This is a genomic window from Thioclava sp. JM3 (assembly GCF_002213185.1).
GTDB lineage: Bacteria > Pseudomonadota > Alphaproteobacteria > Rhodobacterales > Rhodobacteraceae > Thioclava > Thioclava nitratireducens.
In genome coordinates, this window is the sequence record NZ_NBOB01000001.1 from 109,831 (window position 1) to 223,315 (window position 113,485).

102 protein-coding genes, 1 tRNA gene and 1 other RNA gene (2 of these 104 running past the window's edge) are annotated in these 113,485 nt (G+C 63.6%); 62 read left to right on the forward strand and 42 right to left on the reverse strand.

Features of this window, described 5'->3' with window-relative positions; genetic code table 11:
• Together B6V73_RS00610 and B6V73_RS00615 are read right to left on the reverse strand one after the other, a co-directional pair.
• Positions 1-384, reverse strand: the beginning of a protein-coding gene (locus B6V73_RS00610; RefSeq protein WP_075776527.1) for an SDR family oxidoreductase. Its footprint begins 420 nt before the window's first position; the window shows 384 of its 804 coding nt (coding positions 1-384); it begins with the start codon at positions 382-384; its stop codon lies off the left edge, out of view.
• An 11-nt stretch (positions 385-395) separates the two neighbouring features.
• Positions 396-2,201: an extracellular solute-binding protein gene (locus tag B6V73_RS00615; protein ID WP_088724257.1), complete on the reverse strand. Its 1,806-nt coding sequence runs from the start codon at positions 2,199-2,201 to the stop codon at positions 396-398.
• Between the two features lie 228 nt (positions 2,202-2,429).
• Here B6V73_RS00615 and B6V73_RS00620 point away from each other — a divergent pair, with 228 nt between their 5' ends.
• The 12 genes from B6V73_RS00620 to B6V73_RS00675 all read left to right on the forward strand — a co-directional run bounded on the left by B6V73_RS00620 (position 2,430) and on the right by B6V73_RS00675 (position 15,713).
• A complete protein-coding gene (locus tag B6V73_RS00620) occupies positions 2,430-3,380 on the forward strand; it encodes a sugar ABC transporter substrate-binding protein (protein ID WP_075776621.1) in 951 nt (316 codons plus the stop codon).
• Positions 3,381-3,457: 77 nt separating this feature from the next.
• A complete protein-coding gene (locus tag B6V73_RS00625) occupies positions 3,458-4,255 on the forward strand; it encodes an SDR family oxidoreductase (RefSeq protein ID WP_075776525.1) in 798 nt (265 codons plus the stop codon).
• 129 nt (positions 4,256-4,384) lie between these two features.
• Positions 4,385-5,359, forward strand: coding sequence for an ABC transporter permease (locus B6V73_RS00630; protein WP_075776524.1), 975 nt, complete (start codon positions 4,385-4,387; stop codon positions 5,357-5,359).
• 10 nt (positions 5,360-5,369) lie between these two features.
• Complete coding sequence (locus B6V73_RS00635; RefSeq protein ID WP_088718684.1) at positions 5,370-6,359, forward strand: ABC transporter permease; 990 nt, start codon at positions 5,370-5,372, stop codon at positions 6,357-6,359.
• The gene (locus B6V73_RS00640) at positions 6,356-7,882 is read left to right on the forward strand and encodes a sugar ABC transporter ATP-binding protein (protein ID WP_075776522.1); all 1,527 of its coding nucleotides are present in this window, start codon (positions 6,356-6,358) and stop codon (positions 7,880-7,882) included. Before B6V73_RS00635 ends, B6V73_RS00640 begins: the two co-directional genes overlap by 4 nt.
• Positions 7,882-8,751 carry an NAD(P)-dependent oxidoreductase gene (locus tag B6V73_RS00645; protein ID WP_088724258.1) on the forward strand — a complete coding sequence of 290 codons (870 nt, stop codon included), beginning with the start codon at positions 7,882-7,884 and terminating at the stop codon, positions 8,749-8,751. The genes B6V73_RS00640 and B6V73_RS00645 overlap by 1 nt, the downstream gene beginning before the upstream one ends.
• The gene (locus B6V73_RS00650; protein ID WP_088718681.1) at positions 8,748-9,458 is read left to right on the forward strand and encodes a ThuA domain-containing protein; all 711 of its coding nucleotides are present in this window, start codon (positions 8,748-8,750) and stop codon (positions 9,456-9,458) included. The genes B6V73_RS00645 and B6V73_RS00650 overlap by 4 nt, the downstream gene beginning before the upstream one ends.
• Positions 9,459-9,612: 154 nt before the next feature.
• On the forward strand, positions 9,613-10,098 hold the full coding sequence (locus B6V73_RS00655; protein WP_075776519.1) for a TrgA family protein: 486 nt from the start codon (positions 9,613-9,615) through the stop codon (positions 10,096-10,098).
• Between the two features lie 60 nt (positions 10,099-10,158).
• Entirely contained in the window at positions 10,159-11,319 is a 1,161-nt protein-coding gene (locus tag B6V73_RS00660; RefSeq protein ID WP_077701212.1) for an NUDIX domain-containing protein, read from the forward strand.
• An 86-nt stretch (positions 11,320-11,405) separates the two neighbouring features.
• Complete coding sequence (locus B6V73_RS00665) at positions 11,406-12,437, forward strand: cysteine synthase A (protein ID WP_088718678.1); 1,032 nt, start codon at positions 11,406-11,408, stop codon at positions 12,435-12,437.
• Positions 12,434-14,983 (forward strand): DUF3772 domain-containing protein, encoded by a 2,550-nt coding sequence (locus tag B6V73_RS00670; protein WP_088724259.1) that lies wholly within the window; start codon positions 12,434-12,436, stop codon positions 14,981-14,983. The genes B6V73_RS00665 and B6V73_RS00670 overlap by 4 nt, the downstream gene beginning before the upstream one ends.
• On the forward strand, positions 14,967-15,713 hold the full coding sequence (locus B6V73_RS00675) for an alanyl-tRNA editing protein (RefSeq protein WP_088724260.1): 747 nt from the start codon (positions 14,967-14,969) through the stop codon (positions 15,711-15,713). Before B6V73_RS00670 ends, B6V73_RS00675 begins: the two co-directional genes overlap by 17 nt.
• A gap of 193 nt (positions 15,714-15,906) precedes the next feature.
• Here the strand turns inward: B6V73_RS00675 and fumC are convergent, their stop codons facing one another.
• The 5 genes from fumC to ssrA all read right to left on the reverse strand — a co-directional run bounded on the left by fumC (position 15,907) and on the right by ssrA (position 19,225).
• Entirely contained in the window at positions 15,907-17,301 is a 1,395-nt protein-coding gene (gene fumC / locus B6V73_RS00680; protein WP_088724494.1) for a class II fumarate hydratase, read from the reverse strand.
• A 96-nt stretch (positions 17,302-17,397) separates the two neighbouring features.
• A complete protein-coding gene (locus B6V73_RS00685) occupies positions 17,398-17,799 on the reverse strand; it encodes an ester cyclase (RefSeq protein ID WP_088724261.1) in 402 nt (133 codons plus the stop codon).
• A gap of 4 nt (positions 17,800-17,803) precedes the next feature.
• Positions 17,804-18,268 (reverse strand): ClpXP protease specificity-enhancing factor SspB, encoded by a 465-nt coding sequence (locus B6V73_RS00690; protein WP_075776513.1) that lies wholly within the window; start codon positions 18,266-18,268, stop codon positions 17,804-17,806.
• A 218-nt stretch (positions 18,269-18,486) separates the two neighbouring features.
• Positions 18,487-18,774, reverse strand: a complete 288-nt coding sequence (locus tag B6V73_RS00695; protein ID WP_143597850.1) for a hypothetical protein — start codon at positions 18,772-18,774, stop codon at positions 18,487-18,489.
• A 95-nt stretch (positions 18,775-18,869) separates the two neighbouring features.
• Positions 18,870-19,225, reverse strand: a transfer-messenger RNA (tmRNA) gene (gene ssrA, locus B6V73_RS00700).
• 89 nt (positions 19,226-19,314) lie between these two features.
• On the opposite strand from ssrA, the gene B6V73_RS00705 reads away from it, so the two are divergent.
• Genes B6V73_RS00705 through B6V73_RS00715 form a run of 3 tightly spaced genes read left to right on the forward strand, consistent with a single transcriptional unit; the run spans position 19,315 to position 23,047 of the window.
• On the forward strand, positions 19,315-20,898 hold the full coding sequence (locus B6V73_RS00705; RefSeq protein ID WP_088724263.1) for a glycosyltransferase: 1,584 nt from the start codon (positions 19,315-19,317) through the stop codon (positions 20,896-20,898).
• The gene (locus B6V73_RS00710; RefSeq protein ID WP_168174843.1) at positions 20,895-22,040 is read left to right on the forward strand and encodes a glycosyltransferase; all 1,146 of its coding nucleotides are present in this window, start codon (positions 20,895-20,897) and stop codon (positions 22,038-22,040) included. Before B6V73_RS00705 ends, B6V73_RS00710 begins: the two co-directional genes overlap by 4 nt.
• Positions 22,037-23,047, forward strand: coding sequence for a sulfotransferase family 2 domain-containing protein (locus B6V73_RS00715; protein WP_088724265.1), 1,011 nt, complete (start codon positions 22,037-22,039; stop codon positions 23,045-23,047). The genes B6V73_RS00710 and B6V73_RS00715 overlap by 4 nt, the downstream gene beginning before the upstream one ends.
• Before the next feature lie 18 nt (positions 23,048-23,065).
• Here the strand turns inward: B6V73_RS00715 and B6V73_RS00720 are convergent, their stop codons facing one another.
• Together B6V73_RS00720 and B6V73_RS00725 are read right to left on the reverse strand one after the other, a co-directional pair.
• Entirely contained in the window at positions 23,066-24,247 is a 1,182-nt protein-coding gene (locus B6V73_RS00720) for a hypothetical protein (protein ID WP_240496893.1), read from the reverse strand.
• A 104-nt stretch (positions 24,248-24,351) separates the two neighbouring features.
• Entirely contained in the window at positions 24,352-25,404 is a 1,053-nt protein-coding gene (locus B6V73_RS00725) for an ABC transporter substrate-binding protein (RefSeq protein WP_088722726.1), read from the reverse strand.
• Between the two features lie 206 nt (positions 25,405-25,610).
• Here B6V73_RS00725 and B6V73_RS00730 point away from each other — a divergent pair, with 206 nt between their 5' ends.
• On the forward strand, positions 25,611-27,023 hold the full coding sequence (locus B6V73_RS00730; RefSeq protein ID WP_088724266.1) for a deoxyribodipyrimidine photo-lyase: 1,413 nt from the start codon (positions 25,611-25,613) through the stop codon (positions 27,021-27,023).
• Positions 27,024-27,045: 22 nt separating this feature from the next.
• Here the strand turns inward: B6V73_RS00730 and B6V73_RS00735 are convergent, their stop codons facing one another.
• The gene (locus B6V73_RS00735) at positions 27,046-27,552 is read right to left on the reverse strand and encodes a transcription termination/antitermination NusG family protein (protein WP_088724267.1); all 507 of its coding nucleotides are present in this window, start codon (positions 27,550-27,552) and stop codon (positions 27,046-27,048) included.
• A 195-nt stretch (positions 27,553-27,747) separates the two neighbouring features.
• Between B6V73_RS00735 and B6V73_RS00740 the strand changes: the two genes are divergently transcribed.
• From B6V73_RS00740 to B6V73_RS00755, 4 genes are all read left to right on the forward strand, one after another.
• Positions 27,748-29,178, forward strand: coding sequence for a mannose-1-phosphate guanylyltransferase/mannose-6-phosphate isomerase (locus B6V73_RS00740; protein ID WP_088724268.1), 1,431 nt, complete (start codon positions 27,748-27,750; stop codon positions 29,176-29,178).
• Positions 29,179-29,316: 138 nt separating this feature from the next.
• Entirely contained in the window at positions 29,317-31,431 is a 2,115-nt protein-coding gene (locus B6V73_RS00745) for a YjbH domain-containing protein (protein WP_088724269.1), read from the forward strand.
• On the forward strand, positions 31,428-32,099 hold the full coding sequence (locus tag B6V73_RS00750; RefSeq protein WP_088724270.1) for a YjbF family lipoprotein: 672 nt from the start codon (positions 31,428-31,430) through the stop codon (positions 32,097-32,099). The genes B6V73_RS00745 and B6V73_RS00750 overlap by 4 nt, the downstream gene beginning before the upstream one ends.
• Before the next feature lie 71 nt (positions 32,100-32,170).
• A complete protein-coding gene (locus B6V73_RS00755) occupies positions 32,171-32,500 on the forward strand; it encodes a hypothetical protein (RefSeq protein ID WP_075776504.1) in 330 nt (109 codons plus the stop codon).
• Positions 32,501-32,962: 462 nt separating this feature from the next.
• Here B6V73_RS00755 and B6V73_RS00760 read toward each other — a convergent pair whose 3' ends face one another.
• On the reverse strand, positions 32,963-34,066 hold the full coding sequence (locus tag B6V73_RS00760) for a glycosyltransferase (RefSeq protein WP_088722732.1): 1,104 nt from the start codon (positions 34,064-34,066) through the stop codon (positions 32,963-32,965).
• Positions 34,067-34,535: 469 nt separating this feature from the next.
• Between B6V73_RS00760 and B6V73_RS00765 the strand changes: the two genes are divergently transcribed.
• Genes B6V73_RS00765 through B6V73_RS00775 form a run of 3 tightly spaced genes read left to right on the forward strand, consistent with a single transcriptional unit; the run spans position 34,536 to position 38,348 of the window.
• The gene (locus B6V73_RS00765) at positions 34,536-35,621 is read left to right on the forward strand and encodes a polysaccharide biosynthesis/export family protein (protein WP_075776502.1); all 1,086 of its coding nucleotides are present in this window, start codon (positions 34,536-34,538) and stop codon (positions 35,619-35,621) included.
• A gap of 3 nt (positions 35,622-35,624) precedes the next feature.
• Entirely contained in the window at positions 35,625-36,071 is a 447-nt protein-coding gene (locus B6V73_RS00770; RefSeq protein ID WP_075776501.1) for a low molecular weight protein-tyrosine-phosphatase, read from the forward strand.
• Between the two features lie 60 nt (positions 36,072-36,131).
• A complete protein-coding gene (locus tag B6V73_RS00775; RefSeq protein WP_088718662.1) occupies positions 36,132-38,348 on the forward strand; it encodes a polysaccharide biosynthesis tyrosine autokinase in 2,217 nt (738 codons plus the stop codon).
• A 307-nt stretch (positions 38,349-38,655) separates the two neighbouring features.
• On the opposite strand, the gene B6V73_RS00780 is transcribed toward B6V73_RS00775, so the two are convergent.
• Both B6V73_RS00780 and B6V73_RS00785 read right to left on the reverse strand, forming a co-directional pair.
• Entirely contained in the window at positions 38,656-40,002 is a 1,347-nt protein-coding gene (locus B6V73_RS00780) for a pilus assembly protein TadG-related protein (RefSeq protein ID WP_088718661.1), read from the reverse strand.
• Position 40,003: 1 nt separating this feature from the next.
• Positions 40,004-40,381 carry a TadE family protein gene (locus B6V73_RS00785; protein WP_088722735.1) on the reverse strand — a complete coding sequence of 126 codons (378 nt, stop codon included), beginning with the start codon at positions 40,379-40,381 and terminating at the stop codon, positions 40,004-40,006.
• A 242-nt stretch (positions 40,382-40,623) separates the two neighbouring features.
• On the opposite strand from B6V73_RS00785, the gene B6V73_RS00790 reads away from it, so the two are divergent.
• A complete protein-coding gene (locus B6V73_RS00790; RefSeq protein WP_088724271.1) occupies positions 40,624-41,784 on the forward strand; it encodes an RsmB/NOP family class I SAM-dependent RNA methyltransferase in 1,161 nt (386 codons plus the stop codon).
• Between the two features lie 152 nt (positions 41,785-41,936).
• Positions 41,937-44,318, forward strand: coding sequence for an ATP-binding protein (locus tag B6V73_RS00795; protein ID WP_088724272.1), 2,382 nt, complete (start codon positions 41,937-41,939; stop codon positions 44,316-44,318).
• On the opposite strand, the gene B6V73_RS00800 is transcribed toward B6V73_RS00795, so the two are convergent.
• On the reverse strand, positions 44,310-44,912 hold the full coding sequence (locus B6V73_RS00800) for a hypothetical protein (RefSeq protein ID WP_088718658.1): 603 nt from the start codon (positions 44,910-44,912) through the stop codon (positions 44,310-44,312). The genes B6V73_RS00795 and B6V73_RS00800 overlap by 9 nt on opposite strands.
• 216 nt (positions 44,913-45,128) lie before the next feature.
• Here B6V73_RS00800 and recA point away from each other — a divergent pair, with 216 nt between their 5' ends.
• The 9 genes from recA (at position 45,129) to B6V73_RS00845 (ending at position 58,271) form a co-directional block, all read left to right on the forward strand.
• Positions 45,129-46,196: a recombinase RecA gene (recA, locus tag B6V73_RS00805; RefSeq protein ID WP_075776496.1), complete on the forward strand. Its 1,068-nt coding sequence runs from the start codon at positions 45,129-45,131 to the stop codon at positions 46,194-46,196.
• A 124-nt stretch (positions 46,197-46,320) separates the two neighbouring features.
• A complete protein-coding gene (gene alaS / locus B6V73_RS00810) occupies positions 46,321-48,975 on the forward strand; it encodes an alanine--tRNA ligase (protein ID WP_088724273.1) in 2,655 nt (884 codons plus the stop codon).
• Positions 48,975-49,280, forward strand: coding sequence for a DUF1330 domain-containing protein (locus B6V73_RS00815; RefSeq protein ID WP_075776494.1), 306 nt, complete (start codon positions 48,975-48,977; stop codon positions 49,278-49,280). Before alaS ends, B6V73_RS00815 begins: the two co-directional genes overlap by 1 nt.
• Before the next feature lie 255 nt (positions 49,281-49,535).
• A complete protein-coding gene (gene cysS / locus B6V73_RS00820) occupies positions 49,536-50,936 on the forward strand; it encodes a cysteine--tRNA ligase (protein ID WP_088724274.1) in 1,401 nt (466 codons plus the stop codon).
• 172 nt (positions 50,937-51,108) lie between these two features.
• On the forward strand, positions 51,109-52,731 hold the full coding sequence (gene cimA, locus B6V73_RS00825) for a citramalate synthase (protein WP_088724275.1): 1,623 nt from the start codon (positions 51,109-51,111) through the stop codon (positions 52,729-52,731).
• A complete protein-coding gene (locus tag B6V73_RS00830; protein WP_088724276.1) occupies positions 52,728-53,492 on the forward strand; it encodes a squalene/phytoene synthase family protein in 765 nt (254 codons plus the stop codon). The genes cimA and B6V73_RS00830 overlap by 4 nt, the downstream gene beginning before the upstream one ends.
• A gap of 125 nt (positions 53,493-53,617) precedes the next feature.
• Entirely contained in the window at positions 53,618-56,668 is a 3,051-nt protein-coding gene (locus B6V73_RS00835) for a methyl-accepting chemotaxis protein (RefSeq protein ID WP_168174844.1), read from the forward strand.
• Positions 56,669-56,688: 20 nt separating this feature from the next.
• Positions 56,689-57,753 (forward strand): chemotaxis response regulator protein-glutamate methylesterase, encoded by a 1,065-nt coding sequence (locus tag B6V73_RS00840; RefSeq protein WP_088722743.1) that lies wholly within the window; start codon positions 56,689-56,691, stop codon positions 57,751-57,753.
• Positions 57,750-58,271 carry a chemotaxis protein CheD gene (locus tag B6V73_RS00845; protein ID WP_088724278.1) on the forward strand — a complete coding sequence of 174 codons (522 nt, stop codon included), beginning with the start codon at positions 57,750-57,752 and terminating at the stop codon, positions 58,269-58,271. The genes B6V73_RS00840 and B6V73_RS00845 overlap by 4 nt, the downstream gene beginning before the upstream one ends.
• 87 nt (positions 58,272-58,358) lie before the next feature.
• Here the strand turns inward: B6V73_RS00845 and B6V73_RS00850 are convergent, their stop codons facing one another.
• The 10 genes from B6V73_RS00850 to B6V73_RS00895 form a co-directional block, all read right to left on the reverse strand.
• Positions 58,359-58,721 carry a hypothetical protein gene (locus B6V73_RS00850; RefSeq protein WP_088722745.1) on the reverse strand — a complete coding sequence of 121 codons (363 nt, stop codon included), beginning with the start codon at positions 58,719-58,721 and terminating at the stop codon, positions 58,359-58,361.
• Positions 58,721-59,107, reverse strand: coding sequence for a response regulator (locus tag B6V73_RS00855; RefSeq protein WP_075776487.1), 387 nt, complete (start codon positions 59,105-59,107; stop codon positions 58,721-58,723). Before B6V73_RS00855 ends, B6V73_RS00850 begins: the two co-directional genes overlap by 1 nt.
• 4 nt (positions 59,108-59,111) lie before the next feature.
• A complete protein-coding gene (locus tag B6V73_RS00860) occupies positions 59,112-59,969 on the reverse strand; it encodes a protein-glutamate O-methyltransferase (protein ID WP_088724279.1) in 858 nt (285 codons plus the stop codon).
• Entirely contained in the window at positions 59,966-60,436 is a 471-nt protein-coding gene (locus B6V73_RS00865; RefSeq protein WP_075776486.1) for a chemotaxis protein CheW, read from the reverse strand. The genes B6V73_RS00860 and B6V73_RS00865 overlap by 4 nt, the downstream gene beginning before the upstream one ends.
• Before the next feature lie 3 nt (positions 60,437-60,439).
• Positions 60,440-62,677, reverse strand: coding sequence for a chemotaxis protein CheA (locus B6V73_RS00870; RefSeq protein WP_088724280.1), 2,238 nt, complete (start codon positions 62,675-62,677; stop codon positions 60,440-60,442).
• 10 nt (positions 62,678-62,687) lie between these two features.
• Entirely contained in the window at positions 62,688-63,053 is a 366-nt protein-coding gene (locus tag B6V73_RS00875) for a response regulator (RefSeq protein ID WP_075776484.1), read from the reverse strand.
• Positions 63,050-63,334, reverse strand: coding sequence for an STAS domain-containing protein (locus B6V73_RS00880; protein WP_088724281.1), 285 nt, complete (start codon positions 63,332-63,334; stop codon positions 63,050-63,052). Before B6V73_RS00880 ends, B6V73_RS00875 begins: the two co-directional genes overlap by 4 nt.
• Before the next feature lie 113 nt (positions 63,335-63,447).
• On the reverse strand, positions 63,448-64,404 hold the full coding sequence (locus B6V73_RS00885; RefSeq protein WP_088718648.1) for an ROK family protein: 957 nt from the start codon (positions 64,402-64,404) through the stop codon (positions 63,448-63,450).
• Complete coding sequence (locus tag B6V73_RS00890) at positions 64,401-65,729, reverse strand: GH1 family beta-glucosidase (protein ID WP_088724495.1); 1,329 nt, start codon at positions 65,727-65,729, stop codon at positions 64,401-64,403. Before B6V73_RS00890 ends, B6V73_RS00885 begins: the two co-directional genes overlap by 4 nt.
• A gap of 46 nt (positions 65,730-65,775) precedes the next feature.
• Complete coding sequence (locus tag B6V73_RS00895; protein WP_075776480.1) at positions 65,776-66,807, reverse strand: substrate-binding domain-containing protein; 1,032 nt, start codon at positions 66,805-66,807, stop codon at positions 65,776-65,778.
• A gap of 268 nt (positions 66,808-67,075) precedes the next feature.
• On the opposite strand from B6V73_RS00895, the gene B6V73_RS00900 reads away from it, so the two are divergent.
• The 6 genes from B6V73_RS00900 (at position 67,076) to B6V73_RS00925 (ending at position 75,012) form a co-directional block, all read left to right on the forward strand.
• Complete coding sequence (locus tag B6V73_RS00900; protein ID WP_088724282.1) at positions 67,076-68,440, forward strand: ABC transporter substrate-binding protein; 1,365 nt, start codon at positions 67,076-67,078, stop codon at positions 68,438-68,440.
• 73 nt (positions 68,441-68,513) lie between these two features.
• The gene (locus B6V73_RS00905) at positions 68,514-69,491 is read left to right on the forward strand and encodes a sugar ABC transporter permease (RefSeq protein WP_075776478.1); all 978 of its coding nucleotides are present in this window, start codon (positions 68,514-68,516) and stop codon (positions 69,489-69,491) included.
• Complete coding sequence (locus B6V73_RS00910; protein ID WP_075776477.1) at positions 69,491-70,648, forward strand: carbohydrate ABC transporter permease; 1,158 nt, start codon at positions 69,491-69,493, stop codon at positions 70,646-70,648. The genes B6V73_RS00905 and B6V73_RS00910 overlap by 1 nt, the downstream gene beginning before the upstream one ends.
• Positions 70,648-72,288: an alpha-glucosidase gene (locus B6V73_RS00915; RefSeq protein WP_075776476.1), complete on the forward strand. Its 1,641-nt coding sequence runs from the start codon at positions 70,648-70,650 to the stop codon at positions 72,286-72,288. The genes B6V73_RS00910 and B6V73_RS00915 overlap by 1 nt, the downstream gene beginning before the upstream one ends.
• Before the next feature lie 10 nt (positions 72,289-72,298).
• Positions 72,299-73,384: an ABC transporter ATP-binding protein gene (locus B6V73_RS00920; protein WP_088722750.1), complete on the forward strand. Its 1,086-nt coding sequence runs from the start codon at positions 72,299-72,301 to the stop codon at positions 73,382-73,384.
• Positions 73,385-73,455: 71 nt separating this feature from the next.
• Positions 73,456-75,012, forward strand: coding sequence for a trimethylamine methyltransferase family protein (locus B6V73_RS00925; protein ID WP_075776474.1), 1,557 nt, complete (start codon positions 73,456-73,458; stop codon positions 75,010-75,012).
• Positions 75,013-75,016: 4 nt separating this feature from the next.
• On the opposite strand, the gene B6V73_RS00930 is transcribed toward B6V73_RS00925, so the two are convergent.
• The 6 genes from B6V73_RS00930 to B6V73_RS20380 form a co-directional block, all read right to left on the reverse strand.
• Positions 75,017-75,292 (reverse strand): antibiotic biosynthesis monooxygenase, encoded by a 276-nt coding sequence (locus B6V73_RS00930; protein ID WP_088724283.1) that lies wholly within the window; start codon positions 75,290-75,292, stop codon positions 75,017-75,019.
• A 133-nt stretch (positions 75,293-75,425) separates the two neighbouring features.
• Positions 75,426-76,988 carry a glutamine-hydrolyzing GMP synthase gene (guaA, locus tag B6V73_RS00935; protein ID WP_075776472.1) on the reverse strand — a complete coding sequence of 521 codons (1,563 nt, stop codon included), beginning with the start codon at positions 76,986-76,988 and terminating at the stop codon, positions 75,426-75,428.
• Between the two features lie 93 nt (positions 76,989-77,081).
• Positions 77,082-78,404 (reverse strand): HlyC/CorC family transporter, encoded by a 1,323-nt coding sequence (locus B6V73_RS00940; protein ID WP_075776471.1) that lies wholly within the window; start codon positions 78,402-78,404, stop codon positions 77,082-77,084.
• Positions 78,405-78,437: 33 nt separating this feature from the next.
• Positions 78,438-79,415, reverse strand: coding sequence for a site-specific tyrosine recombinase XerD (locus B6V73_RS00945; protein ID WP_088724284.1), 978 nt, complete (start codon positions 79,413-79,415; stop codon positions 78,438-78,440).
• Positions 79,412-81,016, reverse strand: coding sequence for a hypothetical protein (locus B6V73_RS00950; RefSeq protein ID WP_088724285.1), 1,605 nt, complete (start codon positions 81,014-81,016; stop codon positions 79,412-79,414). Before B6V73_RS00950 ends, B6V73_RS00945 begins: the two co-directional genes overlap by 4 nt.
• Positions 81,006-81,230, reverse strand: a complete 225-nt coding sequence (locus tag B6V73_RS20380; protein WP_143597851.1) for a hypothetical protein — start codon at positions 81,228-81,230, stop codon at positions 81,006-81,008. Before B6V73_RS20380 ends, B6V73_RS00950 begins: the two co-directional genes overlap by 11 nt.
• 232 nt (positions 81,231-81,462) lie before the next feature.
• Between B6V73_RS20380 and B6V73_RS21060 the strand changes: the two genes are divergently transcribed.
• The 5 genes from B6V73_RS21060 (at position 81,463) to B6V73_RS00980 (ending at position 85,188) form a co-directional block, all read left to right on the forward strand.
• Positions 81,463-82,035, forward strand: a complete 573-nt coding sequence (locus B6V73_RS21060) for a shikimate kinase (RefSeq protein WP_276206153.1) — start codon at positions 81,463-81,465, stop codon at positions 82,033-82,035.
• A complete protein-coding gene (gene aroB / locus B6V73_RS00965; protein WP_088724286.1) occupies positions 82,028-83,134 on the forward strand; it encodes a 3-dehydroquinate synthase in 1,107 nt (368 codons plus the stop codon). The genes B6V73_RS21060 and aroB overlap by 8 nt, the downstream gene beginning before the upstream one ends.
• 51 nt (positions 83,135-83,185) lie before the next feature.
• Positions 83,186-83,262: transfer RNA gene (locus tag B6V73_RS00970), tRNA-Arg, on the forward strand.
• A gap of 87 nt (positions 83,263-83,349) precedes the next feature.
• Positions 83,350-84,348 (forward strand): tRNA dihydrouridine(20/20a) synthase DusA, encoded by a 999-nt coding sequence (gene dusA, locus B6V73_RS00975; RefSeq protein WP_088724287.1) that lies wholly within the window; start codon positions 83,350-83,352, stop codon positions 84,346-84,348.
• 24 nt (positions 84,349-84,372) lie between these two features.
• Positions 84,373-85,188: a sulfite exporter TauE/SafE family protein gene (locus B6V73_RS00980; RefSeq protein WP_088722756.1), complete on the forward strand. Its 816-nt coding sequence runs from the start codon at positions 84,373-84,375 to the stop codon at positions 85,186-85,188.
• Between the two features lie 65 nt (positions 85,189-85,253).
• Here the strand turns inward: B6V73_RS00980 and mazG are convergent, their stop codons facing one another.
• Positions 85,254-86,096, reverse strand: a complete 843-nt coding sequence (gene mazG / locus B6V73_RS00985; RefSeq protein ID WP_088724288.1) for a nucleoside triphosphate pyrophosphohydrolase — start codon at positions 86,094-86,096, stop codon at positions 85,254-85,256.
• A gap of 63 nt (positions 86,097-86,159) precedes the next feature.
• Here mazG and B6V73_RS00990 point away from each other — a divergent pair, with 63 nt between their 5' ends.
• The 10 genes from B6V73_RS00990 to B6V73_RS01035 all read left to right on the forward strand — a co-directional run bounded on the left by B6V73_RS00990 (position 86,160) and on the right by B6V73_RS01035 (position 94,021).
• Positions 86,160-87,323: a M20 aminoacylase family protein gene (locus B6V73_RS00990; protein WP_088724289.1), complete on the forward strand. Its 1,164-nt coding sequence runs from the start codon at positions 86,160-86,162 to the stop codon at positions 87,321-87,323.
• Positions 87,324-87,630: 307 nt separating this feature from the next.
• Positions 87,631-87,969 (forward strand): preprotein translocase subunit YajC, encoded by a 339-nt coding sequence (yajC, locus tag B6V73_RS00995; protein ID WP_088718635.1) that lies wholly within the window; start codon positions 87,631-87,633, stop codon positions 87,967-87,969.
• 21 nt (positions 87,970-87,990) lie between these two features.
• Positions 87,991-89,661, forward strand: a complete 1,671-nt coding sequence (gene secD, locus B6V73_RS01000) for a protein translocase subunit SecD (protein WP_088724290.1) — start codon at positions 87,991-87,993, stop codon at positions 89,659-89,661.
• Between the two features lie 13 nt (positions 89,662-89,674).
• Positions 89,675-90,661: a protein translocase subunit SecF gene (secF, locus tag B6V73_RS01005; RefSeq protein WP_075774769.1), complete on the forward strand. Its 987-nt coding sequence runs from the start codon at positions 89,675-89,677 to the stop codon at positions 90,659-90,661.
• Positions 90,645-91,034, forward strand: coding sequence for an Mth938-like domain-containing protein (locus B6V73_RS01010; RefSeq protein WP_088724496.1), 390 nt, complete (start codon positions 90,645-90,647; stop codon positions 91,032-91,034). The genes secF and B6V73_RS01010 overlap by 17 nt, the downstream gene beginning before the upstream one ends.
• The gene (gene ccmA, locus B6V73_RS01015; RefSeq protein ID WP_088718633.1) at positions 91,031-91,663 is read left to right on the forward strand and encodes a heme ABC exporter ATP-binding protein CcmA; all 633 of its coding nucleotides are present in this window, start codon (positions 91,031-91,033) and stop codon (positions 91,661-91,663) included. The genes B6V73_RS01010 and ccmA overlap by 4 nt, the downstream gene beginning before the upstream one ends.
• 163 nt (positions 91,664-91,826) lie before the next feature.
• The gene (gene ccmB, locus B6V73_RS01020) at positions 91,827-92,483 is read left to right on the forward strand and encodes a heme exporter protein CcmB (protein ID WP_088718632.1); all 657 of its coding nucleotides are present in this window, start codon (positions 91,827-91,829) and stop codon (positions 92,481-92,483) included.
• A gap of 65 nt (positions 92,484-92,548) precedes the next feature.
• Positions 92,549-93,277 carry a heme ABC transporter permease gene (locus B6V73_RS01025; RefSeq protein WP_078520639.1) on the forward strand — a complete coding sequence of 243 codons (729 nt, stop codon included), beginning with the start codon at positions 92,549-92,551 and terminating at the stop codon, positions 93,275-93,277.
• Complete coding sequence (gene ccmD, locus B6V73_RS01030) at positions 93,274-93,492, forward strand: heme exporter protein CcmD (RefSeq protein WP_088718631.1); 219 nt, start codon at positions 93,274-93,276, stop codon at positions 93,490-93,492. The genes B6V73_RS01025 and ccmD overlap by 4 nt, the downstream gene beginning before the upstream one ends.
• Complete coding sequence (locus B6V73_RS01035) at positions 93,485-94,021, forward strand: DsbE family thiol:disulfide interchange protein (protein ID WP_088724291.1); 537 nt, start codon at positions 93,485-93,487, stop codon at positions 94,019-94,021. Before ccmD ends, B6V73_RS01035 begins: the two co-directional genes overlap by 8 nt.
• A gap of 85 nt (positions 94,022-94,106) precedes the next feature.
• Here B6V73_RS01035 and ssb read toward each other — a convergent pair whose 3' ends face one another.
• Entirely contained in the window at positions 94,107-94,613 is a 507-nt protein-coding gene (ssb, locus tag B6V73_RS01040) for a single-stranded DNA-binding protein (protein WP_088724292.1), read from the reverse strand.
• Between the two features lie 273 nt (positions 94,614-94,886).
• Between ssb and B6V73_RS01045 the strand changes: the two genes are divergently transcribed.
• From B6V73_RS01045 to B6V73_RS01060, 4 genes are all read left to right on the forward strand, one after another.
• Positions 94,887-95,150, forward strand: a complete 264-nt coding sequence (locus B6V73_RS01045; protein ID WP_075774775.1) for a PepSY domain-containing protein — start codon at positions 94,887-94,889, stop codon at positions 95,148-95,150.
• A gap of 82 nt (positions 95,151-95,232) precedes the next feature.
• Complete coding sequence (locus B6V73_RS01050) at positions 95,233-95,832, forward strand: cytochrome b/b6 domain-containing protein (RefSeq protein ID WP_077701218.1); 600 nt, start codon at positions 95,233-95,235, stop codon at positions 95,830-95,832.
• Between the two features lie 6 nt (positions 95,833-95,838).
• Complete coding sequence (locus B6V73_RS01055) at positions 95,839-96,378, forward strand: helix-turn-helix transcriptional regulator (RefSeq protein WP_075774776.1); 540 nt, start codon at positions 95,839-95,841, stop codon at positions 96,376-96,378.
• A 117-nt stretch (positions 96,379-96,495) separates the two neighbouring features.
• Complete coding sequence (locus B6V73_RS01060; RefSeq protein WP_088724293.1) at positions 96,496-97,119, forward strand: lytic transglycosylase domain-containing protein; 624 nt, start codon at positions 96,496-96,498, stop codon at positions 97,117-97,119.
• 99 nt (positions 97,120-97,218) lie between these two features.
• Here the strand turns inward: B6V73_RS01060 and B6V73_RS01065 are convergent, their stop codons facing one another.
• Positions 97,219-97,776 carry a YSC84-related protein gene (locus tag B6V73_RS01065; protein ID WP_075774778.1) on the reverse strand — a complete coding sequence of 186 codons (558 nt, stop codon included), beginning with the start codon at positions 97,774-97,776 and terminating at the stop codon, positions 97,219-97,221.
• Positions 97,777-97,917: 141 nt separating this feature from the next.
• Complete coding sequence (gene hemB, locus B6V73_RS01070; protein ID WP_088722760.1) at positions 97,918-98,919, reverse strand: porphobilinogen synthase; 1,002 nt, start codon at positions 98,917-98,919, stop codon at positions 97,918-97,920.
• 157 nt (positions 98,920-99,076) lie between these two features.
• Between hemB and B6V73_RS01075 the strand changes: the two genes are divergently transcribed.
• Both B6V73_RS01075 and mfd read left to right on the forward strand, forming a co-directional pair.
• Positions 99,077-99,610 (forward strand): hypothetical protein, encoded by a 534-nt coding sequence (locus B6V73_RS01075; protein ID WP_075774780.1) that lies wholly within the window; start codon positions 99,077-99,079, stop codon positions 99,608-99,610.
• Positions 99,611-99,659: 49 nt separating this feature from the next.
• Entirely contained in the window at positions 99,660-103,103 is a 3,444-nt protein-coding gene (gene mfd / locus B6V73_RS01080) for a transcription-repair coupling factor (RefSeq protein WP_088724294.1), read from the forward strand.
• Here mfd and B6V73_RS01085 read toward each other — a convergent pair.
• The 6 genes from B6V73_RS01085 to B6V73_RS01110 all read right to left on the reverse strand — a co-directional run bounded on the left by B6V73_RS01085 (position 103,075) and on the right by B6V73_RS01110 (position 110,022).
• Complete coding sequence (locus B6V73_RS01085; protein WP_088724295.1) at positions 103,075-103,749, reverse strand: class I SAM-dependent methyltransferase; 675 nt, start codon at positions 103,747-103,749, stop codon at positions 103,075-103,077. The genes mfd and B6V73_RS01085 overlap by 29 nt on opposite strands.
• A gap of 66 nt (positions 103,750-103,815) precedes the next feature.
• Entirely contained in the window at positions 103,816-105,036 is a 1,221-nt protein-coding gene (locus B6V73_RS01090) for a multidrug effflux MFS transporter (RefSeq protein WP_240496892.1), read from the reverse strand.
• A 138-nt stretch (positions 105,037-105,174) separates the two neighbouring features.
• Positions 105,175-105,822, reverse strand: a complete 648-nt coding sequence (locus B6V73_RS01095) for a DsbA family oxidoreductase (RefSeq protein WP_075774783.1) — start codon at positions 105,820-105,822, stop codon at positions 105,175-105,177.
• Positions 105,819-107,339: a class I adenylate-forming enzyme family protein gene (locus tag B6V73_RS01100; protein ID WP_088724296.1), complete on the reverse strand. Its 1,521-nt coding sequence runs from the start codon at positions 107,337-107,339 to the stop codon at positions 105,819-105,821. The genes B6V73_RS01095 and B6V73_RS01100 overlap by 4 nt, the downstream gene beginning before the upstream one ends.
• Before the next feature lie 278 nt (positions 107,340-107,617).
• Entirely contained in the window at positions 107,618-107,947 is a 330-nt protein-coding gene (locus B6V73_RS01105; protein ID WP_075774785.1) for a hypothetical protein, read from the reverse strand.
• Positions 107,948-108,195: 248 nt separating this feature from the next.
• The gene (locus B6V73_RS01110; protein ID WP_088724297.1) at positions 108,196-110,022 is read right to left on the reverse strand and encodes an extracellular solute-binding protein; all 1,827 of its coding nucleotides are present in this window, start codon (positions 110,020-110,022) and stop codon (positions 108,196-108,198) included.
• A 317-nt stretch (positions 110,023-110,339) separates the two neighbouring features.
• Here B6V73_RS01110 and B6V73_RS01115 point away from each other — a divergent pair, with 317 nt between their 5' ends.
• On the forward strand, positions 110,340-111,113 hold the full coding sequence (locus B6V73_RS01115) for a 3-hydroxybutyrate dehydrogenase (protein WP_075774787.1): 774 nt from the start codon (positions 110,340-110,342) through the stop codon (positions 111,111-111,113).
• 36 nt (positions 111,114-111,149) lie between these two features.
• Here B6V73_RS01115 and B6V73_RS01120 read toward each other — a convergent pair whose 3' ends face one another.
• Together B6V73_RS01120 and B6V73_RS01125 are read right to left on the reverse strand one after the other, a co-directional pair.
• Positions 111,150-111,812, reverse strand: coding sequence for a response regulator transcription factor (locus B6V73_RS01120; protein WP_088718624.1), 663 nt, complete (start codon positions 111,810-111,812; stop codon positions 111,150-111,152).
• Between the two features lie 198 nt (positions 111,813-112,010).
• A protein-coding gene (locus B6V73_RS01125) for an ATP-binding protein (RefSeq protein ID WP_168174845.1) crosses the window boundary here: on the reverse strand, positions 112,011-113,485 show its 3' portion. Its footprint extends 10 nt past the window's final position; only the last 1,475 of its 1,485 coding nucleotides appear in the window; its start codon lies beyond the right edge, outside the window — the gene reads right to left on this strand; the stop codon is at positions 112,011-112,013.

Below are 113,485 nucleotides of genomic sequence, written 5' to 3' on the forward strand. Positions count from 1 at the left end.
GGTCTCCTGCATGCCGAGCCACATGCCCTTGGTGTTGACCGTCATGATGTGATCCCAGTTGTCTTCATCGATATCCATGAAGAACCGGGGTTTGTTCAGGCCCGCGTTGAAAAGGCCGACATTGATCATGCCGAAGGCGTCGACGGTGGCTGCGACCGCATCGGCATTGTCCTTGCGCTTGGTGACGTCCATGCGCACCGCGATCGCCTTGCCGTTGCCGCCCTTGTTGATACGGTCGGCGGTCTCCTGGGCTGCGTCGAGATCGATATCACCCAGGCACACATTCGCGCCCTGCTGCGCGAAATACTCCGCGTTGCACGCACCCATGCCCTGGCCTGCGCCGGTGATCAGGATGTTCTTTCCCTTCAGTCGATCGGGGTCCATGTCTTTCCTCCCTAACTTGAACCTGTCCTCAGCACCCGGTCGGCCCGAATCTGGACCTTGCCGAGTGCCTCGCGCGGGGTGGTGACCCCGCGCAGCATGTCGTGAATTTCCTGCCCGCAGATCTCGATCAGCTCGCAGATGTTCGGCAGCGGCGGGCGCGGCCAGAATTGCAGCTCGTCGCGCCAGGACATCGCGTCCACCGCCTCGAAGATCGGCGAGAGATGCTGCACCTGCGGATCGGCGCCGACCGAGTAGCGCGGCACCGTGCGGCTGCCGTTGAGCACGTACAGTTTCTGCGCCGCAGGCGAGGTGAAGGCGATCAGCGCCTCTGCCGCGGCGGCGCGCCGCTCCTCGGGTAGATTGGCCGGGATCGCGAGCACGTATCCGCCCACAGGCGCCACCGGCTTCGCGCCAAGCCCTGTCGGATGCGGAAGATAGCCGGTCGTGTCATGCGCGGGCGAATTCGCGTCGAGTTCGAAATACGGCGCGAGCAGCGTATAGCCATAGGCCATCGCGACCTTGCCCGCCGCGTAGGGGCGCACGCGCTCGTACCAGGACATCGACAGGATGTCGGGCGGCGAGACGCTCATCAGTTGCAGCAGGTACTCTGCAGCCGCCTCGGTCGCGGGAGTGTCGAACTGCGCAACGAAATCGTCGCGATCGAGATGATCGGCGTCGAACCCGCCCGCGATCGGGTCGAGATTGACGACCGGCTGGCCGAAATCGGCCATCGCCATGATGAAGGTGTGCCCCAGCGCGGTGCCGCGCGCGGCGTTCCACGCGATGCCGTAGCGGCCATGCGTGGGGTCGTGGAAATGCCGCGCGGCCTTGAGCACGAGATCGGTCGTGGACGGTGGCTTCAGCCCGGCTTCGGCGAACAGATCCTTGCGATAGAACAGCAGCTCCGGCGTGGTCTGGCTGGGCACGCCATAGGGGCGGCCCTCCCAATGGGCGCCACGCCAGCCCGCGGTATGGAAATCGCTCGGATCGAGGCGCGAGATATCCATCACCTCGTCGAGCGGCATCAACAGCCCTTTCTTCGCGAATTCCCCGATCCACGGCAGGTCGACGGCGATGATGTCGTAATGGCTGGTCTTGCGGGTGGCATTGCGCAGCGTCTCTTCGTGCAGCCGGTCGATCGAGAAGGCCCGCTGCGAGATCGATGTACCCACGATATGTTCAAACTGGCGCTTGAGGTTCTCCATCACCATGAAGGTCGGATCGCCATGGACCAGAACGCGCAGGCCGCCCGGCACGGTGATCGGTTCGGGCAGCACCGAGGGCGGAGCAATCGAATGACCGGCGAGGTAGGTGCCGCCGAAGTAATAGTCGCGCTCGCCCCCGTCGGATTCGGCGAGGTGCTTGCGGGCCAGACGCGCGACGCGATCGGAAAGCTGTCCCCAGTTCGTCAGCAGCTGCGTGCTGGCATGAAGCGAAACGGTCTTGCCAGAGCGAGTGCGCGGGCGTTGCTCGATCATCCCGGCATCGATCATGTCCGAGAGTTTGCGCATCGCCGTCGCGTAGGGCACGCCCGAAGCCGCGACGAGCGAGGAGGGCGTGACGATCTTGCCCTCCAGATGGCAGCGCACCAGATGGGCGGCCATCGCGAGATACGGGTTTGGGGTGGAGAGCGCGAGCGTGGAATCGATCTCGTCGGCAAGAGACTCGAGCAGGTCGATCATCGACAGAGCGATGTCCCGATCCTGAACGACGGACGCGGACGGCGCCGGGGCGCCGGTATGTCCATGTTGGATATTTTGCGGATCGAGTTTGGTCACGCGTCTGTGTCCGAGCTGTGGTTTTGGTTGCTTCGCCATGAAGTCCTCCGAAAGATGTCCAGATCGAGGATCGTTCACCTTAGCAAAAATATCCATTATGGATGTAACGATGTTCAAAATGGATAAGTTGGCGGGCGAAAGCCGGGGCCGCTGTCGGAATGATCAGGATGTGCCGCCGGAGGATTCGGGCTGCATGGCAGACACTCAGGAGGGGGTGGGTGCCACGGCTGACCAACGGCCGGACTGAAACATCATGGGAGGATAATGATGAAAAGATCGATGAAGGCGCTCGTCGCCGGAACCACCGCAGTCGCAACGCTCGCGCTTGCCGGCGGTGCATGGGCCGAACAGATGAAGATCGGCATTACGCAGAACAACGTCGGGGTGGACAGCTACCAGACCACCTATGAGAAGGCCTTCAAGGAGGCGGCGGCGGCCAATCCCGACGTCGATGCGGTCGTGCTCGATGCGGGCGGCGACGTGGCGCGCCAGATCGCGCAGATCCAGGATCTCGTGCAGCAGAAAGTGCAGGCGATCATCGTCTGGCCGACCAACGGCAAGGCCGTGGTCCCGGCGGTCAAGAAGGCGCATGACGCGGGCATCCCGGTCATCATCACCAACTCCAACATCGCCGAGCAGGGCATGCCCTTCATCGCCGCCTTCTCGGGCCCGAACAATATCGAGCAGGGCAAGGAAGCCGCGGACATGATGTGCACCGGGCTCAACGGCAAGGGTGACATCGTGCAGATCTCGGGCAAGCCCGGCTACACCACCGCGATCGAACGCCAGAAGGGCTTCGAGGACGAGCTGGCCAAAGCCTGCCCCGACGTGAAGATCATGGACACCCAGCCTGGCGACTGGAACCGCGAGAAGTCGCAGCGCGTCATGGAAGATTTTCTCGTGAAATATCCGAAGATCGACGGCGTCTATGCGGCCGATGACAACATGGGCGTCGGTGCGCTCAACGCCGCCAAGGCTGCGGGTCGTGCCAAGGACATCAAGTTCGTCGGCGCCACCAACTTCGCGGTCGGCTACGAGGCGATGAAGAAGGGCGAGTATTACGGCTCGGTCTACCAGTCGCCGATCGACGATGCGAAGAACGCGCTTCAGACCGCGATCGACGTGATCCAGGGCAAGGACGTTCCGAAGATGAACTACTTCAAGACGCCCCAGATCACCCAGGAGAATATGGACCAGTTCAAGAAGCCTGCCTTCTGATCTCTCCTCCCCAGGGCATGGGTCAAGCTCACGGGGCGACCCATGCCCACCTTATTGCAGGAAAAACGGAGAATTCGATGGGACGCGTAACTGGACGGGTCTGTCTCGTGACGGGTGCTGCGCGCGGTATTGGACGCGCGATTGCCGAGGCTTTGCTGGATGAGGGGGCGGATGTCTGTTTCGCCGATCTCAACGGTGAGCGGGTCGCCGAACTTGCGACGGAGAATGCGGCGCGCGCGGAAGCTGCGGGTGGCCGGGTGATGTCGGCGCAGGTGAACGTGACCAAGCGTGACGAAGTGCGCGCGATGATGCAGAAGGTCGCTGCGGAATTCGGCCGGGTCGACGTGGTGTTCAACAATGCGGGCGTCAATCGCCCGATGAACTTCCTCGACGTGACCGAAGATAATTGGCATTTCATCATGGATATCAATGGGCTCGGCACTCTGATCGGGATGCAGGAAGCGGCCCATCAGATGATCGCGCAGGGCGGTGGTGGCAAGATCATCAACACCGCTTCGATCGCGAGCCGTCAGGGCTTTGACAACGTGGCGCCCTATTGCGCCTCGAAATGGGCGGTGGTTTCGCTGACGCAATCAGGCGCGCGCGATCTTGCGAAGCACGATATCACCGTGACAGGTTTCGCGCCGGGCGTGGTGGCGACGGAGATGTGGGAAGAGGTCGATCGCGACCTGATGGAGATCGGCGCGGCGCAGGCGCCCGGGCAGGCGATGGAGGAGTTCGCCTCGGGCATCCTGCGCGGACGGGTCGCACGACCTGCCGATATCACGGGAACCACGACGTTCCTCGCCTCGCCCGACAGTGACTACATGACGGGACAGATCGTGATGATCGACGGCGGTATGACACTGGTCTGACCCGCCGTCAGCGGCAGCGAGGAGGCTGCCCGACGGGAGGAGAAAATGGCGAATTCGCATGTGGAGAAGCCGGCTGCCGCAAGCAGCCCGCACACGGCGCGCGTGGCGCGTGACAGCAGGGGGAGTGGAATGAACCGAGACAGGTGGAAAACGATCGCCGGCGTGCTGGCGCGGCAGGGCATCCTGGTGGCCTTCGCTCTGTTCCTGATCGGATTCTCGATCTTTTCGGATCGGTTCCTGTCGCCGGAGAACCTCTTCTCGGTGATACGCTCCTCGGCGATCATCGGGGTCATGGCGCTAGGCGTGACGGTGGTGGTGATCGGCGGCAATCTCGATCTGTCGGTGGGCTCGATGCTGTCCTTCTCGACCGTCCTGGTGGTCGATCTGCATGACAAGATCGGCCCGGCACCGGCGATTGGTGTGATGCTGGTCGCCACTCTGGCGCTCGGCGCGGTGAACGGTTTGCTCGTCGGCGTCGCGCGGCTGAATTCGCTGATCGTGACCCTCGGTATGCTCTCGGCGATACAGGGCCTCACGCTGATTTATTCGGGCGGCAAGAACGTCGATATCGTCAATCAGGATCAGACCTGGTTCAAGATTTTCGGGCGCGGCTCGATCTTCGATATCCCGACGCCCATCGTGATCTTCGGGATCTGCGCGATCGTGCTGCACCTGACGATGGCCTACACCCCCTTCGGACGGCGCATCTACGCCACCGGCGGCAACGCCACGGCGGCGGTGTTCTCGGGCGTGCGGCGCTCGCGCGTGGTGTTCCTGACCTACCTGATCTCGGCCACCGGCGTCGCCATCGCCGCGATCATCCTCGGCAGCCGGGTGATGGGCTCGCAGAACAACGTGGGGCAAGGCTACGAACTGCAGGTGCTGGCGGGCGTGATCCTCGGCGGAACGTCGCTGCTGGGCGGCTCGGGCACGATCTGGAAGACGGTGATCGGCGTGCTGATCCTCGGCTTCATCCAGAACGGCCTGCTGCTGATGGGCTTCGAATATTACGTGCAGTGGCTGGTGACGTGGGTGGTGATCATCCTCGCGGTCTGGCTCGACATCGCGGCCAAGCGTGGCCGGCTGCTTTCCCCGATCGCCTGAGGAGGAGACAATGGCGGATACCGTTATCAAATCGCCCGTGCGTTGGCTCGCAGCCAACCCGATATGGGGCTTCATCGTTCTGATATTCGTGTTCTTCAGCTTCGCGAACCCGTATTTCTTCGCGGTGCAGAACTTCCAGAACATCCTCGTGCAGACCTCGACCATCGGCCTGATCGCGCTCGGCATGACGCTGGTGATGATCAACGGCAATATCGACCTGAGCGTCGGTGCGGTCGTCGCCCTCGCGGCGAGCCTCTGCGTCGACATTCAGGGCTGGGATATGTTCTCGGCCTGGGGCAACTGGGCGCTCCTGCCCGCCGTGATCGCGGCGCTGGTAGCGGGCACCGCCCTTGGCGCGCTCAACGGGTTCATCGTCTGGAAAACGGGGGTCGATGCCTTCATCGTGACGCTGGGCGCGATGCTTGGCGTGCGCGGGCTCGTATTCGTCTACACCAAGGAACAGTCCTTCTTCGCGATGAACTTCTCCTTCTCGGATTTCGGGTCGAGCAATCTCGGACCGTTGCCGACGCTGGCGGTGCTGTTCCTCGTCTGCACGGTAGTGGTGCATCTGCTGCTTGCGCGCACCGTGCATGGCCGTAACACCTACGCGGTGGGGGGCAACCGGGCAGCAGCGGTGAATGCGGGGATCCGCGTGGGGCCGCACATGCTGATCAACTTCATGATCGTCGGCTTCTTCGCGGCGCTCGCAGGGGTCACGCTGTCCTCGCAGATGGGCGCGGCGACGCCGAACCTCGGCACGAATTACGAACTGTGGGTCATCACCTCGGTCGTGCTTGGCGGCACCAAGCTGAACGGCGGTGCGGGCAATATCATCGGCACGCTGGGCGGCGTGCTCGCCATCGGCATCCTGCGCAACGGGATGAACCTGATGCAGGTGCCCGCTTTCTACGTGCTGGTGATCCTCGGGACGATCCTGATCGCCGTGCTGCTGCTCGACAAGCAGCTCAACCGCAAGGGCAAAGAGGAGCTTCGGGTATGAGCGACGCTGCTGAAACCAAGACCCCCGCGCTGCAACTCAAGGGGATCGTCAAGACCTTTCCCGGTGTGCGCGCACTGGACGACGTTACATTCGACGTCCGCGCAGGCGAGGTCCACGCGCTGCTGGGCGAAAACGGTGCGGGCAAATCCACCCTGATGAAGGTGCTCGCCGGGATGTATCAACCCGACGAGGGCACGATCGAGATCGAGGGCAAACCGGTCACGATGCGTACGCCCCTCGAGGCAAAACGGCGCGGCGTGGTGCTGATCCACCAGGAGCTGTCGCTGGCCGAGGAGATGACGGTCGCCGAGAACATCTATCTAGGTGAACTCCCGCGCCGGAGCCTTGGCCGGGTCGACTGGAAGACGCTCTTCGCCAAGTCGGAGGAAATCCTCAAACGCCTCAATTGCGGCTTCGGCCCGAAGGACCGGGTGGGCGCACTCTCCATCGCCAACCAGCAGATGGTGGAGATCGCCCGCGCGCTGACGGTAGATGCGAAGGTCGTGATCTTCGACGAACCGACCGCCTCGCTGACCGATGCCGAGAAGGTGGTGCTGTTCGAGATCATCAACGACCTGAAGGCGCGCGGCGTTGGCATCGTCTACATTTCGCACCGAATGGACGAGATCTTCACGCTGGCCGACCGGATCTCGGTGCTGCGCGATGGCGGCTATCGCGGGACGCTGGTCGCCGGCGACACCACCGAGGACGAGGTGATCCAGCTGATGATCGGGCGCTCGCTCGACCTGTCGCGCCGCCAGCATGCCGAGGTGAAGACCGGTGACGTCGCCCTGAAGGTGGAGGGGCTGAGCTGCGGCAAGCTGTTCCAGGATGTCAGCTTCGAGCTGCGCGAGGGCGAGGTGCTGGGCTTCTACGGTCTTGTGGGCGCGGGGCGCACCGAGATCGCCGAGACGCTGTTCGGCCTGCGCCGTCCCACCGCCGGCACGATCGAGATCGACGGCAAGGAGACCTCGATCCACTCGCCCGCCGACGCGATCGCGAAAGGCATCTCGCTGGTGCCCGAAAGCCGCAAGGAACAGGGGCTGGTGCTTGGCATGAACTGCCGCGACAACATCACCCTGCCGCAGGTGGGCGATCTGACCTCGGGGCCGTTCGTGTCGGACGGGGCCGAGATCGCGATCTTCGACCAGTATCGCGATACGCTGAAGATCAAGACTCCCAGCTGGCGGCAGGCGGTCGGCAATCTCTCGGGCGGCAACCAGCAGAAGATCGTGATCGGCAAATGGCTCGCGATGCATCCGCGCATCCTGATCGTGGACGAGCCAACGCGCGGCATCGACGTGGGCTCGAAATCCGAGATCCACGACCTGATCCGCGAGCTTGCCCGCTCGGGCTACGCGGTGATCGTGATTTCTTCGGAGATGCCTGAAGTGCTTCATGTCTCGGACCGCATCCTCGCGATGTATCATGGCCGCGTGATGCGCCGCTTCACCGCCGAGGAAGTGACCGAGGACAGTCTCGTCGCCGCGATTTCCGGGATCGAGCAAGAACAGGTCGCGTGATGCGGATCGGGTTTGCGGGGCTCGGGCGGATGGGTGCGCCGATGGCGCGCAACCTGATCGCGGCCGGGCATGAGGTGACGGTCTGGAACCGCTCTCCGGACCGCGCCGAGACCTTCGCCGCCGAGACCGGGGCAGGGGTGGCCGCCACCCCGCGCGCCCTGGCCGAGGGGGCGGAACTGGTGGTGACGATGCTCTCCGACGACGCGGCGTCCTCCGCCGTGCATCTGGGAGAGGACGGTCTCTTCGCCGCGTCCGGTCCGCTGACGGTGCTTGAGATGGGCACGATGAGCCCCGAACATATCGCTGATCTCGCGGGCAAGGCCCCCGCAGGCTGGCAGGTGATCGACGCGCCGGTCTCGGGCTCCACAGCCGCGGCCGAGGCGGCGAGCCTGATGATCATGGCGGGCTGCACCGAGGATCAGGCGGCGCCGCTGCGCCCCGCGCTCGACGCGATGGGCAAGACGGTGATCTGTCTGGGCAATGTGGGCGACGGCGCGGTGATGAAGCTCGCCGTGAACATGCTGATCCACAGCCTCAACCAGACCCTCGCCGAGGCGCTGAGCCTCACCGACGCGGCAGGCATCGACACAAGCACGGCCTTTGCCGCGATCGAGGCTTCGGCCGCCGCCGCGCCGATGTTGAGCTACCGCAAGCCGCTTTATCTGGACGAGGCGGCCCACCCGGTCAGTTTCACAGTGGCGCTGGCGCGCAAGGATATGGAGGTCACGCAGGCATTGGCCGCGCAGCTTGGCGTCGCGCTGCCGCAGGGCGAGGTGGTGCTGGAGCGGCTGCGCGCCGCCGAAGCTGCGGGCCGAGGGGCGCGCGACATGGCTTCGATGGTCGATTTCACGCGAAAGGATAAATCATGAAAGCCGTTCTCTTCGTCGGAGGCTGGGAAGGCCACGCGCCGACCGAATTCGCAGACTGGTGCCGCGACCTGCTGGAGGGCGAGGGCTTCGAGGTGGTGGTGCATGACACGCTCGCGCCCCTTGCCGAGCCCGAGAAGATGGCTGATTGCGACCTGATCGTGCCGATCTGGTCGTCCGCCCGCTCCGCGCACCAGCCGGAATTCGGCAACATGACCAAGGCGGAGGAGGACGGGCTTCTCAAGCTGGTGGCAGGCGGCTGTGGGCTGGCGGGCTGGCATGGCCATATGGGCGATGCCTTCCGCGACCGCCCGACCTACCACTTCCTGATCGGCGGGCAGTTCGTCGCCCATCCACCGGGCTGGCCGGACAACCTTGTGCCGACCGACGATTACGTCGATTACGACGTCACGATCTGCCGCCCCGCAGATCCGATCGTGAAGGGCATCCGCAGCTTCCGGCTGAAATCCGAGCAATATTATATGCTTACCGATCCGAGCAACGAGGTGCTCGCGACGACGACCTTCTCGGGCGATCACCTGTGGTGGATCGAGGGCACGGTGATTCCGGTCGTGTGGAAGCGGCGCTGGGACAAGGGGCGGATCTTCTATTGCTCGATCGGGCACACGCTCGACGATCTGAAGGTCGAGCAGGTGACCGAGATCATCCGGCGCGGGATGCATTGGGCGGCGCGGGGGCCTGACGTGTGAAAGCGAGCGACGCGACCGGACAAATGCGTCCTTCGTGATGGCCTTCTTGATGGCGCATTACCTTACGTCAGTCTTTCATAGTTTCGCCGTAATCGCGCGTTAACCAGTAGGGATCACCCTCAGACCGGATCGGTTTCGAGATGGAGGCCCGGCAATGATGCAACGTATCGCAGTGCGCAAGTCGCAGGCGCAAATCCCGACCCTCGCGAAACTTTTCGCGGCTCTCGCGCTCGGGGCGACGGGGTTCTTCGCCGCCCAACAGATCATGCCTGCGATTCCGGCCGGGGTCGATGGCGCGAAAGAGCTGGGCCTGATCATGGGCTCCTTCGGGCTTCTGGTTGGTTGGCGCGTGGTGGGCGTGTCGGAGGGACGGCGTTGGGTCGATGCAATCAATGACGGGCTGCGCGGCGGGATCTATGTCCTGATGTGGACCTTCTTCTTCCTCGGCACAATCCAGATGCTGAAGCTGGCACTGCGGATGCGCTATGACGACGTGCTCTCCGCCGTGACCGATGTCATCGGGCAGGGTGTCGCGATCGGGGTGGCCTCGCTGGGGGTGGCGCCGGTCATCACGCTCGGTCTGGGCGCGATGGGCGCGGGCCTGCTGTCGGAGTTCGCCTATCGCCGCTACGGGCGCTGAACACCGCGCGGGCCGCACCCTTGGCTTGACATCGCGCGCTTGCCTTGCAGGTTGAAGCGCATGATGCGCCAAGCTGCGGGGATGCTCATGCAACCACATTTCTTTTACGGAACGCTTTGTCATCCGCCACTGCTGGAGGCGGTGATCGGACGTGTGCCGCAGCTCGTTCCGGCACGGCTGGAAGGTTTCGCGCCGCACGAGGCCTGCCGCGAGGGGCAGGGTCTGGGCTTTCCGATCCTGATCGAAACGCCGGGGGCGGTGACGCGCGGGGTCGTGGCCGATCTGACCGAGGCCGAGGCGGAGCGCATCGCGTGGTACGAGGATGGGTACGACGCCGAAATTCGTGAGCTGGAAACCGGGGCGGGGTCGCGCGAGGCGAAGCTCTGGCTGCCGCAGGCCGATCGTTGGGAGGTCGGCGCGGAGTGGACGCTCGGCGACTGGGCGCCGAAATGGGCGGCGCTGAAGACCGAAGCCGCGCGCCTGTTCATCGCCGAAGCGCAGGCCGTCGGGCCCGACGCCGCCAATGCGCGCTATCATGCGATCCTCGTGCGCGCGGCCTCCATCCTGCGGGCGCGCGCTGCCCCGATGGCGCAGGACCTGCGCCGCGACCTGCAGGATGGCGACATCAAGATCGACGCGCAACAGACTGCCTATGCTAAGTTTTTCGCCGTCGAAGATTACAAGCTGGAACACCGGCTCTTTGCCGGAGGCATGAGCGCCAAGCTCGACCGGGCGGCCTTCGTTTCGGGCGATGCGAGCGTCGTTTTGCCTTATGATCCAGTGCGCGACCGGGTGATGCTGATCGAACAGATCCGCACCGGGCCGCTGGCCCGCGGTGAGCCGAACCCGTGGATGATCGAGGCGATCGCGGGCCGGGTCGATCCCGGCGAGACGCCCGAGGAAGCGGCGCTGCGCGAGGCGGGGGAAGAGGCGGGCATCACGATTGCGCGCCTCATCGAGGCCCCGCGCTACTATCCGTCGCCAGGAGCCAAGAGCGAATTCGTCTATTCCTATATAGGGATCGCCGATCTTCCTGACGAGGCTGCGCAGCTTGGCGGCAAGGCCGATGAGCATGAAGATATCCGCGCTCATCTGGTGCCGTTCGAGCGTCTGATGACGCTGGTGGCGACCGGCGAGGCGGGCAATGCGCCGCTTGTCGTGCTCGCACTCTGGCTCGCCGGGCAGCGCGCCGCACTGCAGCGGATGGCGGGCGTCGCGTAATCGCGGGGTTGAGGTGGCGCGCGCCGCGTCCTAAGTCTGGCTTCAACGGCCCGGTGACGGGCAACTCGATACGGGAGGAAAGCGCGATGCGTATCTGCAGCGATCTGGCGTCGGCGGTGGGAAATACCCCGCTCATCAAGCTCAGGAAGGCATCGGAAGAGACCGGCTGCACGATCCTCGGCAAGGCGGAATTCCTCAATCCCGGCCAATCGGTGAAAGACCGCGCGGCGCTCTACATCATCCGCGACGCGATCCAGCGCGGCGAGCTCGCACCCGGTGGCACGATCGTCGAAGGCACGGCGGGCAACACCGGCATCGGCCTCGCGCTCGTGGGCGCGTCGATGGGCTTTCGCTCGGTGATCGTGATCCCCGAGACGCAGAGCCAGGAAAAGAAGGACATGCTGAGGCTGGCCGGCGCCGAGCTGGTGCAGGTCCCGGCCGCGCCCTATCGCAACCCCAACAACTACGTGCGCTATTCCGAGCGGCTGGCGAAGGAACTGGCCAAGACCGATCCGCATGGCGCGATCTGGGCCAACCAGTTCGACAATACCGCGAACCGGCAGGCTCATATCGAAACGACCGGCCCCGAAATCTGGGATCAGACCGGCGGCAAGGTCGACGGCTTCATCTGCGCGGTGGGCTCGGGCGGCACGCTCGCGGGCACCGGCATGGCGCTGCAGCCCAAGGGCGTGAAGATCGGCCTCGCCGATCCCGATGGCGCGGCACTGCACAGCTATTACACGACCGGCGAGTTCAAATCCGAGGGCTCGTCGATCACCGAAGGCATCGGGCAGGGGCGGATCACCGCCAATCTCGAGGGCTTCACCCCGGATATGAGCTTCAACATCCCCGATAGCGAGGCGCTGCCGGTGGTATTCGACCTGCTGCAGGAAGAAGGCCTCTGCTTGGGCGGCTCCTCGGGCATCAATATCGCGGGCGCGATGCATATGGCGCGCGAGCTTGGCCCCGGCCATACGATCGTGACGGTGCTGTGCGACTACGGCAACCGCTACCAGTCGAAGCTCTTCAACCCCGACTTTCTCAAGGGCAAGGGTCTGCCTGTGCCGGAATGGCTCGACCGGGCCCCGCGTGAGATGCCGGAGGTGTTCGAGGGATGATCCTGCGTCTGGCGCGTCTGCTATTGCTGGCCGTCGCGCTGGCGCTTCCGGGGATCGTCTTTGCACAAAGCCCCGAGCCGCCGGATTACAAGGCGTGGGAAAAAACCGCGACCGAAGCCGAGCAGATGGTGCAGGCCGACAAGGCGCAGCGCCAGGAATTCGACAAGATCCGGCAGGAGGTCGTCAACTGGCGCGAGAAATTCAAGGCGGCCGAGGATATCAACGCCAGCCAGATCTCGACCGTCAAAGCGCAGATCGAAGCGCTCGGACCTCCGCCGAAGGAGGGCCAGAGCGAGGACAAGGCGATCGCCGACCGGCGCAAGAAACTCAACGACGAGTTGGCGCAGCTGCAATCGCCGGGGTTGCGCGCGACCGAGGCCGCGAGCCGCGCGGATTCCATCGTTGCCAATATCGACCAGCTTCTGCGCGCGCGGCAGACTGACAAGCTGTTGCGGCTCACACCCTCGCCGCTGAACCCGATAAACTGGCCCGAGGGGCTGAAAGTGCTGTCGGAACTGACCTCCGAGCTTGCCTCGGAGATGGGCCAGCAGCTCAATGACACCGATCCCTATGCCAGTGCGCGCAACAACGCGCCCGCGATCGTGGGCTTGCTGTTGGTGGCGCTGCTTCTGGTGGCGCGCGGCCGGACATGGATCGACAAGCTGGCCGATGTGCTCGAGGCGCGGCTGGCGCGCAATGCGCAGAGGGTGATCGATTTCATCGTCTCGCTGGGGCAGCTCCTGCTGCCGATCGCGGGGATCGTGCTGCTCGAAGCTGCGCTGGTTCAGACCGAACTCTTCGGCTCGCGATGGATGGAGCTGCTCATAGCGATCGGCGTGGTGCTGAGCGCGGCCTTCGTCGCCTTCTGGCTCTCGGGCCGCATCTTCCCGCGCAACGACCGGCAAGTCGCGCCCTTCACCCTGCAAAGCGAGCGTCGCCGCGAAGGTCGGTTGCTGACGATCTCGCTGGCGGTTTTCGCGGCGATCCAGGGCCCGTTCGGCGATTGGCTCGTCGCGCGCGGGCAGGATGTGATCGAGGGAAGCGCGAAAACGGCCGAAGAGATCGATGCGGCGGGGCATACGCTCGATGCCGGTTTCGGCGTCTTGGTCTTCCCGCTGCAGGTTCTCGCCGCGATCGCGCTCTTCCGCTTCGGGCAACTGCTGCGGCGCCACCTGCGCAACGAGACCTCCGGCTCCGAGGAGGGCGCGTTCCGCGACCGGCTCGTGGGGGCGCTCGGCAATGCGCTGATCGCGGTCGCGGTGGTCGCGCCGGTTCTGGGCGGTATCGGCTATATCAACGCCGCCAACGCGCTGATCTTCCCGACCATCCTGACGCTGGGGCTGATCGCGCTGCTCCTGGTGCTCAACCAGTTCTTTACCGATGTCTATGTGCTGGTCGCCCGGCGCGAAGATGACGGGCGCGACTCTCTGATCCCGGCGCTGATCGGCTTCCTGCTTGGCCTGCTCGCGATGCCGCCCGCAGCTCTGATCTGGGGCGCGCGCCCGGCCGATCTGGCCGAGATGTGGACGCGTTTCCAGAACGGTGTCTCGGTCAGCGGCGTCACGATCTCGCCTGGCATTTTCCTGACCTTCGCGATCGTCTTCGTGATCGGCCTGATGGTTACCCGGCTCCTGCAAGGGGCGCTGAAAACCTCGCTTCTGCCGAAGACCAAGATCGACAAGGGCGGGCAGAACGCTATCGTCTCGGGCCTTGGCTATTTCGGCATCTTCCTCGCCGCGGTGATCGCGATTTCCTCGGCCGGGATCGACCTCAGCTCGCTCGCCATCGTCGCCGGTGCGCTCTCTGTCGGTGTCGGTTTCGGTCTGCAGACCATCGTGCAGAACTTCGTCTCGGGCATCATCCTGCTGATCGAGCGCCCGATCTCCGAAGGCGACTGGATCGAGGTCAACGGCCAGATGGGGATCGTGAAGGCGATCTCCGTGCGCTCCACCCGGATCGAGACCTTCGATCGCACCGAAGTCATCGTGCCCAATGCGGACCTGATCTCGGGGCAGGTGACGAACTGGACGCGCGGTAATGTCACGGGGCGCCTGATCGTGCCGGTCGGCGTGGCCTATGGCACCGACACCCGCAAGGTTGAGACCATCCTGCACGAGGTGGCCGCGAACCAGTCGCTGGTGATGATGAACCCCGAGCCGGTCGTGATCTTCAAGGGCTTCGGCGCGGACAGCCTCGATTTCGAGGTGCGCGTGATCCTCTCGGACGTGAACTTCATCCTCCGCGTCCAGAGCGAGATGAACCACGAGATCAATCAACGCTTCGCCGAGGCCGGGATCGAGATTCCCTTCGCACAGCGCGACGTCTGGTTGCGCAACCCCGAGGTGCTGCGGCCCAATAAGGAAGACGCCGAGGCGCAATCCGACAAGGCCGAGGACAAGGGGTCGGAGGACAGTGACGACACCGCCTCCAAGCGCCCCGTCAGCCGCGCCGAGTATGGCAAGCCTCAACCCGGCGAAGGTCCGGAAGGGTTAGAACAACAGCGCCACGACAGTTCCGATGGAGAGGCCGATGCAGGAGACCGTTAAACAATCGCAGCAGCAAAGCTACCGTATCCACCCCTATGCCCGCGATCTCGAAGTTCGGGTGACCGGACTGACCGACGAAGGCGGCATCTATTGCGCGGATTCGATCTTCTACCCGACCGGCGGCGGCCAACCGGGGGATAGCGGCAAGCTGGTCTGGGACGGCGGCGAGATCGAGATCGCGACCACCGTGAAGGCCGAATCCGGTGCGCCCGGCGCGGTGATCCTCGTGCCCGCCGAGCCGCAGCCCCTGCCGCCTGTCGGTGCTCAGGTGCAGCAGCATCTCGACTGGGAACGCCGCCACCGCCACATGCGCGTCCATACCGCGCTGCACCTGCTGTCGGTCGCGATCCCGCTGCCGGTGACGGGCGGACAGATCGGGTCCGACAAGGGGCGGCTCGATTTCGATATGCCGGAGAGGCCTGAAGATCTGGAAGCGATCGAACGGCAGCTGAACGATTGGGTCGCGCAAGACCTGAAAGTGGTCGAGCATTGGATCACCGATGCCGAACTCGAGGCGCAGCCAGAGCTGGTCAAGACGCTGTCGGTCGCGCCGCCCAAGGGGCAGGGCTGGGTGCGGCTGGTCGCGATCGGCGAAGCTGCCGACCGCATCGACCTGCAGCCCTGCGGCGGCACCCATGTCGCCTCGACCGGCGAGATCGGTGGCCTCCGACTCGGCAAGATCGAGAAGAAGGGCAAGATGAACCGCCGCATACATCTTCATCTTGCCTGAGAACTGCGGGCCGGGCAGGGGCGCTGCCCCTCTGCCTTCGGCATTCACCCCGGGATATTTAGACAAGCCCGAACGGACATGGCTGCATCGGGCTTGCCGAAATATCCCGGGTGAGCGCTGAAAGCGCGGGGGCAGAGCCCCCCAATGAAAAAGGCGACCACTGGGCCGCCCTTCGTCATTCATGGAAGCTGGATCAGGCTTTCGGGCCGATCATCTGCTCGGGGCGGACGACCTTGTCGAAGGTTTCCTCGTCGACGAAGCCAAGCTTGATCGCCTCCTCCTTCAACGTGGTGCCGTTCTTATGCGCGGTCTTCGCGACCTTGGTCGCGTTGTCGTAGCCGATCGTCGGCGCGAGCGCGGTGACCAGCATCAGCGACTCGTGCAGCAGCTTCTCGATGCGCGGCTCGTTGGCCTCGATGCCGGCAACCATGTTGTCGGTGAAGGCCGAGGCGCTGTCGCCCAGAAGCTGCATGGATTGCAGCACGTTATAGCTCATCATCGGGTTGTAGACGTTGAGCTCGAAATGGCCTTGCGAGCCGGCGAAACCGATGGCCGCGTCATTGCCCATGACATGGGCGCAGACCATGGTCAGCGCTTCGGCCTGCGTCGGGTTCACCTTGCCCGGCATGATCGAGGAGCCCGGCTCGTTTTCCGGCAGGATCAGCTCGCCCAGGCCGCAGCGCGGGCCAGAGCCCAGCAGGCGGATGTCGTTGGCGATCTTGAAGAGCGAGGCGGCCACGGTTTTCAGCGCGCCCGAGAACATGACCATCGCGTCATGCGCGGCGAGCGCTTCGAACTTGTTCGGCGCGGTGACGAAGGGCAGGTCGGTAATCTCGGCCATATTCGCCGCCACGGTCTCGGCCCAACCGACTTGGGTGTTCAAACCGGTGCCGACGGCGGTGCCGCCTTGGGCCAGTTCGTAGATGTCGCCGAGCGAGGCTTCGACGCGCTCGATTCCCTTCTTCACCTGATGGGCGTAGCCGGAGAACTCCTGGCCGAGGGTCAGCGGCGTCGCGTCCTGCGTGTGGGTGCGGCCAATTTTGATGATGTCTTTGAAGTCCTCGGCCTTGGCTTCCAGCGCCGCGTGCAGTTTGCGCAGACCGGGCAGCAGCACGTCGCGCGCCTGCATCGCGATCCCGACATGCATCGCGGTCGGGAAGGTGTCGTTCGAGGACTGCCCCATGTTGCAGTGATCGTTCGGGTGGACCGGGTTTTTCGACCCCATCTCGCCGCCCAGAATTTCGATCGCGCGGTTCGAGATCACCTCGTTGGCGTTCATGTTCGACTGCGTACCCGATCCGGTCTGCCAGACCACGAGGGGGAAGTTGTCGTCGAACTTTCCTTCGATCACTTCGCCGGCCGCCTCGATGATCGCATCGGCGATCTTCGCGTCCAGCTTGCCCTGCGCCTTGTTGGCCATCGCGCAGGCTTTCTTGATCACGCCGAGCGCGCGGATGATCGGGACCGGCTGGCGCTCCCATCCGATCGGGAAGTTCATGATCGAGCGCTGCGTCTGCGCGCCCCAATATTTGTCTGCAGGAACTTCAAGCGGGCCGAAGCTGTCGGTTTCGGTGCGGGTCGCGGTCATCTGGGCCTCCATGATTGCGCGCAATCTTTCGCACGCACTGATAGGGCCCGCGAAGGAATTTTGCAACGGTATACGGAGGTATACTTGGGGCGGCTCTCAGATCTGTGCGGCGATCGCATCCCGGTCGATCAGCGAATGCACCTCGCGGATGCGGCCATCTGCAACGCGATAGAAGACATGCTCGTCGAACCTCACGCGGCGGCCATTCACCGGCAGATCGAAGAGCAGTCCCACGGGCGTGCAGTCGAAGCGCAGCCGTGCTGCGATCACTGGCGGATCGGCCGCAAGCGTTTCCGCATCGAAATGAAGGTCGGGGATCGCGCGATGGTCACTCTCGAGCATCTCCCGGTAGCCCGCGAGGCCAAGCGGGCGCGCATTATGAGTGACCGCGGGATGCACGAAATCACCGAGACGCGCCCAGTCCTGTTCGTTCAGGCAAGTCAGATAGCCGCGATAAAGCGACAGAAGCGCTTCGCGGTCCGGAGGCTCCGACGCCACCGGGTTACTTGCGGAATTGATCGAGGCTCACGACCTCGGCCTCGCCACGCGCGGCGGGGGCCGCCTCTTCTTCCTCGGCCACCTCTTCCTCTTCGAACTCGTCTTCGTCGTCATATTCCTGCGTCTCGAAACGCAGGCCGAACTCTACCGAGGGATCGACGAAGGTGGTGATCGCGTCGAGCGGCACATAGAGCGGCTCGGGCGAATTGCCGAAGTTCAGCGTGATCGAGAAACCGTCCTCGCCCACTTCGAAATTGTCATACCAATTCTGGATGACGATCGTCATTTCCTCGGGGTACCGTTCGCGCAGCCAATCGGCGAGTTCGGCGTCGGGATGACGGGTATCGAAGGTGATGAAAAAGTGGTGTTCACCGGGCAGGCCATTCGCCGCGATGTCGCTCAGCACTGTCTGGATCAGCCCGCGCATCGCGTGATGCATCAGGTTTCCGTAATCAATGGATTGCGTCATGGCCAAGTCCCTTTCTTCTCGGCCTCAAGCATAGGGGATTCTTGGCGGGCCGCAAGGCGGGCGAGGGAGCGCGAAGCGCGACTTTGCGGGGACGCGCCAGCCTCGTCGCGATCGATGCTTTTGCATCCTAGAGGCGAGACGGGGGAGCGTTTCTGCTTACTCCAGCATCTCCCCGGGTAGGCAGAGCGCGACCCTGTCGGGGGCATCAGTTCCAAGCCCTAGAGCAGCGCGATCACGTCGTGAGTGTTGTAAGCTTCCACGATTTTTTCTCCGCGAAATCGCATGGTCAATTGTCCGGTAAACCCCACCGAACGCGCGGTCTGCGCGGATTTTCCCGCGACTTTCAGAAGCGTCCAGAGCCAGTGGCCGCATTCGACATGGCGTAGCACGGCTATCTGAATTCCGTGTAAATGCGCCCGCAACGCCGGCACCCGTTCGCCGAAAACCTCCGGTCGAATCTCGAGCCCAGAGATCAGTCCTTTGGTCAAGGCATCCGCGTCAAACAACCCGTCGATCTCGTCCAGCCGATCCTTTCGGGCGAGCATTGCAGGCACGAATATCAAACCGGTTTACGGTGATCGAATGAACAAAGGGGGGAAGAAATGCAGGATTCTGTTGCAAGGCTCCTGCGGGCCCCGCCTTACGCGGCTAAGCGCAAGGAGTTAAGTTTCGGTTACCCGAGCTGCTTACGCAGCCAGAGCGACCGGAGCACGGTTGTCGTTGGCAACTGTACAATTTGCACCGATAACGGTGGTGGCTCACCGGGACAAAGCAAACATCTTTACACGTTCGTCGATCCTATTTCGGCCCCATTCTCCCCCAACGAGGGTTGATTGGTGGAGCCGCCGGGTACCGCCCCCGGGTCCGATCCGCTTATTACATGCGCGTTTATGCCCATAGTCCCCGTTGCCGGGAACGCTTTGGAATATAGGGGGAAGATCGGGGCGCTTCAAGGCGTCGGATGGGATGAATGCGCATTAACCGGACGTGAACTGGCAGCACGCTATAGCTCGAGTCGGGTCAAGAACTGGCCATGGAGGGGCGCGATGCGCGACAAGACGATCCTGATCGATCTCAGCACGAGCTATCAGTTCCGCCATTGGCGCCCGATGGGCATCCTGCGGGTGGAACATGAGGTCTGGCGGGCGTTTGCCGCGCACTTCGGCGTGCGGACGGTGCCAGTGATCTATGACGAGGCGCGTGGCGGGTTCTATCGCATCCCTCAGGCGATCTTCGAAGAGGTCATCTTTCGCAACGGTTTTCAGCCGGAGGCGCCTGCGCGCGCCCTCACCGCGCCGCGCCGCTGGCGGTCATGGGCGCGGATCGGGCGGTTTGTCTGGCGAGTCTCGCGCAGAATGCGGGTGGTCGGATGCGACTCGGGGCAGGGCGCAAGACCTAGCGAAGCTGCCCTTCGTGCGCGGCGTGAGAGCGTCGCGGCGGAGGAATTGCTGCGGCTGAGCGGTGACGAATATGCCCAGATGCGCCGCTGGCTCGTACGGCTCGAGCGGATCGCTCCGCGTATCGCGCCGCGCATCCGCGCGCTCGATGCGCTCAATCACCGGGCGCATTACGGGCTCATCGATACGGTTCATGACGAGATCTGCGCCGATCGAAACCGGATTTCGCCCGAGGAAGTGAGTGACTATGTCTCGGCCGGCGGATTCTGGGGCGACGCGCGCTACCGCGCGGCCTATGAGATGCGCCAGTCCCACGGCTGGCGGCTGAGCTACTACATTCATGACCTGATCCCGATCCTCTGGGGGCATGTCGCCGAACCCACGACGCGCAAGACTTTTCCGCCCGCGCTGCATTGGATGCTCTGGGGGGTGGATCGGATCTGGACGAATTCAGAGGTGACGCGGTGCGATCTGCTCGCCCACGCCGCCAGTTGCGGCTACCCCGAGTTGGACCCGACCCAAGTGCGTGTCGTTGCCCTCGGTGCCGATGCGGTGGCGCGAACCACGCCCGCCGACGATCTCTCGGGAATCTTCGCGCACCGAAGCCTGGAGCCCGGGCGTTACGTCCTCATGGTCGGCACGCAAGAGCCGCGCAAGAACCACGCATTCGCCTATCGCCTCTGGCGGGAGCTGTGTGCGCGGCACGGCGGCGATGTCTTGCCCTTGGTCTGGGTGGGGCAGCCCGGCTGGTCCATCGACCCGCTGCTCGCGATGGTGCGGGCCGATCCCGGCCTGCCGCATGGCGCGATCCGCATCCTCGACGATGTGGACGATGCCGAGTTGCAGCTGCTCTACGGCAACTGTCGCTTCACCATCTACCCCTCCCATTACGAAGGGTGGGGCCTGCCAGTCGTGGAATCGTTGCTGCATGGCAAACCCTGTCTCACGTCGGATGCGCCGGCGCTGATCGAAGCCGGGGGCGGGGCCTCCGAGGCGATCGGTCTGTTCGAGGGCGAGCGCTGGCTTGCGCGCACCGAGGCGCTGATGGTGGACGAGGCGGCCTATCGCGCGGCCTGCGCGCATGTGGAGCGGTTCAAGCCGCATAGATGGGCCGATTTTCGAGTGGCGTTGACCGAAGGTTTCGACGTGGACTCGTCGGAGAAATCTTCACGTCCCGCCACATTCTACGCGCTTCCCGAAAACGCCACGACCTACCGGGAGGACGCCGCATGAAGATCGCCGCTTTCGGTCATTATCCGATCCACCGCCCGCTACATGGCGGTCAGCGCCGGGTCGCAGCCATTGCGCGGCAGGCGCGGGCGGCGGGGCATATCTTTCGCTATGTCCCGATCTATTCGACGCGCAGCTATCCCGACGGCTCCCCGGACGAGCAACGTACGGCGGTGCCGATGGCGCTGCTGCCGCGTCTCCACGATCCGCAGCGCCGAGAGGATCTGCATATATCGGACGCTCTCGCCGCTCATCCATTGATCCCCGGGCTGATCGGCGAGTTGCGCGACTTCGCTCCCGACGCGGTGCAGTTCGAGCATCCCTGGCTCTATCCGCTTTTCGCCGAAGCGCTGGAACGCGACCCCATCCTGCGCCGCGCCCGGCTCATCTATTCCGCCCATAATGTCGAGGCGGCGCTGATCGACCCGCATTGGCGCGCGCAGGCGGAAGCGCTCGAAGCGGCGCTCGTCGCGGCGGCCGATCTGGTCATCGCGGTCTGCGAGGCCGATGCACGGCACTTCGCGTGCCAGCAGGGCGCGCCGGCGATCGTCGTGGCTCCGAACGGCTGCTGGGCGCCCGATCCCGAGGCGCGTCCACCCGCACCGTTGGATGGGGCTTACGCACTCGTTGCGGGCTCGGCGCATCCGCCGAACGCCACGGGCTATTGGGCGTCTTTTGGCGAAATTCCGGGGTTCCTTCCGCCGCGTAGCCGCCTCGCCGTCGCGGGGGCGATGACCCAACTTATTACCACCGACGCCCGCTATGAACGTTACGCGCAGATGAACGCGGAATTCGTCGCGCCCCTGGGCGTGGTGGCGGAAGAAACCTTGAGTGGTCTTCTGCATCACGCCCGCGCCATCTGCCTGCCGATTACCGAGGGAGGCGGCACCAATCTCAAGACCGCGGAGGCGCTTTTGTCCTGCAAGCCCGTCGTCGCGATGCGCCCCGCGATGCGCGGGTTTGAAGACGCGGAGGGGCTGAGCGGCGTTCATGTCGCGGATGATCCGGTGCAGTTTCGTCGCTTGTTGCGCGATGCCATGACGGGGGCGATCGGCTCGCAGCGCCGCCCCGAAGACGTGGCGCAATATGGCTGGCCCGCGCAGCTCGCGCCTCTGATGTCCCGCTATGAAAGTCTCGCCGCATGACGGATTTATCCCTGCAGCCCGTCGCCTTTGCCGATCCGGAACTGGCCGCGCAGATGCGCGCCACGCCTGCCGCGATCGACACGTTGTTTCAGGCCTTTCTCGGGCGGCCTGCGAAAGCGCGGGCGCAGGCCGCGTTGAAAGAGCGGCGCGCGAGCGTGGCCGATGTCGAGCGGGAGCTGCGCGGGTCGGAGGAATATCGACGCAAGGCCCGGCTTCTGCGCGATCAGGATCGCAGCCAGTACGATCGCGCGATGCTCTACATTGCGCCGGCGCGGGCGGTGTTCTGCCCGATCGCGAAGGTCGCCAATACCTCGGTCAAGGATTGGGCTCTGCGGTTGGTGGGCGATGGACGACCCGAGCCGGGGATGTCGCATTACTGGCTCGATTCCGGGCAGAGCCGCATGCAGGCACGCCACTGGGCCTTCGCCGCACGCGCCCGCGTTGATCACGCGCCGGATTGGGTCTCGGTCGCGCTTCTGCGCGATCCCGTCGATCGGCTCGTCAGCTGCTATTGCGACAAGTTCGGGCGCAATCGTATGCAAGACTCGGTGCTCCATCATACCCGGTCGGTCTATGCGTTCTTCGCGGGGGGAGACGCGCCGGACCGGGAGATGGTCGAGCGCGGGCTGAGCTTTCGCCAATTCTGTTTCTACATCAACGCCACTGCGCGCGAGGTGCAGGACAGCCACTGGGCGGCACAGTGGAGCTACCTGCAAAATCGCCGCTGGGACAGGCTCTTCGCGCTGGAAAAGATCGAGAGTTTCGAGGCCTTCCTGCGTGAGCGCCTGCCGGAGGATCTGCGCGAGATCCGGCTCGGGCTGACCAATGCGGCGCAAAAGACACGCGGGACGCCGACGCGCGATCTCTCCGATGCGCTGCCGGGGGACTGGATGGCGGCGCACACCCCACCTTACGAGGCGTTCCTGACGGACGATATTCGCGGCTTCATAGGGGATTACTATGCGCTCGATGCGCGGCTGCATGCGCAGGCGCTGGCCGAGAGCTAGCCTGGCCGGATAGGCGCCTCAGTCGCCTTCGGCCGGGATGCCCAGAAGCGTGATCGCGACCCCAAGCGCAGCAAGTGCCCAGAACGCGTGGCGCTTCGTCCCTTCGGTTTGCAGTGCGGCCAGCACTGCTTGCAGCGCGTAATAGCCCGCGAAGGCGCGCGAGGCGTAGGAGATGATCTGGAACAGGTCGGTCGTCCAGGTCAGCACGATGCCCGCGCCGATCAACACCGGGTAGGCCGCCTTTTGCGGGATCTTCCCACGCGAGAATTCCGCGATCAGACCGCCCGCGCCACCGGTATCGGCCACGGCAGCGGAGAACTGCGCGGCCAGCGCCGCGGCTACCAGCATGGCCGGCAGGATCGGGGCGACGACGCGCATCATGTCGATGATCGCGGTCTCGGTCAGGTTATGGGCGTTGGGCGTGAAGATGTAAGCCAGCAGCGCGATATAGACCATGTAGATCGCGGTCGCGAGCATCTGCGCCCATTTCATCGCAGCGACCCGGGTGTCGGCATCGTAGCTCTTGCCCAGATAGCGCGCGGTCTCGAACCCCTGCACGGTCACGATCAGGCCGAAGAGCAGCCGTAAAGAGTCCCACGGCCCCAGCGTCGGCGCATCGACCACAAGATCGCCCGCGACTGCGACCTTGCCGAAATAGACCGCAAGGCCGAGGATCAGTCCGGCGATGATCGCGAGCTTGAGTGCGACCGAGGCATATTCCATCTGCTCGAGCCGTTTGAACCCGCCCGAGAATCCGGCGATCGCGACGATGGCGAGCATCGTCGTCGTCACCGCGCGCGCCGCGAAAGCCGTGTTCCACGGCGTAAGCGAAACCGCGAAGGCCCCGAACAGGTTGAGGTAATAGGCGACCGAGATGACATAGGCGAAGGCGAGTGCGAGCTGTGCCACCTCTTCGATGCGCTTGACGGCGCGGGTGTCGGGCACGTCCTCGGCGCGGATATTGGCGCGCACGGCCGCGCCGAACAGCCATCCCAAGCCACACAAGGCCGCCATCGCAAGCGGCGCGAAACTGCCGTAGCGCACCTCTAGGATCGGCCCCAGCACCAGGAAGCCCGAGCCGATGATCGAGGCCAGCGGCGTCACCATGGCGCGCCAGCGCGGCAGGTCGCGTAGCTGCGGCAGGAACATCGCGGCAAGGACGATCAGGGCGAGAATGAGAATGGCTGCGTCGAGGATCATGGTCGGTCTCAAATGGTCGGTTGCACGCAGCTAGCACGAGGGGGGCAATTAGAAAGGGCCGCGTCAGACGCGGCCCTCGGGTTGTGACGTATTCGGCGCAGTGATCAGAAGCCAGCCTTGATCTTCTCGAACTCGGCCAGTTGCTTTTCACGCAGCTCCGGCGAGTTGGGCGTCTGTGCGAGGACAGGCGCGTTGATCTCGGTCAGACCTGCCGTTTCCAGCTGCTCCGGCGGGATCAGTTTCATCGCCTCGGTGTTCGTGTGACCGTAGCCGATCTCGTCGACGAGAACCGGGCCCGCCTCCGGGCGCAGCCATGCGTTCATGAAATCGTAAAGCTTTTCTTCCGAGCCGGGACCGTCCTTGAGGTTCACGAAGCCGCAGAACCAGGTCGACGAGCCCTCTTTCGCCTCGCGCTGGAAGGCGACCGGATAATTGTCGTCCTGCAGATAGGCGACGCCGTCATTCCACGACCACGCGACCAGAACCTCGCCCGAGGCCATCAACTGCGCCTGCTGCGAGGGGTCGGTCCAGTAAGATTGCACGTTCTTGTTGGCTTCGCGCAGCCAGTCGGCGGCGGCCTGGAACTGCTCGTCGGTGACATTGGTCCAGTCGGTCACGCCGGTCGCGAGATAGGCCAGCGCCCAGACGTCGTCCGAGCTGTCGGGCAGCGAGGTGCGGCCCGCATATTTCGGGTTCACGAAGACATCGAGGCTGGCCACGTCTTCGGCCGGGACTTTGTCGGGATTGTAGGCGATCGCGGTCGCGCCCCAATCGGTCGGCAGATACCAGACGTTCTTGTCGTCATCGACGAAAATCTTCGAGTTCAGGTATTTGGGGTCGATATTCTTGAACTCCGGGATCTTGGAGACATCCCAGGGCTCGATCAGCCCGGCGTCCTTGTATTTCGAGATCATCTGCGAACAGGGATGGGCGGCATCTGCTTTGAAGCCGGAGGCGAGTTTCTGATAGGCTTCGTCGTCATCGCCGTAGAAGGCGTAAGTCGGGCTGTCGCCGTATTTGTCGATATAGGGCTGGAACAGGCCCGGAATTTCGAAGCCGGCCCAATCGAAGATAGTCAGGTCCGGATCGGCGGCCCGCGCGGGCGCGCTCAGTGCGGCCACGGCGATCCCCGCCATAAGGAGAGCAGAAGTCTTCATTGTATCTTCCCTGTTTTGTGTTCGTTTTGTGAAAACGCTAGAGCGGCTTTTTCGCCCTCGCAAGAGGCATTTGCACGGCCGTTAGGCAGGAGCGCCGGGTTTGACGGTGCGGCGCTATGGTCAAGCGGGGCGGATGCGGAAAATTTGGGCGCGACTGAACCGGATCGGGCGCGGCGCGTAAGGAGAGGGAGGCAAAGGAGACGAGCATGAGTGACACCCCCGTCCTGTTATGGCTGCGGCGCGACTTCCGATTCCACGATCATGAGGCGATGGCGGCGGCCGCGAAGACCGGTGCCCCGGTGATCCCGGTCTTCATCCATGACGACCAGGTCGAAGCCTTGGGGGCGGCGGCGAAATGGCGGCTTGGTCTTGCGGTGGAGGCATTTGCGGAAAGCCTCTCGGAGAAAGACTCGAAGCTGATCCTGCGCAAGGGCGCGCCGCTTACGGTGCTCCGTGCGCTGATCGAGGAGACGGGCGCGGGCGCGGTCTATTGGTCGCGCCGCTACGACAAGCCGGGTCGCGACACCGATACGGAGGTGAAATCCGCGCTCTCCGACGACGGGATCGAGGCGAAAAGCTTCACCGGGCATCTGCTGTTCGAACCGTGGACGGTGGAGACCAAGACCGGCGGCCCCTATAAGGTTTACACGCCCTTTTGGAACGCGGTGAAGGGCACGGATGTCGCGCCGGAAGTTAAGACAGTGTCTGAACTTCGCACGCCAAGTAATTGGCCAAGAAGCGAAAAGCTGGACGACTGGAGGATGGGAGCGGCGATGCGGCGCGGTGCGGCCATCGTTGCGAAACATGTCAATGTCGGCGAGCGCGCCGCGCAGTCGCGGCTGTCGAATTTCCTGCGCGATCGCCTCTCGGCCTACAAGACTCAGCGTGATGTGCCCGCTTCGGGCGGTACCTCGGGCCTGTCCGAAAACCTGACTTATGGCGAGATCTCCCCGCGTACGATCTGGCATGCCGGTTATCGCGAGATGGCCGAGGGCAACCCCGGTGCGGAAACCTTCCTGAAGGAGCTCGTCTGGCGCGAATTCGCCTGGCACCTGTTCTTTCACTGGCCCGACATGGCCGAGAGAAACTGGCGCGACGAGTGGAACGGCTTCGACTGGCGGCGCGACAATAACGACGCCGAGGCGTGGCGGCGCGGCATGACCGGAGAGCCTTTCGTCGATGCGGCGATGCGCGAGATGTATGTCACCGGCACGATGCATAATCGCGCCCGGATGATCGTGGCCTCTTATCTCAGCAAGCACCTGATGACCGATTGGCGGGTAGGCTTGCGCTGGTTCGAGGACTGCCTGATCGACTGGGATCCGGCAAGCAACGCGATGGGATGGCAATGGGTGGCAGGTCCGGGGCCGGACGCGACGCCCTATTTCCGCGTGTTCAATCCGGAGACGCAGCTGGAAAAATTCGATAAGGACGGGTGCTACCGGAAGGATTTCATCGCCGAGGGGCAGGCCAATCCGCCCGGGACGGCGACGGATTATTTCGAAGCGATCCCAGAGAGTTGGGCGCTAACGCCGGATCAGGACTATCCCGATCGACTGATCGATCTCAAGGAAGGGCGGGAGCGCGCCCTGGCCGCGTATGAGCAGCACAAAGGCTAGGCTGTAGCGCTGGTTCGCGGGCTTAGATCAAGGCGTCAGGCGTAGCCTTGATCCGGGTCTCGCGGCCCATGAAATCCAACAGCAGCCAGACCCGTCTCTCGGCATCGACCCTTTCAACCGTCGCCACAAAATCCGCGAACGGCCCGGTCGTCAGCGTGACCGCATCGCCGGGCGCGTAATCCGGCAGCGGCTGAACTTGATCTTGAGTATCGCAGCGCGCGCGCAGCGCCTTGATCATCGCGTCGGACACCGGCGTCGGGCGACCTGCAAGCGCCACGAGCCGCGTTATCCCCTGCGTCCCGTTCACCGCGCCGAGATGCGCCGAGCCAGGTGTCTCGCGCAGGAAAAGATAGCCTGGAAAGAGCGGCGTACTGCGGGTCACAAATTTGCCCGCCTGGCGCCGCGTCGTCTCGATCATCGGCAGGAAAACCTCGAACTTCTGGCGCGCCAGATTGCGCCGGGCGATGGCGGCGCTGTTGGGCTTGAACTGCGCCACATGCCACGCGCGGGCCGGGCTCTGATCGGTCATGGCTTGGGCCTTTTGTCCAACCGGGGTGTGCTTTGCTGACTGATGGATAGGGCCTGACAAGTCAATCTGACAAGGCGAATTCGTGCGTAAAGATGCGCGCCAAAGTGGTTCCGAGCGTCGTTAACGTGGCGTTAGGAATGACCGTGCAAAGCTCCGACATGGCAGGAGAAACCTGCCGAGATGGGGAGGATGCACATGATCACTCCGGTTCTTCTAGCGGGCGGGTCGGGAACGCGTCTGTGGCCGCTGTCCCGACGCAGCTATCCGAAGCAATTCGCCGAACTGACAGGGCCGGTAACACTGTTTCAAGCGACGGCAGAGCGGTTGTCGGGCGCGGGTTTCGCGCCGCCGCTGGTGCTCACACAATCCGACTTCCGCTTCATCGCGACCGAGCAGCTTGCCGCGGTCGGCATTGATCCCGGCGCGGTGATGCTGGAGCCCGAGGGGCGCAACACCGCCCCCGCCGTTCTCGCCGCGGCGCTCTGGCTCCGACGCGAGGCAGGGGAGGAGGCGCTGATGCTGGTCGCGCCCTCGGATCATGTCATCGCCGATGCGCAGGCGTTTCAGGAGGCGATCGCAGGCGCGGAGCTTGCGGCGCGGAGAGGGCGGTTGGTGACCTTTGGCATTACCCCCGACCGGGCCGAGACGGGGTATGGATATCTCGAACCTTCTCAGGAGTCAGGCGTCGGCGGCCCCGTGCCCCTGGTCCGGTTCATCGAAAAGCCCGATCTCGTACGGGCGCGCGCCCTCTATGAAAGCGGCGATTACCTATGGAATTCCGGCCTCTTTCTGTTTTCCGCGGGCGCGATCCTCGAGGCCGCGCGAACCCACGCGCCGAGCCTCCTCGCGCGCGTCGAGGCGGCATTCGCTGCCGCGCGCGCCGATCTGGGTTTTCTGCGACTCGACCCGGATACCTGGGGGGATGCGCCCGACATCTCGATCGATTACGCGATCATGGAACGCGCGGGCTGCGTCTCCGTGATGCCGGTGCAGGCGGGCTGGTCGGATCTGGGCGACTGGGAGGCGGTGCGCCGCGCGGCCCCCGCTGCGCGTTCCGACGGGGTGGCGCTGTCGGGCGCTGCCACCGCGATCGATTGCCGCGACAGCCTGCTGCGCTCGGAAGACCCGCGGCTACAGATGGTCGGGATCGGGCTCGAGGACGTGATCGCGGTGGCGATGCCCGACGCGGTCCTCGTCGCGCATCGCTCGCGCGCGCAGGATGTGAAAGCGGCGGTTAACGCGCTCAAGGCCCGCGACGCTGCGCAGGCGACAGACTTCCCGCGCGATCACCGACCCTGGGGCGGGTTCGAGAGCCTCGTCACCGGCGATCGGTTTCAGGTGAAGCGGATCACGGTGAAGCCCGGCGCGGCGCTCAGTCTGCAAAGTCACCACCACCGGGCCGAGCATTGGATCGTCGTTCAGGGCACCGCCCTCGTGACGCTTGGCAAGGAAGCGCGCCTCGTTACGGAAAACGAATCCGTCTACATTCCGATCGGCGAGACGCACCGGCTCGAAAACCCCGGAATGATGCCGATGGTTCTGATCGAAGTGCAGACCGGGGCCTATCTCGGGGAAGATGACATCATCCGCTACGAAGATGTCTACATGCGCGCAGTGGGCGAATAGCACGTGCTCGGCGGCGGGTCGCCGCCCGGCAGTGCAAATCGGTGACAATTCCTTGGAAAAGCAGCAATTCGCGTTTCAGAGGAGTGCGACTCTCTGCTAGGTCTCCAATTGATTGTGACCGAGGCGGATTTTCCTGACATGTTGGCGCGCCCCTACCGCTCCCGTTTTCTCTTCTTTGCTATGGCGAGCAGTGCGCTCGCGAGTCTCGGCTTCGGCCCCGCCTGCGCGCAATCGGCCGACAGGGCCTGGGGCTATAACAGCTATGGCATCCCGGGGCTGATCGACATGCCCGTCGCGGGCAGTCGCGAGGATGCGGAGCTTGGCTTCAATGTCTTCGCCTTCGCCGGACAGACGCGCGTCTCGGCCGCGTTCCAGATCACGCCGCGCCTGTCGGCTGGCTTCCGATATTCGACGATCAAGAACTACATGGGCGGCGGTACGCTCTACGATCGCAGCTTCTCGATCCAGTATCGGTTCCTCGACGAGGGGCGCTTCTGGCCTGCGATGGCGATTGGCCTCAACGACATGACCGGCACCGGGATCTATTCCGGGGAATATGTCGTGGCGACCAAGTCGATCTCACCGAAACTGCGCGCGACGGCGGGGATCGGTTGGGGGCGGCTTGGGTCGAATAACGGCTTCGACAATCCGCTGGGCGTGCTGAGCGATCACTTCAAGACGCGCGGAGATCGCACCGGGGCGCAGGGCGGGACGTTCCAGCCGCAGCAATGGTTTACCGGGGATGCGGCACTGTTTGCGGGTGTCGAATGGCAGGCGACGGACAGGCTGCGGCTGATGGCGGAATATTCCTCCGACGCCTATACGCGCGAGGACGGTCCGACCTTCGATCGCAAATCCCCGGTCAACATCGCCGCGCAATACAAGATCAACGATCAGGCCTCGATCACGGCGGGCTATCTCTACGGAACCGATTTCAGCGTGCAATTGAGCTACGCGCTGAACCCCAAGCACAACGCGCATCCGAGCGGGCTGAAAGATGCACCGCCGCCGGTCGTACCGCGCGCGGGCATCGAGGCGGCGCAAAGCTGGACGAACGATCCGGCCTATCTGACGGCGAAGCTGCGCCCGGCCTTGGCGCAACAGGGACTGGTGCTGGAAGGTGCGAAGCTCAGCGGCTCCACCCTTGCGATCCAGATTCGCAACGACCGATACAACGCGCCGCCCGAAGCGCTCGGGCGCGCCGCGCGGGTGCTGAGCGCGCAGGCCCCTGCTATGGTCGATCGCTTCGCGATCACCCTGTCGGAAAATTCGCAGCCCGTCTCGACCACGACAATCCGTCGGGACGACCTCGAGGCCTATGAATTCCACCCCGTCGGCGGCGAACTGATGCGCGCCCATGCACAGATCGACGGCGCGCCCCCTCGGCTGCCGGTCGCGCCCGGCACCTACCCGCGCTTTTCCTGGGGTGTCGGCCCTTATTTGCTTCCGGGCCTGTTCGACCCGGACGATCCGTTGCGCGCCGATCTGGGCGTAAGCGTGCAGGCGCAATACGAGATCGCGCCAGGCCTGTTGCTGTCGGGGCGCGTCAACCAGAAGGTGATCGGCAATCTCGATCAGGCGAACCGGCCGTCGGATTCGGTGCTACCGCATGTGCGCTCGGATGCGTGGCTCTATTACAAGGGGTCGGGTCCGACGATTCCGGAACTGACGGGGGCCTATTTTTTCCGTCCGGGACGCGATCTCTTCGGGCGTGTGACGGCCGGCTATCTGGAGCCGATGTTCGCGGGCGTCTCGACCGAGCTTCTCTGGGCGCCGGAACACAGCCGCCTCGCCCTCGGGGCCGAGCTTAACCGGGTACGCCAGCGCGGCTACGACCAGCGCTTCGATCTGCGCGACTACGAGGTCACGACGGGCCATCTATCCGCTTATTATCAGTTCACCGACCAGTTCTATACGCAGCTCGATGTCGGCCGTTACCTCGCCGGCGACTGGGGCGCGACGCTGAGCTTCTCGCGCGTTTTCGACAATGGCTGGAAAGTCGGGGTCTATGCGACGAAGACCGATGTGTCCTCGGAAGATTTCGGCGAGGGCTCGTTCGACAAGGGCTTCATGATCACCATCCCGCTGCACTGGGCGACCGGGCAGCCGACGAAGCAGCGCTATTCGACGGTGATCCAGCCGATCGTGCGCGACGGCGGGGCGCGGTTGGGTGTGGCCAACAGGCTTTACGGGATGGTGCGCGAAGATCAGCCCGCCTCCTTCGACGGAAATTGGGAGCGGTTCTGGCGATGAGATCACTTGTTTTCGGCGCGGCGCTGCTGGCGGTCGCTGGCTGTGCGCAATTCGACAAACTGGGCAACACGATGACGCTTCCGGGCGGAGGGGCCGTGGGACAGGGCGCGCCCGTGCAATCCGCGACGAATGGCGAAGGTGTGGGCGTGAAGGTGGTGACGCGAGCAGTTCCGAAGCGCGGGCTCGAAGTTGTCATTCCGTCGCGCGACGCGAATGCGACCCTGTCTCTGGCCGGGCGGAATGGCACCGTCGAGACCTGGCGGTCCGGAGACGATATCACTGTGTCGGTCGATCGGGGCGTGGTGGTCGCAACCCGCGGCTTGGGCGACGATCTGATGGCGGCGGATTCGGGGCCGACGCTCGCCGCCCTTCGCAGCGCCAAGATGGACGCCTATCGCCGGACCTACCGCTTCCTTACGGCGGACAATCATGCGGACTATGTGTTGCTCGGCTGCAAGATGACTGCGGCTGGAAACGAAACCCTCGCAGGGCTAAATTTGTTGCGCCACGAAGAACAATGTCGCAATCCGAAGATGGCAATAACCAATATTTACTGGACCGATGAAACGGGACGGATCCAGGCCGGGCGGCAATGGGTTTCCCCCACTGTGGGGCAGATCGCGATCGGCGTGCTCGACCAAACTGAATGGGCCTCGGGTATCAATTAACCCTATGGTTCACCAAAAGATTAATGTAAGATAATAATGTCTTACCTATCCCAACCTGATCGGAGGTTTCGATGACGAAGTTCTTTACGGGTGCCGTTGTAGTGGCAGCCACTCTTGCTGGTGCCCTTCCGGGTGCGGCCCAGAACCTGCAAGCGCCGGCCAATCTTAGCCACGACGCGCTCGTTGCCTGGGCAAAAGCGAATAATGTTTGCGACACGGCTGTGGTCGACGCTGTGTACAATAATAAAGGTGAGGCCGTGGTATCCTGCACGGCGGCGGCGAATAGCAACCTCGGCGGTGCGACCCCGGTCGTTGCGGTGATCGTTGGCGTCGGCCTCGCGGCAGCTGCTATGGGCAGCGGCGGCACTAACGGGACCAACGGAACCAACGGCACCAACTGATCCGCGCGATCCGTGATCTTTCGAAAGGCCTCGCTTGAAGCGGGGCCTTTTTGATTCCGCCTAACCACAGGGGAACGCAGCAAAACTATCCAAATCGACAGTGCTCCAGGCCTTACAAATGCGCACTGATTCGCTCGAGTTATGATATGACAATCATAAGACGGGTGTTTGAGTGTTGGGGTAGGAGCCGATGTTGACAGGACTCGCGATTTTTCCTCTCGCGGCCTTGGTGTGGATGATGCTCTGGGAGAGCATTGCGCCTGTGCAGGATGAAGCGCCGTATCGCGAGGTGGCCAATTAGGAAATCGCTTGGGCCGATCTGGGCCCGGGCAAGGTGGTGACGAGCGCCGATCCGCGCAGGATAGGTAAGACTCGACGCGCCGGTCGGCGCTCGGCCCCACCGCTTGGAATACGCCGGGCGAAGACGCGCGGATTCCGAGGTGATGCGCGTGAGCTCTCGCGTTACATATCGATCCGTGCGCGGCGCGCGGTCGCCATTGCACGACGAAGCTTGCTGCCAAGCGCGACGCGACGATAGATCAGCATGTAGCAGACAAAAACCACGCCGACCCCCGCACCGAGGGATGCGGGTGAAGTCGCGCTGATCACGGTGATGGAGCACGCGATCAGGCTCAGTGACCAGAGAACGACCGAGGTGATCGGATTGCGCATCTCCGGATGTCCGAGTGCTTCGGCAATTCGCTTCGCACGGCTGCGATAGACGAGGCTGTGCAGGTGCAGCCTATCCGCCGCGCCGGGATGGGTTCCGTCGCGCTTCAGCCTGCGGCGAATCGAGACGACCGTCTCGATCCACGGATAGGCGAGCGCGAGCACGGCGATCAGCGGTGAAATCTCGGGGTTGCGGGCGGGCAAGACGATGCCGATCACGGCGAGTACGAACCCTGTCGCATAGGCCCCGGCGTCCCCGTAAAACAGCTTTCCGGCCGGAAAATTCATCACGAAGAATCCCGCGATCGAGCCGATCATCAGCAGACAGATCGCCAAGATCGGCCCGTCATTGGTCTGCTCGGCGATAACCGCGAAAGCAGAAAAGACGATGATCGCGCTGCCGGAGGCGAGCCCGTTCACCCCGTCGATGATGTTGAGCGAATTGGCGATCCCGCCGATAGCGATGGCGCTGAGTGCGATCCCGAACGCCGGGTAGCGCAGCAGGTAATCGAGCCCTGGGATATCCGCGCGTTCAATGTGGTAGCCGGACACGAGGCAAAAAATCAGCCCCGCACATACGGTGGCGAGCAGGCGCCACTTGGCGGAGACTTTCTTGGTGATGTCCTCGATCGCCCCGGAGCCGAAAGCAGGGCTCGCGCAGAGGCAGATCGTCCACCAAAGCGCCTGTGTCTGCGCATCCAAAGTCAGACCCGCAACCAACGCACCTGACAGAAGGGCAAAGCCGCCGATCCGCGGGGTCGGGGCCGCGTGGATTTTCTGGATGCCGTGATCGCCGTCGAGCGTGAGCTTGCCATGAAAACTCTTTGTTGCAACGATGAGGGCTGCCATCAGGAACGATGCCAGGAAAGCCGTCACAACATATTCAAGGCCAATCATACACTGCCCTCTTGCATGAAAAAAATATTATCGCGGCGGCAGATGTTAATATTCCGCTAACGCGTCATCGTAAAAAATATCGATAATCGTACGGATACTCTTGCTCGACAGGGATACTTAACTTTTTTCCGGAGGGTCAACGGCTTTTGACTCGCGTTAGGCGAAAAACGTCAGAAAACTTCACTCACCTGTTCGCGACCAATGCGTTCGCGACCAATGCGTTCGCGACCAATGAGGATGAGCTCCTGTCGCGCGTATGCTCACACGATCGGGGCGAAGTTCACGCGGTTCCAGCGGGTGGGAGGCTCGCCGTCAGGTTGAGTGATTTGAGCCAGAATCGCGCCTCGACGCGATTGGACGGTTGAAAACGGCGACAGCTTGTCTATTCAGAGGCGCTAGACGAAACCCGGTCCCGACCGCATGGCCGGAACGGATCAGAAGCTTGGATTAAGAGGCTCAGGAGGGCACGATGGGGGCAGTGACGAGGATTTTTGTGGCGCTCTGCGCGTCGCTCTTTTTGGCCTCCTGCGACACGTCGACCACCAATTTCCCGGTAAATACCCGTAACGTCAGTTCCGTCGAGGATCCGGCAGCGGGCGATGTCGCGATTGTGCGGCTGAGCCTCGCCAACGTCTCCACATTCGGCGCGCCCTCCGATCTGAGCGGCGGGCGCACGACCCTGCCTTCGAATGGCTATTGGAACTACCGCATCGGGCCGGGCGATCTGCTCGATATCGTCGTCTACGAACATCCCGAACTGACCTCGCCCGCAGGCTCGACCCGGACGCCCGCCGAGGGTGGTCTTCGCGTCAATTCGGACGGAACTTTCTACTATCCCTACGTCGGCAACGTGCGCGCCGCGGGCCGGACGCCCGAACAGGTGCGTGCCGATCTCTCGCGCAAGCTGAAGGAGTTCATCCCCTCGCCGCAGGTTTCGGTGCGCGTGGTGGGCTACAACTCGCAGACCGTGTCGGTCACCGGCGAGGTCGGCAAGCCTGCGCGGATCCCGCTGACCTCCAAATCGCTCACGCTGCTCGATGCGATCAACGAGGCGGGTGGTCTGAACGATGCCGCCGATGCGCGTCGGGTTCTTGTGCGCCGCGGCGGGCGCAGCTACGCGGTGGACTTGCAGGCCTTCCTCAATCAGGGGATCGCCTCCAACAACCCGGTACTGCGCAATGGCGATGTCGTCTCGGTGCAGCGCGCGACGAAGCTGGAAGCCTATCTGCTGGGGCAGTTGGTGAAGCCCGGTCCGATCGACCTGACCAAGGACGACGTGAGCCTCACCGAAGCCGTCACCGCTGTCGGCGGATTGAACACCAATCAGGCCGATGCGCGCGGCGTCTTCGTGTTCCGTGACACGCCGAGCGGCGTGGTGGTGTTCCAGCTTGATACGTCGAGCGCAGCGGCCTTTGTCGTAGGCACGAAATTCTTCCTGCACCCGCAGGACGTCGTCTATGTCACGACCGCGCCGGTCGCGAAATGGAACCGTGTGGTCTCCAACATCCTGCCGACGCTGAGCACCGCTCGCGCGGCCTCCGCACTGGCGAACTGAGCGATGGCGAAAGTCGGATCCATCCTCGTCGTCTGCGTCGGAAATATCTGTCGCTCGCCTGTGGGCGAACGGCTTCTCGCTGCGGCACTGCCTGAGTGCAAGGTCACCTCTGCCGGAATCGGCGCGGTGGTCGGCGCGGGCGCGGACGAGACCATGAGCGAGGTCGCCGCGGAAAACGGACTGAGCCTCGACGGCCATGTCGCGCGCCAGTTCACCGCCGAGATCGGGGCCGAGCACGAGCTGATCCTCGTGATGGAGGCTGGCCACAAGCGCGAGATAACGCGCCGCGCGCCGCAACTGGGCGGGCGGGTGATGCTGTTCGATCAATGGATGGGCAGCAAGGGGATCGCCGACCCGTACCGCGAGCCGATCGAGGCTCATCGCAAGGCATTTACCGAGATTTCCGCCGCGAGCGAGGCATGGGTCTCGCGCCTCGCGCCGAAACGGTGAGCGGCGTAACTGGCGGCGCGCGTGGGTTTGGATAAGCATTTGAGAAATTGAGCGGGACAGATGAAGCAAATTTCCGAGATAACCCAGAGACATGCTGCGCAGCCCGAGGTCGAGGATGACGAAATCGACCTGATGGCGCTTGCCGGCGCGCTTTTGGGGGGCTGGAAATGGATCGCGCTGGCCTTTGCCCTGGCTGTGATCCTCGGCGCTTTCGTCGCGCTGCGCAAACCGGTGGTCTACGAGGCGAACGGCCTGTTGCAGCTCGAGCAGTCGCAAAACGGTCTGTCGGCGCTTCCGGAGTCGATGCAGACGCTTCTCGGCAGCGATGTTGGCGGCAAATCGCAGGCCGAGACCCAGATCGCGATCATGTCGTCGCGGCTGGTGCTGGGCGATGCGGCGAACAAGCTCGACCTGCAGAACTTCGTCATTCCGCGCCGGCTGCCGCTTATCGGCATGCTTCCCGCGAACCTGCACTTGCCCGATCCGGGCCTGTTCACCCAATACCAGTGGAACGCAGAGACGGTTCAGATCGGTAAGCTGAAAGTGCCCGCTCAATGGCAGGGAGAGCCGATGACGCTGACCGTGACCGGCGCGGACAGCTATCGCGTCACGCTGCTCGACGGCACCGAAGTCAGCGGTACGGTCGGCCACGAAGTTACCGCGCGCGATGGCGATTTCGCGCTTGCGCTATCCGAGATGGATGCCCCGGTCGGCCGCGAGTTCTACATCGGGCGCCGCTCTCTCAACGCGACGATTCAGGCGATGCGCGAAAACTTTTCGGTCTCCGAAAGCCCGCGCGGTTCGAACATCCTGCATACCGCGTATCAGGACACCGACCGCCAGCGCGCGGAAAAGATCCTCAACGCGATCGCGGCGTCTTTCGTGGACCAGAATATCGAGCGCAATTCGGCCTCCGCCGAGAACAGCCTCGAATTCATCCAGAAGCAATTGCCCGAGGCGCGCAAGAACGTGTCCGAGGCGGAGCAGGCGCTCAATGCCTATCGCCAGAAGCAGAAATCGGTCGACGTGAAATACGAGACCCAGGCCCTGTTGGAGCGCGTCACGAAGATCGAGGGGGAACTGTCCGCGCTCGATCTGAAAGAGGCCGAGCTGAAGAACCAGTACACGGTCAACCACCCCGCCTATCAGGCGCTGCTGCAAAACCGCAAGGAACTGCAAGCGCAGCTGGAACAGGCGAAGAAGGCGACCCAAGGGCTGCCGGAGACGCAGAAGGACATCTTCAATCTGCAGCGTAACCTCGAAGTGGCGCAGCAGGTCTACACCCAGCTTCTCAACCGATCGCAGGAATTGCAGGTCGTGCGCGCCTCGACTGTCGGTTCGGTGCGCGTGATCGACAAAGCCTATGCGAGCATCATCCCGGTTGCGCCGCGCAAATCGCGGATCGTCGCGCTGGCGGGGATACTGGGTCTCATCATTGGCGCAGCCTACGTTCTGATCCGTCGCGCGCTGCGTCACGGAATCAAGGGCGCCGAAGAGATCGAAGCGCTCGGTCTGCCAGTCTTCGCAACCGTTCCCTTCGCCAAGGAGGCGTCCGATCTACGTCACCGCAAGGGCGACCTGCCGATCTTCGCGCTTGAACATTCAGACGCCGTGACGACCGAAGCGCTGCGATCCCTGCGCACTTCGCTGCATTTCGGGCTACTGGATGCGCAGACCAACTCGATCCAGGTGACCTCGGCCGCGCCGGGGGTGGGCAAGACCTTCCTTTCGATCAACCTCGCCGTAGTCGCGGCGCAAGCGGGGCAGCGAGTTTGTCTGATCGATGCAGATATGCGCAAAGGCTATCTCGCGCGGTTCCTGCATCTGCCGAAGACGGTGGAGGGCCTTTCGGATTATCTCGGCCACGAGAAGGCGCTGGAAGAGGTAATGCGCGACGGGCCGGTCGAGGGGCTGAAGGTGATCACCTCGGGCCGCTACCCTCCGAACCCGTCGGAACTGCTGATGCGGGCCGAGTTCGGGACCATGCTTCGCCAGCTCGACAGCGAGTTCGATCTCATCATCGTCGATGCGCCGCCCGCGCTTGCGGTCACCGATCCGGTGGTGATCGGGCGCTCCGTAGGCGCGAGCATCGTGATCGCGCGCCATCTTGAGACGATGCAGGGCGCGGTGCGTGCCGTGCAGGCGAGCTTCGAGGCGGCGGGCACGTCGATCACGGGCGCGGTCCTCAACGGCTTCAAGGCCGAGGCGGCCGAGCGTTATGGCGGTCATTACCAATATCACTATAACTACCGCTACAGCTACAAATCCGACGATTGAGCAGGGCCATCCCGGTCCGTGACCGGGGCGGGAGGCGCGACTGCTGCGAAAACTGCTGGGCCGGGCGAAAATCTCGAAGCTCGGGATCACCACGCCCGAACCGCGACCAGGCCGCCATGGCATCCCCGGGAGCGGGTGCCGCATTTGTTGAAACCGATCGCCACGCGCGGGAGGGAAGGCGGTTGCGCGGAAGCGGCGCGATCAGGCATGGCGACGTCGAGAGCAATGGAGCGGCCAAAACGTGGCCTCTCCTGTCCCATCTTGCGCGGATTGTTTCGATCGCGCTTTGCGCCCGCTGGGAGGCCCCTTACATCCGCAGGCGGAAGTAGCTCATCTCGATATTGCTCTCCATGCCGGTATCGCAATGACCGAAGCGCGAGTTGGAGGTGCCGTCGATCTTGCCGCCAGAGACGATCGCGACTCCTTCGATCCCGTCTGCCTGCGCCGAGAAGCTTACATCCTTCATCGCGAGGATCTGACCGCCGTAGAAGGAAATTTTTGCCGCCGAAGAGACACCGCCCATCGTGATCAGCTTCGCGCCGCCATCGGGTGCGCAATTGTCGTCGCGCCCGATCCGCAGCCCCTGCGGCGCCGAGAAGCTGCGATCATCGGTCGAGGTGTTTGCGAAGATCGCATTTTCCAGCGCGACGCCGTTGCCGAATTTCACCGGGCAGTTCGCGATAACCGCGACCTCGGAGATCACGCTCGGGTCGGTCGTCACGGACCCGTCGACCTTGTTCGGGACCGAGATCGTCACGCTCGAATTGCAGTCGAGTATGTAGAGATTGCCGGGCGCGAAATCGGTGGTGTCGAGCTTCGTCCCGTTGAGGAAGGTCGGCGTCCGGTTCGTAATATAGGAGGGCAAATAGCCAGTGCCGTCGCGCATGGATTCGATGATCTTCGGAATGCGGTCGAGCACGCGCAGCTTGTAGAAGGAGGTGCGCAGCGCCTCTTGCAAGCCGTCGTTCTGCTTGAAGCCGGATGCGGGGATGTCGAGCTTGCTGGTGTCGGGCATCGACACGATCGCGCCGCTCTCGAACATGTTGTTCTGGTTGAGCGACACGTATTGCGCCGCGTAGAGGCAGAAGCCCGACGCGAAGCTGTTGCCCGATTGCAGGTCGATGACACCTTTCGCGGCCAAGCCTTCGGTGAGGCAGGCGGGCTGGTATGCTTCGGCGACGGCGCCGGTATTGATCTGCCACCCGTCCTGACCGATCACCTTACCGAAGAAGGTGGGCGCTGCGTTCGCGCGGTCGGTGGTGCGATGCGCCATCACGCGCACCGCGGGGCTGAGATCGAGGTCGGGGGCGTAATCCGTAAGGAAGCGATTGTTGGTCGCGTCGTAATAGCCGAAGGTCACATCGTCTTTGGTGATGACCGAAGTCGCATCGTCGGAGCCGAGGTTGGAATGGGCCAGCTCGGCCGCGCGGGTCCTCGCCTCGTCTTTGGTGATCAGGGGGTCGGAAGCAAGATACATCGCACCGAGCGCGGCAGCATCCGTCGCATCCTGCATCTGCACCCGCTCGCGATAGCCGTTGGAGACGTCGAGCGCGAGACTGCCGACGGCGAGGAACAGGATCGTCCAGAACAGCGAGAGCTGAGTGATCATGCCATCTTCTTCAGCGGTGAAATCGGTAATCGTTACGCGGCTCATCTCAGGACTCCATGTAGCGGTAGTCGCGGACCGTGAGGTCCATGTTCAGAACTTTGGTGAAGAGGCCCGTCGCGACGAGTTCGGACATCGGGATCGTCACGCGGGTCTCGATGATCCCGTCGGTGACGCTCGTGTCGAGCGTGTAGGTGTTTTGGTCATAGGGAAGGAGCGCGCGCAGCCGCGCCATGGTGTCTTCGTCATTCTCGAACCGCCCGACCGAATAGGCGCGATCGACGTCTTGCACGATGCCGAGGATGCGGGACTGGGCGTTGAAAATGAGGGAAACGTCGACGGTTACCGCCAGCATTCCGACGAAAAGTGGCAACCAGAGCAGCGCCTCGATCGTCGTGGCGCCGTCTTCGGCCGACAGAAAACTCATTAATCGTTTCAAGGAGGGATACCCCGTGGCTGAAAACGTCCTTTTACATGTTCCTTAGGGAGAAAAAGGGAGTTGTCGCGGCGTAAATGTGGCGAAAAGTGGGTTACGATCAATAAATTAAGGTTTAACAGCAAGATTCTACGAGCGTGTGGCCCGGGAGCGGTCTTTGTCGCGTGGCATTGCGCCGCCCAGCCGGCGCGCCTAGAACCGGGCCAGATCACAGCCCGCCTCGGAGCCCGCCCATGACGCCAGCCGCGCGCTATGCCGCCGCCATCGATATTCTCGACCGCATCCAGTCGGGCGAGGTGGCCGAGCGCGCGCTGACCAACTGGGCGCGAAGTCACCGTTTCGCGGGTTCAAAGGATCGCGCGGCGATCCGCGATCACGTCTTCGACGTGCTGCGCTGCAAGGCAAGCGCAGCGCTTGCCGGAGGCGGGGCTGCGGGGCGCGCGCTCGTCGCCGGGTTGCTGCGCCTGCAAGGCGTCGATCCCGCGACGATCTTCACCGGGGAGGGCTTTGCGCCTGACCCCTTGTCCGAAGTCGAGCGCGCCGCGCTGACCCATGCCTTGCCCGACGATATTGCCCAGCTGGACTGGCCCGATTGGCTGCGTGATCAGCTCGCTTCCGATCTTGGTGCGGATTTTGACGCCATCTCCGAGGCGATGCGCGCCCGCGCACCGGTTTTCCTCCGCGTCAATCTTGCCAAGACGGACCGCGACCGTGCGATCGCGGCGCTCGCGAAGGACGGGATCGAAGCCACGCCGCACCCGCTGGCCGCGACCGCGCTGGAACTCGGCGCGGGGGCGCGGCGCATTCAGCAGGCCGCGGCTTACAAGGACGGTCTGGTGGAGTTGCAGGACGCGGCCTCGCAAGCGGCGATCGCGTCGGTGCCGCTCGGGCCCGGGGAGCGTGTGCTCGATTATTGCGCGGGCGGTGGCGGCAAGTCGCTGGCGCTGGCGGCAGCCTGTCCGGAGGCGCTGATCGCAGCGCATGACATCGATGCGGGCCGAATGCGCGATTTGCCCGCGCGCGCGAAACGGGCCGGGGCGAAGGTGTCCCTGCGCGCGCCGGGGGATCCGGGGACGGGCTACGATCTGGTTCTGGTCGACGCGCCATGCTCGGGCTCGGGAACGTGGCGACGCACGCCGGATGCGAAATGGCGTCTGAGCGCCGCGCGGCTGTCGGAACTGGTCGCCTTGCAGAGCGAAATCCTCGACGCCGCGCGCGGCTTTGTCGCCCCCGGCGGCCGCCTCGTCTACATGACCTGCTCGCTGCTTACGGTCGAGAATGGCGCGCAAATCGCCAATTTCGCCATGCGCCACGGCTGCGAGGTGCTGTCGCAGCGCCAGATCACGCCGCTCTCGGGTGGCGACGGGTTTTTCGTGGCCCATCTCCAGCTTTGAGTTTCCCGAACTGGCGCTCGCCTTCTCACGGTCGCGTGATTGACTCGCGCGTTCGCTGAAAGTCTAGTCTCGTTAATTGGGTTTTAAGTTTTTTGCCGCGCTATGGGACGAAGACGTCAGGCAGGGAGGAGAGTGTGGGGCGGAACGAATTGATGCTGCAGCCACTCTCGAAGACGATGGCCGCGCTGGCGCCAGGTGCGGTTTATCTGCTGCTTGCTGCAGGGATCGCGGCTGCGGTTGCCTTCGTGATGCCCGACGAGGTTGTGACCTGGGCCATGTTTTCCGTCGCCGGCACGCTCGTGATCACGGCGGGCTGGTTGCGGCTCGCCTTGGCGCAGGAGCGAAGGCGACGGGCGCGGCAGCAGGAAACGATCGCGAATTTCGTCGCCCATGACGCCGCGCCCAGCTTCACCACGGACCCGGAGGGCGAGATCGGCTATCAAAACCGCGCCGCGCTGGACCGGTTCGGCTCTCGCGGCGGGCAGGGGCTGGCGCGAACCCTTGCGGAACTTTTCGCCGATCCGGGCGCGGTGCTGCGTCGATTGCAGAGCAAGGCGGAGGCGAAGGGGGCCGCGCGCGAGGATCTGGTGACCCGGCGCGGCCATCTGCGTCTCTCGGTGCACCGCATCGGCTCTGGCGATTTTCTGTGGCGTCTCGAAGACATGGCCGAGAGGGCGATTGGCGGGCGCGGTGCGGAAACGATCAGCCTGCCGATGCTCACCGTCTCCAAGGGCGGCACGATTCTGTTCATGAACGAAGCGCTGAGGCGGCTCGTCGGAGAGCGGGTGCGGTCTCTCGACCGCATCTTCACCGATCTTCCGCTGCGCTCGGGCGAGGAGCATGAGATCAAGGGGCAGGATGGCCCGGTCACGGCAGTCGTAGCGCAGCTTCAAGGCGCAGGAGGACGATCCGAGGTCTATCTGCTCCCGATCCCCGGACCGCGCGCGGCAGAGGAGGGCGCGAATTTCGAGGCGCTGCCCGTCGCGATGCTGCGTCTTTCCGCGCATGGCCGGGTGCGCGCGGCCAATCGCGCGGCGCGCGGCCTGTTGGGCCGGATCGAGCCGCAGTCCCGTCTGTCGGACTTGCTCGAAGGGCTCGGCCGTCCGGTCTCGGATTGGGTGAACGATGCCCTCGCCGGTCGTGCCGATGGCCGCCCCGAAGTGCTGCGCGCCCGACGCGGCGACAAGGAGGTCTTCCTGCAGGTCACCCTGTCGCGGATCGTGGAAAATGGACGCGCGGGGCTGCTGGCGGTGCTGTCCGACGCGACGCAGCTCAAGACGCTCGAGGCGCAATTCGTGCAAAGCCAGAAGATGCAGGCGATCGGCCAGCTCGCGGGCGGGGTCGCGCATGATTTCAACAACCTGCTCACGGCGATCTCGGGGCATTGCGACTTGCTGATGCTGCGCCATGACAAGGGAGATGGCGATTACGCCGATCTTGACCAGATCAGTCAGAACGCCAATCGCGCCGCGGCGCTCGTCGGCCAGCTACTCGCCTTCTCCCGAAAGCAGACGCTGAAACCCGAAACCCTCGATCTGCGCGACACGCTGTCAGACCTGACCCATCTGCTCAACCGGTTGGTCGGCGAGAAGGTCGCGCTGAGCGTCAGGCACGAATGTGATGCCGGACGGGTGCGTGCGGATAAGCGGCAGCTCGAACAGGTCATCATGAATCTCGTGGTGAATGCGCGCGACGCGATGCCCGGCGGCGGCGAAATCCGGATCGAGACCGAAGCGTTCCATCTGGCCGAGAACCGCCCGCGCGACCGCGTCACGGTGCCCAAGGGCGATTATGTTGCGATCAAGGTCACCGATACCGGCTCCGGGATCCCCGCCGACAAGCTCGGCAAGATTTTCGAACCTTTCTTCACCACGAAACGCACGGGGGAGGGGACCGGGCTCGGCCTCTCCACCGCCTATGGCATCGTGAAGCAGACCGGGGGCTACATTTTCTGCGATTCCGTCATAGGCACGGGGACGAGCTTCACGATCCTGCTGCCCGCCTATGACTTGGCGGAGGAGGCCGAGGTGTCGCAATCGGCCGAGCCCGCGCCCGAGCTCGAGCCTGCGACAAAGGCGCCGGTGCCGCCGCGCGCCGCAGCATCGACCATCGCGCCCAAGGTGGAGATCGCACAAACCTCCGTCCCTGACAGCCACGTCATCGCCGGTGACGCGACCGTACTTCTCGTCGAGGATGAACCGCCGGTTCGCGCCTTCGCCTCGCGCGCGCTCCAGCTGCGCGGCTACACCGTGCTCGAGGCTGAGAGCGCCGAAGAGGCGTTGGAATTGCTGGAAGACTCGGAGCTGAAGGTGGATATCTTCGTCACCGATGTGATCATGCCCGGTCTCGACGGGCCAAGCTGGGTGAGGCAGGCGCTCGAGGCGCGGCCGGGCACGCGCACGGTCTTCATGTCGGGCTATGCCGAGGAGGTGTTCCAGAACGGCAGCTCGCCGGTGCCCGACTCGGTCTTCCTGCCGAAACCTTTCTCGCTTGGCGAATTGACCGCGACTGTGCAGGAGCTCCTCTCACGCTAAGGCGCGGGTGACCCGATCGTAGAGCGCGAGATCTTCCTGCATCGCGGTCCGCAGCGCCTCCTCGGTCTCGGGGGCGAGCCCGGTCTCGACTGCAGGCGGCACGTTCACCCGCGGCAGGGTTATCGCGAAACCGAGCCGATCTTCGAGGAAATGCACGAAATCCTCGATCCGCTCATAGGGAAAAATCCGGTCGACCAGCGTGTTGCCATCGTCGTCGCACAGGAACGCCGACTGACTGGGCACGTCGCTGAACCCGGCGCGCGGATCGTCGATATAATCGCGCGCGAACTGGTCGAAGGAATAGCCGGCGGAGATGTCGCTCTCCTCGATCAAGTCGCGCAGCCGAAAGCGATAGAGCGAACGCAGCCAGTCGAGCGGCTCGCGCATCAGCGCAACCGTGGTAAAGCTCGCATCGGTTTTCGCGGCAAGAAGCGGCTCGAGATGGTCCCGGAAATTGCGGGCGGAGGCGTGTTTGAGAACCGCCGGACGTGTCAGCGCGACATCGGCGAGGGACTCCAGAGCGGTTTCGACCGCCGAGGAGCCCGCTTTCGGCGTGGCCAGAAAGACGAGTTTTTGTGTCCAGAAAATCAGCATCTTGGCGGGTCTAGCTCCTAACTCCGCCGGTGATAATCATTCGGTTCGCGTCGGTAAACCGTTTCTTAAGGGTAAATGCGGTTCAGTAGGGCTATCAGAATTTTATTGTAATGTTCATGTTTCGTGCGCATAGTGCGAACAGAACATGAGGTGAACATCCGCGCGAGGGCGTCGCATTGCCGACCGGCCGTCGCTGTGAAATAAGGAAGCGGACAAATGGCAGTAGCGAAGCTTTTCGACATGGATAAATCTCCCAAGGCAGACAAGCAGAAGGCGCTCGACTCGGCGCTGGCGCAGATCGAGCGGCAGTTCGGCAAAGGCTCGATCATGAAGCTCGGCGGCGAGACGCCCGCTCGGGAAATCGAAGCGACGTCGACCGGCTCGCTCGGTCTGGATATCGCGCTCGGGATCGGCGGTCTTCCGAAAGGCCGGATCGTCGAAATCTACGGGCCTGAAAGCTCGGGCAAGACGACGCTGACGCTCCACGCGATCGCGGAAGAGCAGAAGAAGGGCGGCGTCTGCGCTTTCGTCGACGCCGAACACGCGCTCGACCCGCATTATGCACGCAAGCTCGGAGTCGATCTCGACGAGCTGCTGATCTCGCAGCCCGACACGGGCGAACAGGCGCTGGAAATCGTCGATACGCTGGTACGCTCCGGCGCGGTCAGCCTCGTGGTGGTCGACTCGGTCGCGGCGCTCACGCCGAAGGCCGAGATCGAAGGCGATATGGGCGACCACACCGTGGGCGCGCAGGCCCGCCTGATGAGCCAGGCGATGCGTAAGCTGACCGCGTCGATCGGGCGTTCGAATTGCATGGTGATCTTCATCAACCAGATCCGGATGAAGATCGGCGTGATGTTCGGCTCGCCGGAAACGACCTCGGGCGGCAACGCGCTGAAATTCTACGCCTCCGTGCGCCTCGACATCCGCCGCATCGGCTCGATCAAGGATCGCGACGAGGTGGTGGGCAACCAGACCCGCGTGAAAGTGGTCAAGAACAAGGTCGCCCCGCCGTTCAAGCAGGTCGAGTTCGACATCATGTATGGCGAGGGTATCTCGAAGATGGGCGAACTGGTCGATCTGGGCGTCAAGGCGGGGGTCGTCGACAAGGCCGGCGCCTGGTATTCCTACGGGGACGAACGGATCGGGCAGGGCCGTGAAAACGCGAAAACCTTCCTGCGCGAACATCCCGATGTCGCCTACGAGATCGAGGATAAAATCCGCGCCAGCCACGGGCTCGAATTCGACAATCTGTCCGAAGACGATGCGCTGACCGAAGACTGATCTTCGCCGCGAATTCTTGCAAAGGCCGGGAGCGCAAACTCCCGGCCTTTTGCGATTGCTGGACAGGGGGAAGGGCGGGCGTTAAACGGGAGCGAACAAGCCCGATCAGGCGAGACAGGACACTATGCCCAGCCTTAACGAAATCCGCTCCACTTTCCTCAATTACTTCGAGCGCAACGGCCACCGGGTCGTTGACAGCTCGCCCCTCGTTCCGCGCAACGACCCGACGCTGATGTTCACCAATTCCGGCATGGTGCAGTTCAAGAACTGCTTCACCGGGGTGGAGAAGCGTGACTACAACCGGGCGACGACCGCGCAGAAATGCGTGCGCGCCGGGGGCAAGCATAACGACCTCGACAATGTCGGCTACACTGCGCGCCACCATACCTTCTTCGAAATGCTGGGGAATTTTTCCTTCGGCGACTATTTCAAGGAAGGCGCGATCCCCTTCGCCTGGGAGCTGCTGACCAAGGATTTCGATATTCCGAAAGAAAAGCTGCTGGTCACGGTTTACCATACCGATGACGAGGCGGCGGAGATGTGGAAGAAAGTCGCGGGTCTACCGGACGAGCGGATCATCCGCATTCCGACTTCGGACAATTTCTGGCAGATGGGCCCGACCGGGCCGTGCGGTCCCTGCACCGAGATTTTCTTCGATCACGGCGATCACATCTGGGGCGGCCCGCCCGGCTCGCCCGAGGAAGATGGCGACCGCTTCATCGAGATCTGGAACCTCGTTTTCATGCAGAACGAGCAGTTCGAGGACGGCTCGATGCGCGCGCTCGACATGCAGTCGATCGACACCGGCATGGGGCTCGAGCGGATCGGCGCGCTGCTGCAGGGTAAGCACGACAATTACGACACCGACCTGATGCGCCACCTGATCGAGGCCTCGGCCAACGCGACCGATGGCGCGCCGGACGGGCCGGGCAACGTGCATCACCGCGTGATCGCGGATCACCTGCGTTCGACCTCGTTCCTGATCGCGGATGGCGTGATGCCCTCGGCGGATGGACGTGGTTACGTCCTGCGCCGGATCATGCGCCGCGCGATGCGTCACGCGCACCTGCTGGGCGCGAAGGATCCGGTGATGCACCGTCTTGTCCCCTCGCTGATCCGGGAGATGGGCGCGGCTTACCCCGAGCTTGGCCGGGCGCAGGCACTGATCGAAGAGACCCTTCTGGGCGAGGAAACCCGCTTCAAGACAACGCTCGACCGTGGGCTCAAGCTGCTCGACGAGGCGCTTCTGGACCTCCCCGAGGGGCAGAAACTGCCGGGTGAGACTGCGTTCAAGCTCTATGACACGTTCGGCTTCCCGCTCGATCTGACGCAGGACGCTCTGCGCGAGCGGGATCGCGAGGTCGACACCGAAGGGTTCGACTCCGCGATGGAAGAGCAGAAGGCGAAGGCGCGCGCCAGCTGGTCCGGCACGGGTGAAGCCACCAATGCCGCGATCTGGTTCGATCTGTCCGAGAAACTCGGCGCGACCGAATTCCTCGGCTATGACACCGAGACTGCCGAGGGGCAGATCACCGCGTTGGTAACGGACGGAGCCGAGATCGACACAGCGACCGGCGAGGTTCAGGTCGTGGTCAACCAGACCCCGTTCTACGCTGAAAGCGGCGGCCAGATCGGTGATCGTGGCTGGATCGTGACCGACACAGGTAAAGCCGAGGTTACCGACACCAAGAAAGTCGCTGGCGTGTTCATCCATTTCGCGCGTGTGACCGAAGGCGAGATTGCCAAGGGGCAGGGCGCGAAACTGGAAGTCGATCACGCCCGCCGCAGCGCGATCCGGGCGAACCACTCGGCCACGCACCTGCTGCACGAGGCGCTGCGCCGCACGCTGGGCGATCACGTGGCCCAACGCGGCTCGCTCAATGCCGAGGATCGTCTGCGCTTCGACTTCTCGCACAACAAGGCGCTCAGCCCGGAGGAAATCGCGAAGATCGAGCGCGAAGTGAATGAATTCATTCGCCAAAATACGCCGGTCGACACCCGGATCATGACGCCGGATGATGCTCGCGACCTGGGCGCGCAGGCGCTGTTTGGCGAGAAATACGGCGACGAGGTGCGCGTCGTCTCGATGGGCGAACTGGCCAATTCCGGCAAAGGCACGACCGGCAATATCTATTCGCTCGAGCTGTGCGGCGGCACCCATGTGAAGCGCACCGGGGATATCGGTACTTTCGTGCTGACGAGCGAAGGCGCGTCGTCGTCTGGCGTGCGCCGGATCGAGGCGCTGACCGGCGATATCGCGATGGCCGAACTGCGCCGCCGCGACAAGCTGCTCACCGAGATCGAAGGGCTGATCAAGACCTCCGAGCAGGATGTGCTCGGGCGTCTGCAGGCGATCCTCGACGAGCGCAAGGCGCAGGCCAACGAGATCGCGCAGCTGCGTCGCGAACTTGCGATGGGCGGTGGTTCTTCCGGCGGCCCGGACGTAAGTGAAATCAATGGCTTGAAGTTCGTGCCTCAAGTGGTGTCCGGCGTGACCGGCAAGGACCTTCCCGGCATCGTGGACGAGTTGAAGGACAAGGTCGGTTCCGGCGTGATCCTCGTCGTCGCGGATGCGGGCGGCAAGGCGGCCGTGGCGGCTGGCGTGACCAAGGACCTGACCGAGCGTGTGAGCGCGGTCGACCTGGTGAAGGCCGCGGCGCAGGCTCTTGGTGGGAAAGGCGGCGGTGGTCGTCCCGACATGGCGCAAGCCGGCGGGGCCGATCCATCGAAAGCCGAGGAGGCCGTTGCGGCCGTGAAAACTTTGTTGGAGGAACTTTGATGGCAGGCGCATTCTGGATCGCCCATGTAACCGTGAAAGACGCCGAGGCGTATGGCAAATATGCCGAAGGCGCGGGGCCCGCGATCGCGAAACATGGCGGGCGCTTCCTCGCTCGCGGTGCGCGTTACGTGCAGCTCGAAGGCAATGACCGCGCGCGCAACGTGGTTGCCTGGTTCCCCTCGCTGGAGGCGGCCGAAACCTGCTATCGCTCCGACGACTATCAGGCGGCGCTGGCCCATGCCGAAGGCGCAGCCGAACGCGATCTGGTGATCGTCGAGGCGATGGACGACGTCGAGTTCAAGTGAAGATCGTCGCGTAAATCGCTGATCAGAAGTCCGAAAAGGGGTGGCTGGGGCTGCCCCTTTTCGTTTTTGGGCGCGCCGAATTTTGCTCTGGACCTTTGGGCGGGCGACGGCTTATCTTCTCGCCATGACCACGAAGACCATCATCATCTGCTGCATTATCCGCTGACATCGTCACGCGGGCCGGTCTTCTCTTTCCAAAAACGACATGACCTTGTAAGCCCGCCGGCAGGTGCCGCCGACCCTTTGCGAGGACTTATGACCCAGATCCGTTTGCGCAATTCCCTGACCCGGAAGGTCGAGGATTTCCATCCCATCGATGCGAAGAACGTGCGGATGTATCTCTGCGGGCCGACCGTTTACGACCGCGCCCATCTCGGCAACGCCCGGCCCGTCGTGGTGTTCGACGTGCTCTACCGGCTGCTGCGCCACGTTTACGGGCCGGAGCACGTCACCTATGTGCGCAATTTCACGGATGTGGATGACAAGATCAACGCGACGGCGCTGGCGCGCAAGGAGGCCGGGGCCGAAGGGTCGCTGGAAGAACTGATCCGCGCGCGGACCGAGGAGACCATCGGCTGGTATCATGCCGACATGGATGCGCTCGGCGCCTTGCGCCCCGATCAGGAACCGCGCGCGACGGATTATATCGGCGCGATGATCGCGATGATCGAAAAGCTGATCGAAGACGGTCACGCCTATGCCGCCGAGGGGCATGTGCTGTTCCGGGTGCGCAGCTACAAGGACTATGGCGCGCTGTCGGGGCGGACGGTCGACGACATGATGGCGGGCGCGCGGGTCGAGGTCGCGCCCTTCAAGGAAGACCCGATGGATTTCGTTCTCTGGAAGCCTTCGGATGAGGGGCTGCCGGGCTGGGAGAGCCCGTGGGGCCGCGGCCGTCCGGGCTGGCATATCGAGTGCTCGGCCATGAGTTACGAATTGCTCGGTGCGTCGTTCGACATCCATGGCGGCGGGATCGACCTGCAATTCCCGCATCACGAGAACGAGATCGCGCAAAGCTGCTGCGCCCATCCCGAGGGCTCTTTCGCGAATTACTGGCTGCATAACGAGATGCTACAGGTCGAGGGCAAGAAGATGTCCAAGAGCTTGGGCAATTTCTTCACCGTGCGCGATCTGCTCGACGGCCATGACGGCGAGAAGGGCATTCCCGGCGAGGTGATCCGGTTTGTGTTCCTGCAGACGCATTATACGAAGCCGATGGACTGGACGGCGGAGAAGGCGCGGGCGGCGGCTGCGACCCTGCGCAAGTGGCGGACAACTGTTGATGGGGTCACACCTTCACCCGAGGCGGCGCCGGAGGTGATCGCTGCGCTCGCCGACGATCTTAACACGGCGGGTGCCATCGCGGCGCTGCATAAAATCGACGATCCAGCAGTTCTGAAGGCTTCCGCTGCGATGCTCGGCCTGCTTGACGATGGGATGGGCGATTGGGTCGCGGCACCGGAGGCCGATCTCTCGGGCCTCGCAAACAAACTCGCGGCTTTGCGTGCGAATGCGATGGAAACCAAGGACTTCGCGCCGGTCGATGCAATGAAACAGGCGCTCGTCGCGGCAGGTGTCGAGGTGCGCATGTCGAAGGCCGGGGTGGACTTGCTGCCCGGATCCGATTTCGACCCCGCCAAGCTGGAGGGTCTGTGATGGTTTACGCAACGCAGGTTTGCCCCCGGCCCGAGGGTGGGGGCATCTTCGCCCCCGCCCTGGGGGGCGGGTCGGGGGCGAACCGGATCGCAAGCGATCCGGTGGTTCTTGGACCCTTAGGGCGCGGCCCGACGTGCCGCTGGGCAGAACGTAACCTCGACGGAGGCAACCAATGACCAAACAACGCCTCTATCTCTACGACACGACGCTCCGCGATGGGCAGCAATCGGCGGGCGTCCAGTTCTCGGTGCCTGAGAAGATCGAGATCGCCAAGGCGCTCGACGCAATCGGCATCGATTATATCGAAGGCGGCTGGCCCGGGGCGAACCCGACCGACAGCGATTTCTTCGAGGCGCGGCCCGAGACGCGCGCGACGTTCACCGCGTTCGGGATGACCAAGCGGGCAGGGCGCTCGGCCGCGAATGACGACGTGCTGGCGGGCGTGATGAACGCGAATACTCCCGCCGTCTGCCTCGTCGGCAAGACCCATGATTACCACGTCACCACCGCGCTCGGGATCACGCTGGAGGAGAACCTGGAGAATATCCGCGCCTCGGTCGCGCATATGGTGGCGCAAGGCCGCGAGGCGCTGTTCGATGCGGAGCATTTCTTCGACGGCTACAAGGCGAACCCGGACTATGCGCTGGAGTGCTGCCGTGCGGCCTTTGAGGCGGGCGCGCGCTGGATCGTGCTTTGCGACACCAATGGCGGCACGCTGCCGGGCGAGATCGGCAAGATCGTCGAGGCGGTGATCGCGGCGGGCATTCCCGGCGACCGTCTCGGCATCCATTGCCATGACGATACCGGCAACGCCGTGGCGGGCAGCCTCGCCGCGGTCGAGGCCGGTGCGCGCCAGATCCAAGGCACGCTCAACGGTCTGGGCGAGCGCTGCGGCAACGCGAACCTGATCACGCTGATCCCGACGCTGCTCTTGAAAGAGCCTTACGCGTCGACGCTCGACACTGGCATCAGCCATGAGAGCCTGCGCGGGATCACCAAGCTCTCGCGCAAGCTCGACGATATCCTGAACCGGGTGCCGCTGCGCTCGACGCCCTATGTGGGCGCCTCGGCCTTTACTCACAAGGCTGGTCTGCACGCTTCGGCAATCCTCAAGAATCCAGACACTTACGAGCATATCGATCCGGCTGTGGTGGGGAATACGCGGCTGATCCCGATGTCCAACCAGGCGGGCCAATCGAACCTGCGCGCGCGGCTCAAGGGGATGGGGATCGAGGTCGAAAAGGACGATCCGCGCCTCGCGCGTATCCTCGATCTTATCAAGGAACGTGAGGATCAGGGCTATGCCTATGACGGCGCTCAGGCGAGTTTCGAGCTGCTCGCGCGTGCCGAACTGGGGCAGCTGCCGAATTTCTTCGAGGTGAAGCGCTACAAGGTCACTGTGGAGCGTCGGAAGAACCGCTACGACAAGATGGTTTCTATTTCGGAAGCCGTCGTGGTGGTCAAGGTCGGCGGCAAGAAGATGCTCTCGGTCTCGGAAAGTATGGACGAGCAGGGCCATGACCGCGGCCCGGTGAACGCACTCTCGAAAGCTCTGTCGAAGGATCTGGGCCCCTATCAGAACCTCATCGACGACATGAAACTGGTCGATTTCCGGGTCCGTATCACCCAAGGCGGCACCGAGGCCGTGACCCGCGTCATCATCGACAGCGAAGACGGCGCAGGCCAGCGCTGGTCCACCGTGGGCGTGTCGCCGAACATAGTCGACGCGAGTTTCGAGGCGCTCCTCGACGCGATGATCTGGAAACTGCTGCGCGACGGGGCGCAACCGGCATGAGCGATCTGGCCGCCTCCCTGCAAGCGTCAGCCGAGGCCGTGCGCCAGGGCGATCCCGATCGCTTCGCCGCGACGATGGCCGCGCCCGCCGAACTGCGCGACCGCCTCTGGCCGCTTTACGCCGTCAATCTTGAGATCGCGCGCGCCCCTTGGGCTTCGTCAGAGCCGATGGTCGCCGAGATGCGACTGCAATGGTGGGTCGATGCCCTCGAGGCGCTGTCCGAAGAGCGGGAGCCCCCGCACGAGATCGGCCCCGCGCTGGTGTCGGTCGCAGCGCCCGCCCGCCATCTGATTGCTGCCGCCGAGGCTCGACGCGCCGACTGTTGGCCCGAACCTTTCGGCGATGTTTCAAGCCTTTGGGCCTATCTCGACCAGACCGCTGGAGCGCTGTACTGGGCCGCTGCCGAGGCGCTCGGCGCGCCAAATGAGGCCGAGATCGCGGTGCGCAGTTTCGGCGCGGGCGCCGGGTTGGCGGCGCTTCTGCAGGCATGGCCCGACCTGGCTGCGCGCGGTCGTCCGCCACTTGCTGCGCCCGACGCTGAGACCTTGCGCCAGCTCGCGGCCGAGGGGCAGGCGCGCCTCGATCCCGCGCGCAAGCTGCGGCTCGGCGCCGCCAAGGCCGCGCTTCTACCGGGATGGCAGGCGAGAGCCGTCCTCGCGCGCGCGCGCGGCTCAGATGACCCGCTCGCGCCGGGAGCATTGGTGCTGTCGGAATTCCGGCGTCGCTCGGGTCTTCTGCGCGCCGCCTTGCTTGGTGTCTGAGCGCGTCTGCATCGTAGAGCGCAGGAAATTTTCCGAAGTTAGAGGAATCTTCAACTCTTCGCCGGATGGTGACCGCGATTGCCCCGATCTGTCGGGTCGCTGCCGCAGTTCGCCGGAGGACGTTGATGCGCTTTTTCGACAATCTCAAACTCGGATTGAAGTTACCGCTGATGCTGGTGGCGATCGCAATGGTCGCACTGACGATCATGGGAATTTCTGCCTATCGCACCGCGCACGGGTTGCTGGAAAGCGAGGGGAGGCAGCGTCTCGGGCGGACGCTCGAGGCGCGCGCGGCGCTGGTGGAAGACTGGGCGCAGCGGCTTGCTTCCAACACGCGCACGATCTCGGCCAATCCCGACACGGCCCGGGCGCTTTACGAGTTCACAAGAAGCGTTGACAACCTCGACTCCGCGGCGATCGATAGTTTGAGAAACGGGACGGCCGAGGCCGGCGCTTCCGCGGGCGAAGTGAGCGGCCCTCTGCGGGACTACCGCCTGCTGCAGGACCGCTATGGCCCTGTGATCGAACAGATTTTTGCTGAGCATGGATTGGACGATCTTTATCTGGTCGATCGCGACGGTCGCATCGTCTTCGCGGTTCGCGATCACGCCGCGATCGGCCACCCACTCAGGGACGAGCCCGCCGGCCTGAAGGAGGCCGCGACAAAGGCTTTGGACTGGTTGAACGCGCCGCGGCGCATGGTGTCGGCAAGCACCGTCGCCGTGCCTCCGCCGCATTTCAACGCCGGCGAGGGGCGGTTTTTCGCAGCGCGCCCCGTGCGCAGCGGCACCGGCCTCAACCTCGGAGCGGTGGTCTTGCAAAAGCCCATGACACAGCTTGGGCAGATCATGGCCAACCCGCGCGGCATCGGCGAGACCGGGGAGGGGTTCCTGATCGATGCGGAAGGTCGGCTGATGAGCGACCTTCGCTTTCCTGACGCCGCACCGAAGCCGGGAGAGGCTTTGCCCGAGGCGACCCTGAATGCCGTGAAACAGGGGCAGGATGAAGTGACTTCGCTTTCGGGACACCCGGCAATCGAACGAACATTGGCGCTCACCCTGTTCGATGAACCCTATTGGGCGGTCGTGGAACAGGACAGGGCAGAGCTTTTCGCGCCAGCTACGTCGCTCGCCCGCTCGATGCTTTTCAATGCGTCCTGGCTCATCCTTCTGCTTGCGGCGCTGTCGACCTTGATGGCGCGATCTGTTTCCAATCCTCTTAAAGGACTTGAGAAGTCCATCCGCAAGATTAGCGAAGGGGATTACACCGGTGAGATCGTGCAGACCCGTCGCGGCGACGAGGTCGGCGCGATCGCCTCGGCGCTGAGCAACCTGCGCAATGAGCTCGATCGTGCCGAAGCCATCCAGCGCGAGGCGACCCGACAAGGCGCAGCCTTTGCGAATGCCTCCGCCGCGCTGATGATCGTCGATCAGGATTTCCGCATCACGCATGTCAACCGTGCGCTGGTAGAACTGGTCGCATCCCGGATCAAGGAGTTTCGCGTCGTCAGTCCCGACCTTGATCCCGACGGTCTCGTTGGCCGGTCGATGGACGACTTCCATGCGGAGCGGCATCACGCGCGTGCGCTGCTCGATGATCCCGGCAAATTGCCGCTTCATGTCGATATCAAGGTCGGTGATGGCCGTTTCGGAGTCGACGTCACCAATTTTGTCGATGCCGACGGCAATCAGGCCGGTTTTGTCGTCGAATGGCAAGATGTCACCGAGCGTCGCATGAAGGATGCGCTCGTTTCGGCCATCGAGCGTGGCCAACTCGTTTGCGAAGCGGACCCTGCGGGCTTGGTGACGCGAATGAACGCAAATATGCAGACGCTCCTTGGAGCGCAGGCGCAAAACCTGACAGGGCAGCCGCTGAAGGAATGGCTGAGCCCTATCGATGGCAGCGATCCTTGGCCCACGGTCGCCGCCGGGCAGTCCGTGACCGCCCGCTTCACGATGCGCGCCCCGGAGGGAGATGCCTACCTGCTCGACGGAACGCTGAATGGGATCTCGGACAAAGCCGGTCGCTTGATGAAGATTTTTCTCATGGCGAATGACGTGACTGCGGCAGAGACCGCTCTCACCGCCGCGCAGAACCGCAACCTTGCAATGCTGGAGGCGCAGAAATCGGTGGTCGAGTCCTTGCAGGTCGGCCTTGCCGCCCTCTCGCGGGGCGACCTGAGCCTGACTCTCGACATGGAGTTCACCGAGGAATACGAGGCGCTGCGCAATGACTTCAATGATGCAGCGCGAAATCTCGCTGCAGCAATCGAAACCGTGATAGACAACGCGGCGGCGATCGATACCGAGGCCCGTGAGATCGCGTCGGCCTCTGACGATCTCAGTCGCAGAACCGAACAACAGGCCGCCACGCTCGAAGAAACGGCTGCCGCGCTCGATGAACTGTCATCGTCTGTCACAACCTCGGCGCAAGGGGTGGCCGAAACGGATCGCGTGGTCTCCGAGGCCCGTAATAGCGCCGAGACATCGGGCGAAGTGGTGAAACAGGCAATTCAAGCTATGGGCGAGATCGAAACCAGCTCGCTTCAGATTTCCAAAATCATTGGCGTGATCGACGAAATCGCGTTCCAGACCAACCTTCTCGCACTTAATGCCGGCGTCGAAGCTGCGCGCGCGGGTGAAGCGGGGCGCGGCTTCGCCGTCGTCGCCTCAGAGGTGCGTGCCCTCGCGCAGCGCTCTTCGGAGGCCGCTCGCGAGATCGATGCCCTGATCACCGCGTCGAGCGAACAGGTTACGCGCGGCGTCGGCCTCGTCCATGAAACCGGTCGCGCCCTCGAGGGTATTCTCGGCGCGGTGATGGACATTTCAACGCGCGTTTCAGAAATTGCGGGCGGCGCGCGTGAACAGGCGGAAGGACTCAAGGAGATCAATACCGCGGTCAATCAGCTCGACCAGGTGACCCAACAAAACGCTGCAATGTTCGAAGAAACCACAGCGGCGAGCCACGCCTTGACCACAAACGCGACTTCACTGCGCGACATCACAGCGCAATTTACAGTCAATACGCAGTCACTCTCGCCGCCTGCGCGCGAGCGCTCCGAGTTGTCGCAAGTAACATCGAACGAAAAAGACGGGAACGTCGAGCTTTCGCGCGCGGTCGGCGACACGACGCCGCGCGCCGCCAGCTTTGCAGCCGAAGACTGGGAAGAATTTTGAGTTCGCGCGAGGGAAAACTGATGCCGGATGATTTTGCTTCCGCCAAACGGGTTCTCATCGTCGATGACTCCGCTACGATGCGTAAGCTTATTCGGGCGCGCCTCGCGACGGACCGGCGGCTTGTCGTGGTCGGCGAGGCGGCAGACGCGTTCGAGGCGCGCGAAAAAATAAAAATGCTTTTGCCCGATGTGATCACGCTCGATGTCGAGATGCCGCGAATGAGCGGTCTCGTTTTCCTCGAACGCCTCATGCGTTTACGGCCGATCCCCGTGGTCATGGTGTCGACAGAAACACATAAAGGATCGCGTGCGGCAATCGAAGCGCTCGCCCTCGGAGCGATTGACTGCGTTGGAAAGCCCCGGTTCGGTAATCTCGAAAGAAGTTTCGAAGTGCTTCCGGAAATTCTTCTCGCAAGTGCGAACGCGCGACTACCTCAAAGAGCGCGTGATCGCGCCGCGATTACACCCGCGCGAAACTTTCGGTGGGACGGTCAAATCGTGCTTATCGGTTCCTCGACCGGTGGTGTCGACGCGCTTGAGACGATACTGAAAGGGTTTCCCGGGAATTGCCCTCCCACCCTCATCGCGCAACATATGCCGGAAAGCTTCCTAGCGAGCTTCGCCGAACGACTCGATCGCATGATAGCGCCAAACGTTCGCCTCGGCATGACGGGGACGTCTCTTGAGCAAGGTCATGTTTATCTCGCGCCTGGTGGCGCAACGCATCTCACGGTTCGAAACGCGAAAGCTCCTGAAATCGCATTGATCGAGAGCGAGAAGCGAAACGGGCATCGCCCGTCAGTAGATGTGCTATTCGAATCTGCGGTCGAGATAGCGGCGAAGGCGGTCGCTGTTTTGCTCACCGGTATGGGAAGGGACGGGGCGGAGGGAATGTTGCAACTTCGCAGAGCTGGTGCACATTGTTTCGCCCAAGATGAAGCGACATCGATCGTTTTTGGAATGCCGCGTGCTGCTCTTGAACTTGGAGCCGCGTCCTATTCGGTTCCGCTGCAAGAGATTTCGCAAGAAATTCTGACTAGATCTGCTCAGATTTCCGCGCCGGACGGCAAGGTGGGTGGTACATGAGCGCCGTTGCTTCAGGTCGGCCAATCCACATTTCGCAAGGTGAGTTTCTTGTCGCAGGAGCGGGAGCGCAATCTATCACGACCATCCTTGGTTCCTGTGTGGCCTGCTGTCTTTACGATGAGAAAGCGCGTGTCGGCGGAATGAACCACTTTCTCTTGCCAGATACCACCGGCTCAACTTTTCAAGCGGCAAGCTTTGGTGTGAACGCAATGGAACTGCTGATAAATGAACTGATCAAGCAGGGTGCGCAACGTGGTGACCTTTGCGCGAAGCTCTTCGGTGGCGCGCGCATGGTCAATGGACTATCGGATATCGGATTGAAGAACAGCAAGTTCTCAATCGAGTTCCTCGCCAAGGAGGGTATCCCCTGTGTCAGCCAAAGCCTAGGGGGCTCGCAAGCGCGTCGGATAGTGTTTTGGCCTGACACCGGGCGAGCGCGCCAGAAGCTGCTCGGGGATGCAGAGGTTCTTGAACGCGAGATTGCACCAGCGCCGTCTCTCGACATCGAGTTGTTCTAGTACGTCGGATGAAAAACACGTTGCCTTCCTTGGTAGTTCGGGCATGGCTTAATCGAGTCTCAAAATGTATTCGGAAGCCGAGCTACTTCAAAACCAACTGACGTCACCGTCAGTGGCGCGTTTTTGAAACTCGGCAAAATGCTCGGGATCGAGAGCTGCTGCAAGGTCTTGAAGCCGAAGTGAGGCAAAAACCGTGTCTGCGTCGCAGGCGAGGTCGGGCGATATCTGCTCAGAGAGCTTGTTGACGAACTGCCCGAGGTCTTCAAGAGATTGACTTAAGAAATCAATGCTTTGAAGCTCACGAACGATATGCGGCGAGAGATCGCCGTCAATCCCGCTTGCTGAAAGCGTTTTCTGGAGTGAAACCGACAAGCGCGCGAGCGTTTCCAATTCTCGCCCGACACATGCGGTGATGTCTCTGACTGGGAGTTGGCGGGCGTATTGCCGCATTACAAACGTCCCACGACAGCTTCGATACACGCTTTCAGTTCGGGCGGGGTGAATGGTTTTTTAATGAAGTTGTTCATCCCAAGACGTCGGCCAGTCTCGATGATTTCGCGATCGGCTCGTCCGGTGATCAGGATAAATCCTAGCCCCTTCGTGCGTGCGTTCTTTCGCATTGCCTGAAGGAACTGCAAGCCGTCCATTCCGGGCATGTTGTAGTCAGAGATCACAAGATGAACGGGCTTGGCTTCGAGGCTCTGAAGTGCGCTTTGACCGTCGGTCGCGTATCCGACCTGTCGAATTCCCATCGCGTCGAGCGCTTGCATAATGAGACCTCGACTCGTCGACATGTCGTCGACCACGAGGATACGCAATTGGTCTCTCAATGCCATGAAGTCAGATCCTGCTGGTTCGATTTGTCAGTTGATAGGTCGTGACGCCTGCGGTTCGGAGATTCGAGTGTTTCCCGTCCGTTACCCGTTCAGAATGGCCAACAAAGAGGTATCCCCCTGGTGTCAGCTGTTCTTCGAACCGCTCCCAGAGCAGGGCCTGCGCTGCCGGCGCGAAGTAGATGACGACGTTGCGACAAAAAATCACGTCGAATTTTCCGCGCATTGGCCAGCGGTCGTGGAGATTGAGTTCACGGAACTGCACAAGACCGCGAAGATTCGCGTCAACTTGATAATCTTCGCCTTCCTTTCGAAAATATTTTTTGCGCAGGTTCTCTGGCACCGCCTCAAGCGCAGCTGCGGGATAAATCCCCTTCGCGCCCTGTTCGATCATGAGAGGATCGATGTCGGTTGCGAGGATGCGCAGGTTCAGGGTCGCGAAATCGGGAGCGAGCTCGGCTATTGTCATGGCCATCGAGTAGGCTTCTTGACCGTTCGAGGATCCCGCTGACCACAGACGAACGCGGTCTCCGCGACGGGCTTCTTCCAGGAGGGGGGGGAGCACTACTTGGCGCAGTGTCTCGAAGTGGTGGTTCTCGCGGAAGAAATGGGTGACATTCGTCGTGAGAGCCGAAACCATGCGACGGCATTCGTCGCGCCCCCCCTCGGAGCTCACGAGCGCAATATAGTCCTTGTAGGTTGCGAGCCCTAAGGCCCTGAGCCGTTTAGCAAGACGGCTTTGGACCATCGAGGTTTTGCCGGGCGCGAGCACAATGCCCGTCGTGTCGGAAAGGAGCTGTGCGATCGCTCTAAACTCCGCCTCTGTCGGCGCGACTTGCCCCAATGTGGACTGCGGAGCGTTCATGCGGCCTCGATCGCCTCTTGCGGGAGTACGGACGTGAGGTCGAGGATCCGGATCATCCGGCCTTCGACGATCGTGAGCGCCGAAATGTAGCGTTGCGAGATGTCGGCGTTGAGATCGGGCGGAGGTTGCATCTCCGAGCGGGGGAGGGCGAGGATGTCGGAGACCGCGTCGACGAGGAGTCCTGCAGTTTGCCCGCCGACCTGAACGACGATTATCACGTTGCGAGCATCGCCTGCGACCGGTTCCATTCCCAGGCGAACGGAAAGATCTACAACGGGCAGAACCGTGCCACGCAAGTTGATCACGCCGCGTACGAAGGTGGGCGCGTGGGGCAGTGGGGTGGCGCGGGTCCAACCGCGGATCTCGCGGACCGACATGATGTCGACGCTGTATTCCTCTTCGCCCAGACGGAAGGAGAGGAGCTCGACTTCGGCGGCTTCAGATTTGGACGAAATGTCTTCGGTCATGGCTTATCCTGCGAGTGAGAGATCGATGGCGCGGGTGTTGCCCGAGGCGGTTTGCACGAGATCGGCAGGGTCGAGAATGAGCGCGATCTGACCATCGCCGAGGATTGTCGCCGCAGCGACGCCCGGAATGTGGCCGTAGGACTGCTGTAGGCCTTTGATCACCACCTGCCGTTGCTCGAGTATTGAATCGACGACAAGTGCGGATCGGGCGCCGTCTTCCTGAGCTGTGAGCAGGACGACATCTCCGCTATAGGAGTTCTTCGGGTCTCGGTATCCGAGTTCCGCGCCGAGATCGAAAAGGGGCACGAAGGCACCGCGCAGGTGGATCACATTGGTCGATGGCCCGAGCGCGCGGATGTCTTCACTCGTTAGCGTGGCCGTTTCAAGGATCGACGAGAGAGGTACGACGAGGGTTTCTCCGGCCACATTGACGACCATGCCGTCGAGCACGGCGAGTGTCAGCGGCAGGGAAATCGAAAAGCAGCTGCCTTTGCCGGGGGCGGAGGTGATCGAGATTCGACCGCCGAGGGATTGAATCGAGCTTTTGACGACGTCCATGCCGACACCCCGACCTGAAAGCGCCGAAACCTGATCGGCGGTGGAGAAGCCGGGCAGGAAGAGCAGGTTGTCGATTTCGCTGTCCGAGAGTTGGGCATCGGCGGCGATCAGGCCTTTTTCGACGGCTTTGCCGAAGACTTTCTTGCGGTTGATGCCGCCGCCGTCATCGCTGACTTCTATGACGACCCGGCCGGAGCGATGGTGGGCCGAGAGGGTGACGATGCCTTCGCGTGGTTTGCCTGCGGCCACGCGCGTGTCCGGGGCTTCAAGACCATGATCGACGGCGTTGCGGATCATGTGGGTGAGTGGATCGGCGAGGCGTTCGATGACGGTCTTGTCGACCTCGGTGGTCTCGCCTTCGGTCTTGAGGCGGACATCCTTTCCGATTGCCGAGGAGGCCTCGCGAACGATCCTGGCCATTCGCTGGAACAGCGGTTTGACCGGCTGGGCGCGGATCATCATTACGCTGTCCTGGATGTCGCGAGTGAGCATCATGAAAGCTTCGAGCCCAGTATTTACGGCTGAGTTGGGCGGAAGCCCGGCTTCGGCGACGGATTGGGCGAGCATCGCTTGGTTGATCACCAATTCGCCGACAAGGTTCACCAGACGATCGATACGCTCGATGTCGACGCGCACTGTGGCACCGTGTTCGGCGGCCGGCGCGGGGGTGGCGGCGGCCGCGGGCTGCGCAGCGGTTGGCTTCGCAGTCTCAGCTTGATGCCCGGTGGGGGACGGATCGGCCTTGCGCGAGGGGGCTGCGGGCGCGGCCTCGGCTCCCTCTTCCGCTCGGGGAGGGGCGGCGTTTTCCGAACTCTGCGCCTCCGTTTCAAGATCTTGGCCGTGGTCTTCCTCTTCGTGGGCGTATTCGCGCAGTTCGCTATCGATGTCGGGGAGCCCCGCGGGGGGCACTTCGGGTGTTTCTAGTGTCGGGGAGATATCGAGCTGACAGACATCTTCGACGAATTCGAAGACCTCGCGAATTTCGTCTTCACCGATATCGCCGGTGATCTGTACCGACCAGCCGAGATGGTTCTCCTCGGCGTCGAGCGCGTCGAGCGACGGGACCGCAGTCGTGTCGGTCACGACGGAGATATCTGCAATATCGGAAAGGGCTCGCAGGAGTTGGAGCGGTTCGTTGCCAGAGGCGTAGAGAGCGGAATCCGGGCGGAACTCCAGGTTGAAGCCCGACGGAGGTGCCTCCACCGGCACGAAATCGAAGTCGAGATCGAGCGCAAGACCCATAGGTTGGAAATCTGAAACCTCATCGTCTTCCGCTTCCGCCACGCGCTCTGCCCCGCTCTCGCCCAAAAGCGCTTCGAGAGACTGCAGGCACGCCTCGGCGGTTGCGGGTTCAGGTGAGCCTTCGCGGGCGGCGTGGATCTCGTCGGTGAGCAAATCGGCCGCCTGAAAGAATAGTTTCACCGCTTCGGGCGTGAGGGCGAGCCTTCCGGAGCGCAGTTCGTCCAGCACGGTTTCGAAGCGATGGGCGAAAGCGACCAGCGCATCGAGGCCGAAGGCGCCGGCGCCGCCCTTGATCGAATGGACCGCCCGAAAGACGACGTTGATCGTTTCGCCATCGTCGGCCCCTTCGTCAAGGTCGGAGAGCGCGTCTTGCAGGCTTTCGAGCAGCTCTTCGCATTCGATGAAGAAGGACGCTTTGATTTCTGCCATCGGGTCGGACATGTCGCGCTCCTTATCCGGCAACCATGTTGAGCGCCTTGACCAGCTTGGTCGGGTCGAAAGGCTTCACGATCCAGCCGGTCGCCCCGGCGGCGCGGGCGCGGGCTTTCAGCTCTGCCGCGGATTCGGTGGTGAGGACGAGGATCGGGGTGGCGCGGTGGCGTTCTTGGCCGCGCACAGCCTCGATGAAGCCGAACCCGTCGAGGCGCGGCATGTTGATGTCGGAGATGATCGCGTCAGGCTCCAGCCCGTCGAGAACCTCCAGCCCGTGCACGCCGTCTTCGGCGAGATAAAGCTCCATCCCGGCGTGTTCGAGGGTGAGTTTGAGCATGTCGCGAATGGTGCGGCTGTCGTCGACCGCGAGGACTTTCAGGGTCATACGGCCTCCGCATCCGGCTGATGTTGCAGATCGGCGCGCGGAAGGCCGAACCGGGCGAGAGCGCTGTCGAATGCCTCGGAACTGGACGTGATCTCGAGGCGATGGCCCGCGCCTCGTGCGGTTTTCGCCGCGGACACCAGCAGCTGTAGCCCCAGCGCCCCGAGATGGGTCACGTTGGAGGCATCTAGCGCGACGTCCTGCGTCGCCACGCATGTCAGCGACTCATGCAGCGAGCGCACGGTCGCAAGATCGATCCGGTCGGGCAGGGTAAGCGCAGTCATGGCGCCACCGGAAAGTCACGAAGGCAGGGCGTACGCATCGGCAACCTCTTTCAAACACATCCGTGCAAGAGGTCTAAGTCCAAGCCGTTAAAATAGGCTTGACGGAAACGCGCCTATCGCGACATCCGCGAAGAAAGATAGGAGGCGCAGCCCTGCAGCGCTGCGTAATCGTCTTCGATCACATAGACCGGGAAGGCGCGCAGGAACTCTGAGAAGCGGCCCTTGGCCTGCATCGCTTCGGCGAAGCCGAATTCCTCGAGCCACGGCACGACGCCGCGCGCCGCGCCACCGATCAGGTAGATGCCGCCGAAGGGCAGGTGGGTCAGCGCCAGATCACCCACGACACGGCCCAGCATCTGAACGAACAATTGCCCCGCCGCGACGGCTTTCTCCTCGCCACGGGTGATCGCTTCGAGGATCTTCTGCCCGGACGTGGTCGCGTCTTCCTCGCCCCGGAGATAGGCGTAGAGACGTTCCAGACCGCGGCCCGACACGACATGCTCGACACTGGCGAAATCATGTTTCGCATCGAGATAGGTCTTGAGCGCGAAATCGGCCTCGGTCTCGATCGGCAAGGTGGTGTGCCCGGCCTCGGACGGGGGGACGACGCGGCCGCCGGGGCCCTCGTGCACGGGAGCCGCGTTGAAGCCGGTGCCTATGCCGACCACCAGCCGCGCGGAGCCTTCCTTCGCGGGCAGCCCGGGCAGGATCGGACGCACGGCATCCTCGGCGAGACTTCCCAGCGCATGACCCTGCGCCTGCAGATCGTTGAGCACGAAGACCTGATCCGTCCCGGTCAGGCGCGCGATATTGTCGGCACGGATTATCCAGGCGAGATTGGTCATCTCGGCTACGTCGTCGCGCACCGGGCCGGCGGCGGCCACGCAGGCACCCGCAATGGGACCGCAATCCTCGTCGCGGATATATTCAGCGAGAATCTCCTCCAGCGCACCGCGGCCCAGATTGGGATAACGACGGATCGTTGAATGGATCAGCTTGCCGTCGCGGGCCATCGCGACCCGGGTATTGGTGCCGCCGATATCGGCCAGCAGGGTGATTTGATCGCTCATCCGCGGCTCCCCAATGCGTCTTTCCATGCCAAATAGGACGCTTTCGGGGTGCGCTGCAAGCTGTCGAAGTCCACGTGGACGAGCCCGAAGCGTTTCTCGTAGCCCAAGGCCCATTCGTAATTGTCCATCAGTGACCAGCCGATATAGCCCTTCACGGGGGTGCCCTCGGCGATCGCGCGCTGCACGGCGGCGAGGTGCTCGCTGTAATAGGCGATGCGATGCGGGTCCTCGACCTTGCCATCCTCGACCACGTCGGGCGCGGCCATGCCGTTCTCGGTCACGTAGAGCGGCAGGTCACCGGTATATTCGTGCGAGAGACGGGTCAGGAACTGATAGAGCCCCTCGGGATAGATCTCCCAGCCCATCGCGGTTTTCGGCAGCGGGCCGTCGACCTCGTGATGTGCGGGCCACGGGCCCTCGGTGGGCGCGATGCGCTTGCAGGTGTAGTAATTGAGCCCCAGCCAGTCGAGCTTCTCGCCGATCAGAGCGAAATCGTCTTCCCAGTTATGCGGCATGTGCGGCGCGAAGGCTTCCATCACCTGCTCGGGGTAACGGCCCTTGAAGATGCCCTCAACGAAGAAGCGGTTGTAATAGGCATCATAGAGATCTGCAGCGGCGGTGGCCTCGGGGCTGTCATCGGCGGGGATCGGGTATTCCAGATTGCATACCGCGCCGAGGTTCTTCATCCCGTGCGCGCGCATCACACGCGTCGACTTGCCATGGGCGAGCAGAACGTGATGCATCGCATGCGCCGTCGCGCGAATGTCGCGCAGGCCCGGCGCGTGATGGCCGAGGAAGTGGCTCAGCCAACTGACGCACCAAGGCTCGTTGATCGGGGCGGCGGACCAGATCCGGTCGCCCAGACGATCCGCGATGACCTGCGTGAAGTCGGCGAACCAGGAGGCGATATCGCGGTTGCGCCAACCACCCTTGTCGGCGAGCGGCGCGGGCAGCTCCCAGTGATAGAGCGTGAGCGCCGGTTTCAGCCCGCGCTCCAGCATCCCGTCGACCAGACGGTCGTAGAAATCCAGACCCTCGCGATTCACCGGGCCGCGACCTTCGGGCATCACGCGCGCCCAGGAGGTCGAGAAGCGGTAGATGTCGAATCCCGCATTGGCGATCAGGTCGAGGTCTTCTTCCCAGCGGTGGTAGTGATCGCAGGCCACGGCGCCATTCTCGGCGCGCACGACATTGCCCGGTGTGGCGGCGAATGTGTCCCAGTGGGTCGGGCCTGCGCCACCGAAGGAATGCCCCTCGATCTGGTAGGAGGAGGTGGCAACGCCGAACTGGAAATCGGCAGGAAAATCAGAGCGTTTCGGGAGCATCTTCATCCTGTGTGTAAAATTGGTTTCAATTCGGGCGCGGCGCGCCTCATTGTGCGGGGACGGGTCCGGTGGACTGGCCGAGAACCAGAACCGCCTCCATCAGTTCGTGGCGCGGTCTGCGGTCGCCGCTCTCGATCTGCTCGATCAGCAGCGCCGCGCAGCGTCGTCCCGCCTCGCGCACCGACGAGCGCGTCGCGGTGAAGATCGGCTCTTCCGCCGTGCCGTTTCTCAGGTAGCCCAACTCGTCGTCATGGGTCACGATTGAGACATCGCGCCCCATCACCAGCCCGGCCTCTTCGATGCCGCGTCGCGCCCCCATCGCGGAGAGCAGCGAGGCGGTCAGGAAGGCGGTCGGCGGGTCGGGCCATTGCAACATCTCGCGCGCCGCATCATGGCCCTGTGCCTCGGTCATCTCGCCCTCGACGATCAGGTCGGGATCGACCGGAAGGCCGCGCGCCCGGAGCGCCGCCTCGTAGCCGCGTCGACGCCTGCACGCGAAATCCATCTCTTTGATGCCGTTGATCAGCGCGATCCGCCGATGACCCAGGTCGAGCAGGAAATTCGTGGCCCGCTCGAAGGCGCGCTTGTTGTTCACATCGACCCAGCTGAAGGCGGAATCCGATCCGCTGACCCGCCCGTGCAGAACGTAAGGCAGCCCCAGCGCGTCGAGCATCTCGATCCGGTGATCCCCGACTTTCGGGGCGTGGATCAGCACGCCGTCGACATTGCCTTTCGAGCGCAGTTCGGCATAGGCGCGGGCCTCGGAATCGTCGGGCACGATCGTCATGACCATGTCGTAGCCCCGCTGCGCATAGACTTCACCCGCGCCAGCGATGAAATCGGCGAAGACCGGGTTCACGATCTCGTGCCGATCCGAGATCGGGATGATGTGACCGATCGCCATCGTCCGTCCCGTCGCAAGCCGTTTCGCCTGCGTATTGGGGTGGTAGTTCGCGGCCTCGGCAGCTTCGCGCACGCGGCGGCGCGTGGCTTCCGAAACTTCCGGATAGCCATTGAGCGCGCGGCTCACCGTGGTGGGGGACAGCCCCAGTTCCTGTGCCAAGGTCTTGAGATTCATATCGGGTTCTAAAAGCCAAACCGCTTTGGATTGGAGGCGACACTAGGCTTAGCCTCGCACGCCGTCAATGCTGCGCGCGCGGCGTTCCTCCCGCTGCGCCGCGGCGTGCAGCTGCGCGCAACCAACGACGATATAGAGTATATTTGAACACGACGAGAGCGCGTTTTGTTGACATCGCTGCGAGGCTCTGAAACGGTCGCAGACGTCCAAAGCGCTTTGGGTCGGGCGAGTCGCCAAGCCGAAAAGCGCGACACACCGGGAGGATTTCATGACCAAACATCTGATGCTTGGGATCGCGGCGCTGGCGCTGTCGGCCGGGCTCGCTAACGCGCAGGATCTCAAATTCGCGCCGGGCAGCGACGGCGACAAGTTCGACTGGCAAAGCTATGACCAATTCAAGAGCGACACCGATCTGAGCGGCGAGACGCTGACGATCACTGGCCCGTGGACCGGCAATGACAAGGCGCTCTTCGAGAGCGTTCTGGCTTATTTCGAAGCCGCGACCGGGGCCAAGGTGAACTACTCGGGGTCGGAGAGCTTCGAGCAGGATATCGTGATCGCCGCCAAGGCCGGCACGCCCCCGAATATCGCGGTGTTCCCGCAGCCGGGCCTCGCATCGGACATGGCCCGCCAAGGATACCTGACGCCGATGCCCGACGGAACGGGCGACTGGATCAAGAACAATTACGCCGCCGGAAAATCCTGGGAGGATCTGTCCACCTACAAGAACAAGGATGGCGAGGCGCAGACCTTCACCTTCCCGTTCAAGGCGGACCTGAAATCGCTCGTCTGGTACGTGCCGGAGAACTTCAAGGAAGCGGGCTACAAGGTGCCTGAGACCATGGAGGATCTGAAGGCGCTGACCGAGCAGATCAAGGCCGATGGCGGTACGCCGTGGTGTATCGGTCTGGGTTCGGGGGCTGCGACCGGCTGGCCGGCGACCGACTGGGTCGAGGATATCATGCTGCGCACGCAGTCGCCCGAGACCTATGACGATTGGGTCACCAACAAGCTGAAGTTCAACGATCCCAAGGTCGTCGAGGCGATCAAGGATTACGGTTGGTTCGCCAAGACCCCCGGCTTCGCCGAAGGCGGCGAGCAGGCGGTGGCCACCACCGACTTCCGCGACAGCCCGAAGGGTCTCTTCGACTTCCCGCCGAAATGCTACATGCACAAGCAGGCGAGCTTCATCCCGACCTTCTTCCCCGAAGGGACCAAAGTCGGTCAGGACGTGAACTTCTTCTACTTCCCGGCCTATGCAGACAAGAATCTGGGTAAACCGGTTCTCGGCGCGGGCACGATGTTCGGCATCACCAAGGACTCCAAGGCTGCCGAGGCCTTCATCAAGTTCCTCGAGACGCCGATCGCCTCGGAAATCTGGATGGCGCAATCGGGCTTCCTGACGCCGAACAAGAACGTCAATCCGGCGGCCTTCGCCAATGACGTGCAGCGTCACATGAACTCGATCCTGCTGGATGCCACGACCTTCCGCTTCGACGGGTCGGACCAGATGCCGGGCGAGATCGGTACCGATGCGTTCTGGAAGGCGATGGTCGCCTACACGACCGGTGACGAGACCGCGCAAGAGGCCGCCGACGCGGTCCAGAAGCGCTGGGACAGCATCCAGAAGTAACCAACGCCTGCGCCCCCGGAGCGTTTTTCCGGGGGCGTTTGCATCTTTACACGCCGGTTCGGGGAGGGACCTGATGTCACCGATCTTGCAGGGGCTGATAACGATCGCGCTCGGGGTGGGCGGTTGTGTGGCCTATTTCTACGCCGCCAACATCGTCCTCGACCGAGTCATCTTCCCGCCGAAAGGCGCCGATCCGGGGCGCAACATCAACCGCGCGAACATGGTCCGCCCCTGGCTGTTCCTGTTCCCGGCGATCTTCGCGCTCGGTCTGTATCTCGCCTATCCGGTGGTGGGCTCGTTCTGGCGCTCGCTGTTCAACCGCGATGGCGGGACGTTCATCGGCCTTGGCAATTACGAGCGGCTCGCGATGGATGCGAGCTTCCGTCAGGCCGTGTTCAACAACTTCCTCTGGGTGCTTGTCGTGCCTGCGCTCGCGACCTTCCTCGGCCTGCTGGCCGCGCAGCTCACCGACCGCATCAAGTGGGGTAACATCGCGAAATCGCTGATCTTCATGCCGATGGCGATCTCTTTCGTGGGTGCTTCGCTGATCTGGAAATTCGTCTATGCGGTGAACCCCGATATCGGGATGATCAACGCGATCCGCGTGGCCTTCCACATGCAGCCGCTCGACCCGTTGCAGGTGCCGTTCTGGAACAACTTCTTCCTGATGGTGATCCTGATCTGGATCCAGACCGGCTTCGCGATGGTGATCCTGTCGGCCGCGCTGCGCGGGATCCCCGAGGAGACGATCGAAGCCGCGGTGCTCGACGGGGCGAACCCGTTCCAGCTGTTCTTCAAGATCAAGGTGCCTCAGATCATGCCGACGATCGTCGTGGTCTGGACCACGATCACGATCCTCGTGCTCAAGGTCTTCGACATCGTCTACGCAACGACGGGCGGGAATTTCGGCACCCAGATCCTGCCCAGCTACATGATGCAATACATGTTCCGCGACGACGGGCGCGCGACGGCTGTGGCCTTCGTCATCATGATCATCGTGCTGCCGGTGATGATCTGGAACATCATTCAAGCCCGTAGGGAGACGCGCTGATGGCCGCTATCGCAGGACAGAAATCGCGCCTGACATGGGCGGTGCAACTCTCGGTCGTCTTCATGGTGGTGCTTTGGCTCGTGCCGACGGTGGGGCTCCTGGTCAGCTCCTTCCGCACGACGGACCAGATCAGTCAGTCGGGCTGGTGGGACGCGGCATTCTCGGTCGAGAAAGCCTTCCGCGACCGCATCCCGGCCGACGGTGAGAAACAGGTCGACGGGCTCTACGTGCTCGAGGGCGATCTGCTCAATAACGGGCAGAACGCGAATGACCTGAAACCGGGCACGACGATCACCGCTTTCGGCACCTCGGGCATCAAGCCGGGCGCCTACAAGGCGGGGGAGACGGTCGATACCGGCGATGGCGGCACGCTGAGCGTCGCCAAGGACGGCACCTACAAGGCCACGTCGAAGACGAGCTTCGAGGGCTCGGGCCCGCGGGTCTATTTCGTGGCCGAGATGCCGCCCGCCTTCACGCTGGCCAATTATCGCAACGTGCTGTTCTCCGACGGCATGGGGCAGGCCTTCATGAACACGCTGACGGTGACGATCCCGGCGACGATCATCCCGATCCTCGTCGCGGCTTTCGCGGCCTATGCGCTGGCCTGGATGGAGTTCCCGGGCCGTGGCCTGTTGATCGCAGCCGTCGTGGGCCTTCTGGTCGTGCCACTGCAGCTCGCGTTGGTGCCGCTTCTGCGGCTCCATCAGGAGATCGGCATCGGGCAAAGCTTCCTCGGGATATGGCTGGCCCATACCGGCTTCGGCTTGCCGCTCGCGATCTACCTGCTCAGGAACTACATGGTGGGTCTGCCGCGCGACATCATCGAGAGCGCGAAGGTCGACGGGGCGACAGATTTCCAGATCTTCATGAAAATCGTGCTGCCTTTGTCATTCCCGGCGCTCGCTTCTTTTGCAATCTTCCAGTTCCTCTGGGTCTGGAACGACCTACTTGTCGCGAAAGTCTTCCTTCCGGCCAATGACGCGTCGAAGGTGATGACCGTGAAGATCGCCGACGACCTTCTGGGGTCGCGCGGCGGCGATTGGGGTATTCTGGCGTCCGCCGCCTTCATCTCGATCGCCGTGCCGCTCCTGGTGTTCTTCGCAATGCAGAAATATCTCGTCCGCGGTCTGCTGGCGGGTTCGGTTAAAGGTGGTTGATGAAAACCCTTACAAAGAAAGAAGACTGGTGGCGCGGAGCAGTGATCTACCAGATCTATCCGCGCAGCTTTCAAGACAGCAATGGCGACGGCATCGGCGATCTTCTCGGGATCGTCAGACGCCTGCCGCATGTCGCGAGCCTCGGGGCGGACGCGGTCTGGATTTCGCCTTTCTTCACCTCTCCGATGAAGGATTTCGGCTATGACGTCAGCGATTACACCGATGTCGATCCGATGTTCGGCAGCCTTGCCGATTTCGACCAGGTGATCGCGACGGCCCATGCGCTGGGTCTGAAGGTGATGATCGATCTGGTGCTGAGCCATACCTCCGATCAGCACCCGTGGTTTCAGGAAAGCCGGTCGAGCCGGGATAACCCCAAGGCCGACTGGTATGTCTGGGCCGATCCCAAGCCCGATGGCACGCCGCCCAATAACTGGCTGTCGATTTTCGGCGGGCCGGGCTGGCATTGGGACAGCCGGCGCGAGCAGTATTACATGCACAACTTCCTCGTGGAGCAGCCCGATCTGAACTTCCACAATCCGGAAGTGACGCAGGAATTGCTCAACGTGGCGCAGTTCTGGCTGGAGCGCGGCGTCGATGGCTTCCGCCTCGACACGATCAATTTCTACATGCATGACGACGAGCTGCGCGATAACCCGCCGCTGCCGCCGGAAGAGCGTAACGATCAGACCGCGCCCAAGGTGAACCCCTATAATCACCAACGCCACATCTACGACAAGAACAACCCCGAGAACCTGCGCTTCCTGCGCAAGCTCCGAACGCTGATGAACAATTACAACGCTGCAGCCGTCGGCGAAGTGGGCGACAGCCAGCGCGGGCTGGAGATTCTTGGCGAATACACCTCCGGCGCGGACAAGATGCAGATGTCCTACGCGTTCGAGCTTCTGTCGGGGCACGAGCCGCTCAAGGCGGAGTTCATCAAATCCGTGTTCGACAAGGTCGATGCGGTCGCCAAGGACGGCTGGGTCTGCTGGGCCTACTCGAACCACGACGTGGAGCGCCATATTTCTCGCTGGAACCTGACGCCCGCCTCGGCACGGCTCTATACGACGCTGATGATGTGCCTGCGCGGATCGCTCTGTCTCTATCAGGGCGAGGAGCTCGGGCTGCACGAAGCGGAACTGTCCTTCGAAGATCTGCAAGACCCCTACGGCAAGGAGTTCTGGCCCGAGTTCAAGGGCCGCGACGGCTGCCGGACCCCGATGGTCTGGGAGCGCGACGCCGCCTATGCGGGCTTCTCGCAGGCGCGCCCGTGGCTTCCGGTGCCGACCACGCACCAGAATATCGCGACCGATGTGGCCGAGCACGACCCGGCCTCGCTCCTGCACCATTACCGCCGCGCGATCGCGTTCCGTCGCAATCACGACGTGCTTCGGACCGGCGCGATGGAGGATATGTATTGCTCCGGCGACCTGCTGGTCTTCACGCGCAGGAACGAGGAGGAGACGATCCTGTGCTATTTCAACCTGTCCGATCATCCGGTGAACGCCACCGTTCCGCCGGGCAACTGGGTGACGGTCGGGGGCGAGCTGGGCTCGATCCGCCCGATGCCCGATCACACTTTGCATCTCGGCCCGTGGCAGCCGAGCATTCTGCGCCTCGACGAACACGGGGCTTGAGGGGGAGACAATGGCCGAACTCAAACTGGAAAACGTCGCGAAAAGCTATGGCGAGGTGTCGGTCCTCAAGGACATCAACCTCGACATCAAGGCCGGAGAGCTGATCGTCTTCGTGGGCCCCTCGGGCTGCGGGAAATCGACACTTCTGCGGATGATCGCGGGGCTGGAGAAGATCACGGGCGGGACGCTCGAGATCGACGGGGTACGGATGAACGACGTGCCGCCCTCGAACCGCGGCATCGCGATGGTCTTCCAGTCCTACGCGCTCTATCCGCACATGACGGTGCGCGACAACATGGCCTTCGCCCTGAAGATCGCGAAACAGTCGAAGGAAGAGATCAACGCCGCCGTCGAAAAGGCCGCGAAGATGCTGCAACTGACCGATTATCTCGACCGTTTGCCGAAGGCGCTCTCGGGTGGTCAGCGGCAGCGCGTAGCGATCGGGCGCGCCATCGTGCGCGACCCGAAGGTGTATCTCTTCGACGAGCCGCTCTCGAACCTCGATGCGGCGCTGCGCGTCGCGACCCGGATCGAGATCGCCCAGCTGAAAGAGGCGATGCCCGATCGCACGATGATCTACGTCACCCACGATCAGGTCGAGGCGATGACGCTCGCGACGCGGATCGTGGTTCTGGCCAACAAGGGGATCGCGCAGGTCGGCACGCCGCTGGAGCTATACGAGAAGCCGCAAAACGAGTTCGTCGCACAATTCATCGGCTCGCCTGCGATGAACCTGCTGTCGGGCGAGATCACCGAGACGGGTGAGATGACCACCGTGAAACTCGATGGTGGCGGCATCGCGCGATCCACCATCGCGACCCGTCCGGAAGACCTGTCGCGCCGGGTCAATATCGGCGTGCGCCCCGAGGATTTCGAGCCCGTCGAGGGCGAGGGGATCTACACCGGAAAGGTCGATATCGTCGAAGCTTTGGGCGAGGTGACGCTGCTTTACTTCGAGGCGGAGGGCAGTCATGAGCCGATCATCGCGAAACTGCCCGGCATCCATCACGACCGTCGCCACAGCGAGATTAAGCTCGGCGCGGATCCGTCCAAGGTACACCTCTTCGCGGACGGTCAGTCGCTTCTCTACCGCTGACGGACGCAAACAGGCCATCGCGTATCCCTCTGCCCGTTAGTTTGAGGTGAGATAAACGGGCGGAGGCAATCATGGCCGATTCGGATTTGGGTGAACGTGTAGGGCGTCGCGCGCGCGGTGGTGGCGGGGCAGCCCGTCGGGCCGAGCGCACGGCCGTGAAGGTGGAGTTCTCGCGCTTCATCACGCGCAATATTCCCGACATGGAAATCCTGAACGAGGAAGCCCTCGAGATCATCGAGCATAACGCGGAAACCGTGCTCGAAGAGATCGGCGTGAACTTCGTCGAAAACCCCGAAGCCCTGGAGCGTTGGCGCGAGGCCGGCGCCTCGATCGAAGGCGAACGCGTGCGCATCCCGCGCGGTCTGGCCCGCAAGCTCTGCGCGACCGCGCCGTCGCAATTCACCCAGCACGCCCGCAACCCCGAGCGCAATGTCGAGATCGGCGGCCGCAACCTCGTGCTGGCCCCGGTCTATGGCCCTCCCTTCGTGCGCGACGCGCAAGGCGGTCGCCGCTACGCGACGATCGCGGATTTCCGGAACTTCGTGAAGCTCGGATACATGTCGAAATGGCTCCACCATTCCGGCGGCACCGTCTGTGAGCCGACCGATGTGGCGGTGAACAAACGTCACCTCGACATGCTCCACGCCCATATGACGCTGTCGGACAAGCCCTATATGGGCTCTGTTACCGAACCTTCGCGCGCCGAGGACAGCGTCGAGATGTCGAAGATCCTCTTCGGCGAGGAGTTCGTCGACAACAACCCCGTGATGACCTCGCTCATCAACATCAACTCGCCGTTGACCTTCGACAACACGATGATGGGCGCGCTGGAAATCTACGCGCGCAACAATCAGGCCTGCATCATCTCGCCCTTCATCGTGGGCGGCGCGATGGCGCCGGTCTCGGTCGCGGGCACGCTGACGCAGGTGCTGGCCGAGGTGCTGGCGGGCGTGGCCTATTCCCAACTGATCCGTCCTGGCGCGCCGGTGATCTTCGGCGCGTTCGTGACCTCGATCGACATGAACTCGGGCGCACCCACGTTCGGCACGCCGGAAGCCTCGCTGATCACGCTTGGTGCGGGCCAACTCGCACGCCGTCTCAACCTTCCTTACCGCTCGGCTGGCGGCTTCACCGGCTCGAAACTGCCCGATGCGCAGGCCGCGTACGAGAGCGCCAACACGCTCAATAACGGCCTCTATGCGGGCGTGAACTTCATGCTCCATGCCTGCGGCTGGCTCGAAGGCGGGTTGGTGTCGTCCTATGAGAAATTCGTGATGGATGCCGATCAACTGGGCGTCCTCCATCGTCTGGCGCAGGGCGTCGACGCCTCGGAAAACGGGCAGGCGATGGACGCGATCCGCGAGGTTGGCCCAGGCGGCCACTATCTCGGCTGCGCCCATACGCAGGCCAATTTCAAGGACGCGTTCTGGCGCACGCAGCTGCTCGATTACCGTCCCTTCGAGACCTGGGAAGAGCAGGGCGCACCCGACACGATGGCGCTCGCGACGAAGCGGGTCGAGAAGATGCTCAGCGAGTATCAGCAGCCCGCCATGGATCCGAGCATCGCCGAGGCGTTGGCGGCTTATGTCGCACGAAAGAAGGCAGAAGTGCCCGACGCTTTCCTGTAACGGCTCACTCTTCCTCGATCTGATAATCCCGCGCGATCCCCTGGGTCGCGCGGCCCCATTCCGAAGCCTGCACCCGCGCCTGATGCGCCTCGAACGCGTCCCGGTCGGTGAAGCGTTCCGAGACCGTGAAGACCAGCGGATCGGCTCCTTGCCTGACTTCGAACATCTCGCATCCCGGCTCGGCATGGGTGAGCGCGATGTGCTCGGGCAGATGGGCACGAACGATCCCGACCTCGGCAGCATCGGCGCAGATCAGGCGCCCGGTTAGTTTGACGACCATCTTTGTCTCCCCGAAAGAAAAGGCCCGCGCCTTTCGGACGCGGGCATCAGCCCTCGGACGGGGGCCTCGGGCGTTCGCAGCTTAATTCCTTCCACTGGAAGGAATTTGCGGCCCCAGAGGGGGCCGCCGCGGCTCACTCCCACTCGATCGTGCCGGGGGGCTTCGAGGTGATGTCGTAGGTCACCCGGTTGATGCCTTTCACCTCGTTGATGATCCGCGTCGCGGTCTCGCCGAGGAATTCGTGGCTGAACGGGTAGTAATCCGCGGTCATGCCATCAACGCTCGTCACCGCGCGTAGGGCGCAGGCGTAATCATAGGTCCGCCCGTCGCCCATCACGCCGACGGTGCGCACCGGCAGGATCGCGACGAAAGCCTGCCAGATCTCGTCATAAAGCCCGTGCTTGCGGATCTGGTCGATATAGACCGCGTCGGCCTTGCGCAGGATCTCCAGCTTGTCGCGGGTGATCTCGCCGGGGCAGCGGATCGCGAGGCCGGGGCCGGGGAAGGGGTGGCGGCCGATGAACGACGCCGGCAGACCCAGCTCGTGACCGAGCGCGCGGACCTCGTCCTTGAACAGCTCGCGCAGCGGCTCGACCAGTTTCAGGCCCATCTTCTCGGGCAGGCCGCCGACGTTGTGGTGCGACTTGATCGTGACGGAAGGGCCGCCCGAGAAGCTCACCGATTCAATGACATCGGGATAGAGCGTGCCCTGCGCGAGGAATTCCGCGTTCTCGATCTCGCCCGCGTATTTCTGAAACACGTCGATGAAGAGGCGCCCGATCGTCTTGCGCTTCACTTCAGGGTCGGTGACGCCTTCCAACTCGCCGAGGAACAGCTCGCTCTCGTCGGCATGGATCAGCTTGATATTGTAATGGTCGCGGAACATCGTGACCACTTCTTCGGCCTCGTTATGCCGCAGCAGCCCGTGATCCACGAAGACGCAGGTCAGCTGATCGCCGATCGCCTCGTGGAGCAGGATCGCGGTGACCGAGCTGTCGACGCCGCCCGACAGGCCGCAGATCACATGGCTGTCGCCGACCTGCTCGCGGATCTGCTTGATCGCCTCGTCGCGATAGGCATCCATCGTCCAGTCGCCGGTGAAGCCCGCGTCGCGCACGAAGTTCTCATACAGCGTCTTGCCGTTCGGCGTGTGATGCACCTCCGGGTGGAACTGCACCGCGTAGAAGCGACGGCTCAGATCGGCGGTGATCGCGTAAGGTGCGCCCGGCGAGGTGCCATAGACCTCGAAGCCAGGCGCGATGCGGCTGACATGGTCGCCATGGCTCATCCAGACCTGCTCGCGGCCCGCGCCATCCATGAACCAGCCGGTGAGCAGATCGATCCGCGTCTCGGTCGGCGTCACGTAGGCGCGCCCGAATTCGGCGGAGCCGTGCTTGGCCTCCACCAGACCGCCCAGATCCTGCATCATCACCTGCTGGCCGTAGCAGATGCCGAGGATCGGCACCCCAAGCTCATAGGCCGATTTCGGCGGCCGCGGAGAGCCCTCTCGCGTGACCGAATCCGGCCCGCCCGAGAAGATGATCGCTTTCGGGGCGAACTCTTTCAGGAAGGCGTCGGTGACGTTCTGATAGGGATGGATTTCGCAATAAACATTCAGCTCGCGAAGCCGCCGCGCAATCAGCTGCGTGACTTGAGAACCGAAGTCGATGATGAGGAGGCGCTGATGGTCTGTCATGCCGATGGCATTAGGACGCGTTTTCGCGCTTGGCAAGAGGGCAGCTTGCGCAACGGTTGTTTATCGCGCGTGTTGCTTCTTCGACATCGCCGCTCAGCTCTCCGGATAGCCACCCGGGATCAGCGGCCGGATTTTCAGCCGGGTGATCCGGTTGTCCTTGCGGCCCGCGACCTCGAAGCGGAAGCCGTGGAAGGAGAAGACCTGACCCTCGGTCGGGATGGTCTGCGCCTCGTGGATCACCAGACCGGCGACGGTGTTGGCCTCGTCATCGGGCAGCGTCCAGTCGGTCTCGCGGTTCAGGTCGCGGATCGTCATCGCGCCGTCGACGATGTAATCGCCGTTCTCGGTGGGTTTCAGGCGTTTCTCGGACTTGGGATCGAACTCGTCGGTGATCTCGCCGACGATTTCCTCGAGGATGTCCTCCAGCGTCAGCAGACCGCGCAGATCGCCATATTCGTCCACCACCAGCGCGAAATGGGTGCGACGTTTCAGGAACTCTTGCATCTGTTCGTCGAGCGGCGTCGTCTCGGGGACGAAATAGGGCTTCATCATCACTTTGGAGATGTCGAGATCGGCCACGCTCTCCAGCGTCCCGTCGCCCCCGCGCACGACTTTCTCGACCGCGCGCAGCAGGTCTTTCGAGTGGATCACGCCCACCACGTTCTCGCGCTCGCCGCGATAGAGCGGCAGCCGCGTATGAGGTGAAGACAGCACCGCCGTGAGGATCGCATCGGGGTCTTCCTCGATGTCGATCATCTCGATCTGGCTCCGGTGGAGCATGATCTCTTCGACCGTGCGATTGCCAAGGTCGAGCGCGCCCAGCAAGCGGTCGCGATCTTCCTTGTCCACCGTGCCCTCGGATTGCCCCAGCGCCAGCGCGCCCGCGATTTCCTCGTGGATCGAGAACATATGGGTGTTCTTGTCGGTCCGCATCCCGAAGGCATAGAGGATGCCGCGCACGATCATCCGCACGATGGCGACGATCGGGGCGAGGACGAGGGTCACGACGCGGATCGGGCCCGCGACTTTCGAGGCGACTTTCTCCGGCAGGGTGATTGCGTAGGTCTTGGGCAGGACTTCCGAGAAGACCAGCACCAGCACCGTCATCACCAGCGTCGCGAGCGCCACGCCCGATTGCCCGAAGACCCGCGTAAGCAGCGCGGTCGCCAGCGAGGCCGAGAGGATGTTGACCACGTTGTTGCCCAGCAGGATTGCGCCGATCAGACGCTCGCTATCCTCGGTGACCTCAAGCGCGGTCTGCGCGCCACTTTCGCCCTTGTCGGCCTGCGCGCGCAGCTTCGCGCGGCTGGCCGCGGTCAGTGCGGTTTCCGAGCCCGAGAAGAAGGCCGAGAGCGCCAGCAGCAGAATGATCGAACCGGCGGTGAGCCAGAAGGCAAAATCGAGAGTGTTTTCCATGGTGTCAGGTTATGGGGCGCGGGCAGGACGCATTCAAGCGGTGCCGTCACTTTTGCCGCGCGGTTTCGCCAGCGGGTGATGGGTCAGCACCAGCTCCTTGAGCCGTTCGTCCAGCACATGGGTGTAGATCTCCGTGGTCGACAGGTCCGCATGCCCCAGAAGCATCTGAATCGCCCGCAGATCGGCACCGCCTTGCAGAAGATGGGTGGCGAAGGCGTGGCGCAAGACGTGGGGCGTGACCTTGGCGGGGCTCACCCCGGCCTTGACCGCGATATCCTTCAAGAGCTTGTGAAAGCCCTGTCGCGTGAGGTGACCTTCCTTGCCGCCCGACGGGAAAAGGTAGCGCGAGGGCGGCGCGCGGTGTTCGATGCGCGCCTGTTCCTCGGCCTCGTCGCGTGCGCTAAGCCAGTCGGCAAGCGCCTCGCGAGCGGGGGGCGAGAGCGGCACCATCCTCTCCTTGTCGCCCTTGCCGCGCACGAGTAGCATCCGGGGGTCGCCGCGCGCGGAGGAAACGGGCAGGGAGACCAGCTCGGACACCCGCATCCCGGTCGCGTAGAGCAGTTCCATCAGGCAGCGATTGCGGATCTGGTCCTTTTGCGAGCGGCCCTGATCGCGGGCAGCCTCCAGCAGAGCCTCCACCTCCCCGAGGCTCAGCGTCTTGGGCAGGCGCTGCGCGCGCCCGGGGCCGGAGATGCGGATCGCCGGATTGTCCGCGCGCCAGCCTTCCTCATAGGCGAAGCGGTAAAGCTGCCGGATCGCGGAGAGTCTGCGCGCGCGGGTCGATTTCGCCAGACCCTCTGCCTCGCAGCGGATCAGGTAGGTCTCGATATCGGCGCGGGTGAGGCTGGCGTAGCTAAGCCCCTTTGCCTGAAGAAACCCCGCGAAGTCATTGAGATCACGCCCGTAACTCAGGATCGTGTTGCGCGCTGCGCCCGCTTCGGCGGCCTGAGCGTCGAGGAAGATCAGCAACCATTGCGGATCGGGCGGCGCGTCTGAACCGGGGCCGGTCACGGGGTGTCTCCGAGTACGATCATCTCGATCGCGGCTCGCCGGGCGACGGTTTCCAGCCCGGCGAGCCGTAGTAGGCTCAGACCCTCCCGAAGTCGCGGGTAATCGCCTTTCGATCCCTCGCTTACATCGCCGATCGCTTCGATCAGGGCGAGGCCCAGCTGGTCGGGCAGCAAGCTCTCGTAGCGAGCAGGCGGCGCAGCGGGGGACGCATCGAAGACGGATTTCAGCGCCTGATCGCGGGCCCCGGTCGCTGGCGCGGTTCCGGTATCGCCCGCAGCAAGCGCCTTGAGCAGCTTGGCCCGCGGTGACTGCGGCGCCGATTTCAGGGCGTTCTCTTCGTAATTCGGGGTGAGCAGGCTCAGCTCATAGGCGATGCGCCCGGCGCGGCCCGGCAGGTCCATGCCCGCGAGCCGGTCGCCGAACAGGGTGCCCAGCACCGGGACCAGGTCTTCCGGGGCCATCGCATCATAGGCGGCGGGCAGGGCGGTCGCGATCGCATCGGCTTTGCCGCTCTCCAACGCATCATCCAGCGCGCTCACCGCCGACACGCGATCCCAGAGCGCGCCCGACGCGGCTGCCTTGCGCTCTGTATAGAGCCCCAGCAACTGGTTCGGGTCGAGCACACCCGCGCGGGCCAGCCGCTCGGCGGCCTCCAATTGCGACTTCCAGCCGTTATTCTCGGTCAGATCCGCCTGTGCGAAGGCCAGCGGCAGCGTCGCAGTAGGCAGCGGCTGACCGATCGCCTCCATCATCTTGAAAGCCAAGGGCGTGACGTGATCGGGCGGCGGCGCATCGCCGGCCTCCTCGGCCAGCGCCGGATCGAGGAATTGCTCCAGCAGCGACTGGTCCTCTGCCGGGATCTGCCCCAGCGCACTGCCGGTGCCATAGGTCAGCTCGGCCGTGTCCCATTGCCCGTTGCGCGCCAGGCAGAACACCCGCGCCGCGTAGGATGGTGCGATGCCGGGAGTGCGCTCGATGATCTTGCAGGCGCGGTTTTCCTGCCCGAGAAGCAGCGCCACGTCGAAGCTGCGGCGGAAAATCTCGGGGCTCGCCGTGCCTGCCTGTCCCAGAAGGGCATTCGCCTGTTCCAGCGCACCCATGTCCAATAGCCGGTCGATCCGGGCGAGGAAGAGCTGGTTGCGTTGCGCCGGCGTCTCGATCTGGGGCGGATTCAGTTCCGCCAGCAAAAGCGTCAGGCTCAAGCCCTGCAGCGCGGGCAGCTGATCGAGCGGCATTGCCCGCAGCGCCTGCGCCAGTTCCGGCTCGGGCGTCTTGCCCCAGAGATCGCGCGGCAATCCGGTGCGATCCGGGGTCAGAAGACCCAGGCTGTCGGCGGAGGGCGCATCGAGCGAGAGCACCGCGATATCCTCGATCCCGCCCGCGCCGGTGACCGGAGCATGCGAAGAAGTCGAGCCGCCGCGCGGCGTGGTCGCCAGCGAATGTGAAAGCCAGTCGATTGCGGACATCGGGCTGCCGGTCGTCGCGGAGGCATCCACCGGCGTCGTCGATTGCGCGGCGGCCGGACCCGCCACGAGACCGCCAAGCGCGAAACCGCTCAGCCAGATCAGGCCGAGGATCGCCGGACGGCGATCAGTTGCCACTCGCAGTATCTCCGTCGGTCCCGGCATCGGTACCCGTCTTGGTGCTCCCATCGGAACTACCCGCGCCCGCCGCGGCACCCGTGCCGTCGGGCAGGGTGACCTCGATACGCTGTTCCTGGCTGTCGGGGCTCATGTCGCCCAAGTAAGCAAAGCCGATCACGCCGATCGCGCCAAGCACCAGAAGGATGACGATAAGCTTGAAGATGCGCCCCATAATCTCTCTTTTCTGCCGTCTGTCGCGGCCCGTCCCAGATCGTGTCTCTCGGCGGGCGGGCCGTTCTTGGTTGCGGTTTCGCGTTGATCATATATGGCATTTCAGGGAAGTTCACGCCATTCAAGGGGTCCTGCGTCACGATTGTGCAAGGCTCCGCCGATGGCAAGCCTTGTCCGCCCCGCCGGGATTGACAGGGCAGGAATACCGCAGGCGACGCGAGGCAGGGGGCGCAGTGGAAGGCGAAACCGGGAAAGTGGGCCATCTGACGCGCTCCGTCGTGCTCGTGGGCATGATGGGGTCTGGAAAGACCGCCGTTGGTACCGCGCTGTCCAAGATGCTCGATTCGCCGTTTCTCGACAGCGACCACGAAATCGAACGCGCCGCCCAGATGACCGTGGCCGAAATTTTCGCCCGCGATGGCGAGCCGTTCTTCCGCGCCCGCGAATCGGAAGTGCTGGAGCGGCTGCTGATGGGGCCGCCCGGCGTCATCTCCACCGGAGGCGGGGCTTTCCTGTCGGAAAAGAACCGCGAGTTGATCAACCGGCTGGGCGTGTCGGTCTGGCTGAAGGCGGATCTGGAGATCCTGTGGAATCGCGTGCGCCACAAGAACACGCGGCCCCTGCTGCGCACGGCCGACCCGAAACGGACGCTGAGCGACCTGCTCACGGCGCGCCTTCCGCATTACGAGAAAGCCCAAATCGTGGTGGAGGCCGAACCGGGCCTCTCGGTGCTGGGGATGGCGCGCAAGGTGGTGAGCCATCTGCGCGAGGTGGATGGATTGATCGAAGAGGTGAAAGATGCGTGAGATCCTGCCGGTCGAGCTGGGCGAGCGTTCCTACGAGGTGCGCATCGGCACCGGGCTCTTGGAAAACGTAGGCACCGAGATCGCACCCTTGCTGCGCCGTCCGCGCGTGGCCGTCGTCGCCGATCAGACGGTGGCCGATCTGCATCTCGCAACCCTGCGCCGCGGTCTTGGCGATATCGAGATGGTCTCGCTGACCTTGCCGCCGGGCGAGGGTACGAAGAGTTGGCCGCAATTCACCCGCACCGTCGAATGGCTGCTGGAGCAGAAGGTCGAGCGCAAGGATATCGTCATCGCTTTGGGCGGCGGCGTGATCGGCGATCTGGTGGGGTTTGCGGCCGCCGTGCTGCGCCGGGGCGTGCGCTTCGTGCAAATCCCGACCTCGCTTCTCGCGCAGGTCGACAGTTCCGTGGGCGGCAAGACCGGGATCAACGCGCCGCAGGGTAAGAACCTGATCGGCGCCTTCCATCAGCCTTCGCTGGTGCTCGCCGATCTCGACGTGCTTGGCACGCTCGAGCCGCGTGATTTCCTCGCGGGCTATGGCGAGGTGGTGAAATACGGCCTTCTGGGCGATGCGGATTTCTTCGACTGGCTCGAGGCCAACGCCCCCGAGATGGCGGCGGGCGACATGGAAAAGCGGCTGCACGCTGTGAAACGCTCGGTCGAGATGAAGGCCGAGATCGTGGCGCGCGACGAGACGGAGGAGGGCGATCGCGCACTCCTCAACCTTGGTCACACGTTCTGCCACGCGCTGGAGGCCGCGACAGGCTATTCCGACCGCCTCCTGCATGGCGAGGGCGTGGCGATCGGCTGCGCGATGGCGTTCGAGCTCAGCCAGCGCCTCGGCCTATGTTCGCAAGAAGCCCCGAGCCGCGTGCGCGCCCATCTGCGCGACATGGGGATGAAGGCCGATCTGGCCGATATCGAAGGCGATTTGCCGGGGCGCGACGCGCTGATCGACCTGATGGCGCAGGACAAGAAAGTGCTCGATGGCAAGCTGCGCTTCATTCTCGCGCGCGGCATCGGGGAGGCTTTCGTGACGTCGGATGTGCCGCGCGATGTGCTGGCGGGCGTGCTCGACGACGCGCTCGCCGCGCGGTAAGCTGATTTCCCAGTTGCGAGCCGCGCGCTCCTTCTTTATACGCCGCTTCAGGCACCCATAGCTCAGCTGGATAGAGCGCTGCCCTCCGAAGGCAGAGGCCGAAGGTTCGAATCCTTCTGGGTGCGCCATTTCCCCCAGTTTCCGGAATTTCAGCGCCTTGGGGGCGGCACAGACGCTATCGAGACGGCCCTGAGACAGACCCGATGAGAGATGCGATGACGACAGATGACGCCCTGATCCGCGCAGCGAAGCTCTCGGTCGCGCCGATGATGGACTGGACCGATCGCCATTGCCGCTACTTCCACCGTCAGATCAGCTGCAATGCGCTGCTATACACCGAGATGGTGACCGCACCCGCGGTGATTCACGGCGACCGCGAGCGGCTGCTGGGGTTCGACGATGCCGAGCATCCGGTGGCGCTGCAGCTGGGTGGCTCGGATGCCAAGGAACTGGCCGAGGCGGCGCAGGTCGGTGCGGATTTCGGATACGACGAGATTAACCTCAACTGTGGATGCCCGTCGGATCGCGTGCAATCCGGGGCCTTCGGCGCCGTCTTGATGAAGACGCCCGATCTGGTGGCGGAGTGCTGCGCCGCGATGATCGCCGCGCAACCGGTTGAAGTCACGGTGAAATGCCGCATCGGGGTGGATGACCAAGACCCGCAGGAAGTGCTGCCGGAATTCATCGAGAAAGTCGCCGCCGCAGGCGTGACCCGGATCACGATCCATGCGCGCAAAGCGTGGCTGCAAGGCCTTTCGCCCAAGGACAACCGTGAGATCCCGCCGCTCGATTACCCGCTCGTCCACGCGATGAAGGCGGCCTATCCGCAGCTTCACCTGTCGATCAATGGCGGTATCAAAGATCTCGCCGCGGCGGAGGCGGAACTGGCGCAAGGGCTCGACGGGGTTATGGTGGGCCGCGCGGCCTATCACCAGCCGATGGAGGTGCTCGGCGCCGCCGATCAGCGCATCTGGGGGCAGGGCGAGGCCCGCGATCCTTTCGACGTGGCGCAGGCGATGATCCCCTATATCGCGCGCCATCTCGAGCGCGGCGGCAGGCTGCACCAGATCACCCGCCACATGCTCGGCCTGTTCCACGGCAAGCCCGGCGCGCGGCGCTTCCGGCAGATTCTGTCGGAAGGCGCGACCCGCGACGGCGCCGGGGTTGAACTTTTCGAGAGTGCGTTGTCAGCGGTACGTGAACGGGTTAACTGAGCGGAACCCAAGGAGATTTCCGACATGCCCGATTTCGCCACGCTCGCGCCGCTCGTCCTGATCCTGATGGCAGTGGGGGCGTTCGCAGGCGTTCTGGCGGGGCTTCTGGGCGTCGGCGGCGGCATCGTCCTCGTGCCCGCGTTCTTCTATCTTTTCAGCGGGTTGGGCTACGGGTCGAGCGATCTTATGCAGGTCTGCGTCGCAACCTCTCTGGCCACGATCATCGTGACCTCGATCCGCTCGGTCATGGCCCATAACCGCAAGGGCGCGGTCGACTGGGACATCCTCAAGCAATGGGTCGTCCCAATCGCCATCGGTGCGATCATCGGGGTGCTGGTGGTGCATCAACTGCGCTCTTCGACCATGCAGATCATCTTCGCGGTCATGGTGCTGCTGATCGCCTGCTACATGATGTTCGGCAAATCGAGCTGGCGGATTTCGGACGGGCTGCCGGGTGGCATCTTCCGCGCGTGGTTCGGCCCGCTGATGGGGTTCCTCTCGGTGCTTCTGGGCATCGGGGGCGGGTCGATCGGTACGCCGATGCAGACGCTGCATGGCATTCCGATCCACCGCGCGGTCGCAACCTCGGCAGGCTTCGGCGTGACCATCGCGCTGCCCTCGGCGATCGGCTTCCTGCTGACCCCGGTCCCCGACGCGCCGCCTTACTCGATCGGCGCGGTCAACATCCCCGCCTTCCTGATCGTCATCGCGATGACCACGCTCACCGCCCCCTTGGGCGCAGCGCTGGCGCATAAGCTCGATCCCAGGAAGCTCAAGCGTGTCTTCGCGGGTTTTCTTATGCTCGTCGCGCTGAACATGCTGCGAAAAGCGTTCCTCTAAGTCTCTTCGGGCTTGCTGAAAATATCCCGGGGGGCGCGAATGCGCGGGGGCAGCGCCCCCCTCCGTCACTTGATCTTGCGCGCCTTAGCCTCGTTCCAGAGCGCATCCATCTCGGCCAGATCGCTGTCCTTGGGCGCTTTCCCGCGCGCTTCAAGTTCGCGCTCGATATGATTGAACCGATTGGTGAATTTCAGATTGGCCGCGCGCAGGGACGCCTCCGGGTCCAGCCCCAGATGCCGCCCCAGATTGACCATCACGAATAGCAGATCGCCATATTCCTCGGCCAGTTCCTCCGGCCCTAATTCGTCGCGCGCCTCTTCCAACTCGCGCGCCTCCTCGACGATCTTGTCCAGAACCTCATCGGTCGAAGGCCAGTCGAACCCAACACGGGCCGCGCGGTTCTGCAGCTTAATCGCACGCGTCAGCGCGGGCAGGCCCAAGGCGACCCCGTCCAGAACACCGACACGCTCGGATTTGCCTGCAGCCTTGCGCTCGGCCGCCTTGATCGCTTCCCAATCGGCGGTTTGTTGTTCGGCGGATTTCTCGCGGCTCTCCGACCCGAAGACATGCGGATGGCGCGCCACCATCTTGGCGTTGATCGCGCGCAGCACGTCGGAGATGTCGAAACGCCCGTCCTCGGACGCCATCTGCGCGTGATAGACCACCTGCAGCGCGAGATCGCCCAGCTCTCCGGGCAATTCCGCCCAAGCCTCGCGCGCGATGGCATCGGCGACCTCATGGGCTTCCTCGATCGTGTAGGGCGCGATGGAGGCAAAATCCTGCTCCAGATCCCACGGGCAGCCGGTCTCGGGATCGCGCAGGCATTCCATGATCGCGGTCAGCCGGGTGAACTGATGCGCGGCGTCTCCCGTATCGTCAAAGATCAGGGCATCGTCGGGTTTGGCCATTGCAGCTTGCCTCCTGCCATGCGAATGCCTCTGGCCTAACCAGCCCGCAAGGGGAAGTCCACTATGCCCGTTCTCAACCGTATCGCCGATCTCGGCCCGCAAATGACCGAATGGCGGCACTGGCTGCATCGCCATCCCGAGCTGCGCTTCGCGCTGCACGAAACCTCGGCCTATGTCGCGGCCCGGTTGCGTGAGATCGGGGTGGACGAGATCCATGAGGGCATCGCCGAGACCGGTATCGTGGCGCTGATAAAGGGGCAGGGCGCGGGCCCGACCGTGGGCCTGCGGGCCGATATGGACGCTCTGCCGATCACCGAGGAAACCCATGCGGACTATGCCTCGGAAACCCCAGGCAAGATGCATGCCTGCGGGCATGACGGGCATACGGCGATGCTTCTGGGCGCGGCGGCCTATCTCGCCGAGACCCGAAAATTCGCCGGGACCGTCGCGCTGATCTTCCAGCCCGCCGAGGAAGACGGCGGCGGCGCCGAGGTGATGGTCGAGGACGGCGTGATGGAGCGCTTCGAAATCTCGCGCGTCTACGCGATCCACAATGCGCCGGGGCTGCCTTTCGGGCATTTCTACACCACGCCCGGTCCCTATCTTGCGTCGGTCGACGAGGTCCGCGTGACGGTGACGGGGCGCGGCGGCCATGCGGCGACACCGCAGGGTTGCATCGATCCGATCCCGGCGCTCTCGGCGATGGTCTCCTCGCTGCAGACGGTGGTCGCGCGCAACGTGGGCGCGGGAGATGCGCTCGTTATCTCGGTAACGCAGATCCACGCGGGCACCGCGCTCAACATCATCCCCGAAAGCGGCTTTCTCACTGCTACGATTCGCTGTTTCGAGCCGGAAATCCGGGATCTGGCCGAGAAACGGATCCACGAGATCTGCGAAGGTATCGCGGCGGCGCACGGTGTCAGCGTCGAGATCGAATACGAACGTGGCTACCCGCCCACCGTGAACGACCCTGACGAGACCGGCTTCGCCGCGGAGGTCGCAAGTGAAATCGCGGGCCCCGAGCGCGTGGTCACCGATGCTCCGCGTGAAATGGGCGCCGAGGATTTCGCCTATATGCTGGCCGCGCGGCCCGGCGCCTATCTGTTCATGGGCACCGGCGAGGGGGCGGGGCTCCACCATCCGCGCTTCGATTTCAACGACGAGGCGGCGCCGGTGGGCGCATCGCTGCTCGCACGTCTGGCCGAGCGCGCGCTGCCGCTGGCCTGACGGCCACCGGGTGCCCTTTCCCCTAGGTGCAGGTATTCCGGGGACGCTCCGCAGGAACGGGGCAGAGCCCCTCTTTCCGCGTCGAGTGTCTCCCTTTCGCGACGCGGGCCGCACACCGTTTCCGTCGCTCTTTGTCGCGACCGGGCGACGACCCCGCGCTGCGCGCCTTCTTTCGCACCGTCAACGCGACGTGAGGACGCGCGTGCCGGGGCCGCTTCGCCTTGCCAAGCCTCAGGGCCACGGATAGGGTGCGCGCCGACAACCGGGGCGTCATGCCCCCAAGGCCCATGACAAAGGACCATAGATCATGTTCGTGACCCCCGCTTTCGCGCAGGCCGCCGGTGGCGCCAGCAACCCCGCCGCCGCGTTCGGCCAGTTCCTTCCCCTGATCCTGATCTTCGTGATCATGTATTTCCTGCTGATCCGTCCGCAGCAGAAAAAAGCCAAGGAGCACAAGGCGATGCTCGAGGCGCTGCGCCGCGGTGATCAGGTCGTGACCCAGGGCGGTATCCTCGGCAAAGTCACCCATCTCAAAGAAGACGGCGAAGTCGAAGTCGAGATCGCGCAGGGCGTGAAGGTCCGCGTTGTGAAATCGACCATCGTGCAGGTTCTCTCGCGCACCGAACCCGCCAAGACCTCCGAATAAGCCATATAAGGCCCGTCCCCCATGTTGCATATTTCGCTGTGGAAGCGCGTGCTGATCCTGATCGTCGTTGTGATCGGGCTCGTCTTTGCCGCGCCGAACATCTTTTACAACCGGGTGGAGGGGCATAACGATGCCGTTGCCGCCGCTGCGAAGGGCCAGGCCCTGACGCCCGATCAGCAGGCCGCGCGCGGGGGCTGGCCCGACTGGCTGCCCTCCGACATCGTGAACCTCGGTCTCGATCTGCGCGGCGGCGCGCAGCTTCTGGCCGAGGTCAATGTCGACGAGGTCTACAAGGCCCGCGTCGATGCGCTCTGGCCCGAGTTCCGCAAGGCGCTCGCCGCCGAACGCGGGACGCTCGGCTCGATCCGTCGGCTCAACGCCGATCCCGGCGTTCTGCGCATCCAGATCGGCAATGCCGACCAGATCGCCGAAGCCCAGAAGATCGCCGAGACGCTGAACAACCCGGTCTCCTCGCTGACCGGCGTGGGCCAGAAGACGCTCGCGATCACCACCCAGGGCAACCAGCTTATCGTCCAGCTCTCGGATGCCGAGAAAGCCGCGACCGACGACCGCACGATGCAGCAATCGCTCGAGATCGTGCGCCGCCGGATCGACGCCGCTGGCACCCGTGAACCCACGATTGTGCGCGAAGGCTCCGACCGCATCCTGATCCAGGTGCCGGGCGCGAGCTCCGCGCAGGAGATCAAGCAGCTGATCGGCACCACGGCGAAACTGACCTTCAACTCGGTGATCGGCACCAGCTCGAACCCGAATGAAGCGGTGGGCTCGGATCAGGAAATCCTGCCCTCGGCCGACCAGAAGGGCCTCTATTACATCCTCGACAGTGTTCCGGTCGTGACCGGCGAGGACCTGACGGACGCGCGCCCCGATACCGATCAGAACGGCTATCCGGCGGTGGCCTTCCGCTTCAACGCGAGCGCGGCGCGCACCTTCGGCGATTACACGCAGAACAATATCGGCAAGCCCTTCGCCATCGTGCTCGACAAGAAGGTGATCTCGGCCCCGACGATCCAATCGCATATCGCGGGCGGCTCGGGCATCATCACCGGCCGCTTCACGGTGAAAGAGGCGACCGATCTGGCGCTGTTGCTGCGCGCCGGCGCGCTGCCTGCTTCGATGAATTTCCTCGAAGAGCGGACCATCGGCCCGGAACTCGGCGCGGATTCGATCGCCGCGGGTAAGATGGCGGCGGCCGTGGGCGCGGTGCTCGTGGTGGTCTTCATGATCGCCTCCTATGGCACGTTCGGCGTCTTCGCCTCGCTGGCGCTGGGGATCAACATCGCGCTGATCTTCGCGATCATGTCGGCAATCGGCGGCACGTTGACGCTGCCCGGTATCGCTGGGATCGTGCTGACAATGGGGACCGCGGTCGATGCCAACGTGCTCGTGTTCGAACGTATCCGCGAGGAGCTGCGCAATCAGCAAAAGGCGAAAGCCGCCAGAGCGATCGAACTGGGTTACGAGCGCGCGATGTCGGCGATCATCGACGCCAACGTGACCACCTTCCTCACCGCGGTGATCCTCTTCGTGCTGGGCGCGGGCCCGGTGCGGGGCTTCGCCGTCACCTTCCTGATCGGGATTATCACCTCGGTCTTCACCGCGATCTGGGTGACGCGGCTGTTCGTGAGCCTCTGGTTCGCGCGCCGTCGTCCCCGCGAACTGGTTCTGTAAGGGAGATCGAGACATGGCATTCCGTCTGAAACTGGTCCCCGAAAAGACCAACTTCGACTTCTTCAAGCATCAGGTCGCGACCTTCGGCTTCTCCGTCGTCATGGTGCTGGCCTCGATCGTGCTCGTGCTGACCATGGGTCTGAACCTCGGCATCGACTTCCGGGGCGGCACCACGATCCGCACCGAGGCAGACCAGACCGAGCCGGTCGATATCGGCGCCTATCGCTCGGCCATCGCGCCGCTCGGTCTGGGCGACGTGCTGATCACGCAGGTCTATGACCCCAACTTCCGCGCCGATCAGAAGGTCGTCACGATCCGCATCCAGGCGCAGGACGGGCAGGAGGCGATCAGCCCCGAGACCCAGGCCAAGGTGCTGGACTCGCTCAAAACGGTGAACAAGGACATCAAGATCGTCGCGACCGAGTCGATCGGCCCGAAAGTCTCGGGCGAGCTGATCTGGACCGCGATCTGGTCGGTTCTGGCCGCGGTCGCCGCGATCCTCGTCTATATCTGGCTGCGGTTCGAGTGGCAGTTCTCGGTCGGCGCCGTCGCGGCGCTGATCCACGACGTGACCGTTACCGTGGGCATATTCGCGCTGTTCCAGATCAAGTTCGACCTGTCGATCATCGCGGCGCTGCTGACGATCCTCGGCTACTCGATCAACGATACCGTCGTCGTCTTCGACCGTCTTCGCGAGAACCTCGTGAAATACAAGAAGATGCCGCTGCGCGAGGTGATGAACCTCTCGGTCAACGAGACGCTGTCGCGCACCGTGATGACCTCGGGCACCACGCTGCTGGCGCTGATTTCGCTGCTCGTTCTGGGCGGCGACGTGATCCGCAACTTCGTCTTCGCGATGACATGGGGCGTGATCGTGGGTACCTATTCCTCGGTCTATGTCGCAAAGAACATCGTCCTGTTCATCGGGCTGGACCGCAACAAGGAGAAGAAGGACCCCTCGGAGAAGTTCTTCGACAAAACGGATGTCGCTACTGACTGAAGCCAATTTCGGGGCCTCGCTGCCGATCGACGGTTACGGGCCGGGATTTTTCCGCGTCGCCGGAGAGGTCACGCGAGGCTCGATCTGGGTCTCGGGAGAGGAGATGGGCAGCTGGGGCGGTCTGGACGACCGCGCGCCGCTGCTCGCGCTCGCAGGAAAGCTCGACGTGCTGTTCATCGGCACCGGCGAAGAGATCGCCCATCTGCCGAAGGACCTCGTGTCCGAACTGGAGGCCGAGGGACTGATGTGCGAGGGCATGGCCACGCCGTCGGCGGCGCGTACCTATAACGTGCTGCTGTCCGAAGGCCGCCGCGTCGGCTGCGCGCTGATCGCGATGCCGGAAAAACCCGACGCCTCCGAGACGCCTGAATGAGCATGCTGTCGGTCGACGGGCTCGCAGTGTCGCGCGGGGGGCTTCCGGTGCTGGAAGACCTGAGCTTCACGCTCGACGCCGGTCATGCGCTAGTGCTGCGAGGTCCCAACGGGGTCGGCAAGACGACGCTCCTGCGCACCTTGGCGGGGCTGCAACCGGCTCTGGCGGGGACAGTCTCGGTGCCGCCGGAAAGCATGGCCTATGCCGCCCATTCCGACGGGCTGAAATCGACGCTGACCGTGCGCGAGAATCTCGGCTTCTGGGCGTCGGTCTATGCGACCCGCGATATCGAGCCGGCGCTGGCGCGGATGAACCTCAAAAGCCTCGAGACACGGCCTGCGCATAGCTTGTCGGCGGGGCAGAAACGCCGCCTTGGGCTTGCACGTCTTCTGGTGACCGGGCGCCCGATCTGGGTGCTGGATGAGCCGACCGTCTCGCTCGACACGGCCTCCGTCGCGCTGTTCGCCGAGGCCGTGCGCGGCCATCTCGCGGGCGGCGGAGCGGCGCTGATCGCGACCCATATCGATCTTGGGCTGGACGAGGCGAAGGTCCTCGACCTGACGCCCTTCAAGGCCAAGATGCCGGAAGAGGGCGGGATGCAGGGTGCCTTCGACGAGGCCTTCCTGTGACGTACCGTGGCGCGGTCTGCGCGGTCGGGAGCCTCCGGCGGGGATATTTGAACCAAGGCGAAAGCAGCTGCGCGTTGTTTCGGCTTGGCCGAAATATCCCGGGGGATGAGCGGCGCAGCCGCGAAGGGGGCAGCGCCCCCTTGGCTCGCGCAGGAGGCCGGACATGATCGCGCTTCTAATGCGAGACCTGCGCCTCGCGGTACGCGCAGGTGGCGGCTTCGGGCTCGGGCTCGCGTTTTTCCTGATCGTGGTGACGCTGGTGCCTTTCGGCGTCGGCCCCGAGGGGAAAGTCCTCGCGCGGATCGCGCCGGGGATCCTGTGGGTCGGAGCGCTTCTGGCTTGCCTGCTCTCGCTCGACCGGATCTTCGCGCTCGATTACGAAGATGGCTCGCTCGATCTGCTGGTCACCGCGCCTGTGCCGCTGGAAGGGGTGGTCTCGATCAAGGCGCTTGCGCATTGGATCACGACCGGGCTTCCGCTGGTCGTCGCGGCGCCGATCTTCGGGATCTTGCTGCATCTGCCGCAAGGGGCGCATGTCTGGATGGTGGTTTCGCTTCTTCTGGGCACGCCCGCGCTTTCGGTTCTGGGCACGTTCGGGGCCGCGCTGACCGTCGGGCTGAAGCGCGGAGGACTTTTGTTGTCGCTGCTGGTCTTGCCATTCTACGTGCCGACCCTCATCTTCGGGGCGGAGCTCGTGCGCCGTGGCGCCGAGGGGATGAACACCGAGACACCGCTTCTGATGCTCGCCGGGATCACGGCGGCGACGATCGCGCTCGTGCCCTTCGCCTCGGCCGCCGCGATCCGCGTCAATCTGCGCTAGGGCTTCCCGCGCGCATCCCATGATAGGAAGAGCCAACCTGGCCAGAAGGTGAGCAGAACAACAAGATGTCGATCTGGGAATACGCCAACCCCGTCAAATTCATGAAGACCACGGACAAGATCCTGCCCTGGACGGTGGGAATTGCCGCGATCACGCTGATCGTCGGGCTGGTCTGGGGCTATTTCTTCGTCCCGGCCGCCGAGAATTTCGGCGGCTCGGTGAAGGTGATCTATGTCCATGTTCCCGCCGCGATGATGGCGATCAACATCTGGGTGATGATGGTCGTGACCTCGCTGATCTGGCTGATCCGGCGCCACCATGTCTCGGCGCTGGCCGCCAAGGCCGCGGCGCCGATAGGCGCGGTGATGACGCTGATTGCGCTGATCACCGGCGCGGTCTGGGGCCAGCCGATGTGGGGTACCTGGTGGGAATGGGATCCGCGACTGACCTCGTTCCTGATCCTGTTCCTGTTCTACCTCGGCTATATCGCGCTCTGGGCCGCGGTCGAGAACCCCGATACGGCCGCCGATCTGACCGGCGTGCTCAGCCTGGTCGGCGGGGTCTTCGCGGTGCTCTCGCGCTATGCGGCGAATTTCTGGAACCAGGGCCTGCATCAGGGGGCGACGCTCTCGATGGATTCCGAGCAGCACATCGCGGATGTCTACTGGTTCCCGCTGCTTCTCTGCATGGCCGGGTTCATCTTCTTCTTCCTCGCGCTGGTGCTGATCCGCACCCGCACCGAGGTCCGCGCGCGCCGTCTGGGCGCCATCCAGCAACGTGAGCGCATGGCATGAGTGATACGACCGAACAAGGCGGAACCGTCACCGAGGGCGGCGTCGTCCTCGTGGACCCGTCCACCAAATCCTACACCTACACCGTCAATATCGCCTGGGCCTCAACGGTCGTGCTTCTGGTGCTGATCGTCGTCGTCTCGCTGATGCGGGGCGCGAAGGTGAAACGTCAACTGGCCGAGGCCGAGGCCCGCCGGAAAGGGGGCGCACATGGTTAAGCCGCTGATGCTATTGCCATTGATCGTGGTCGTCGGATTTGTTGGTGCGGCTTATGTGGGGATGCAGCGCGAGAATCCGACGCAAATCCCCACCGCCTTTGCGGGCAAGCCCGCACCGCCGGTGCAACTCGAACCGCTGGGCGATTTCAAACCCTTCACCGATGCCGATCTGAAGGACGGCAAGGTCAAGCTGGTGAATTTCTGGGCCTCGTGGTGCGCGCCGTGCCGGGTGGAGCATCCCAACCTCGAAGCGCTCTCGGACGAAGGCATTCCGATCTATGGGGTCAACTACAAGGACAAGCCCGCCAAGGCGCAAGGTTTCCTCAGCGAGATGGGCAATCCCTTCGCTGAGCTCGGTGCCGATCCGAACGGGAAGATGGCGCTGAACTGGGGCGTCTACGGCGTGCCCGAGACCTTCGTGATCGATGGCGCGGGCAAGGTGCTCTATCGCTTCGCCGGCCCGCTGACCGAGCGCGTGATCGCCTCGGATCTGCGCCCGCTTCTGGATGGCGAAACCGCCGCGAAATAAAGGGCAGGGCGCAGGCGCGCTTCTCTGACATCGGACAGCTTCAAAAGCAAAGGCCCCCGAACCGGGGGCCTTTCTTGTTTCTGGCTTAGAACGGGATCTCGTCGTCGAAATCCGAGCGGCCACCGCCGCCGCCGCCGCCCGAGGACGGGCCGCCATAGCCGCCGCCGTCATCGTAGCCGCCGCCTCCCGAGGACGGGCCGCCGTAGCCACCGCCACCGCCGCCCGAGCCGCCCGAGCCGCCAGGCCCGTCGAGCATGGTCAGTTCCGAGCGATAGGGGCGCAGCACGACCTCGGTCGAGTAGCGGTCCTGACCGTTCTGGTCCTGCCATTTGCGGGTCTCGAGCTGGCCTTCGATATAGACCTTCGAGCCTTTGCGCAGATATTGCTCGGCCACTTTCGCCAGCGGCTCCGAGAAGATCGCGACCGAATGCCATTCGGTGCGCTCCTTGCGCTCGCCGGTATTGCGGTCGCGCCACGTCTCGGAGGTGGCGATGCGCAGGTTGCACACCTTGCCGCCGTTCGAGAAGGTCCGCACCTCTGGGTCGCGCCCCAGATTGCCGATCAGAATGACCTTGTTGACGCTGCCTGCCATATTGCCTCCGCCTGCGATTCTAGAATTGGTCCCAAAGGGTATAGAGCAGAGCCCCGCTGGAGCCTAGGGGCGAAGCTTCGCTCAACCGTGACGGAAAGCGGCGAAATCCCGCGTGCATCTTTGGTTTGAGAGCGATTTCGGCACCGCATTTCCAACCTTGCGTCGATAGCTGGCGGTCCGGGTTTGCCCCAGGTCTGCACGAGCCGGACGGCACCAGGGGACGACCCCGCCCGATCCGGTCGAGCAAACCCATATCCCATGAGGAGATACCCCATGAAATACCTGATGCTGATCGCCGCGAGCGCTACGATTGCCGCTGCTTCCACTCTCCCCGCACTCGCCGAAGGTGGCGAAGGCGACGTGGCCCCGGCACAAGAGCAGAAGCTCGCAGCCGAGCTGAAAGATCAGGGATACCAGGTTCGCAGCATGGAAACTGATGGCGGCTATATCGAGGTTTACGCGATGAAGGACGGCAAGCGCGCCAAACTCTTCTTCGACTCGAACCTCAAGCAGGTGAAGCGTTCGGACAGCAACTGATCCGATCCTCGGGGACGGGCCGGCACGATCGGCCCGTCCTCTTCACGCCAGTCTTTCCCGAAAGCAGCAGGAGGGCCCGATCATGGCCATCGAAGACGCGAGCTTTACCGATCTTCCGTCGCATGAAACGTCTCACGCAGAACCGCCGCCCGTTGGCGCGCATAGCGTCTGGGACCCGTTCGTCCGGGTGTTCCACTGGTCGATCGCGGGCCTCTTTACCGCCAACGCCTTCTTCACCTCGCCGAAGAATGATCTGCATCACTGGATCGGCTACACGGTCGCGGGGCTCGTGATCGCGCGCATCCTCTGGGGGGTGTTCGGGACGCGTCATGCGAAGTTCAAGGATTTCCCGCCATCGCCCACCGGCGCGCTGACGCAGCTGCGCGATATGGCGACGGGGCGGCGGCACGCGCATCTGGGCCATTCGCCACTCGGCGCGCTGATGATCTACAATCTTTTGATCACGCTTCTGGTCATCGCGGGCTCGGGCTACCTGATGACGACTGACGCCTATTGGGGCGTGAAATGGCCCAAGGAAGTGCATGAACTGGCCGTCAACTGGGCCGAGGTTTCGATTGCCGCCCATATCGCCGCCGTCGTCTTTGAGAGCCGTCGGTTGCGCGTGAACCTTGCGCGCGCGATGATCACCGGTAAGAAGGTGTTCCGCAGCAACAGAGGGTAAACGCCCATGGCGATATCGCGAGCGCGAGTCTCGGTCTGGACGAAAGAGGGCGCATTGGTCGCCCTCATCTTATTCCAGACGGCCTGTGCCGCTCTCTTCGTGGCAGACGTGTTCAACGACATCCGCGAAGCCGGACGGTTCACGGTGGATCTCAACATGGAGCTGTTCGCCAATCTCGGCCTGATCGCGGGCATCGTCGTCGAGGCGACGGTGCTCTGGGCGCTCCTGCGCCGTCAGGCGCGCGCGGATCGCACCATCGGGGCCGCACAGGGCGCGATGGCCGAGATGATGGGCGCGCAGTTCGACCAATGGGGGCTGACGCCCGCAGAGGCCGATGTGGCGGCCTTCACCATCAAAGGGTTCTCGGTCTCGGAGACCGCCTCCTTTCGCGGATCGAGCGAGGCGACGGTGAAATCCCACCTCAATTCAGTCTACCGCAAAGCAGGGGTCTCGGGCCGCTCCCAGCTTGTCTCGATCTTCGTGGAGGAGCTGTTTCACGGCCCCATCAAGGCTGATGCGAAAGCGCAACAGGCACGCGCAATCTGACGTTAGGGAAGCGAGTCGGCGGGAGATTGCCGAGGCATTCGGCGTTTTCCTTTAACTTTTTGCCGATTTCTTTATAGTTTGGCCCCGAAAATATGGACAGTGAATGGTAAGGGGCCGATGCGTAGGATGATCGGAATTCTCGGGCTTGCGGCGATCGCCGCGGCAACGGTGATGGCGGGCCCGATGAGCGCCCAGGCAGAGGGGCTGAGGCTCCAGGGTAACTCTTCGAAATCGCGTGCGATGCTGTTCCGAAACCAGACCAACATCCTCGACACGCGCGCAGCCCAGCAATACGAACATTCCTCGCGGCTGCGACCCGGCGGCAAGCTGGCCCAGACCGCCAGTGCCGAGAGCGTTCCACGCTACAACGGCAAGTATCGCGGCCAGTATATCAACACCGCGAAATCGGTGGCCTCGCGCCACGGCATTCCGACCGACCTGTTTCTGCGGCTCGTGCAGCAGGAGAGCGGCTGGAACCCGCAGGCGCGCTCGCACAAGGGGGCGATGGGGCTGGCGCAGCTGATGCCCGCGACCGCCGCGAAACTGGGGGTGAACCCGCGCGATCCGGCGCAGAACCTCGAGGGCGGCGCGCGCTACCTCAAGATGATGTATGATCGCTTCGGAAGCTGGCGGCTGGCGCTCGCGGCCTATAACGCTGGGCCGGAGGCGGTCGCGAAACATAACGGCATTCCGCCGTATCGCGAGACTCGCAACTATGTGCGGGTGATCCTCGGCGGTTGATCCGTTATGCGCCCGAAATCATGAAAAGCCCCGCAAGATCAGAGATCTGCGGGGCTTTCTTTATGTTTTGCGTTAAGGAAGCAGTCTAAGCGGCAGATTTTACGGAATGATTCGGGTATACTTGGTGCCCGCGAGCGTCGCGCCCGCCATCAGACCGGCCTGGCCGAAGACCAGCGCGATGATCGGCGCGGTCGAGGTCAGCGTGGAGGCCGAAATCGCGCCGCCCTGATCCGGCACCGCGTAGCGCGCATCCGCGCCCAGTTGCCAGCCATCGCCGCGGCGGAAGCTGGACAGCGCCTCGGGCGTCATGAAGAACAGGGCATGGGCATATTGCTGCGCGCCGATCTGCAGACCGAAACTCGCCGCTGCCGCCGCGTAGTAATCGACCGTCACGTTGTTGATCCGCAGTGCGCCGCGCCCGAAAGCCCCACCTACGCCGAAGCCCGCCTCGGTCATCAGCGGCATCCAGAGCACGCCCACCGATTTGTTCTCGAGGTCGCGCGTGCCGGGATATTTCGTCAGAAGGTAGTTCCGGGTGGCATCGACCCGCGCGTCCAGCTTGGCACTGCCTGCGCTGCCCACGCCGTTGCCGCAGGCCGCAAGGCCGAGCCCGGCACCGCCCATCGCCAGAAGGGTCCGTCTGGAAAGTTTCGTCATGTCTGTCGCTCCGCTCGATATGCCCGATCTCGCGCCGGGCTGAATGGTCTTATTACGACCGCTTGGCACAATTAATAGACGAGGGAACCCGCTTTGTCACTTCTTCTTGAGCCAATTCACGCCGAAGTGGCAAGACCCTGCTCAGCCGTTACCGAGCAGTTTCGCGGCCTCCGGCGCGAAGTAGGTAAGCACGCCATCGCAGCCCGCGCGGCGGAAGCTCATCAGGCTTTCGAGCATGACCTTCTCGTGGTCGAGCCAGCCGTTCTTCACCGCCGCCATGATCATCGCGTATTCGCCCGAGACCTGATAGGCATAGGTCGGTACGCCGAACTGCTCTTTCACGCGGTGGCAGATGTCGAGATAGGGCATCCCCGGCTTCACCATCACCATATCCGCGCCCTCGGAGAGATCGCGCGCGACCAGCCGGATCGCCTCGTCGGAATTTCCGGGATTCATCTGATAGGTTTTCTTGTCGCCCTTGAGCGCACCGGTGGCGCCGACCGCGTCGCGGAATGGTCCATAGAAGCCGGAGGCATATTTCGCGGCATAGCTGAGGATCGTCACGTCCGAATGACCCGCGCCTTCGAGCGCCGAGCGCAGCGCCGTGATCCGCCCGTCCATCATGTCCGAAGGCCCGAGGATATCGGCCCCGGCTTCGGCCTGCGCGATCCCCATTTTCACAAGACATTCAACGGTTTCATCGTTGAGGATAACCCCGTCGCGCACCAGCCCGTCATGGCCGTTCGCATTGTAGGGGTCGAGCGCGATATCGGTCATGATCGCGATCTCGGGCACCTCGGCCTTGATCGCGCGGATCACCCGGTTGGTGATGTTCTCGGGGTTCCAGGCCTCTTCGCAGGCCTCGGTCTTCACTGCCGGATCGGTATAGGGAAAGAGGCAGATCGCCGGGATGCCAAGCTTTGCGGCCTCTTCGGCGGCGCGCACCGCGCCCTCCAGCGTGCGGCGCACGACGCCCGGCATCGAGGGCACCTCGACATCCGCGCCCGGCACGTCGGTGATGAAGATCGGCCAGATCATGTCCTTCACGCTCAACCGGTGTTCCTGTGCCAGATCGCGAAGCGCTGCAGTGCGGCGCATCCGGCGCAAACGGGTGTGGGGGAAGGGCGGAAGGATCGGATTCATCGGCTGGCTCCTCTGGCTCGGGCAAAATGGGTGCCACGGATCGATGTAACAGGCAAGCGCGGCAGATCCGCGCGGGCTTCCGCTCGGGGCTGGGCTGGTCTATGCATCGTCAGGAGGGGGCGCGACACGACGACCCGGAAGAACGAGGGCGAGGGGCTTGGAAGTTTTCGACACGATCGCGCGGCTGATCGACCTGCGCAGCTTTTCCAACCTGTGGTATTGGATCGCCTTGGCCGCAGTCTGGTCTTCGGCCTCGCATTGGGTGTTGGGCGTGCCGTGGGACATGGTGATCCGCGCGCGCCGCAAGGGGGGCGACGCGGGTCAGGATCTGGCCGCGATGACGGCGCTGAGCGCACGGCGGCTAAACCGCATCCGGCGCGATGCCGGGTTCTCGATGTCGATCACCATCCCCTTCATGTTGAGCTTTCTCATCATCACCGGGTTCATCTACGGCTCGGAGACGGCGCAGGCTTTCGCTCTGCTGCTGGTGCCGATGATGGCCGTGTTCGGCTTGAGCCTGCGACTGGCGCATAAACTCGATGCAGAGCCCACGCTTGCGCATGACCCGGCGATTGCGATCAAGGCACTCTCGCGCCACCGGGTGAACGTGCAGGCGATCGGCGTGGTCGCGATCATCGTGAGCGCGCTCTGGGGAATGTATCAGAACCTTCTCGCCTCGATGCTGGTTTGACGCGCGAAGCAACTTGACACCGGAGACAGGCCGGATACCTCGCTTGGCTATGGAGCATTTTCTTCTCTCGGGCGCCCCGGAAGGGTTCGACGCCGCCTTGCTGGCCAAGGAACTTGCCAAGGGCAAGTCGGTCATCCATGTCGCGCGCGACGATCGCCGTCTGGCGGCCATGCGCGGGGCACTTGCGTTCTTTGCGCCCGAGGCGACGGTGCTGGACTTCCCGGCATGGGATTGTCTGCCCTATGACCGCGTCTCGCCCAATGCCGATATCTCCGCCACGCGGATGGCGACGTTGGCTGCGCTGGCTTCGGGGATGCCCGGGCCGTTCGTTCTGTTGACGACGCTTTCGGCTGCCATGCAGCGCGTGCCCGCGCGCGAGGTTCTGGCGGGCGCGAGCTTCACCGCGCAGGTCGGCAAGCGGATCGACGAGCAGGCGTTGCGCGAATTCCTCGTCCGGATGGGCTTCTCGCAGGCCTCGACCGCGTCCGAGCCCGGCGATTACGCGATCCGCGGCGGCATCATCGACATCTTCCCGCCCGGCGAGGGCGGTCCGGTGCGGCTCGATCTGTTCGGCGATGTGCTGGACGACGCGCGTGGCTTCGACCCGGTCAGCCAGCGCACGACCGAGAAACTGAAAGGCGTGGAGCTGGCGCCGGTCTCCGAGGTCATCCTCGACGAGGCAGCGATCACCCGCTTCCGGCAGAATTACCGGATCGAATTCGGCTCGGGCGGTGCGGAAGACCCGCTTTACGAGGCGGTTTCGGCAGGGCGCAAACAGGCGGGGATGGAGCATTGGCTGGGCTTCTTCCATGAAAAGCTCGAGACCATTTTCGACTATCTGCCCGATGCGTCGGTGATGCTCGACGACCAGATCGCGGCGCAGCAGGAAAGCCGTTGGGACGGCATCGCGGATCAGTATGACACGCGGCGCGAAGCGATGACCCGGCGCGACCGGCTGGACTCCGTCTACAAACCCGCGCCGCCGCAGCTTTTGTATTTGAACCCAGAGAGTTGGGAGGCGGTGTTGAAACCGCTTCGCGTGCTGCGCCTGCAGGTGATCCCGGCACCGCCCGGTCCCGGGATCCTGAATGCGGGCGGGCGCGTCGGGCGCAATTTCGCGCCCGAGCGCAAGGTGGAAAACGTCAGCCTGTTCAGCGCGTTGAAAGACCATATTCAAGCGCGTCTGGCCGATGGTCCCGTGGTGATCGCCTCGTGGTCCGAGGGGGCACGTGAGCGCCTGAAAGGCCTGATGGAAGACGAGGGCGTGATCGGCGCGAAGCTGATCGGATCGGCGCGCGAGATCGGGCCGGGGGTGAACCTCACGGTCTGGCCGCTCGACGAAGGGTTCGAAGCCCCGCGCGATGGCAGCGAGATGACCGTGATCTCGGAGCAGGACGTGCTGGGCGAACGGCTCGTCTCGAAGCCGCGGCGCAAGCGCAAGGCCGAGAACTTCCTGACCGAACACACGACGCTCTCGCCCGGCGATCTGGTCGTCCATGTCGATCACGGGGTGGGCCGCTACAAGGGGCTGGAGACGGTCACGGCCCTTGGCGCGCCGCATGAATGCGTGCTCTTGGAATATGCGGGCGGGGATCGCCTTTATCTTCCGGTCGAGAATATCGAACTGCTCAGCCGCTACGGCCATGAGGAGGGCTTGCTCGACAAGCTTGGCGGGGGCGCATGGCAGGCCAAGAAGGCCAAGCTGAAGGAACGCATCCGCAAGATCGCCGACAAGCTGATGCGGATCGCGGCAGAGCGTCACCTGCGTCACGCACCCATTCTGGAAGCGCCGCATCACGAGTGGGAAAGCTTCGCCGCGCGCTTCCCCTATACCGAGACCGACGACCAGATGAGCGCGATCGAGGATGTGGTGGACGATCTGAAATCGGGCACGCCGATGGATCGTCTCGTCGTGGGCGATGTGGGCTTCGGCAAGACCGAGGTCGCGATGCGCGCGGCCTTCGTCGCCGCGCAATCGGGCATGCAGGTCGCGGTGATCGCGCCGACGACGCTGCTTGCGCGCCAGCATTACAAGACCTTCGCCGAACGCTTCCGGGGCACCGCGCTGAATGTGAAACCGCTCAGCCGCTTCGTCTCCGCCAAGGAGGCGACGAAGACCCGCGAGGGGCTGCGCGACGGCACGGTCGATATCGTGATCGGCACCCATGCGGTTCTGGCGAAATCGGTGAAATTCGCCAATCTCGGCCTGCTGGTGATCGACGAGGAGCAGCATTTCGGCGTGCAGCACAAAGAGCGCCTGAAAGAGATGCGCTCGGAAATCCACGTGCTCACGCTGACCGCGACGCCGATCCCGCGCACGCTGCAACTCTCATTGACCGGGGTGCGCGACCTGTCGATCATCGGTACGCCGCCCGTCGACCGCCTTGCGATCCGTACCTATGTCTCCGAATTCGACACCGTCACCGTACGCGAGGCGCTTCTGCGCGAGCATTACCGCGGCGGGCAGAGCTTCTATGTCGTGCCGCGAATTTCCGATCTTCCCGAAATCGAGGAATTTCTGCAAACCCACGTGCCGGAGGTGAAATATCTCGTGGCGCATGGGCAGATGGCCGCGGGCGAGTTGGACGACCGGATGAACGCCTTCTACGACGGCAAATACGACGTCCTTCTGGCCACGACGATCGTGGAAAGTGGCCTCGACATCCCGACCGCGAACACGATGGTAATTCATCGCGCCGACATGTTCGGCCTCAGCCAGCTTTACCAGATCCGGGGCCGGGTAGGCCGCGCGAAGACACGCGCCTATTGCTACCTGACGACGAAGCCGCGCATGCCGCTGACGCCACAAGCGCAGAAAAGGCTGCGTCTGCTGGGCTCGCTCGACAGCCTCGGGGCCGGGTTCAACCTTGCGAGCCAGGACTTGGACCTGCGCGGCGCGGGCAACCTGCTGGGCGAGGAACAGTCGGGCCATATCCGCGAGGTGGGTTACGAGCTCTATCAGTCGATGCTGGAAGAGACGATCTCGAAGCTGAAATCGGGCGAACTGACCGAGACGGCGGATGGCGACTGGTCGCCGCAGATCAATCTCGGCGTGCCGGTGATGATCCCCGACAGCTACATCCCCGATCTCGACGTGCGCCTCGGCCTCTATCGTCGCCTGTCGAGCCTGACCACCAAGGTCGAGCTGGAAGGGTTCGCCGCCGAGCTGATCGACCGCTTTGGCGAACTGCCGAAAGAGGTCAACACGCTGCTGCTGGTCGTCCGGATCAAGGCGATGTGCAAACGCGCGATGATCGCCAAGCTCGATGCCGGGCCGAAGGGCGCGACCGTCCAGTTCCACAATGACAAGTTCCCCAACCCGCAGGGGCTCGTGGAATTCCTGACCGCACAGCGCGATCTGGCCAAGGTGAAGGACAACAAGCTGGTCATTCGCCGCGACTGGAAGAACGACAAGGACAAGATCAAGGGCGCCTTCGCGATCGCCCGCGATCTGGCCGAGAAGGTTATCGAGGCGAAGAAGACGAAGCCCTGAGCGGCTCCGCGCGGAACATCACCTGTCCGCGCGGCAGCATCCGGTCATCGCGGATAAGGCGCCAGCCAGCCGCCTCCGCCATCGCATAGAGCGCGGCTTCCGAAAGGTGATAGGGCGCGCGGGTCGCGTGGGTGACGACGCCGTCGTTCTGTCGGTGGATCGTGGCGCCTTCGGGGGCGAGGAATACTGTAAGCAGCAGGCACTCCAGTTGAGCAAAGCGCCGCAAGCCGTTGAAGCAATGTGCAATCGCGTCGCCTTCCAGATGCGGAAAGACACCGAAAGCGATGGCATGGGTGACCGTGTCGGTCACGACAGCAAAACCGAAATCCGCGTCTTCGACCAGCTGCATAGGATCGAGCCGGTCGCGCGCCTCCAACTCCGCCGCATAGCCCGCAAGCATCAGTGCGCGCGAGGCATCCGTGGCCCAGTAATGGCCGGGCTCCAGATAGGGCACCGCCTTGCAGCCCAGCCGCAACGCCCCCGCACCGATATCGAGAAGGACATGATCGGGCCGCAGCCCGTGATCCAGAAGCGCGGCCATCTGCGCGCGGCCCGTCTCGTCCCAGCGGCCGCCCACGATGTCGCGGTGGCGTCCCTTGGCGAGCGCCTCATCATAGAACCCGGGGCGGGCATAGGGCGACGACATCGGTGAGGCTCCGTGACAAGGGCGATGCGCGCATATGTAGCTTTTGCACCTGCGCGTAAAGCCCCGTCAGCCGGTTTCCTGCGTCTTGCGGATCAGCCACCAGGCGAGGCTCGAGCAGGTCAGCGTCGCGATCACCATCGGCAGCGCAGTGCCGTTGAAGGACAGGCCCACCGGGGCTGCGATGATCACCGCGCCGACGGTCGAAATCGCCGACACGATGGACGCCGCCATGCCCGCGATATGGCCCATATGTTCCAGCGCCAGCGCGTTGAGATTGCCGAAGGTCAGGCCCGCCATCGCGAAGACCGAGACCGAGTAGATGAAGATGAACGGGAAGCCCGCCGCGCCGTCAGTGAACCCGAGCAGCACCAGCACCAGCATTACCGCCGAGATCGCCACCTGGGAGATATAGGTCCCCTTGACGATCTTGCGCATCCCCAGCCGCATCACGTAGCGCGCGTTGAAGATCGTGGCCGAGCCCGCGAGCAGCGCGCCGATCGCGAACCACATCGGGAAGGTGTCGGTGACGCCATGCGCCGCGTAAAGCTGCTGCGCGGTGGACAGCAGGCCGAACATCTGCCCGAAGCCCAGCGTCATCGTCACGATATAGAGACGCACATCCGAATGGGTGATCACCTCCAGCGCCGCGGCGCGCAGCTTGGATACGCTCAGCGGTCGGCGATCCTCGGGGGCGAGCGTTTCGGGTTGGCGGATCATCAGCCAGCTCACGCCGACGCAGCCGAAGACCATGAAGGCCCAGAATACGCCGCGCCAGCCCGCGAGAGCGATCACCAGTTGGCCGACCGAGGGGGCGACGGCCGGCACGAGGATGAAGATCATCATGATGAATGAGGTGATCTTCGCCATCTCGCGCCCGGCGAAGAGGTCGCGCACCAGCGCCATCACCGTGATCCGCGGACCCGATGCGCCGATCCCTTGCAGCACCCGCGCCGCCAGAAGCGCTTCGAGGCTTTGCGCATGGGCGGCGACGAAGGCACCGACCATGTAGATCGCAATCCCCCCCGCGATGGTCTTGCGCCGCCCCAGCGCATCCGAGATCGGCCCGGCGAACAGCGTGCCCACGCCCATGCCCAGCACGAAGGCGGTCAGCACCAGCTGCGCACGGTTGACCGCGTCGGGGCTCAACTCTGCCGCGATCTGCGGCAGTGCCGGCAGCATCGCGTCGATCGAGAAGGCGACCGTCGCGATCAAGGAGGCGAGCATGACCGTCAGTTCGGGCAGCGAAAGGGGCGTGCGCGCCCGGGGCGCGTCAGAGATGTGGGACATTCTGGGGGACTTTCCGAGAGTCGGATCTATTCGAAACGCGAGCATAGGGAGCTGCGCCGATTTGGCCAGAGGGCCGGGCGCGCAGCCCCCTGTGCGCTCACGCGATAGTGACGGCGGCTGCGACGCCGGACAACTCGGTCAGTGCTGGGTCGCGTCGGACGGTGTGCCGGACAGCTCGTCGATGACCTGCAGCCACAGCTCGGTCGGTTGCGCGCCGCTCACCAGATGAGCATTTGCGACAACGACCGAGGGCACCGCGTTGATCCCACGCTCGCGCGCATGTTGTTCCTTGGCGACGATCGTGTCGATATCGGCATCCGAAGCCAGAAGCCGCTCCACCAGTCGCGGGTCCATCCGCGCCGCCTCGGCCACTTCACACAGCACGGTCGAGTCGCCGATATTGCGCCCGTCGCTCCAATGTGCGGCCAGCAGCCCCTCCATCGCCTCTTCCTGCCGCTCTTCCAGCCCCGCCCAATAGAGCAGGCGATGCGCGTTGCGGGTGTTCGGCTGATGGGTGACGCGCTCGGGGTGGAAATCGTAGCCTTCGGCCTCCGCGATCTCGAGCAGCTGCACATGCATCTTCGCCGCCCCGTCCTGACCGAACTTCGCCTGCAGGTAATCGGCGCGCGCCATCCCCTCGGGCGGCATGGTCGGGTTCAGCTCGAATGGCTGCCACGCACGCTGGAACGGGTGGTCGGGGCGTTGGGCGAGCGCCCGGTCGAGCCGCGCCTTGCCGATGAAGCACCACGGGCAAACGGGATCGGCGAAAATATCGAGCGTGATCATGAGGTGACCTCCTGTTGCAGCATGGTGCGGATTTCCGAGCGCAGCACCTTGCCGTTGCGGTTGCGGGGCAGGGCGGCGATATGGGCGTAAAGGCGCGGCTGCTTGTAGCGTGCAAGCCGGGCCTCCGCATGGGCGCGCAGCGTCTCTTCCCCGGCGTCGCCGGTATAGGCCAGTGCGATGACGCTTGCATCGACTTTCACCGCGATTTCGACCGCGGCCACGTCGCCTGCGCCGGGGCAGTCATGCATGACCTCCTCGACCTCGATCGGCGAGACGCGAAAGCCGCCCGCATTCATCATATCATAGCCGCGCCCGAGATAGGTGATCGCACCATCTTCGCCCATCGAGACCGTGTCGCCCGTGACGAACCACGGGCCGATCCGGCGCGCCGCAGTCTCTTCGGGCGAATTCCAATAGCCCAGATAGAGCCCCGGATCGCTTTCATGGATCGCCAGCTGACCCGGCTCGCCGCGCGGCACCGGTTGCCCGTCTTCACCCAGCACGGCGACATGACGGCCAGCCTGCGGATAGCCGCAGGTGCCGGGCGGCGCGGGATGGTCCGGACTGCCCGAGATGAAGGTCGAGCATTCGGACATGCCGAGCGCCTCATAGACCCTGGTGCCCGTCGCCGCGATCCAGGCTGCGCGCGTGGGCTCCGGCAGCGCCTCGCCCGCGCTCAGCCCATGGCGTAGCTTCGGCAGCGATAGCGCCTCATGATGTTTCAGGATTTGCCGGTAGACTCCGGGAGCGGCGGCGAAGATCGTCGCGTCGAAGCGCTTGAGCAGCAGGGGCAGGCTGCGCGGCTCTACCCCGTCCGCCGGGATCAGTGCGGTGGCCCCTAGTGTCCACGGGTCCATCAGCCCGGTGCCGAGCGTATAGGTCCAGTTGAAGGCGCCTGCATGCATCAGACGGTCGTCGGGCCCCATGCCATACCAGCCGCGATACATCATCTGCCGCGCCCAGATCGCGCGATGCGCATGCATCACGGCGCGCGCCGAGCCGCCCGTGCCGGAGGTGAAGATCATATAGGCGAGGCGGTTCGGATCGCCCATTGCGTAGTCGCAGGGGGCGGCGTCCCCGGCCTTGCGCAGAATATCGGCGGGGATTGCGCGCGCCGGATGCTCGGGCAGGGCTATCCCATCGCCCGCCACGACAGCCGCCGGATCGAGATCGCCCGCCAGTTTGGTAATCTCCGCCTCGGTCAGCTGCGCCGATGTCGGCACCGGCACCAGCCCGGCTGCGATGGCGCCAAGGAAAGCGATGGGAAATTCCGGACCGTTGCCCAGCCGCAGCATCACGCGATCTCCGGGTATCAGCCCCGCGTCGAGCAACAGCGTTCCCGCACCGCGCACCGCCGCGGTCAGCCGCCCATATGACCAGCGCTGCGCGCCCGAAGGCTTCACGATCTGCATCGCCAGCTTGTCCGGGGTCGCCGCGCCTGCCGCCAGAACATGCGCGGCCATGTTGAAGGCGCTCGGCGGGGCGGGGATCGGGTCTGTGCGGTAAACGGAATCCATGCCGCCTAGCTAGGACGCGGCGCGCGCCCGAGCAAGCCCGAACGCGCGCCCTTCACTCTGACTTCGCCTTGGCGAAATTATCTTGGGGTGGGACGAGCTGCCTTCCAATGGAAGGACGCCCCGCCGAACGCCCGGAGCGCAGAGGAAGGGCCACGACGCAGCGGGGGCAGAGCCCCCTGCAACTTTAGCCATGTGCGACCGTGCGCGGGAGCAAAGCGCCCATGTGGAGCAAAGCGCCCATGTGACGTGAAGTTTGCGCGCCTATGCGCGGGCTAAGCTTACTCGTCCTCTTCCTCGTCGTCGCCGAAGCGCGCGTCGTCGTCATATTCGTCCTCGCCTTCGGGGACGTATTTCGACGAGGCCGCGATCGAGTGACCGTCATGAGTCGGGTCCATGATCACGTCGGAGGGCAATTCGCCTCGCATCCAGTCGCGAATTTCGTCGCGCGCGTCGGCGGGCTCCTGTTCGGTCAGCTCGGCGATATAGCGGATGAAGGCTTTCTGATCGCCGTCGATCTCGTCAAGCTCGGCCTCGTCGGCATCCGGCCACCGATCCACGATAGCCTCGTAAAATGCCGCCCAGTTTTCCTCGATATGGTGCCATTTCATCGCTTTTGATCCTTTTCTTCACGGCTCGTGTCGCGGGTGACCCTCATACTGAGAAAGGGACGCGCGCGGGGCTTTGCAAGGCACAAGGCCGAGATAGCTCGCGCGGTTCCATATCGCCTTGAATTCCAGGAGTTACCTGAACCAGCCCTGCACCGAACGGGCACCGCCCGAGATGTCGTCGCCCACACCGGCCACCGTGTTGCAGCCCGCCATTGCCGCAGCGATCGCTGCCAGAAGGATGAGTTTCTTCATTGTCCTGCCTCTTCGTACCACCAGACATCGGGCTCGAAGCCCGGCCATGCCCCGTATAGCGGGGTCTTCTCAGGGTAGTGAAGCTGCTTGATATGGGCGATCCGGTCAACCGGTGCGTACCAGATCGGAATGACATAGCGGCCCGCAGTCAACACCCGGTCGAGCGCACGGGTCGCGGCGACGAAATCCTCGTGGCTTTTCGCATCGAGCATGGCCTTCACCATCGCTTCGGCGGCTGGGGAATTCATGCCCATCCAGTTGCGCGAGCCGGGCTCTTTCACGCCTTTCGAGCCCCAGTAGAGGTTCTGCTCGTTGCCGGGCGACAGTGACAGAGCGCGCCAGTACCACGCCATGTCGAAATCATAGGAATTGGTGCGCTGTGTGTATTGCGCATCGTCGATCACGGTCACTTTCGGGAAGATACCCAGCTTCTTGAGCGCCTCGGTGTAGATGTCGACGATGCTTTGCGTCTCGGCCGCGCCCTGTTGCAGCACGATCTCGAAGGTGAAGGGCTTGCCGTCCTTCTTGAGCACGCCATCGCTGTCGACCTGCCAGCCGGCCTCTTCCAGCAGCTTCGCGGCGGCGCGCATGTTCTTGCGGTTGCGCACGCCTCCGTCGGACGTAGGCAGGCTGTAGCCGTCGATCGTGCCGGGCGGGAGCTGATCGGCGAAGGGCTCCAGCAGGGCCTTCACCTTGCCCGCAGCGGCGCCGTGCTCCATCCCCAGCTCGGAATTCGAGAAATAGGACGAGATCCGCGGCTCCGCGCCGCCATTGATGGTCTTGTTGATGAATTCAAAGTTGAACGCGTCGATCATCGCCTGGCGCACCCGCCAATCCGCGAAAACCGGGTTGCGGGTGTTCATCACCAGCCCCTTGATCCCCGAGGGACGCCCGTTCGGAATCTCGGATTTGATCACGTCGCCCGATTGCACCGCCGGGAAGTCGTAGTTCCGGCCCCAGTCGGCCGCGTTCCATTCGGTGTAGCTGTCGGTCTCGCCGCCCTTGAAGGCCTCGAAGACGACGCCGCCATCGCCGAAATAATCATAGCGGATCGTGTCGAAATTGTTCCGGCCCTTGTTGAAGCCCAGATCCTTCCCCCAGTAATCGGGGTTGCGTTTCAGCTCGATATATTTGCCCGGTTCGACGCGGCCCACGACGTAGGGGCCGGAGCCGATCGGAGCCATATTGGTGGTGGAGGCGAAGTCGTGCCCCTCCCATTGCGACTTCTCGAGAACCGGGCGCATCCCCATGATCAGCGCCATTTCGCGGTCCTTCACCTCGGGTTTGAAGGTGATGCGGACCTTGCGATCGCCGGTCTTCTCGATCTTTTCGACCTTCGACCAGGCGTTCTGATAGCGCGGATGGCCTTCGGTCCCGAGCGTCTTGTAGGACCAGATGACATCCTCGACCGTCACCGGGTTGCCGTCGGAGAACTTGGCCTCGGGGCGCAGGGTGAATTCCACCCAAGTGCGGTCCGGGTCGGTCTCGACCGATTCGGCGAGAAGTCCGTAGAGCGTGAAAGGCTCGTCCATCGAGCGGCCCATCAGCGATTCGGCGACATAGCGGCTGATTCCTTCCGCCGGTCTCCCGTTCAGGATCCACGGGTTGAGCGAATCGAACATGCCGGCCACGCCAAATCTGATCTCGCCGCCCTTTGGGGCATCGGGATTGGCGTAGGGCAGATGGGTAAAGCCTGCGGGAAGTGCAGGCTCGCCGTACATTGCAATCGCAGGTTGTGGCTCCGCGGCGGCGATCCCTGTAAATACAGGGGCGAGCCCGAAAAGAGCCCCGCCGAGTAAATGGAAAAACACCGATCTCGTCATGTTAACAATCCCTGCCTTGCCTGCATTTATTGGCGCCAAGCTAGCGAGAGGTTTGAAACTGCGCAAACTTTTCCCTTGGAGAGCGGCGCAGGATTGCTTATAAGGGATGCACTGCTCGATAGGTTTCTTGCCTGTATGAAACCTGCCTCATGACTTGACGCCCGCCCTAGCGCGGGCGTCTTTTTTTACCTCATTACCCAAGAAAACAAGGCCCTCACCGCGATCTCACGCGGTATTGCGCTTGCAGCATGGCGTTCGCACGCGCGGCGCGGCATGATCCCGGCGAATCCGTCACTTACGTCACCGAAGGAGAGAACATGTCGCTTCAGGGAAAAACCGCCGTCATTACCGGGTCGAATTCCGGGATCGGTCTCGGGGTCGCGCGCGAACTCGCGCGCGCGGGCGCCGATATTGTCATAAACTCCTTCACCGACCGCGACGAGGATCATAAGCTCGCCGCCGATATCGCATCGGAATTCGGTGTCACCGCGCGCTACATCAAGGCCGATCTCTCGAAAGGTGCCGAAGCGCGCGCCCTGATTGAGCAGGCGGGCAAATGCGATATTCTCGTGAACAATGCTGGCATCCAGCATGTCTCGCCGATCGAGGAATTCCCGGTCGAGAAATGGGACGCGATAATCGCGATCATGCTGACCTCGGCCTTCCACACCACCGCCGTCGCGCTGCCGATGATGCGCAAGGCGGGTTGGGGCAGGGTCGTCAATATCGCCTCCGCGCACGGTCTGACCGCGTCGCCCTATAAATCGGCCTATGTTTCGGCCAAGCACGGCGTCGTGGGCCTGACCAAGGTCACAGCGCTCGAGACCGCGAAGGAAGACATCACCGTCAACGCGATCTGCCCGGGCTATGTGAAGACCCCGCTCGTCGAGGCGCAGATCCCCGACACGGCGAAGGAATACAACATGACCGAGGAAGAGGTGATCGAGAAGGTCATCCTCGCGCGCCAGCCGTCGAAGGAATTCGCGACGGTCGAGCAGATCGGCGGCACCGCCGTGTTCCTGTGCTCGGACGCGGCGGCGCAGATCACCGGGACCACGATCTCGGTCGATGGCGGCTGGACCGCGCTGTAACCTGAAAGACTGGCGGAGCGGTTTCGCTCCGCCTCTTCAATAGGGGCGCGACGAGAGCGTACGCTCATGCGCCTGACGATGCGCGATCACGGCCTCCAGCCGGTTCTTCACCCCGTATTTCTGCATGATATTGGTCATGTAGAACTTCACCGTCTTCTCGCTGATCGCGAGGCGCTTGGCGATTTCGCGGTTTGTCTTGCCGCGCTCCAACTCGCGCAGCACCTGCATCTCGCGGTGGGTCAGGCTCTCGCTCTCGGATTTTTCCTGCCCCGAAAGCGCCGCCTGCAGCAGCGCCGCCGCGAAGCTCGGCGAAACGAATGTGCCGCCGTGCAGGATCGCGTCGATTGCCGCCTGGAGTTCCGAGACGCCGACCCCTTTGAGAATGTAACCCTTCGCCCCCGCGCTCATCGCTTCGATCGCGGTGGCGGGCTCGTCGCAGGCGGTCAGCAGGATGCATTGCATGGACGGGTCGTGATCGATGATCTTGCGAAGCGCGTTCAACCCGCCGCCGGGCATGCTGAGATCGAGGATCATCACGTCGGGCCGTCGCGCCCGGGCAAGCTCGATCGCGTCGATGGCGGAACTGCCTTGATCGAGCACGTCGATATCGAGCGCGTCCTGCAGCACGGCGCACAGCCCCTGCCGGAAAATTGGATGGTCGTCTACAATACAAGCCGTCGTCGGCACAAAATCGGACATCGAAATACCCCTTGAACGATCCCGCGACCGCGTTCCCCAACGCGTGAAGGCCAAGCCATCCGGACTGTCGCGAAATCCGTCTTCCCCCCGGACGTCCAGAATGAAGAGGTCTTGAAGAAACACAATAAAGAAAGACGCTTATCATCTAGCCCCATCGGTGTATGGGCGTAGCTCCAAAGGTTTACCTTTGCGTCACTTTCAGGGGCGTTCCGGTTCGAGCGGGATACGGCAGATCACCTCCGATCCCTGCGGCTCAAGCAAGCGGAACTCGAGCGTGCCTCCCAGCGATTGCGCCCGGAATTGCATCCCCGGCAGACCAAGCCCGCCCTCGCGGTATTCGCGCTCCTGCGGGAGGGTGTAGCCGGGGGCCGCGCCGCTGTCGCTTATGCGCAGAACGAAATCGCCATCCTCTTGATAGGTTTCGATTTTCTGCGTCGAGCCTGGAGCGTGTCGCGCGGCATTGGCCAGCGCTTCCTGCACGATCCGGCCCAAGGTGCGCCGCGTCGTCTCGGACAGTTCCGGAGCGTCAGGTGCGAGCGAAAGCGTGACCTCCAAACCGGTGCGTCGGCGGTGATCGGTGGCGAGCGTTTCGACCAGCGCGGCCAGCGTCGGCGCAGCGTCGAATTGCGGCGCGACCAATCCGCCCGAGATGGCACGGATTTCCTCCATCGTCTTGCGCGCAACTTTTTTGATTTCCGAGACAATCCCGGCCGCTTTCGCTTCATCGGTCGCCCCGGGCGAACGAATCAGATGCTCCAGCCGGTCGATCTCCAGCACCAGGTAGGAGAGAAGCTGGCAGGCGCCGTCATGCAGGTCCGCGCCGATCCGACGTTTCGCGCGCTCGTCGATTTCGGCGGCATTCCGCGCGGCTTCGGCGATCGAGCGGTGCAGTTGCGAATTGCCGAGCAGCAGCCGCTCGCGCTCGGCGAACTGGCGGCGGAGCTCGACGGTCTGGCGCTCGATCGTCAGGCTGCCGCGCTGCACGATCAGGAACAGCATGGTGAACACGATGATCGCCACTGGCCCGACAAAGAGCCATGTCGTCTTGGCGGAGGTCAGCAGCGCGCCCCGGACCACATCGGCGTTCTGATAAAATTCTCCGACGGCAAGAATGGTGCCGGTCTCCAGGTCGCGCAGCGGCGCATAGATTTCATAGAGATGTACGCCCAGCGCGCGCTCGGCATCATGGGCCGCGTCCTCGAGATCGGGAAACCTTCCGAAGACATTCCCCTTGAGAGCCTCGAAGATCTCGTCGTCGGGCAGCACATGGCCAAGCCCTGCATCGGGCGCGAAGATCAGCTTGCCCTCGCGGCTCCAGATCTTGATGGCGAGGAAGTTGCCCTGTTTGCGAAACCCCTCCGCGAGCGCGTGCAGCGCGGCGAGATCTTCGGCGCGCAACGCGTCCGATCGGCCCAGCGCCTGAACATGCGGCTGCAGAAGGTTCTGCATGTAGAAGGCGGCAGTGTCGGCAGAGGCGTCGAGAAGCCGGGTCGTCGCGCGGTTGTTGATCCAATAGGCGAGGGAAGCCAGCAAGAGGCTCAGCACCAGGCCCAGACCCACCAGAAACTGAAGGGATAACGAAAATCCCAGAAACCAGCGCAGCGGGTTACGCACCGGCTGCACCCGGTCCGGGGCCCCCACATCCCCGACCTTGGTCGCATCGCTCTTAGACC

Bases quoted from the DNA above. Each gene is read 5' to 3' on its own strand.
- B6V73_RS00710 (WP_168174843.1), top strand. From the start codon at position 20,895: ATGAAGATCGCCGCTTTCGGTCATTATCCGATCCACCGCCCGCTACAT.
- B6V73_RS00800 (WP_088718658.1), bottom strand. From the start codon at position 44,912: ATGCTGATTTTCTGGACACAAAAACTCGTCTTTCTGGCCACGCCGAAA.
- B6V73_RS00915 (WP_075776476.1), top strand. From the start codon at position 70,648: ATGAAAACCCTTACAAAGAAAGAAGACTGGTGGCGCGGAGCAGTGATC.
- secD (WP_088724290.1), top strand. From the start codon at position 87,991: ATGTTGCATATTTCGCTGTGGAAGCGCGTGCTGATCCTGATCGTCGTT.
- B6V73_RS01095 (WP_075774783.1), bottom strand. From the start codon at position 105,822: ATGATCACGCTCGATATTTTCGCCGATCCCGTTTGCCCGTGGTGCTTC.
- B6V73_RS00930 (WP_088724283.1), bottom strand. From the start codon at position 75,292: ATGGTCGTCAAACTAACCGGGCGCCTGATCTGCGCCGATGCTGCCGAG.
- cimA (WP_088724275.1), top strand. From the start codon at position 51,109: ATGACCAAACAACGCCTCTATCTCTACGACACGACGCTCCGCGATGGG.
- B6V73_RS00795 (WP_088724272.1), top strand. From the start codon at position 41,937: ATGCTGCAGCCACTCTCGAAGACGATGGCCGCGCTGGCGCCAGGTGCG.
- B6V73_RS01050 (WP_077701218.1), top strand. From the start codon at position 95,233: ATGGCCATCGAAGACGCGAGCTTTACCGATCTTCCGTCGCATGAAACG.
- B6V73_RS01090 (WP_240496892.1), bottom strand. From the start codon at position 105,036: ATGTCCCACATCTCTGACGCGCCCCGGGCGCGCACGCCCCTTTCGCTG.
- B6V73_RS00755 (WP_075776504.1), top strand. From the start codon at position 32,171: ATGACGAAGTTCTTTACGGGTGCCGTTGTAGTGGCAGCCACTCTTGCT.
- ssb (WP_088724292.1), bottom strand. From the start codon at position 94,613: ATGGCAGGCAGCGTCAACAAGGTCATTCTGATCGGCAATCTGGGGCGC.
- B6V73_RS00630 (WP_075776524.1), top strand. From the start codon at position 4,385: ATGAACCGAGACAGGTGGAAAACGATCGCCGGCGTGCTGGCGCGGCAG.
- B6V73_RS00895 (WP_075776480.1), bottom strand. From the start codon at position 66,807: ATGAATCTCAAGACCTTGGCACAGGAACTGGGGCTGTCCCCCACCACG.
- B6V73_RS00850 (WP_088722745.1), bottom strand. From the start codon at position 58,721: ATGCGGCAATACGCCCGCCAACTCCCAGTCAGAGACATCACCGCATGT.
- B6V73_RS00670 (WP_088724259.1), top strand. From the start codon at position 12,434: ATGATCCTGCGTCTGGCGCGTCTGCTATTGCTGGCCGTCGCGCTGGCG.
- B6V73_RS01115 (WP_075774787.1), top strand. From the start codon at position 110,340: ATGTCGCTTCAGGGAAAAACCGCCGTCATTACCGGGTCGAATTCCGGG.
- B6V73_RS01110 (WP_088724297.1), bottom strand. From the start codon at position 110,022: ATGACGAGATCGGTGTTTTTCCATTTACTCGGCGGGGCTCTTTTCGGG.
- ccmB (WP_088718632.1), top strand. From the start codon at position 91,827: ATGATCGCGCTTCTAATGCGAGACCTGCGCCTCGCGGTACGCGCAGGT.
- B6V73_RS01085 (WP_088724295.1), bottom strand. From the start codon at position 103,749: ATGTCGTCGCCCTATGCCCGCCCCGGGTTCTATGATGAGGCGCTCGCC.
- B6V73_RS20380 (WP_143597851.1), bottom strand. From the start codon at position 81,230: ATGGGGCGCATCTTCAAGCTTATCGTCATCCTTCTGGTGCTTGGCGCG.
- B6V73_RS00870 (WP_088724280.1), bottom strand. From the start codon at position 62,677: ATGTCCGACCCGATGGCAGAAATCAAAGCGTCCTTCTTCATCGAATGC.
- B6V73_RS00815 (WP_075776494.1), top strand. From the start codon at position 48,975: ATGGCAGGCGCATTCTGGATCGCCCATGTAACCGTGAAAGACGCCGAG.
- B6V73_RS00775 (WP_088718662.1), top strand. From the start codon at position 36,132: ATGAAGCAAATTTCCGAGATAACCCAGAGACATGCTGCGCAGCCCGAG.
- cysS (WP_088724274.1), top strand. From the start codon at position 49,536: ATGACCCAGATCCGTTTGCGCAATTCCCTGACCCGGAAGGTCGAGGAT.
- B6V73_RS00790 (WP_088724271.1), top strand. From the start codon at position 40,624: ATGACGCCAGCCGCGCGCTATGCCGCCGCCATCGATATTCTCGACCGC.
- B6V73_RS00830 (WP_088724276.1), top strand. From the start codon at position 52,728: ATGAGCGATCTGGCCGCCTCCCTGCAAGCGTCAGCCGAGGCCGTGCGC.
- B6V73_RS00705 (WP_088724263.1), top strand. From the start codon at position 19,315: ATGCGCGACAAGACGATCCTGATCGATCTCAGCACGAGCTATCAGTTC.
- B6V73_RS00785 (WP_088722735.1), bottom strand. From the start codon at position 40,381: ATGAGTTTTCTGTCGGCCGAAGACGGCGCCACGACGATCGAGGCGCTG.
- B6V73_RS00835 (WP_168174844.1), top strand. From the start codon at position 53,618: ATGCGCTTTTTCGACAATCTCAAACTCGGATTGAAGTTACCGCTGATG.
- B6V73_RS00615 (WP_088724257.1), bottom strand. From the start codon at position 2,201: ATGGCGAAGCAACCAAAACCACAGCTCGGACACAGACGCGTGACCAAA.
- B6V73_RS00730 (WP_088724266.1), top strand. From the start codon at position 25,611: ATGAGTGACACCCCCGTCCTGTTATGGCTGCGGCGCGACTTCCGATTC.
- fumC (WP_088724494.1), bottom strand. From the start codon at position 17,301: ATGACCGCGACCCGCACCGAAACCGACAGCTTCGGCCCGCTTGAAGTT.
- B6V73_RS00880 (WP_088724281.1), bottom strand. From the start codon at position 63,334: ATGACTGCGCTTACCCTGCCCGACCGGATCGATCTTGCGACCGTGCGC.
- B6V73_RS00640 (WP_075776522.1), top strand. From the start codon at position 6,356: ATGAGCGACGCTGCTGAAACCAAGACCCCCGCGCTGCAACTCAAGGGG.
- B6V73_RS00745 (WP_088724269.1), top strand. From the start codon at position 29,317: ATGTTGGCGCGCCCCTACCGCTCCCGTTTTCTCTTCTTTGCTATGGCG.
- B6V73_RS00715 (WP_088724265.1), top strand. From the start codon at position 22,037: ATGACGGATTTATCCCTGCAGCCCGTCGCCTTTGCCGATCCGGAACTG.
- B6V73_RS00840 (WP_088722743.1), top strand. From the start codon at position 56,689: ATGCCGGATGATTTTGCTTCCGCCAAACGGGTTCTCATCGTCGATGAC.
- mazG (WP_088724288.1), bottom strand. From the start codon at position 86,096: ATGGCCAAACCCGACGATGCCCTGATCTTTGACGATACGGGAGACGCC.
- B6V73_RS00890 (WP_088724495.1), bottom strand. From the start codon at position 65,729: ATGCTCCCGAAACGCTCTGATTTTCCTGCCGATTTCCAGTTCGGCGTT.
- B6V73_RS00750 (WP_088724270.1), top strand. From the start codon at position 31,428: ATGAGATCACTTGTTTTCGGCGCGGCGCTGCTGGCGGTCGCTGGCTGT.
- B6V73_RS00760 (WP_088722732.1), bottom strand. From the start codon at position 34,066: ATGATTGGCCTTGAATATGTTGTGACGGCTTTCCTGGCATCGTTCCTG.
- B6V73_RS00845 (WP_088724278.1), top strand. From the start codon at position 57,750: ATGAGCGCCGTTGCTTCAGGTCGGCCAATCCACATTTCGCAAGGTGAG.
- B6V73_RS00940 (WP_075776471.1), bottom strand. From the start codon at position 78,404: ATGGAAAACACTCTCGATTTTGCCTTCTGGCTCACCGCCGGTTCGATC.
- B6V73_RS00690 (WP_075776513.1), bottom strand. From the start codon at position 18,268: ATGACGCAATCCATTGATTACGGAAACCTGATGCATCACGCGATGCGC.
- recA (WP_075776496.1), top strand. From the start codon at position 45,129: ATGGCAGTAGCGAAGCTTTTCGACATGGATAAATCTCCCAAGGCAGAC.
- B6V73_RS01120 (WP_088718624.1), bottom strand. From the start codon at position 111,812: ATGTCCGATTTTGTGCCGACGACGGCTTGTATTGTAGACGACCATCCA.
- B6V73_RS00740 (WP_088724268.1), top strand. From the start codon at position 27,748: ATGATCACTCCGGTTCTTCTAGCGGGCGGGTCGGGAACGCGTCTGTGG.
- B6V73_RS01060 (WP_088724293.1), top strand. From the start codon at position 96,496: ATGCGTAGGATGATCGGAATTCTCGGGCTTGCGGCGATCGCCGCGGCA.
- B6V73_RS00650 (WP_088718681.1), top strand. From the start codon at position 8,748: ATGAAAGCCGTTCTCTTCGTCGGAGGCTGGGAAGGCCACGCGCCGACC.
- B6V73_RS00905 (WP_075776478.1), top strand. From the start codon at position 68,514: ATGTCACCGATCTTGCAGGGGCTGATAACGATCGCGCTCGGGGTGGGC.
- B6V73_RS00660 (WP_077701212.1), top strand. From the start codon at position 10,159: ATGATGCGCCAAGCTGCGGGGATGCTCATGCAACCACATTTCTTTTAC.
- ccmA (WP_088718633.1), top strand. From the start codon at position 91,031: ATGAGCATGCTGTCGGTCGACGGGCTCGCAGTGTCGCGCGGGGGGCTT.
- B6V73_RS00635 (WP_088718684.1), top strand. From the start codon at position 5,370: ATGGCGGATACCGTTATCAAATCGCCCGTGCGTTGGCTCGCAGCCAAC.
- B6V73_RS00620 (WP_075776621.1), top strand. From the start codon at position 2,430: ATGAAAAGATCGATGAAGGCGCTCGTCGCCGGAACCACCGCAGTCGCA.
- B6V73_RS00655 (WP_075776519.1), top strand. From the start codon at position 9,613: ATGATGCAACGTATCGCAGTGCGCAAGTCGCAGGCGCAAATCCCGACC.
- B6V73_RS00625 (WP_075776525.1), top strand. From the start codon at position 3,458: ATGGGACGCGTAACTGGACGGGTCTGTCTCGTGACGGGTGCTGCGCGC.
- hemB (WP_088722760.1), bottom strand. From the start codon at position 98,919: ATGAATCCGATCCTTCCGCCCTTCCCCCACACCCGTTTGCGCCGGATG.
- B6V73_RS00920 (WP_088722750.1), top strand. From the start codon at position 72,299: ATGGCCGAACTCAAACTGGAAAACGTCGCGAAAAGCTATGGCGAGGTG.
- B6V73_RS00665 (WP_088718678.1), top strand. From the start codon at position 11,406: ATGCGTATCTGCAGCGATCTGGCGTCGGCGGTGGGAAATACCCCGCTC.
- B6V73_RS01045 (WP_075774775.1), top strand. From the start codon at position 94,887: ATGAAATACCTGATGCTGATCGCCGCGAGCGCTACGATTGCCGCTGCT.
- B6V73_RS00990 (WP_088724289.1), top strand. From the start codon at position 86,160: ATGCCCGTTCTCAACCGTATCGCCGATCTCGGCCCGCAAATGACCGAA.
- ccmD (WP_088718631.1), top strand. From the start codon at position 93,274: ATGAGTGATACGACCGAACAAGGCGGAACCGTCACCGAGGGCGGCGTC.
- B6V73_RS01010 (WP_088724496.1), top strand. From the start codon at position 90,645: ATGTCGCTACTGACTGAAGCCAATTTCGGGGCCTCGCTGCCGATCGAC.
- dusA (WP_088724287.1), top strand. From the start codon at position 83,350: ATGACGACAGATGACGCCCTGATCCGCGCAGCGAAGCTCTCGGTCGCG.
- B6V73_RS00770 (WP_075776501.1), top strand. From the start codon at position 35,625: ATGGCGAAAGTCGGATCCATCCTCGTCGTCTGCGTCGGAAATATCTGT.
- B6V73_RS00855 (WP_075776487.1), bottom strand. From the start codon at position 59,107: ATGGCATTGAGAGACCAATTGCGTATCCTCGTGGTCGACGACATGTCG.
- B6V73_RS00910 (WP_075776477.1), top strand. From the start codon at position 69,491: ATGGCCGCTATCGCAGGACAGAAATCGCGCCTGACATGGGCGGTGCAA.
- mfd (WP_088724294.1), top strand. From the start codon at position 99,660: ATGGAGCATTTTCTTCTCTCGGGCGCCCCGGAAGGGTTCGACGCCGCC.
- B6V73_RS01035 (WP_088724291.1), top strand. From the start codon at position 93,485: ATGGTTAAGCCGCTGATGCTATTGCCATTGATCGTGGTCGTCGGATTT.
- B6V73_RS01100 (WP_088724296.1), bottom strand. From the start codon at position 107,339: ATGGATTCCGTTTACCGCACAGACCCGATCCCCGCCCCGCCGAGCGCC.
- B6V73_RS00865 (WP_075776486.1), bottom strand. From the start codon at position 60,436: ATGACCGAAGACATTTCGTCCAAATCTGAAGCCGCCGAAGTCGAGCTC.
- B6V73_RS00780 (WP_088718661.1), bottom strand. From the start codon at position 40,002: ATGAGCCGCGTAACGATTACCGATTTCACCGCTGAAGAAGATGGCATG.
- B6V73_RS01055 (WP_075774776.1), top strand. From the start codon at position 95,839: ATGGCGATATCGCGAGCGCGAGTCTCGGTCTGGACGAAAGAGGGCGCA.
- B6V73_RS00900 (WP_088724282.1), top strand. From the start codon at position 67,076: ATGACCAAACATCTGATGCTTGGGATCGCGGCGCTGGCGCTGTCGGCC.
- B6V73_RS00980 (WP_088722756.1), top strand. From the start codon at position 84,373: ATGCCCGATTTCGCCACGCTCGCGCCGCTCGTCCTGATCCTGATGGCA.
- yajC (WP_088718635.1), top strand. From the start codon at position 87,631: ATGTTCGTGACCCCCGCTTTCGCGCAGGCCGCCGGTGGCGCCAGCAAC.
- B6V73_RS01025 (WP_078520639.1), top strand. From the start codon at position 92,549: ATGTCGATCTGGGAATACGCCAACCCCGTCAAATTCATGAAGACCACG.
- B6V73_RS01065 (WP_075774778.1), bottom strand. From the start codon at position 97,776: ATGACGAAACTTTCCAGACGGACCCTTCTGGCGATGGGCGGTGCCGGG.
- B6V73_RS00725 (WP_088722726.1), bottom strand. From the start codon at position 25,404: ATGAAGACTTCTGCTCTCCTTATGGCGGGGATCGCCGTGGCCGCACTG.
- B6V73_RS00720 (WP_240496893.1), bottom strand. From the start codon at position 24,247: ATGATCCTCGACGCAGCCATTCTCATTCTCGCCCTGATCGTCCTTGCC.
- B6V73_RS00860 (WP_088724279.1), bottom strand. From the start codon at position 59,969: ATGAACGCTCCGCAGTCCACATTGGGGCAAGTCGCGCCGACAGAGGCG.
- B6V73_RS00885 (WP_088718648.1), bottom strand. From the start codon at position 64,404: ATGAGCGATCAAATCACCCTGCTGGCCGATATCGGCGGCACCAATACC.
- B6V73_RS00925 (WP_075776474.1), top strand. From the start codon at position 73,456: ATGGCCGATTCGGATTTGGGTGAACGTGTAGGGCGTCGCGCGCGCGGT.
- B6V73_RS00875 (WP_075776484.1), bottom strand. From the start codon at position 63,053: ATGACCCTGAAAGTCCTCGCGGTCGACGACAGCCGCACCATTCGCGAC.
- guaA (WP_075776472.1), bottom strand. From the start codon at position 76,988: ATGACAGACCATCAGCGCCTCCTCATCATCGACTTCGGTTCTCAAGTC.
- B6V73_RS00645 (WP_088724258.1), top strand. From the start codon at position 7,882: ATGCGGATCGGGTTTGCGGGGCTCGGGCGGATGGGTGCGCCGATGGCG.
- alaS (WP_088724273.1), top strand. From the start codon at position 46,321: ATGCCCAGCCTTAACGAAATCCGCTCCACTTTCCTCAATTACTTCGAG.
- B6V73_RS00675 (WP_088724260.1), top strand. From the start codon at position 14,967: ATGCAGGAGACCGTTAAACAATCGCAGCAGCAAAGCTACCGTATCCAC.
- B6V73_RS00735 (WP_088724267.1), bottom strand. From the start codon at position 27,552: ATGACCGATCAGAGCCCGGCCCGCGCGTGGCATGTGGCGCAGTTCAAG.
- secF (WP_075774769.1), top strand. From the start codon at position 89,675: ATGGCATTCCGTCTGAAACTGGTCCCCGAAAAGACCAACTTCGACTTC.
- B6V73_RS01105 (WP_075774785.1), bottom strand. From the start codon at position 107,947: ATGAAATGGCACCATATCGAGGAAAACTGGGCGGCATTTTACGAGGCT.
- aroB (WP_088724286.1), top strand. From the start codon at position 82,028: ATGCGTGAGATCCTGCCGGTCGAGCTGGGCGAGCGTTCCTACGAGGTG.
- B6V73_RS00765 (WP_075776502.1), top strand. From the start codon at position 34,536: ATGGGGGCAGTGACGAGGATTTTTGTGGCGCTCTGCGCGTCGCTCTTT.